Source organism: Leisingera sp. ABM4_101 (assembly GCF_056158725.1).
The window spans coordinates 1,637,130-1,744,887 of the sequence record NZ_JBSWTV010000002.1 but is presented as its reverse complement, the minus strand read 5'-3'; the positions used below and the strand labels follow the sequence as shown (position 1 = coordinate 1,744,887).

The following is a 107,758-nucleotide window of genomic DNA, read 5'->3' as shown; positions in this document are numbered from 1 at the left end:
ATCTGCAGGTGGTGCGCGGCAAGACCGCCGCGCTGTTCTCAGCCGCGACCGAGGTCGGCGGGGTGATTGCCGGCGCGCCGGAAGCGCAGGTGAAGGCGCTGTTTGCCTATGGCGACGCGCTGGGGATTGCCTTCCAGATTGCCGATGATCTGCTGGACTATCAAGGCGACAGCAAGGCGACCGGCAAGAACGTCGGCGACGACTTCCGCGAGCGCAAGCTGACCCTGCCGGTGATCAAGGCGGTGGCGCAGGCGACGGACGAGGAACGCGCGTTCTGGACCCGGACCATCGAGAAGGGCAAGCAGCAAGACGGCGACCTGGAGCAGGCGCTGGCGCTGATGGCGAAATACGGCACGTTGGAAGCGACCCGCGAGGATGCCTTTGGCTGGGCCGCCAAGGCACGCGCGTCGCTGGAGGTGCTGCCCGATCACGAGATCCGCACCATGCTGAGCGATCTGGCCGATTACGTTGTGTCACGGCTGAACTGAGCCGGCCCGTTAGTACAGGTGCAGGGGGCGCTGCCCCCTCGGCCAGATGGCCTCACCCCCGGAGTATTTCAGACCAGAAAGAAGCCGCAGGGCGGTGGCGCGCCGTGCACCAGCGCGGCGCGCGGCCCAACGGCGGGCAAGCATCTTTGATGCGCCGGCCCGCGGGCGGGAGCTGCCCGCTTTAGCTCAAGGTGACAGCGCTGCACCACCACTCGGGGTGCTCTGCACCGATTTCATAGGCTGCCATATGGGCGGCTTTTTTTGTGGGGTAGAGCGCAAAGCATGTGGCGCCGGAGCCGGACATGCGGGCGAGCAAAGCCTGGCGCGAGGCGCGCAGGTCCGCAAGAACCCGCGCGATTTCAGGCGCAAGGCTGATGGCCGGGGCTTCCAGGTCGTTGCGCTGCCCGGCCAGCCAGGCGGCGCAGTCTTCAGCGGTGAGGAAAGACGGGATGTCTTCTGGCATCGGCGGGTTGTCGCGGGAGGGCAGCGCGGAAAAGACAGGGCCGGTGGGCACATGCACACCAGGGTTGACCAGCAGGGCGTGCAGCTGAGGCAATTCTACCGGCGTGACCTGCTCGCCGATGCCCTGCATCCGGGCGGCGCGTGCCGCCATGCAGACCGGAACATCGGCGCCCAGCGACAGCGGCAGATCTTCGGGAATGCTCCTCCCCTGCCCCGCCAATGTGCGTAAAACTGCAGCGGCGTCAGAGGAGCCGCCGCCGATGCCAGCGCCATGCGGCAGCTGCTTGTTCAGGCTGATCCGCCCCCGCCAGCCTGCCCCGGCGGCGGCTTTCCAGACCAGGTTGCGCGCATCAGCAGGCACGCCCTCTGCAAACAGGCCGGAGACCTCGAGCGCCAAAACCGGTCCGGGATCCAGATGCAGGCGGTCGCCGGCATCGGCAAAGACCACCAGTGAATCCAGCAGGTGATAGCCGTCCTCGCGGCGGCCGGTCACATGCAGGGTCAGATTGATCTTGGCGGGTGCTGCGACCTCAGCCGCCATTGGCGACTTCCAGCGGTTCGGCGCCTTCTTCGGCCAGTACTGCATCCAGACCGACGTCCAGCTTGCGGCGGATACGGTCCGGGTCGGCCTCACCGTCGGTGTCTTCGGGGTCGATGAAGGAGAGTGCCCGCTTCCACTGGAACTCTGCCTCGCGGGCGCGGCCCACGGCCCAGTAGACGTCGCCCAGATGGTCGTTGACCACCGGGTCCACCGGCATCAGTTCCACTGCGCGCTCCATATGGGCGACCGCCTCGTCAAAGCGGCCCATGCGGTAGAGCACCCAGCCCAGGCTGTCGACGATATAGCCGGAATCGGGGCGCGCCGCGACGGCGCGTTCGATCATATCCAGCGCCTCGTCCAGCTTGCTGCGCTTTTCCACCAGCGAATAGCCAAGGTAGTTCAGCACCTGCGGCCGGTTCGGATCCAGCGCCAGCGAGGCGCGGAAGTCGGCCTCTGCCTGCTCCCACTGGTCCAGCCGTTCATGGCAGATGCCGCGGGCATAGAGCAGGAACCAGCGGCTGGGAGAATCTTCCGGTGTATTGTCCAGCGCCTTGTCATAGGCGCCCGCGGCGCCGGCGTAATCCTCCTGCTGGCGCAGGAGGTCGCCGAGGCTCACATAGACGCTGGGCTGGGCGGGGAACTCGCGGGCCAGCTGCTCCAGCACTTCGATCGCCGCATCCGGTTTGGCGGCGCGGCGCAAGGCTTCGGCGCGGCCCATTTCGGCAGCATGGTAATCCGGATGGCCGCCCGGCACCTGCTTGTAGGTGGCCACTGACAGCTCATACCGGCCCAGCTGGTCCAGCAGGCTGGCGCTGAGCAGGATGGCGTCCACATGGTCCGGGCGCAGCGAGGCCGCCATGCGGGCGTACATCAGCACATAGTCATTGGCCGTGTCCCCGTTCAGCGCAGCGCCCAAGGTATAGAACACCTCGGCGATGCCCTCTTTGGGGGTGGGGGCAACAGTATAGGCGAGCGCCTCGCCCGCGGCGAGCTGGGCGTCCAGAGCTTCCAGTCCCGGATCCAGGCTGCTGCCAAAGGCGGCCTTGAGCGCCTGGCGGGCGTCGCTGTTGCGGCCAAGCTGAGACAGAATCTGAACCCGTGCCACAGCGGCGCGGCGGCTGAGACTGGCAAGACGGCCGTCTTCAGCAGCAAACAGCTCCTCTGCCCCGCCGTAGTCGCCGGCAGAGGCCAGCGCCAGCGCGCGGTGATAGAGCACGAAGGGGCGCAGGCTGCCATCCTCTGCCAGCCGGTCAAAGGTGCTGAGCGCGCTGGAGACAGACCCCGCCCCTACATGCGCCCAGCCTTCCAGCAGCCCGTCGACCAGCGGGTGGATTGCCTCGCGGTCAAGATCCCGGCCGAGAATGGCCTGGTAGTGCCCGGCGGCAGCATGGCCGCCAGCGATCACGATATTGGCAACCTGGCTGCGGGCGCCTGCCTGCAACAGCCGTTCCGCCACCGGCACCGCCAGCTCTGCCTTGCCCATGGCAAGCTGGGCAAAGACCACGTTTTCCATCAGGAGCGGGTTCTGCGGATCCCGCGCCAGCGCCTGGGTGTAGTACAGCGCCGCGGCGGCAAAATCGCTGTCATAGGTCGCGGCCCGCCCGGCCAGGTAGGATCCGGCCAGCCCCTCGGCGTGCAATGCGGGTGCGGCGGCGGCCATCAGGGCCGCACAGGACAGGCTGCGAAGAATGGATACGGGCACGCGGGGACCCCCTTACGGAAAACTGCTCTTTGCTCTTCTAAGAAAGCGTAGTGCGGCGCCCGTCAACACGCAATGGGGCGGCCCAAGGACCGCCCCATAAAATCCGGCAAAAGCCCGCCGGAATGCTAACGTTCCCGTTACATATTCGGGTAGTTCGGGCCATCGCCGCCCTGCGGCGTGGTCCAGGTGATGTTCTGGGACGGGTCCTTGATGTCGCAGGTCTTGCAGTGGACACAGTTCTGGAAGTTCACCACGAACTCCGGCTTGCCGTCGTTTTCAACCACTTCGTAGACGCCGGCCGGGCAGTAGCGCTGCGCCGGTTCCGCGAACTTGGGCAGGTTGACCTGGATCGGGGTGTCCTGGTTGCCCAGCTGCAGGTGACAGGGCTGGCTTTCCTCGTGGTTGGTCATCGCGAAAGACACGTTGGTCAGGCGGTCGAACGACAGCACGCCATCGGGCTTAGGATAATCGATCGGCTTGTGCTTGGAGGCTTCTTCGGTCAATTCGGCGTCGTTCTTGCCGTGGCTCAGGGTGCCGAAGAAGGAGAAGCCCAGCAGGTTGTTGGTCCACATGTCCAGCCCGCCCAGCGCCAGGGAGGCGGTGAGGCCCCATTTGGACCACATCGGCTTGACGTTGCGGACCATCTTCAGGTCCTTGCCGATGGCGCCGTCGCGCACGTCGGTCTCATAGGCGGTCAGCTCGTCGCCGGAACGCTCAGCCTTGATTGCTTCATAGGCGGCTTCGGCCGCGGCCTTGCCCGACAGCATCGCGTTGTGGTTGCCCTTGATGCGCGGCACGTTGACCATGCCCGCGGAGCAGCCCAGCAGAGCCACGCCCGGTGCAACCAGTTTCGGCATCGACTGATAGCCGCCTTCGGTGATGGCACGGGCGCCATAGGCCACGCGCTTGCCGCCCTTGAGCAGTTCGGCAACCACCGGGTGGTGCTTGAAGCGCTGGAATTCCATGTAGGGGAACAGGTGCGGATTCTTGTAGTTCAGGTGCACCACGAAGCCCACGTAGACCTGGTTGTTGTCCAGGTGGTAGATGAACGAACCGCCCCCGGCATTGGAGCCCAGCGGCCAGCCCATGGTGTGGGTGACAGTGCCTTCCTTGTGCTTGGCCGGGTCGATCTCCCAGATCTCTTTCATGCCGACGCCGTATTTCTGCACGTCCTTGCCGGCCGCCAGATCGTATTTATTGATCACTTCCTTGGCCAGCGAGCCGCGCACGCCTTCGGAGATAAAGACATATTTGCCGTGCAGCTCCATGCCCGGTTCATAGGAGGGGCCGGGGGTGCCGTCGGCATTCTTGCCGAACTCGCCGGCAACCACGCCTTTGATTTCGCCGTTGTCGCCATAGACCAGCTCCGAGCAGGCCATGCCCGGGAAGATCTCGATGCCCAGTTCCTCGGCCTGCTCCGCCATCCAGCGGCAGACGTTGCCCATGGAGACGATGTAGTTGCCGTGGTTGTTCATCAGCGGCGGCATCGGGAAATTGGGGATGCGGATCTGGCCGTTTTCGCCCAGCATCAGGAAGTTGTCTTCCTTCACTTCGACGTTCAGCGGCGCGCCTTTTTCCTTCCAGTCCGGGATCAGAGCGTTCAGGCCGCAAGGGTCCAGCACCGCGCCGGACAGGATATGCGCGCCCACTTCCGAGCCTTTTTCCAGCACCACGACCTCAAGGTCGCTGTCCAGCTGTTTCAGGCGGATGGCCGCAGACAGACCGGCGGGGCCGGCCCCGACGATCACCACGTCGTATTCCATCGCTTCGCGTTCAATCTCGGCCATTTGCGGCGCTCCTTGGCTTTCTTTTCGCTACAGGCCCCACCGGGCGCAATTTTGTGTCGCGGCTGCTTAGCGTTTGCCAGCCCCGCAGGTCAATCCAAACTCGACGTTAGCCCCCTGTAAAACAGGGTTCTGAGACAAAAAGTGCGTCGGTTTTCGTCACTCAGTGTCCATTTTCCGCCTCAGCTGCTGTCTCGGGCCGGTCTCCCATCAGGTATCTGGGCCCCTGGCCTTTAAGTGCCGCGCGGTCTTCGGGGTTGAAAAGTTTGCAATTCGGAAGCGACAGACAGCCGCAGCCTATGCAGCCGTCCAGATTGTCGCGCAGTTTCACCAGGGTTTCGATTCGCTGATCCAGATGGGTGCGGAACCCTTCGGAGATTCGCGCCCAGTCCTCTTTTGTTGGCGTCCGCCCTCCCGGCAGGCCTTTCAGAAACCCGCGGATCTCGGGCAGCGAGAAGCCGAACTGCTGAGCGATCATGATGAAGCTCATCCGGCGGATGTCGGCACGGTGGAACCGCCGCTGGCCGCCTGCATTGCGCCAGGGCTCCACCAGGCCTTGCGCCTCGTAGTAGCGGATGGCGGACACGGCGAGGCCGGTGCGCTCAGCCAGGGTGCCGATGGAAATCCCGGCGGAGAGGGGCATGGCAAACTCCTGCAAAAAACTTCTTGAGCTAAAGTTAGGTTTAGAAATTACGGTGAGTTGTATCAACAGGTTTTTCCGAGCAAAGGAGTATCCCAATGAGCGCGGTTTTAGAGCATGCAAACGTCACCGTGGCAGACCCCAACGCCACAGCGAAATGGATGCAGGAGGTGTTTGGCTGGCACGTGCGCTGGTCCGGCGAGGCCAAGAACGGCGGCTATACGGTGCATGTGGGTGAGGAAAACAGCTACCTGGCGCTCTACACGCCCAGCACCCCGGCCGGGAAAGCACCGGAGAGCTATGGCATCGTCGGCGGGCTGAACCACCTGGCGGTGATCGTCGAAGACCTGGACGCCACCGAAGCCGCGGTTAAGGCGGCCGGTTACACGCCGGTCAATCACGGCGACTATGAGCCAGGGCGCCGGTTCTACTTCCACGACGAAAACGGCATCGAATACGAGGCGGTGCAATATGATTGATCTCCTCTGGCTGGCGGGTCTGCCCGCCCTTCCCTCCCGCGGCGCCTTTCCGCGCAAACCTGTGGAAAACCCGCCCAATTCGCCCTCATAAGCGGATTTCACGGCGCCCGGGGTCCGCGGCCACTTGAAATCGGGCGCCGGATTGGTTCAGGTAAATGTCAACCGGACCGGAGGCCCCGCGGCAGATGCTGCGGGGCTCCGGCTTTCCACATGACAAGAACAATAAGCGACCTGGACCAATCACATGGAAAAGATCCCGATGACCCCCACGGGTCACGCCGCGCTGGAAAGCGAACTGAAGAACCTGAAATCCGTTGAACGCCCGGCCATCATCCAGGCGATCGCCGAAGCCCGCGAGCTAGGCGATTTGTCGGAAAACGCCGAGTACCATTCTGCCCGCGAAAAGCAGTCCTTTATCGAGGGGCGCATCAAGGAGCTGGAAGGCATCCTGTCGCTGGCCGATGTGATCAACCCGGCCAAGCTGTCCGGCTCAATCAAATTCGGCGCCAAGGTGACCGTGGTGGACGAGGACACCGACGAGGAGAAGTCCTGGCAAATCGTGGGCGAGCATGAGGCCAATATCGAAGCGGGCCTTCTGAACATCAAATCCCCGATCGCGCGCGCCTTGATCGGCAAGGACGAAGGCGACAGTGTGGAAGTGCGCACCCCCGGCGGCGAGCGCGCCTATGAAATCCTCAAGATCGTCTATTCCTGATCAGCACCAGCAAGGCAGCGGCCATCCATGACAGGCTCCAGCACAGGCTCCAACAGCGGCTCCAGCAGCGGCCCGGGTGCCAAGGCGGCGGACAGCCGCCCGCTGCGCCGGCTTGACCCGCCTGCCGGCAATGGCCTGGGCGGGGCGGAGCTGGCGGCAATTGGCCTGGGGGCCGTGTGGCTGCTGATCGTCACCGGCGTCTATGTGCTGGCACCGGCAGGGTCCGGCCTGTCGCAATGGTCGGACCTGATCACCGGGATTCTGGCCGTGGTGCTGCCGCCGGCGATGCTGTGGGTGGCGGCCTCTGCCGCGCGGTCGGCCCGGGTGATGCGGGAGGAGAGCGAGCAGCTTCAAGCCGCGATTGATGGGCTGCGCCAGACCTATCTGACCCAGGCGCAGCAGCATGCGGCTGTGGCCGAACCGTCGGTGACCAAGCGGCTGGAGGAAATCGCAGAGGCCACCCGCAAGACCGAAACCGCGCTGGCAACCTTTCAGACCAGCCGCCGCGCCAACCCGCTGCGCCCCGCCATTCCGGAGGCCGCGGCGGAGATGACAGCGGCGGAACAGGGCTCGCTGGCGCTAGGCACCCAGGCAGAGGACACCGCACCGCCGCTGGATGCGGGACAGTTCATCCGGGCGCTGAATTTCCCGGAAACCGCCGAGGACCACGAAGGCTTTGCCGCTCTGCGCGCCGCCCTCAAGGACCGCAAGGCGGCACAGGTGATCCAGGCCGCGCAGGACGTGCTAACGCTGCTCAGCCAGGACGGCATCTATATGGATGATCTGCGCCCGGACATGGCCCGGCCGGAGGTCTGGCGCCAGTTCGGACAGGGCGCGCGCGGCCGCGCAGTGGCTTCGCTTGGCGGCGTGCGCGACCGCACCTCGCTGGCGCTGACCGCGGCACGGATGAAGCAGGACCCGATCTTCCGCGACGCGGCGCATCACTTCCTGCGCCGGTTCGACCAAATGTTTGCCGAATTTGAGGCAGAAGCAAGCGACAGCGACATCTCCGCCCTCGGCAACACCCGCACCGCCCGCGCCTTCATGCTGCTGGGCCGGGTGGCCGGAACCTTCGACTAAGCGGGCGGCCCTTTCGGGCCGCTGCCTGCGGCGCGAGTATTTAAGACCAGAAATAAGCAGGAACGGTGCCGCGCCGCGCGCCAGCGCGGTGCTATGCCCAACGGCGGGCAAGCATCTGTGATGCGCAGTTCCGCGGGCGGGAGCACCCGGTTTACATCGCGAAACTGCCGTAGGGGATGAAGCGGACCGGATCGCCAGGCTTGATTTCTGCGGCGCCGTCGCCAAGCTCCACCAGGCCCTCCGCCCAGCTTAGGCCGCTGATACGACCGGAGCCTTCGGAATGGAACACCTCTGCCTTACCGCCTCGGACCCGCGCCCGGAGGTATTCGCGGCGGCCCGGTTTTTTGCGCTTTTCAAACGCTGCCGGGACCTCGAACGCCTGCGGCTCCTGCCAGCCGGCACCCGCCATCAGCCCCATGGCGGGGCGGGCAAAGATCAGCGTGCAGACCAGCGCCGCGACCGGGTTGCCCGGCAGTCCGAAGACCGGCGTGCCCTGCCACATACCCAGCGCCAGCGGGCGCCCGGGTTTCAGCGCAACGCGCCATTCCTGCATTGGACCCGCCTCGCGCAAAAGCGCCGACATGTGGTCCTCATCCCCGGCAGAGGCGCCGCCGGAAGTCAGGATCACATCCGTTTTCGCAGCCGCAGCGTCCAGATGCGCGCGCAGCGCTGCGCGGTCGTCCGCGGCCTTGCCCAGATCCACCGGCACAAAGCCCAGCTGGCGGATCAGTGCCAGCAGCATCGGGCGGTTGGCGTCGAAAATCTGCTCCTTGCCTGCGGCCTCTCCCGCCTCGACCAGCTCATCGCCGGTGGAGAGCACCCCCACCCGCAGCGGCAGACGCACGGTGAGTTCTGCCAATCCGGTGGCGGAGGCAAGGGCCAGATCGGCAGGGGTGATGACCCGGCCTGCAGGCAGGATGATCTCACCTGTGCAGACATCCTCGCCTGCCTTGCGGGTGTTCGCGCCCAGTTTCAACGGGCCGTTGAAGGCGATTTGGAGTCCATCGGTGTTGGTGTCTTCCTCCAGAATCACCGTATCCACGCCCTCAGGCAGCGCGGCGCCGGTCAGGACGCGGATGGCGTGGCCTTCGGGCACGGTTCCGTCAAAAGGCACACCGGCAGCGGCACGCCCCTGCACCAGCGGCAGCACATGCGGCCCCGCCTCGCGGCCGCCGGCAAAGCCGTAGCCATCCACTGCCGTGTTGGGAAGCGGCGGGTTGGAGCGTTTGGCCACCGCATCCTCCGCCAGCACCCGGCCGAGCGCGTCTGCCAGCGGCACGGCCTCCGTGCCGGTCACAGGGCCCAGCCGCTCCCGCAGCAGCGCCAAAGCGTCATCCACCGTGGTCCAGTCCACGCCTGCAGGCAAGGCAAAACAGTCATTGCTGAGCGGCGGCGGTGCCAGCCTCTCCGGCTCATTTGCGGCCAGCGCGTTCAAACGGTCTTCGTATCCGGTGCCCAATATCCAAGCTTCCTCTTGTGCGTCCTCGGGGGCGGCAGCCAACATTCCGGCAAGCTCCTCTGGCGGCAGGCGGCTGAGCGCTTGCGACAGGAGCCGCATCTGTACCCGGTCGCGGATTTCTTCCGGGCCGGAAACCGCCATGGCCGCCTTGACGGCGGGTTCGATCAACCCTGGCCAAATTTCCGCAAACACAATTTGCGCGTTCGCAATGTTTTCGAAAGGCCAGACCGCAGCCTTGTGCCAGAGCCGCAACCGCTGCAACACCGGCAGCCCCATCAGCACCTGGCTGCCAACCGTCGGATTGAAGAACAGCTGGAAACAGGAGGAGGCCGCCTTGGCCGTCAGATCCGCACAGCGCCGTTCCGCCACCTCCACATAGAGGATACCAGACTTGCGGTAGGGAATGTCCGGCCAGTTTTCCTTATCCGGTTTGCCCCAGAACGGACCGGCGCCGGCAAACTGCCGGTTCATTTCAGAGGCGACGCCGAACCGGTTGTTGCTGCCGTCCTCTGCGTCTTCGATCCGTTCTTCCAGCCATTGCCAAAGGGCAAAGGGGTCATCTGATCCAGTGATCCGGCGCGCAAATCCTCGCGGGTATCCGAAGGGAAAATCAAATGCCGCCAGCACCCGCCGTCCCGCCGCCCTCTCACCAGAGAGGAAGCTGCTGATCCATTCTTCAGCCTCTATCCGGCTGCGGCAGTAAATTTGCTGCTCTGCGGTGCCGCCGCGCGCGATACCAAGCCAGATTGCATCCTTGCTGGGCCGTGCGGGCCGGCGCCTGGCGGCGGACCAATCAACTGCCAGAACGGTGTCAAAGCGGCTCACAGCTCCAGTTCCGACTGGATGAAATCTGCAATTGCTGCCGTGCCGTTCAAATCGAAAACCGGCCGGTCCAGCTCCAGCGGGGTGTCACTGGCGACGGCCTGGATGCTGGGGTCCTGCGGCGCTATCAGTTCGGTGCCTGCTTCCTGCCGGAAGACCTCGATTTTGGGGTGCGGTTCGCGCTTGTAACCCTCGACTAGCACCAGATCGACGGGGTTCAGGCGGTGCAGCAGCTCTGCCAGCGGCGGTTCCGCCGCACCGCGCAGTTCCTGCATGATTGCGACGCGGCCCCTTGAGGCCAGCACCACCTCGGACGCGCCCGCCTGGCGGTGGCGGTGGCTGTCGGTGCCGGGCTGGTCCACGTCCGTTGCGTGATGAGCGTGCTTGATGGTGGACACGGAAAACCCGCGGGCGCAAAACTCCGCCACCAACCGCTCCATCAGCCCGGTTTTGCCGTTGTTCTTCCAGCCGGTGACGCCGAAGATCTTCATGTCAGCAGCGCCTCGGCCTTGGCCAGATCCTCTGGCGTGTTGATGTTGAAGAAGGGGTCGAAGGGATCGGCTTCGAACAGCGCCTCGCGGCCCCCGTGCCGGTCGGTCCACAGCACCACCTTGCGCAGCCCGTCATTCAAGGCAGCGCGCAGGTCGTCGCGCAGGGCGACGGGCCAGAGGCCGAAAGCCGGATGCCGGTTCACTTTGCTCCGCCCGCCGGACTTCAGTGACTCACCGCCGGTGCGCGGCGTGGTGGCGAGGGCCAGAGGGTGCTCCATGCCCTGTGCGGCAGCGGTTAGCCGCGCAACCAGATCCCGCGGGAAAAAGGGCGTGTCGGCAGCAGCGGTCACAATGGTGTTGGCTCCCTGCTCTGCGGCCCAGTCGAGGCCCGCCAGCACGCCCGCAAGCGGACCGGCAAAGCCTGCGATCGAGTCGGCAATGACCGGAAGTCCCAAGTCGGCGAACCGCTCCGAGTCGCCATTGGCGTTGAGCGCCAGGCCCGCGACCTGGGGGCCGAGCCGGTCCGCCACGCGGGACAAGAGGCTTTCACCGCCGACCAGCAGCCGCCCCTTGTCGCCGCCGCCCATCCGGGTGGCAAGGCCGCCTGCGAGGATTACGCCGAGGGGCTGGGTCATCGTGTTCTCTTATCCTCTTGCTGGCGGTACCAACCAATGATTTGTGCTCGGACTACTGCTGGTTCGCCAATCGGTTCAAACATTCGATCCGAAAAAACAAATCCAAGGTGCGCAAAACCGAAGAAGAACATTTCACCTTTTTCCCGAGGGGCATCGAGTTTGGCCCAGCTCGAAAAACATTTCCATTCCGGTGAGTTCAGCTCGATCCCTTCAGCCGACACCTTCGCCTTAACTTTGGAATCCTGCAGTTTCTTATGAAATACCCTCACTGGCCGGTAGGAAAGCGCCGCCAGGGCAAGCAACACAGCAAGTCCCACGATCAACACCAAACCATAATAAGCAAGCGAGGCATCAGATATGGCAACGTTTAACTGCTTAAAGATATTCATCGCGACAATCAGCCCAACAACAAGTCCGGACAAACCGAAGAACAGGCTTTTAACTGCAACCGCCAACTGCCACGGACCGCTGTACAAATTTCTGTAGACTAACCTGCCGCCCGACTTCAGTTCCTTGAGCGTTGGCTTGTAATCAAACTCATAAATCAAATTGCTCATTCCGCACTCTTCCGCCGGTGCTTCTTTTCTTCCACCGGCGCGTCCTTGGGGTCCATGTCCCGCAACAGCCGTTCCTCGCCGGACAGGCAAATGAACCGCTGGCCGCGCATCCGGCCGATCAGGGTAAGGCCAACCTCGCGGGCGATCTCCACGCCCCAGGCGGTGAAGCCCGACCGGGACGCCAGAACCGGGATGCCCATCATCGCAGTCTTGATCACCATTTCGGAGGTCAGCCTGCCGGTGGTGTAGAGGATCTTATCCGCCGCTTCCGCCTGCTCCGACAGCATCCAGCCGGCGATCTTGTCCACCGCGTTGTGGCGGCCGACGTCCTCCATATAGACCAGCGGCCGGTCCTCCCGGCACAGCACGGTGCCGTGGATGGCGCCGGCCTCCAGATAGAGCGAAGGCGTGCGGTTGATCTTGTGCGCCAGGGCATACAGCCAGGAGGTGCGGACCTCGGCCTCGGGCAGGCGCACGTCCTCCAGCCCCTCCATCATGTCGCCAAAGACGGTGCCCACGGCGCAGCCCGAAGTGCGGGTCTTCTTCTTCAGCTTCTCTTCGTGGCTGGTTTCCACCGCGGTGCGCACCACGACGGTTTCCAGATCTTCATCGTAGTCGACACGGGTGACCTCATCCTCGTCCCGCAGCATGCCCTGATTGCGCAGGAAGCCAAGCGCCAGGTATTCGGGGTAGTCGCCGATGGTCATCGCGGTGACAATTTCCTGGCTGTTCAGGAAGATGGTCAGTGGGCGCTCCTCGACCACCGCGATCTCGCTGGCCTCACCGTTCTGGTCAACGCCGGTGACGGCGCGGGTGAGGCGCGGGTCGGCAACGCCGGGGGCGATCAGATATTCCGCCCCGTCACTTTTGCTGTCATCCGTTCGGGCCAATTGCAAACCTCCAGTTTCAGGCGTAGGCCGGTTCAAACGCAATCTAGGGTGCCCGCATGGCAATCACCACCACCAAATCGGCCTTTTGGAAGGGCTTCCGCGACAGCGCACCGTTCATCTTCATGGCGTCGCCCTTCGGTTTCCTGTTCGGGGTGCTGGCGGCGGAGGCCGGGCTGATCGTGCCCGAAGCCTTTGCGTTTTCGCTGGCGGTCTTTGCCGGAGCGGCGCAGTTCACCGCGCTGCAGCTGATGCAGGAAAATGCGCCGCTGATCATTATCCTGATTTCGGCGCTGGCGGTGAACCTGCGGATGGCGATGTATTCGGCCTCGCTGACACCCTATCTGGGAGACGCGCCGATGTGGCAGCGGGCGATTGCTGCCTATTTCATGGTGGATCAGTCCTATGCGCTGTCGATTGTTCAGTTTGAGAATGAGCCCAAGATGCCTGCAGCGCACCGGATGGCCTATTTCTTTGGCACCAATGGCATTGTTGCGCCAGCCTGGGTAATTGCTACGGCCTTGGGCGCGCTGGTCGGCACCCGGATCCCGGAAAGCTGGGGGGTGGATTTCGTGCTGCCGCTGGCCTTTCTGGCGATGATCGGGCCGATGCTGCGCACACCAGCCCATGTCGCGGCCTGTTTCGTGGCGGTGGCCACCTCGCTGCCCGCCTCCGCCCTGCCCTATAACCTTGGGCTGATCGTGGCGGGCATTGCCGGCATGATGGTCGGCGCCCAGGCCGAGCAGTGGCTGGAACGGCAGAAAGCCAAGACGGAGGCGGCAAAGTGAGCAGCATTCCTGCACCCATTCTGTGGACCGTGATCATCGGGCTGGCTCTGGGCAGCTATGGCTTGCGGTTTGCCTTCATCGGTTTCATGGGCGGCAAGCCGATTGCGCCCTGGCTGATGCGGCATTTGCGCTATACCGCGGTGGCAATCATTCCCGCGCTGGTGGCGCCGCTGGTGGTCTGGCCCGCACCCACGGATGGCGCCCCCAGCCTGATCCACTTCGCGGCCGCAGCGGCAACCTTTGCCGTGGGCTGCCTCACCAAAAACGTGCTCTACGGCCTCGCAGCGGGCGGTGTTTCACTGCTGCTCTTGTACCTTGCGGCCTAAGCACTCGCGGCTGGGTCAAGGGACGCGTAGCGTCCGTGCCATAGGCGCGGCTTGCCCTTGAGGCGGCAGGGAGTGCGGTAAAATGGCCGACGGCCTTGAGGGCAGACCTGCCCCTCAAGGCCTTCTCAGAAAATCACCTGGCCATTTGCAGCATAGCCCGCGCCGGGCAGCTCTCAGGCTGGGAGATTATTCTGCAGTGCTCAGCACGGCATCGCTTTTAGTGATACCCGCCTGCAGGTCGGCACTGTCATTTTCGTAATAGCGTTCGGTCACCACCCCGGGCAGCTGGCCGAACTGGGCCGACAGTTTTTCGGGATAGAAGGTGCGGTCGAGGCTTTCAAAGCCCGGGATCTGCTGCAGGATGCCGATGGTGGCCTGGGCGCAGTAGGCGCCCGGCACGCGTCCGTTGGTGACGGCCAGCTGATAGGCCTTCTGGGCCTGCTCCGGCGTCACCTCAATCCGTTGCACGACAACATGGAAGGTGCTGCGTGCATGGGCGCCGCGGTAAGCTTTCTCCACTGCCGGGGTGATTCCGTAAAGGACATCGTTCCGCTCCGGCACAACGGACGCATAAAACGAGCCAGCGGGATCAAAAATCACCCGTTCGGACGCGTTGATCATCAGCGACGCGTGGCCGCCCCGCCCAGTGCGGTTGTTGATCATCGTATAAAGGGTGAGCGTCGCGGGCCCGGGGTGGCGGTAGGCCACCTTGGCCAGGGTTTCGGCATCCGCGTTGGGCTGCTGCGGCGCCGCGCAACCCGCAAGCGCCAGCATCACCGCGCCGAGGCAGAGCAGATTGCGCATCAGCAGGTTTCCGGACTCAGGTCGCGAACATTGCCAGGAACAGCGCCAGGAAGACCATCGCAATGCAGAAACGGGTCACGAAGGTCATAAAGCTCGAGAACATCTTCTCCTGAACGGTGATGTCCATGGTGCCGTGCTGATGATCAGCCATGTGAGTTATCCCTCAAATTCACGTGCGTTTTTCCGGTGATTACCGGATTTGCCGCCGCCTGTCACCACGTCATTCGGGCGCATCCGGCGGAAATGCCGTCTGAAAACCACAGAAAACTGACAGATGCAGGGCGGCGGCGGCCCGCGCGGCGAATCGTGCGGGCCGCGCGTCCTCAGGCCTTTTCCAGATCCGAGGCAAGACGAAAGCCGATACGGTTGGCAGGCTCCTCCTGGCGCGCTTTCGGCACCGCACGAAGCATCACGTTGAGCTGGCTCACATGCTGCACCAGCTGGGTCCGGGAGCCATCCGGCTCGCTGCCGTAGAAGGTGATGATGTCAGGATCGAAATAACCCATGCCCTCGATCCGGAGCACCCCTGCGTTGCCGCCGGCGAACCCCATCGCCACCTCATGCTCGCTATCGAGCTGCTGCTCGAAGTTCTGGATGTAGAGGATCAGCCGTTCATAGGCCCAGCGCGCCGGGCTTTTGGCGGCATCCGGCTGCTGCAGCTTTTCCGGCACCTTGCGCAGGCCCGCGCAGGCTTCGGGATCGGCGTGGACCTCGTGGACGCAAGGCAGGACGGCGGCTTCTGCTGCCTCGGCGCTGGTTGAAATCTCGTCGCTCATGATGTCTCCCCTCTGGCGGGGTTCGTCACCCCTTGCGCTGATAGAGCCAGGCGCCGTCTTCGCGTTTCCAACGGTCCACCTGGCCGGTGTGGTACAGGTGATTTACATGGGCCACCGATTCCACCAGTGCAAGCCCGTACTCGCCTTCGCCGATTGTGCGCTTGAACAGCGGCGCAAAGCAATCGGCAGCGGTGCGAGGCACGGAAAGGTGATCCATCAGCCGCTCCAGCGCGCCGTGGTGGTTACCGATGAGCTGCTGCATCCTGAGCGGCAGGCGTGAAAACGGCAGCTTGTGGCCGCCCAGCGCCAGGTGATCGGGGCGCGCCAGTTTCGACAGCCGCTCGCAGGCCTCCAGCCATTCGCCCAAGGGGTCGGCCATCGGTTCTGTCGCATAGACGCCGATGTTGGGGCTGATTGTCGAGAGGATCTGATCGCCGGTGATCACCAGATGGTCGTCGCGGCTCCAGAAGGTGGCGTGTTCCGGGGCATGGCCGTTGCCGATGTGCACGTCCCAGTCGCGCTGCCCCATGCGAATCACGTCGCCCTGCTTGATGCGGGTAAAGCCCAGCGGCATCGGATGCACGGTGTCGGCAAAATTGAAGGGCCGGTCGCTGGCGCGTTTTTCGTAAAACGCCTTGTCCATGCCCGCGCTGCGGTAATAGGCCAGCGTTTCCGCCGGCCAGGTCTCCTGCACGTCCAGCGTCAGCATGCGGGCAAACAGCCAGGCGGTGCGGGTGGTGATCAGCTCGGCACCGTGCTGCGACTGGAACCAGCCCACCAGGCCGATGTGGTCCGGATGGTGATGGGTGCCCACCACTCGGGTCACCGGTTTGCCTTTCAAAGGGCCGGACAGCAGGCTTTCCCAGATTGCCCGGCTCTTGCGGGTGTTGAAGCCGGTGTCGATCACCGTCCAGCTATCGCCCTCATCCAATGCATAAATGTTCACGTGATCCAGCTTCATCGGCAGCGGCTGGCGCATCCACAGAACGCCCTCGGCCACCTCAATGGATTCGCCTTGCGCGGGCGGCTCTTCCCAGGGGGTACGCAGGGAAACGTCAGGTACGCTGGTCACCGCTTCAGCCCGCCAGTTCGTCGAGGCTGAGGGCAAAGGTGCCGGCCGCACCGGCCTGTGCATGGGCCAGCAGCGCTGCGTGCTCCGGCAGCATCCGGGTGATGTAGAAGCGCGCAAGCTTTTCGCGCGCACCGCCGGGGTCGGCCATCGCAGCGGCCAGGTGGTAGTGGCCGCCCAGAACCCGGGCAAAGGCGCGCAGGTAGGGAACCGAGCCGGCAAAGCGGTCCTGCAGATCCTCCTGGGCGACCAGCCATTCAGTGGCCTCGCGCAAGCTTTCGCAGGCCTGCCAGACCGATTCGGCCATGTTCAGATGGGTCGCGCGGGCGCGCTCGGCCTGCTCCTCGATCTCGTCGATCAGGGCAAAGGCCATCTCGCCGCCATCCATCATCTTGCGCGCCACCAGGTCCATCGACTGGATGCCATTGGTGCCCTCGTAAATCGCGGTGACCCGCACATCGCGGTAATACTGCGCGGCGCCCGATTCCTCGATGAAGCCCATGCCGCCATGCACCTGCACCCCGGTTTCCGAAACCCGGATGCCGGTGTCGGTGCCAAAGGCCTTGGCAATCGGCGTCAGGAAGGCCGCCCGCGCCGCCCAGCCGGAGTCGCCGGTGGCGGTCTGCATGTCGATGGCGCGGGCACAGGCCAGCAGTATCGCGCGGGCGGCAAAGATGTCCGCCTTCATCTCCATCAGCATCCGGCGCACGTCGGCGTGGTCGGCGATGAAGCCGCTGGCGGTGCGGCCCTGCCTGCGCTCCAGCGCATAGGCCAGCGCGTGCTGATAGGCGCCCTCACCAGCGCCAACGCCCTGCCCGCCCACGCCAAGCCGCGCATTGTTCATCATCGTGAACATTGCCGCCATGCCGCCATGCTCTGCCCCCACCAGCCAGCCGGTGGCGCCATCGTACTGCATGACGCAAGTGGGAGAACCGTGCAGGCCCATTTTGTGTTCCAGGCTCACGACTTTCAGTTCATTCGCCTTGCCCGGATTGCCATCTGCATCCGGCAGGTATTTCGGCACCAGGAACAGCGAGATCCCCTTGGTCCCCGGCACTCCGTCCGGCAGCCGTGCCAGCACCAGGTGGCAGATATTGCCGCAGAAATCATTATCGCCCCAGGAGATGAAGATTTTCTGCCCGGTCACTGCATATGTGCCGTCGCCATTCGGCTCTGCCTTGGAGCTGAGCGCGCCGACATCCGAACCGGCCTGTGGTTCCGTCAGGTTCATGGTGCCGGACCATTCGCCGGAGATCAGCTTGGGCAGATACAGCTCCTTGATCGCATCCGAGGCGTGATGCTCCAGCGCCTCAATCTGGCCCTGGCTCATCAGGGGGGCCAGCTGCAGGGACAGGCAGGCGCCCGCCATCATCTCGTTTACAGCAGTGGCCACGGTCAGCGGCAGACCCATGCCGCCATGCTCTTGCGGTGCGCTCATGCCGATCCAGCCGCCCTCAGCGATGGCTTTGAAGCCGCCGCTGTACCCGGGCGAAGTCCGCAGCACGCCGTTTTCCAGATGGGCCGGCGTCAGGTCGCCATTGCGCTGCAGAGGCGCCAGCACCTCATCGCACATTTTGCCCGCCTCGCTGAGGATGGCACTCACCATATCCGGTGCAGCCTCCGCAAAGCGGTCTGTGGCCGGGATACAGCTGTAGCCAGTGACGTGGTTCAGCAGAAACTCATACTCGGAAACGGGGGCACGGAAGGTCATGGGCGTCCTCTGGCGGTCTTTTAGGGGCGTCCTGGCACGGGCAGTCTTGGCTTCCCGGCGCGGGCCTATTATTGTCTGTGGCTTGACCGATTACCTAATCGGACGCCTGTTTCAATCAACCAAAACGCCGCGTCACCCGGAATGCCCCAGCAGAGCACTGAAATCCTTGCCGCCACCCAAGACGGCATCGCCCGCGCGGCCGCCCTATTGCGGGACGGCAGGCTGGTCTCTTTTCCGACCGAGACGGTTTACGGGCTGGGGGCCGATGCCCGCCAAGGCGCGGCGGTGGCAGCAATCTATGAGGCCAAAGGCCGACCATCCTTCAATCCGCTGATCGCGCATGTGCATTCGGCAGAGGCCGCGCGGCGCTATGTGGAATGGACCGGCATTGCGCAACAGCTGGCGGCGGCGTTCTGGCCAGGGCCGCTGACCCTGGTGTTGCCGCTGCGGGCGGGCCACGGGATCTCGCCGCTGGTGACCGCGGGGCTTGAGACACTGGGCGTGCGGGTGCCTGCACATCCGGCGGGCCAGGCGCTCTTGCAAGCGCTGGACGGCCCGGTGGCGGCGCCCTCGGCCAACCCTTCGGGGAAGATCAGCCCGACGACGGCGGCGCATGTGCAGGCGGGCCTCGGCGGGCGCATCGCCGCGATCCTCGATGATGGCGCCTGCGGTGTCGGGCTGGAATCGACGATCATCGGCCTGGCAGGTCCGAAGCCGGTGCTGCTGCGCCCCGGCGGACTTGCGGCGGAGGAGATCGAGGCTGTTTTAGGCCGCAAGCTGGCGCAGCGCGATGTGCATGACCCGCTGACCGCGCCGGGCCAGCTGCTGTCCCATTATGCCCCCGGCGCAGCGGTGCGGCTGAACGCAACGGCCCCTGAAGCGGGTGAACTCTTTCTGGGCTTCGGCCCGGGGCCCTGCGATCTGAACCTTTCGGAAAACGGCGATCTGGCAGAGGCCGCCGCAAATCTGTTCGGCCATCTCCACCAGCTCGACGCGCATGGCAAGCCGATTGCGGTGGCGCCAATTCCGCCGCAGGGCCTGGGCGAGGCCATCAACGACCGCCTGCGCCGCGCGGCCGCACCGCGTGACGACGCTGGATCGCAGCCTCTCCCGCCCCTTTGAAGCCCGTCAAAGACGGGCCGCAAAGCGTTGGGCGTGGCGCCGCGCGTGCGCGGCGCCGGCCAGCTCCGCAGCCCGGGAAACATCACCGGCGGCGGCATCTGCAGATGCGGCCCTCTGTTGCTTCTTTCTGGTATGAAATACTCCCGCCGGAGGCCCGCCGCGCATCTGCGCGGCGCCACGCCCAACCTTTTTCCGGTCATCTCGGATGACTGGCACAAAGGGCGGGAGAACACGCCCTTTGCCAAACGATGCCCCCCTCAGGACCTCCTCAGGCGTGGCCGGCACTGGCGGACAGCGTCAGCGGGTCAACGCCCAATGTTTTCAGCGACGCTTCCCACTTGCTGTCATCCGCCAGCCCAAAGACCAGTTCCGGGCTGGCATCGGCGGTCAGCCAGCCGTTCATGGTGATCTCCAATTCCAGCTGCCCCGGCCCCCAGCCGGCATAGCCCAAAAGCACCAGCAGCTGCTCCGGCCCCTGCCCCTGGGCAATGTCCTCCAGAATATCCAGCGTGGCCGTCATAGAGAACCCGCCCGGCACCTTCAGCGAGCTCACATCCAATTCGTAGTCCGGAGAATGCAGCACAAAGCCGCGCTGCGTTTCGACCGGACCGCCGAAGCGCACCGGCAGGGCCGCCGCAGCGCTGCCGTCGCCGCCCATATCCAGCTGCTCCAGCAGATCGCCCAGCGCCACCCCGTCGGCCGGCTTGTTGACGATCAGCCCCATCGCACCCTCTTCGCCGTGAGAACACAGGAAAACCACCGAGTGCTCGAACCTTGGGTCGCCGATTCCGGGCATTGCAATCAAGAGCTTGCCAGTCAGATCCATGAAGTACCGTCTTTCTGCTGCCTCCCCCCACCATGACGCCCCCCCGCCCTGCACGCAAGGGGCGCAAGGGCGCAGTCCGGTGAAGCCTCCGGTAAAATTGCCGTAAAGCTGCAGCATCCGGGCGGCCACCGAAAAGAATGACCGGAACGTGACTTGGCAAACCGCCTGGCACGGCGCATCTATCAGGGTATGACACAGATGCTGACCAGACCTGCTGCAGCCTTCGCTGCTGTGATCGCCGCCGCCGTCCCGGCCTACTCCGGCGCTGTTGAAGGCGAGATTGTGAAGATCGACGTGCTGGACGGCGGCATGACCGAAAGCGGCACCTATATCGGGGCGCTGAAGATCACGCTGCAGCCCGGGTGGAAGACCTATTGGCGTGCGCCCGGCGATGCGGGCATCCCGCCCAGCTTTTCCTGGCGCGGAGCGCGAAACGTCGGCGCCTTGTCGATCACCTGGCCGTCGCCAGAGGTTTTCCTGACCTCTGGCTACCGCACCATAGGCTATCATGACCAGCTGGTGCTGCCTGTGGAGGTCACGCCCGAGCAGCCCGGCAAACCTGTGCGCCTGAAGGGGCGGATGCAGCTGGGGGTGTGCAAGGATGTCTGCGTGCCGGCCGAGCTGAAATTCGACCATGAGCTGGACAGCAGCGCAGGCCGCAATCCGGCAATTGCCGCCGCGTTGGCGAGCCGCCCCTGGTCGGCCGCAGAAGCCGGCGTGCGCAAGGCGGCGTGCAGCCTGCGGCCGTCGGAGTACGGGATGACGGTCACCGCGCGGATCTCGATGCCCTCTGCCGGCGGCGAGGAGGTTGCGGTGATCGAACCAGGCAACCCCAAGCTTTATGCCGGTGAAACCACCACCCGGCGCGAGGGCGGGCAGCTGGTGGCAGAGACGGAGTTTCTGCCCGCTGACAGCAGCGCCTATGCTATTGACCGTTCGCGGCTGCGGATCACAGTGCTGGGGGAAAACCGCGCGGTTGATATTCAGGGCTGCAGCGCCGGATGAGCGCAGCTGACGGCCCTGCCCGCCCGGTTCTAGGCACCATTGCCGTGGTCTGCCGCCATTCTGGCGGGCAGGATCATGTGATCCTGGTGCAGCGCGGCAAGGCGCCCAACGCTGGCTGGTGGGGTTTTCCCGGCGGCCATGTGGAGCTGGGCGAGACCGCCCTGCAGGCTGCTGCGCGCGAGTTGCAGGAGGAGACCGGCGTCCTGGCGGAACCGCTGGAATATCTGACCAATGTGGATGTCATTTCGCACGATGCGGCTGGCACAGTGCAGCGCCAGTATCTGCTGACTGTTGTCCTGTGCAGGTATCTGAGCGGTGAGCCCCAGCCGGATGATGATGCCGAACAGGCGGAGTGGGTGCCCGTCACTGAGATCGAGGCCCGCGGGCTGCAGCTGCTGGACCAGGTCGGCGAGGTGGCGCGGCTGGCTCAGGCCCGCTGGCGGGCGCTGAACAGGTAAGCGATCCCGCCCGCTGCATAGGCCAGCAACGCCAGGGTAAAAGCACCTGCGAGGAAAGCCAGCAGCCCCGCCCGCACCGGCTCCATTGACGCCAGCGCGGAAACCTCCCGCAACAGGGGATGAAGCGCACCGGATGCGATGGCCCAGCCCAGCGTCAGCACCAGCCAGCCCAGTTGCGCTAGCGCAGTACCCAGAACCAGCCAGCGCAACCGCCCGGCCCCCTGCTGCAGCGCGCGGCGCAGCGAGGTGAGCGGCCGCGACAGGTCGCGCTGCATTGCCACCAGCGCAGGCACCACCAGCAGCACCAGGAACATGCCAAAGCCCAGCCCATAGACCAGGGTGATCACCGTCGGCTTCAGAAATTGCGCCTGCTGCGAACGCTCAAACAGCAAGGGCGCCAGTCCCAGCACTGTGGTCATAGTGGTCAGCATCACCGGTCGCAGCCGGTCTGCCGCCGCATCGATGATCGAGGGGATCAGGCCGCGGTCCCGGGCGTATTGGTCGATGGTGGTGACCAGCACGATGGAATCATTGATGATAATCCCGGTCATTCCCAGCAGGCCCACCACTGTGAACATCGACAGCGGCACCTCCCATACATAGTGGCCCCAGATGGTGCCGACGAGGCCAAAGGGAATGATCGCCATTACCACCAGCGGCCGGGTCCAGCTGGCAAAGATCCAGGCCAGTACAAGGTAGATACCGGTGAGGCAGAGGATCAGCCCCGTACCCGCTTCCTGCAGGAAGGTCTGCTCCTGCTCCGCCAGACCCGAGAGGCGCCATTCCACCTGCCGCTCGCTGGCAATCTTCGGCAGGATCTCGTTCTGCAAAGCCTTGGTAACCGCTTCTGCACGGGCCGGATCATCCTCGGAAATGTCTCCGGTCACGCTGATCACCCGGATGCCGTTCTCCCGGCGCACGGTGGAAAAACCAGTGCGCTGAGTAACGGAGACGATATCGGCCAGCGGCACGTAGATGCCACTGGGCGCCCGCATCAGGGTGCGTTCCAGGAAATCGGCGGTCAGCTCGCCCTCGGGCAGTTCCACCCGGATCGCAGCACTGCGCGGGCCATCCGGATAGGTCGCGGCTTCAATCCCGTTCAACCGCGCGCGGAGCGCCTGGCCCAGGCTGCCGATGGTGAAGTTCAGCGCCTGCCCCTGCGGGGTGAGATCGAGGATCACCTCCTCCTTGTCATAGGCGAGATTGTCCTCGACCGCCGAGACCTCGGGGAAGCGCAGAAGCGCAGTTTTCAGATCCTCAGAGGCCTCTTTCAGAACCTGCACGCTGGGGCCTGAGATTTGCACGTCCAGCGCGTCGCCGCCCGGCCCCGACCGCCAGCTGCGGAAGGAGACCGTCTCAACCATCGGGTGGCGCACCACACGCTCCTGCAATTCCGCAACAAAGGCAAAACTGGAGTAAGGGCGCAGGTCGGCGTCGATCAGCTCAATTGAGATCCCCCCGAGGAGATCCTTGTCCTTGGCCTCCACCCCGCTCAGGCCGCGGCCGGCATTTCCGCCCACCTCTGCCATCACAAAGTCCAGAGGATTGCGGCCATAGCGTTCCGCGTATTCGGCCCCCAGTTCTTCGGCAGCCCGCTGCATCCCGCGCATCATGGCGAGGGTATCGCTGCGGGTGGCGCCTTCCGCCATGGCGAAATTGCCGGTGACAGAGCCGCGTTCCGGCGCGTTAAAAAAGCGCCATTGCACATCGCCGCGGATGAACAGCGCGGCCTGGCTGGCCAGGATTGCCAGCGCCGCGGCCAGCACCGCGTAGCGAGCGGTGACAATCACGCCCATAAGCGGGCGGAAGGCATGATCCCGCAGCCAGCGGAAGCCACGGTTAACCATCCGGTTCGGCCAGTCGTACCAATGGTGCGCCTGGGCATGGGTCAGGGCATGGGCCAGATGGTTAGGCAGGATCAGGAAACATTCAACCAGCGAGGCCGCCAGCACCGCGATCACCGTAAAGGGAATATCGCGGATCAGCTCGCCGAACCGGCCGCCCACGAGGGTCAGCCCGAAGAAGGCGATGATGGTGGTGAGAGTTGCTGCAAAGACCGGCATTGCCATGCGCCGTGCGGCGTTTTCCGCTGCCTGCATCGGGCTTTCGCCCAGCCGGCGAACCCGGAAATCCGCATGTTCGCCCACCACGATGGCGTCATCCACCACGATACCAAGGGTGATGATCAAACCGAACAGGCTGACCATGTTGATGGTGATCCCCGCGGCATACATCAGCGCCACGGCGGCAAACATCGAAGCAGGAATACCTGCGGCCACCCAGAAGGCGATGCGGGTGTTGAGGAAGAGGAACAACAGGCACAGCACCAGCCCAAGCCCCATCAGCCCATTGTCGACCAGGATATCCAGACGGTCGGTGATCCGCTCTGCCCGGGTGCGGATCAGTTGCGCCGTCACCCCCTGCGGCAGGCTGGCCTGCATCTCTGCCACCACCTCCCGCACCTGATTCTGCAGGCGGATGGCGTTGCCTTGATCCGACCGGTCCACCCGGATCGACATCGCCGGGTTATCCTCCACGAAGTAAGAGCGGTTGCGGTCCACGCCCTCGACCCGGATCTGCGCCACATCGCCGATGGTCAGTACCGACCCGTCCGGATTGGTGCGCAGAACGATGGCCTCCAGCTCGCTGGGCTTGCGCTTTTCGCTGCCCGTGCGCACCCGCGCATTTGCACCGCTTACGTCGCCCGCGGGATCAGCGTCCACTTCTGCCGCGATGGCCTCGGCAATTTCGCGCATGGTGATGTCATGGGTGATCAGCTTGGCGGTCGGCACCTCGACGATGGTCTGCGGCGCGGCCACGCCGCGGATCGTGGTGCGGGTGACCCCGGCCTCGAACAGCCGCACCACCAGTTCATCCGCAAAAAGACCCAGCTGCCCCGGGCCGACCGGCCCGGTGATCACAACATCCGTCACCCGGTCGCGCCAGGCGCCGCGGCGCACCTTGGGCTCCTCCGCCTCCTCCGGCAGGGTGGTGACGCCGTCCACGGCGGCCTGCACATCGTCGGCGGCCTGCCCCATGTCCGTGCCAGGCTCGAATTCCAGCGTCAGCGTTGCCAGCCCTTCGCGGGAGATGGAGGAGGTTTCCTCCACCCCGTCAACAGCCAGCAGCGCGGGCTCCAGCACCTGAACAATAGCGCTGTCCACGTCCTCCGGCCCGGCGCCTTCCCATTCGACCCGGACCGTCACCCGTTCCACGATCACATCCGGAAAGAACTGCGCCCGCATATTGGGCATCGCCGCCGCCCCCAGCACCAGCATGATCAGCAACAGCAGATTGGCCGCTGTGCGGTGGCGGGTGAAATAGCTGAACAGCCCGCGGGCCGGCCGGGGGAGCTTGCGGGCCATGGGCCTTAGCCTCCCATCCGGGATTCGATCCGGGAGACCAGCTGCGCGGGCACTTTCGCCTCAGCCAGCTGCTGCAGCATCCTGGCCTTCATCTCGGAGGGCATCCTGCTGTTGCCTTCAACCAGCGCAACCAGCCGGGCGCGGCGCTCGTCCGTCAGCTCGATCAGCTCCGGCAGCGCCTGCACCTCTGCGCCTTGGCGCAGGGGGCGCACCTTGATGCCCGGCCCCAGCAAAGGCGTCCGCCCGGAGACAACCTCGCGGCCTTCCAGTCCTGAGCCGCGGATCAGCACGTCATCGCCCTGGCGGCGCACAAGCTCCACCGCCAGCGCCTCCAGCCGGTCCTCAGCGTCCAGCACCAGCACCGTGCCGTCCGCGCCCAGCGCCGAGGCCGGAACCCGCGCAACAGCCCGGACCTCTGGCTCTGTCACATGCACGGTGACGAAATCACCGGGCTTGAATCCCGGCGCGGCCTCCAAACTCGCATAGATCAGCCGTCCAGTCTGCCCGTCCCCGGCAGCACCGCTGGCGCGGGAAATCCGGCCCTTCGCGCCAAGACCCGCACCCGCTGCATCCAATGTGACCCGCACAGCCGACCGCAAAAGCTGCCCGCCGCCGTCCAGCAGCCGGGCATATTGTGCGGTGGAGACCCGGAACGCCACTTCCAGCAGGTCAGGGTCCACCAGCTCCGCCAGTTTCTCATTGGCAGAGACCAGCCGTCCCTGCACCAGGCTGACAGACTGAAGCGTGCCGCTGAAGCCTGCGCGGATGGTGGTATCCTCCAGCTCCCGCCGGGCTTCATCCAGCGCGATCTTCGCCCGGGCCACCCGGGTCGCGGCCTGATCGGCGCGGGCTTCTGCCTGGCTGACGGCCTGGCGGCGCGAGATCACCGCCTGGCGGGCCTGCACTGCAGCCAATTCGGCAGTTTCCACAGTGGCAGCGGTGCCGACACCGCGCTCCTGCAAGTCCACCTGCCGCTGGAAGGCACGCGTGCGCAGCTGCGCCTGGTCCTGCGTGGCCTGAAGTTCGTCTTGCGCAAGAATGAGCGCCCGGCCCGCGTCACGTTCTTCGGCGCGGGCATCCATCATGTCCGCCTCGGCCCGGTCCAGCGCCGCCTGGGCATCCGCCGGGTCGACTTGCACAAGCACCTCGCCCGCCCGGACCGCGCCGCCTTCCTCGAAATCTTCAGACAGCTGCACCACCCGGCCGCCTGCGGCAGTGCGCAACTCCAGTGTGCGGCGGCTTTCGACCCGGCCAAAGGCCGTCAGCTCCGGTGCTACCGTCTGCAGGTCCGCGGTCACCACGTTGACCGCAAACACCCGTTCACGCGACGGCGGGGCCTTGCGCTCCGCGTTCAGCTGCGCCTCGATGGCGCCAAAGACCAGCTGGCCCGCATAAAGCAGCAAGGCCGCCGTCAGCGAGGCCAGGAAAAGCCCCATCAAACTCTGACGCAAAAAGCGCATGTCTCTCCCTTCCGGTGGCGGCTGCTGCCAGAACCGCGTGCGGACCGCCAAATCGCGAAGGCCGCGGCGGCGCAACAATCCCGCCCGCCTGGAAATATACGATTTTCCGAACGGGTTTTCGAGGTTACACGCCGCAGACGGTTACTTCCGCCGCAGATGTTCCTCCAATCTGGGCATGATTTCCACGAAATTGCAGGGCCGGTGGCGGTAATCAAGCTGTTTTGACAGGATTTCATCCCAGCCGTCCTTGCAGGCGCCGGGGCTGCCGGGCAGCGCAAACAGATAAGTGCCGCCTGCCACCCCGCCGGTGGCCCGCGACTGCACCGCACTGGTGCCGATCTTCTGCATTGAAACCCAAGTAAACACCGTGCCGAAGGCCTCAATCTCTTTCTCGTAAACGTCCCGGTGCGCCTCGACCGTCACATCGCGCCCCGTCAGCCCGGTGCCGCCGGTGGAGATCACCACATCCACCTTGGGATCGGCGATCCAGACCCGCAGCTGCGCGGCAATCTCTGCCCGTTCATCAGGGATTATCTTGCGGTCAGCCAGGGTATGGCCCGCCTCCCGCAGCCGGTCGACCAGAACCTGGCCGGAGCGATCGTCCTCCATCTTGCGGCTGTCCGAAACCGTCAGCACCGCGATGCGGACCGGGATGAATTCCATGCCTTCGTCGATACGGGACATCTACGCCCTCTCCATGATTGCCAGCCGCAGGGCCAGCCCGGTAAAGATTCCAGCCGAAACCCGGCCCAGCCAGCGCGCGAACACCGGCGAGCCAGTCAGCCGCTGCCCGGCCTGGCCCGCAAAGACGCCGATCAGACCGTTGATGAAAAAGCCGCCCAACGCAAGGATCAGCCCGAATATCAGGAACTGGATCAGCACCGGCCCGGCTTCCGGCTTTACGAACTGCGGCACAAAGGCGAGCACAAAGAGGATCACCTTGGGGTTGGTCAGGTTGACCAGAAGGCCGCTGCGGAAGGCGTTTGCGCCGCGCCGTTCGGGCAGCTCATCCGCCGCCAGCCCGCCGCGCAGGGCGCCCCAGGCGAGGTAGAGCAGATAGGCAACGCCAATCCAGCGGATCACGTCGAACAGCGCAGGTACCGCTGAGACAATGGCGCCCAGGCCCAGACCTGCCAGCGCCACATGCACCATGCTGCCCGCCGAGATCCCGGCGCTGGCCGCGACTGCTGCTGTGCGCCCCGAGCGCAGCCCCTGGCCCAGGCAGAACATCATGTCCGCACCCGGCGTCAGGTTCAGCGCCAGCGCCGCCGGAATGAAAGCCAGCAATGTCACCGTGTCGATCATGGTGTCACCTCAAACCAGTTCACCGCGGGGCCGAGATTGGCCACTTGGGTTTGCCCTAAATGGCCGCGGAAGCCCCAGCAATCATGCACATGGCCGCACAGCAGCAGTTGCGGCTGCACCCTCTCTGCTGCCGCCCGCACCGCAGCCGACCCCACAGACAGCCCGCCGGAGGTCACATCCCCGAAACCCTTGGGCGGTGAATGGGAGATCAGCACATCCGCATGATCACATGCCGCGAGCATCGCCGCCGCCTGCACTTCGCTCAGGTCGCAGGACCAGCCGCCAAAGGGCGTTTCCGGCACACCGTAGCCCAGACCGAACAGGCGCAGGCCTTCAAAATCCAGGCCCTCGCCATGCAGCACCGTGGTATCCGCAAACCCTGCCGCGCGCAGCTCATCGGCGCTTTCGCCGTTGCCCGGCACCGCCACCATTGGTGCCTGCAACCCCGCAAGCATGGCAACGGCGCTGTCCAGCCCCATCCGCATATTGCAGAAGTCACCGGCCCCGATCACCAGATCCGCGCCCGCGCTGGCCGCCACGATGTCCGCGGCGTGGGACGCTGAAAGATGCAGATCGGAGAATGCCAGGATTTTCATAGGCTGCCTCAGGTCAAGCTCCCGAGCCGCGCCTTCAGCTCCAGAAGGTCACCCCAGGCCAGCCGCTTTTGCGCGGGCTGGCGCAGTAAAAAAGCCGGGTGGAACATCGGAATGACCGGCTTGCCCCAGGCCTGATCCCACTGCCCGCGCAGCCTGGTGATGCCGCGCTTGCCCAGAACCGCCTGGCAGCTGATATTGCCCATCAGCACCAGGATGTCCGGTTCCGCCAAGGCCACATGCCGCTCCAGGAAGGGCGTCAGCATGGCAATTTCGGCAGGCAGCGGGTCGCGGTTCTGCGGCGGCCGCCAAGGCAGCACATTGGTGATATAGACGTTTTCCGCGCGGCTGAGGCCGATCGCCTCCAGCATCTTGTCCAAAAGCTGCCCGGCGCGGCCCACAAACGGTTTGCCCTGCAGATCCTCGTCGCGGCCCGGTGCTTCACCGATGATCATCACCCGCGCGCCCGGCTGCCCGTCCGAGAACACCAGATTGCGGGCGCCGCGTTTCAGGTCGCAGTGGCTGAAACCCTCCATCGCATCGCGCAAGGATGGCAGCGAACCCGCGCCTTTGGCAGCCTTTTTGGCAACGTCAACGGGATCCACTTCCTTGGGTTTGGGCGGCGGCGCAGGTGCCGCGCCCGGTTTCGGCTTGGGGGCCGCCTGCTCCAGCGCATAGCGGTCGACTGGCGCGTCGCACAGCGCTTCGGTGGCGCCCAGCTCAACCTGCCACTCCAACAGCGCCTTGGCGCTCCAGTAATCCAATGCCGATTCCATGCGCCCAAGCTACCCCGCCTGCCAGACAAGCGGAACACCTCCCCTTTCATCTTGCTGCAAATACTCAAATTCCCCGGCCTGCGGCGCAGCCGGCCGTTGCCCGCCCTGCACACCCCGCCTATAAGAACCCGCAAATCAAGCGGAGCCGCCCCATATGTCCTTCGAACACCGCCACCTGCTTGGCATCGAACCGCTGAAGCCGCATGAGATCACCGCGATCCTCGATCTGGCCGACGAGTATGTGGCGCTGAACCGCCGTCCCGAGAAGCACTCCGACGTGCTAGCGGGCCTCACCCAGATCAACATGTTCTTTGAGAACTCCACCCGAACCCAGGCCTCGTTTGAGCTCGCAGGCAAGCGGCTGGGCGCCGATGTGATGAACATGGCGATGCAGGCCTCTTCGATCAAAAAGGGGGAGACCCTGATCGACACCGCGATGACGCTGAACGCGATGCACCCTGACCTGCTGGTGGTGCGCCACCCCCATTCCGGCGCTGTGGACCTCTTGGCGCAAAAGGTGAACTGTGCAGTGCTGAATGCGGGTGACGGCAAGCATGAACACCCGACCCAGGCGCTGCTGGATGCGCTAACCATCCGCCGCTCAAAGGGCCGTCTGCACCGGCTGAACATCGCGATCTGCGGCGACATTGCGCATTCCCGCGTGGCGCGCTCCAACCTGATCCTCCTGGGCAAGATGGAAAACCGCATTCGCCTGATCGGCCCGCCGACCCTGGTGCCCAGCCAGTTCGCCGAATTCGGCGCCGAGATCTATGACGACATGCGCGAAGGCCTGAAGGACGTGGACGTCGTCATGATGCTGCGCCTCCAGAAAGAACGGATGGACGGCGGCTTCATCCCGTCGGAGCGCGAATATTACCACCGTTACGGGCTTGACGCCGACAAGCTGGCGCAGGCCAAGCCCGACGCGATTGTCATGCACCCCGGCCCCATGAACCGCGGGGTCGAGATCGACGGGACGCTTGCCGACGACATCAACCGCTCGGTCATTCAGGAGCAGGTCGAGATGGGTGTCGCGGTGCGCATGGCGGCGATGGACCTTTTGGCCCGCAACCTGCGCGCCGAACGCCAAGCCCCCAATCAAAGCCGGGCAGGCTGAGCCGCTTGCAGGGTGTCATCCATATCCCGGCGGGCGAGCGCGGCGTGATCCGGCTGTTTGCCCTCGACATGCGGCCCGAGCAGGCGGCGTTCCTGAAAGAGCCCGGCGCGCTGGCGCAGGTTTTGGGCATTGAAGCGCTGGACATGGATCAGGTGGAGATCTTTCCGGTCTCAGACCTGGAAGACATCGGCCTGACCGGCTACTTGACCGAGGGCTGCGGAGTGCCGCGGGCTCAGGTCGAAGACGACCGCGAGATGCTGCAGGCGATGGAAGGCCACGTCCTGCTGATCCGCTCCCGCGCCTTCGGCGGCAAGGAGGCCCGGCTGACCCCCGCAGAGCAGATCGTGCTCAAGGGCACCTATGGCGAGCGGCAGACCAATTGGAGCGCCGCGCCTGCCGCCGCCGAAAGCGCCAAACCCCACTCCGCACCCAAGCTCTCTCCACGCGAGGCCCGCAGCCAGGCCCGCCGCATTGGGGCTGCGCTGTTCGCCATTGTCATGACGCTGATTGCGCTGGCTGTCTGGGGGCTGGTGTTCTGATGGCAGAAACGGAATTCAAGCCTGACCGCGGCGCCTATGTACGGGCTCATGCCTGGATGGCCGCGATTGGCATGGGCGGCGCGATGGCCGTGCTGTGGTTTCTTGACAGCCCCCACGTCTGGACCGGTGCCGTGGGCGGGCTCGCTGCCATCGCCTTGCGCGGCTGGTACATGGCCAGCGAGGAGCTGGCGGTGGTCTGGACCCTGACCCGGGAAAGCCTTTCAGGCCCGGCCGGACGTTCGGTTCCGGTCACGCAAATTGAAGCTGTCAAAACCATGGGCAGCTACGTGCAGGTCATCACCAAAAGCGGCGACAAGCATCTGATCAAATACCAGGCCGACCCGGCCGCGACCCTCAACGCAATTGAAAGAGCCAAGGCATGACCACTCTGTTCACCAATGCCCGCCTGATCGACCCCGAGGCAGGCACAGACACGCCCGGTGCGGTTCTGGTCCGCAACGGGCGGATTGCGGCGGTTGAGAAAGGCGCAGCCGGTCCTGAGCAGCTGCTGGCCGCGCACAGCATCCGGCCGGAGGACGCCACCGTTCAGGACTGCGGCGGCAAATGCCTGGCGCCGGGAATTGTCGACATCGGCGTCAAGGTCTGCGAGCCCGGCGAGCGGCACAAGGAAAGCTATAAATCCGCAGGCCTTGCGGCAGCGGCCGGCGGGGTCACCACCATTGTCACCCGCCCCGACACCGCGCCTGCGATCGACAGCCCGGAGACGCTGGAATTCGTCACCCGTCGCGCCCAGGCCGACACGCCGGTAAACGTGCTGCCGATGGCGGCGCTGACCAAGGGCCGCGAGGGCCGGGAGATGACCGAGATCGGCTTCCTGATGGATGCCGGTGCGGTGGCCTTTTCCGACTGCGACCACGTGGTTGCCAACACCAAGGTGTTCCAGCGCGCGCTGACCTATGCGCGCTCCTGCGATGCCTTGGTTATCGCCCACCCGCAGGAGCCGGTGCTGAGCAAGGGCGCGGCAGCCACCAGCGGCAAGTTCGCTGCACTCTATGGCTTGCCCGCAGTTTCACCGATGGCAGAACGGATGGGGCTGGACCGCGATATTGCCCTGCTGGAAATGACGGGTGCCAAATACCATGCCGACCAGATCACCACAGCGCGCGCCCTGCCCGCGCTGGAGCGCGCCAAGGCCAACGGGATCGACATCACCGCGGGCACCTCGATCCACCACCTGACGCTGAATGAGCTGGACGTCGCGGGCTACCGCAGCTTCTTCAAGGTGAAGCCGCCGTTGCGCTCGGAAGACGACCGGCTGGCGGTGGTTGAGGCAGTGCGGACCGGGCTGATCGACATTATCAGTTCGATGCACACGCCGCAGGACGAGGAAAGCAAGCGGCTGCCGTTTGAGGAAGCCGCCGCCGGCGCGGTGGCGCTGGAAACGCTGCTGCCCGCCGCGCTGCGCCTTTACCACGCTGAACTCTTGGACCTGCCAACCCTGTTCCGCGCCATGTCGCTGAACCCGGCGAAACGCCTGGGACTGGAAAGCGGCCGCCTGGCCGCGGGTGCACCAGCCGACCTGGTCCTGTTCGACGCAGACGTGCCTTTTGTACTGGACCGTTTCAAGCTGCGTTCGAAATCGCAGAACACCCCCTATGACGGCCAGCGCATGCAGGGCCGGGTCGAGGCCACTTATGTGGCAGGCGAGCCTGTCTACCGGAGGGACTGATGCCAGTAATTGAAAGCTCTGCCGCGGTGCTGATCTTGTGGGCGGTGATCGGGTATGGCCTGGGGTCCGTGCCCTTTGGCATGGTGGTCACCAAGGCTTTTGGGCTGGGCAATCTGCGCGAGATCGGCTCCGGCAATATCGGCACCACCAACGTTCTGCGCACCGGCAGCAAGGCCGCCGCGGCACTGACGCTCTTCCTGGATGGCGGCAAGGGCGCGGCGGCAGTGCTGCTGGCTCGCTTCCTGGCCGGCGAGGATGCAGCGCAGGCGGCCGGCCTCATGTCCTTTCTCGGCCATTGCTTCCCGGTCTGGCTGGGCTTCAAGGGCGGCAAGGGCGTCGCCACCTTCCTGGGCCTGATGCTGGCGCTGGCATGGCCGGTGGGCATTGCCTGCTGCCTGACCTGGCTGGCGGCCGCCGCCGTGACCCGCATCTCGTCAATGGGGGCGCTGGTCTCAGCCGCCTCAGGCACGGTCTGGGCCTTTGTGCTGGGTTATCAGCCAGTGGCCTTGCTGGCCTTACTGCTGGCCACGGTGGTCTTCATCCGCCACTCGGCCAATATCGCCCGCCTGCGCGCAGGCACCGAACCGCGGATCGGCCAGAAGTGAACCAAGAGGCAGGCAAAGGCGGGCTGGACGCGTTTCTGACCGCCTTTGATGCGCTGCCGATGGGCGGTTTCACCGGCATTGCGGACGGGCGCAAATACACCGTCACCCGCGAGGACCTGGCCAGCGGCAAAGCCCAAAAGCTGGTAGCCCGCGAACTGGGCGGTACGGATTACATCAGCCTCAACCTCTACCGGCTGGGATCCGGCGCGTTGCTGAAGCCCTGCGAAATGTCCGAAGAAAAAGTCGCCCGATTTGTGCTGACGCTGGAGGTTACGGGATAAGCCGCTCCAACGCGCGGCCATTGGCCCAGGTGCCATGCAGCTCGCCGCTGGGCATCCGCACATAGACCACCGGATAGGTTTGGCCCCAATCGACCCAGACCACATCGCCATTGCGCGTTCCGCTGCCAGAGAGGCTCTGCCCGGCAATGCTCCATTCCATCTGGACGCTGGTGCCGCTCTCCTGGATCTGCACGGTACCAGTATAGCTGCTGCCATCGGGGTTGCGCCCTTCGGCCCGATAGACGCCGCTGACGCTTTGGGCGAAGGCCGGGGCGGCCAGGAAGGCCAGAACCGTCAGCCCGCTCAGGATTGCCCGGCGGCCAAGTCTTGCACGTGTCATCCTCAACTCCATGTTGCCTGCGGCCACTTTGGCCGGCGGGCTGGCCCCTGTCACCCGTTCTGCGCAGAAATGCACAGGCAATCTCAGCCTGACGCACATTCAAATTGAGTTGTTTTGAACGTGATCGCCTGTCTCTCCACATGGGTTCCGTGACCCGCAGCATACCGCGGCACACATGGTGAAACGCCGGCCGGGCAAGCATTTGGAAACGCCACGGCCGGAACTTGAAAGGACGGGACCATGAACAAAGTAAAAGCACTGATCAGCGGTGTGGCTCTGTCGGTTGCAATGGCAACCTCGGCACTGGCGGCAGGCGTTGAGATCAACGCATCCTCCACCGGCCTGGCAATGCAGGGCTATGACCCGGTCGCATATTTCACAGACGGTGCCCCCACCAAGGGCAGCTATAAAATCACTTCTGTTTTCAATGACGCAACCTACCGCTTTGCTTCCGAAGAGCACAAAGCGGCATTTGAGAAGAATCCCGAAGCCTACCTGCCGGCCTACGGCGGCTACTGCGCCTTTGGCACCGCAATGGGCTTCAAGTTCGACGGTGACCCGAACCACTGGAAAATCGTTGACAACACCCTGTATCTGAACCTGTCGCAGGACATTCAGGAACGCTGGGAAGGCGACATTCCGGGCTTTGTGCAGAACGCCAACGCCAACTGGAGCGATATCGCCGACAAAACCCCGGCAGAGCTGCAGGCGCAATAAGCGCTGACGCTGCCACTCACATGCAAACGGCCGGCGGCGGGACATCCTGCCGCCGGCTTCTTTTATGCCCGGTATCCTGCCGGCAGGATCCAGTACAGACCGCGGCGGGCCACCGGATTCACCCCAAAACCTGCACCCTGTTGCGGCCTTTGCTTTTGGCTGCAAACAGCGCCTCATCCGCGTCCCGCAGCACTTCCTCGACCGGGCGGCTGCCGTCGTAATACCCCAATCCGATCGAAATCGTGCACATCAGCCTTTTCCCCAGCGGCAAGGGGCTGGCGCCGATCTCGCGGCGCAGATCCTCAGCCAGCTGGTAGGCATCGGACAGCTGGATGCCCGGCAGGCAGGCAACAAATTCCTCGCCGCCGAAACGCGCCGCAATCCCATCCGGGCGCACGCTGTCTTTCAGTGCCCGTGCCACGAAGCGGATCACCTCATCGCCGGTCTGGTGCCCATGGGCGTCATTGATGGATTTGAAACCGTCGATATCCGCCAGCAGGAAACTGCCGCAAAAGCCGTCATCCAAGCTGCCGACAAGGCGGAAGAAATGATCCCGGCTGTAGAGCGACGTCATCTGGTCATGCGCCGCCAGATGCAAGAGCTTTTGATTGAGCGTATGGATTTCCAGAAGCTTGCACGCTGCCCAGTACGAGGAAAGAGGCGCAATCAGCAATGGAGCCAGGGTCGAAGGCACCAGGGCGGCGCGGGTCAGACCCTCCGGCGCCGTGAGCGCTGTCACGAGCCAGGACACCGCCAATGCCACCACTGTAACCGATGCAACAAAATACCATTTCTGGCTTTGACTTTTAATCGCCAGCATAAAATCCCCGAGAACTTCCCCGAAGAGGACTGTGACGCGATACTTTAGATAATTACAATGTATCTAAAGTATAGGCGCATCTAAACTATTGGCGGCCCGCCTGGGCCGCCCGAGCCACTGAGCTTAGTATGCAAATTCGCTGTAGATACGGCTGAGATCCCCGCCCCAGTTACCTTCGTAGCGCGCCAGCAGCTCATCGGCAGGCACGCGGCCGCTGTCGAGACTGTCTTTCAGCGCATTGAGGAAATGGGTTTCATCCGGCACCAGACCGCCCGCCCCGGGCTTGCGCCGCGCCTTCAGGCCGCTTTCCGAGATTGCGACCACTTCGCGGGCCAGTTCGTGCATGTCAATGCCATTCACCTTGGCCTGCAGCCCCTGCTCAGAGGCTGCAACGCGCAGGGCATCGCGGGTCTCTGCGTCCCAGCCCTTGACCAGGTCCCAGGCGGCGTCCAGCGCGCTTTGATCGTAGGTCAGACCAACCCAGAAAGCGGGCAACGCGCAGAGGCGGCGCCAGGGGCCGCCGTCGGCGCCGCGCATCTCGATGAATTTCTTGATGCGGGCCTCGGGGAAGATGGTGGTCAGGTGGTCGGCCCAGTCGCTGAGCGTCGGGGTTTCGCCCGGCAGCGCCGGCAGCTCGCCTTTCAGGAAGTCACGGAAGGACATGCCCAGCGCGTTGATGTATTCGCCGTTGCGGTAGACAAAATACATCGGCACGTCGAGCGCATATTGTACCCAGGCCTCAAAGCCGAAGCCGTCTTCAAACACAAATGGCAGCATGCCGGTGCGGTCGGCATCCAGGTCGCGCCAGACCCGGGCGCGCCAGGATTTGTGGCCGTTAGGCTGACCATCGAGGAACGGGGAGTTGGCAAACAGCGCTGTAGCCACCGGCTGCAGCGCCAGCGCCACCCGCAGTTTCTGCACCATGTCGGCCTCGGAGGAGAAGTCGAGGTTCACCTGCACGGTGCAAGTGCGCCGCATCATGGTGGTGCCCATGGTGCCGACTTCCTGCATGTAGCCGTCCATCAGCTTGTAGCGGCCCTTGGGCATCAGCGGCATGTCTTCATGGCTCCAGACCGGGGCCGCGCCGAGGCCGATGAAGCCGACGCCGATCTTATCAGCGATGTCCTTGACGTCGCGCAGGTGGGCGTTCACCTCGTCGCAGGTCTCATGAATGGTTTCCAGCGGCGCGCCGGACAGTTCCAGCTGGCCGCCCGGTTCCAGGCTGACATTGGCGCCGTCTTTTTCCAGGCCGATCAGATTGCCGCCTTCGGTCACGGGCGCCCAGCCGTGGCTGTCGCGCAGGCCTGTCAGCACAGCTTCGATCGAGCGCTCGCCTTTATAGGGCAGCGGCTTCAGCGTGTCCTTGCAGAAGCCGAACTTCTCGTGCTCGGTACCGATACGCCAGTCTTCCTTGGGTTTGCAGCCGTCGGCAAGATACTGGGCAAGCTGCTCGTGGTGTTCGATCGGCCCGCCGCCGGACTGGGGAATGGACATGCCTGGCACTCCGTCCTGTTAGATCTGTCTTGAACGGTCAGTCGTGGGCGGAATCGCGGCCAGTGTCAATGCAGGCGCTGATGTTCCGGCCGGCTGGCGGCGCGCTCCCAGATCACGACCTGGTGAGGGCCGCGGCGGCGCAGTTCCGCCAGCATCCGCTCCGTCTTGAGGCCAGGAAGGGCGGCAAAGACGTCAAACAGCGCCTCATAGCCTTCGGCATTCACCGGGATTGCCAGCGGCGGCTGGCCGGGCTGTTCCAGCAGCCAGTGCGGCGGTTTGGAGGTATGGTCCAGCGCCAGCCGTTCCAGTTCCGAGGCTGCAACGGCACCGCCGGTGAGCGGCCCGAAATAGGCAATCTGCCCCTCATCCACCCGTACCACGCCAGGGCCGCCGCTGCCGCGCCGGAACCGCATCCGCTGGACCCCGATGACCGCAGCCACAAGGCCGGTCGCAACCAAAGCCCAGCCGGTGATCGCCATAAAACCGGCTGAGGAAAACGCCCATTTCAGCCCCAGCAGGAACATCAAGACCGCGGCCAGGACCTCGCGCCATTGCCACAGGGTTTCGCGGGCTTCGGGACGGATGAAACTCATGCTTTGATCCTCCTGCCCTGCCTGAGATCATCGAGATAAGCCTGAATACGGCGGCATTTTAACATCCTGCGCCGCATGTGCCTGGTTTTTTTAGAGTGCATTCTAAGAAGCGTAAGGCCAATGCAGAAAACCAGAAACGTCTCGAATTCTTCTTCGGGAATGCTGCTGTGGGCCAGAAACAGCCGCATCTCCCGCCGGTCCAGCCCGTAAAGCAGCGGACGTTTTTTTCTCTTGCTGCTAAAGTCCTTGGAAACCAAGAAAATAGCCGCCTGGCGGGAACCGAAGAAGGTGCCGCTGCGATGGATGTCAATTGCCGCCACGCCCCCGTCCGGACGCAGGATCAGATTGCGCGGGGCAAAATCGGGGTGCCCGGGTGCCCGCACCGCAGGCTGATCTTCGATACGTCCCAGAAAATTCAGCAGCTCCCGTCCCAGCTCTTTCAGCAGCGCGGCGTCAGGGTGCCGGGTGCAAGCGGCCAGAATGGCGGAGATTTCTTTGTAATACGCATTTGCGGGCAAGGCAGCGCGGACAACTTGGCCCTGGCTTGCCCAGTCTTGCCAAGCGCAGCATTTCCGTAGAATTTGCTGCCGGTTTGCCCAGGACTTCTTTATCAGCTTGTTGACCGGCGTGCCGGCTTCCCAGCTCAACATGACCAGGCCGAGGCGGCCGGAACTGGAAATACATCTGTTGACAGAAAACTCCGGATGCGTCGCAAGTCTGTCAAACCGTCCAAGCGCACGCACCGTCCCGCCGACAAAGCTGCGCCGGCTGTCCTGGTCCCAGAATTTCTTGATGACCACTGGTTCGTTGCCGCGATGGCCGCGGAACACCGAAGCCTCTTCGGCGATCTTCAGTACACTCTCCAGCCTGATCCCGCTGCCCGGCCATCTCAGCCGTGCCTGGAGCTGCACCTGAGCCATCTGACGGGCGGAATCTTCCGGCCGCGCAAGACGCAGCAGCTGCTGATCCAGACGGCCCAATTACCAGTCTCCCAAAGACTGCTGCCAAAGCGTCATTGCAGCCACGGCGGCAGTGTCCGCACGCAGGATACGGGGACCAAGGCTGACCACATGCGACTGCGGCAACGCATGCAGGCGTTTTCGTTCGACCTCGGAAAAGCCGCCCTCGGGGCCGATCAGGATTGCCCAGGGTGCGCCCGTCTGTGTCTCTGCAGCCAGTTGCAGCGCATTGCCCACCTCGGCCTCGTCGCAGAACATCAGCTGCCGCTCGGCCGGCCATTGGTCCAAGAGACGGGAAAGCTTCTGCAGATCCGCCACCTCCGGCACATAGGTGCCGCCGCACTGCTCTGCCGCCTCAACCGCATGGGCTTGCAGCCGGTCCTGGCGGATCCGCTCTGAGTTGGTAAACTCGGTCTGCACCGGCAGGATGCGTGCAGCGCCCATCTCAGCCGCCTTTTCGACGATGAAATCGGTGCGCGCCTTCTTGATCGGAGCAAACATCAGCCACAGGTCCGGCGGCAGCTGTAAGGGCTTGGTCTGCTCCCGGCACGCCAGTGTGCCGCCGCGTTTCCCCGCCTCGGCAACCTCTGCCAGCCACTCACCGTCCCGGCCGTTGAACAGCGCCACCGGGGCGCCTACCGCCTGCCGCATCACTCCGAACAGGTAATGCGCCTGATCACGATCCAAGGGAACCGATTGCCCTGCCCCCAATGGGTGCTCTACATACAGTCTGATTTTTGCACTCATGGGGTCCTACATATGCAAGGCGAGACACCAGCACCAGAGGGTCAGGTCGCGGATGCGGTCAAGGGAAACTGGGTCGACACATATGCCCCGGAATGGACGCGCCCCTATCTGCGGCTCAGCCGCGCTGACCGGCCAATTGGCACCTGGCTTCTGCTGATCCCCTGCTGGTGGGGGCTGGCGCTGGCGATCCTGGCGGATCAAAGCCCGCGCTGGGGCGACCTGTGGATCGCCATTGGCTGCGCCGCAGGCGCCTGGCTGATGCGCGGGGCGGGCTGCACCTGGAATGACATCACCGACCGCAAGTTCGACGGCCAGGTCGAGCGCACCCGCTCGCGCCCGATCCCCTCGGGCCAAGTCACCGTCAAGGGCGCGCTGGCCTGGATGGGGCTGCAATGCTTGCTGGGCCTCGCGATCCTGCTGACCTTCAACCAGGCGGCCATTGCTATGGGCATCCTGTCGCTGTTGCCGGTGGCGGTCTACCCCTTTGCCAAACGGTTTACCTGGTGGCCTCAGGTGTTTCTGGGTCTCGCCTTCAACTGGGGCGCCATGCTGGCCTGGGCGGCACATACAGGTTCCATGGGCTGGCCGCCGGTTCTGCTGTATCTGGCGGGCATCGCCTGGACGTTGTTTTATGACACCATCTATGCCCATCAGGACACCGAAGACGACGCGCTGATCGGAGTGAAATCCACCGCCAGGCTGTTCGGCAGCGAAACCCCGATGTGGCTGCGCCGCTTTATTGTGGGTTTTGTCAGCCTGATGGCGATGGCCGTGATCGGTGCGATGCTGGACAAGGCCTCGGTGCTGGCGCTGGTGCTGGCACTGGCAGCCCCCTGGGCGATGGGCTGGCACATGACCTGGCAACTGCGCGCCTTTGACGCGGAAAACACCCAAAGGCTGCTGCAATTGTTCCGGCTCAACCGTGATACCGGCCTGATTCCGCTGATCTTCTTTGTGCTGGCCATGTTCGTGTGATTGAACCGCCGCGCCGCGCAGGGTAAGAGCCATTAACGCAAACTGGGAATGTTCTGCCATATGCGCCTGTCTAAGCTGTTGATCCCGGGCCTGGCCTTTGCCGCCGCTGCCGGGCTGAGCCTCATCGCCGCCGGTTTTGCCGTCACTGCCGTGGAGCAAACCACCGAACGCGGCGTGCGTCAGGCGCTGGACGATGGCGGGTTTTCCTGGGCAGAAGTCACGGCGGACGGGCTGCAAGTGCTGCTGGAAGGCACTGCGCCGGATGAAGCCACCCGGTTTTCGGTCAAATCTCTGGTTGGCACGGTTGTTGATGCAGCGCGGATCCTGGACGGCATGGATGTGCCGCCGGCCGACGGGCTGGCGCCGCCGCGGTTTTCGGCTGAGATCCTGCGCAATGACGGCGGCATCTCCATCATCGGCCTGATCCCCGCAGGCTCCGGCCGCAGGGCGCTGGTCGCAGAACTGGAGAACCTGGCCGGGGCTGAGAATACTGCCGACCTGCTGGAAACCGCCAAATATACCGTGCCAGCAGGCTGGCAGGATGCGATGCAATTTGCCGTTGAAGCCCTGAAACTTCTGCCGCGCGCCAAGATTTCGGTTGCCGCCGGAGAGGTCTCCATTACCGCGATCTCCGACAGCGTCGAGGCCAAGGCACAGCTGGAAGAACAACTAGGCCGCACCGCGCCGCCAGGCTTGCGGCTGGCGCTGGATATCGCTGCGCCGCGGCCTGTGATCACCCCGTTTACCCTGCGCTTTTTGATCGGACCGGACGGCGCGGAATTCGACGCCTGCTCCGCAGAGAGCGAGGCGAGCCGCGACCGGATCCTTGCGGCGGCACGCAAGGCCGGTCTGCAGGGGGAGGCAGAATGCACCATTGGCATGGGGGTGCCCTCGCCGAACTGGGCCCGGGCGGCTGAACTGAGCATCGCGGGCCTCGCTGAGCTGGGTGCAGGCTCTGTCACAATTGCCAACGCCGACATTACACTGGCCGCAGCCGAAGGAACCGAGGAAGCCCGATTTGACCATGTGGTGGGTGAACTGGAAAGCGCCCTGCCCCGGGTTTTTGCGCTGCACGCCGTGCTGCCAGTGCCGGAAACGCAGGAAACCGGCGGTATCCCGGAATTCACCGCCACGCTCAGCCCCGAGGGCCATGTGCAGCTGCGCGGGCGGCTGAGTGACGCTGCCCTGCGTACAGTGGCCGACAGCTATGCCAAGGCGCGCTTTGGAACCGGCAATGTGCACACCGCCACCCGTGTTGTGCCGGATCTGCCCGCTGACTGGCCGGTGCGCGTGCTGGCCTCGCTGGAGGCCCTTTCCTACCTGCAGCGCGGTGCGGTAACGATGACACCGGACACGCTGGAGCTGCGCGGGATGAGCTACAGCAAGGAGACGCCCTCCGAGATCGCCCGCTTCCTGTCTGCCAAGCTGGGCGAGGCAGAAACCTACGGCCTCGACATTACCTACGAAGAGCCGCCCGCCCCCAAGGATCAGCCGATTCCGCCGGAACTTTGCGAGGCGCAGCTGGCCGGCGCCCAAGCCGAGGCCAAGATCGCCTTTGAGCCCGGATCTGCCACCATTGCCGCGGAAAGTGCGGGCACCATGGACCGGATCGCAGAGGTGCTGGGCAACTGCGGCCCGGTACGGCTGGAGATCCAGGGCCACACCGACAGCCAAGGCCGCGAGGTGATGAACCAGAACCTGAGCCAGGCCCGGGCGCAATCGGTGCTGAATGAGCTGCGCGCGCGCCGGGTGGTGACCTCGACCTTCGCGGCCAAGGGCTATGGCGAGAGCGAACCGATTGCCGATAACGGCACCGAAGAAGGCCGCGAGGCCAACCGCCGCATCGAGTTCAAACTGGTACGCCCGGCGGAACAGGCGGACGCAGGCGGCGAGGACATTGGCGGCGACGCCGCAAGCGCAGAAGACGCACAGGAGACCACAGAGGAATGAACAGAACAGAGTTCATCATCACCACCGCGATCATCCTGTTTGCGGCCTTTGCCATGGGCTGGTTCGCCAATTGGCTGGTGCACCGCTTCACCCGGGTGCGGCAAAGCGACGTGGCTGATCTCGACCGGATGAGCCAGGAATTGCATGAGGCGGAGGAAACCCGCGATCAGGCGATCACCTATCTGCAGCAGCGCGAGGCGGAGCTGACCAATCAGCTGACTCAGACCGAGGCGGAGCTGCGCGCTGCCATGGAAGGCCTGCGCGAGGCCCGCCGCGAGGCCGAGGAACTGCGCAGCCAGATCCCGCACTGAGATCCGGAACCAGAGCACTCCCGCGCCTGCAGCACGCACTGGCTGCGCCAGCACATGCTGAACAGCCTTGGGCATGGCACCGCGCTGCGCGCGGCGCGGGCGTTTCCCAGACCCCGGCTGGTTTCCCGGCGGGTCAAGGAGGCCGCAGGCCCTGCGAAGCAGCTTGTCCTTGACGCGCTAGCCTTCAACAAACTTGGTCCTGCCCTGGACCGGCAAACCTGCCCGTCCAGGGCTTCTCAGCGGAAGAACCCGCCGCGCAAAGCGCGGCGCCCAGCCCAACAGGCGGAAATCATCTTTGATGATTGAAGGCTTGGCGGGAGCCCCCTGTTCTCCCCGCTGACATGGCCTGCCCTGGCTTCACCAGCGCTTGAGGGCCTCCTCGTCGGCGTCTTTGGCAGCCACCCAATCCGCGGTGCCGCCGGCCAGGATTTCCTTCTTCCAGAACGGCGCGCGGGATTTCAGGTAATCCATCAGGTACTCCGCTGCCTCAAAGGCATCCTTGCGGTGGCGCGCCGCGGTGGCAACCATCATGATGCGCTCCCCCGGCGCCAGGCGGCCATGGCGGTGGATCACCAGCGCATCTGCCAGCGACCAGCGCATCATGGCCTCCTCGGCAATCGCGGTCAGCGCCTTTTCCGTCATGCCCGGATAGTGCTCGATCTCCATCGCCTGAAGCCCGCCCTGATCCGCATCACGCACCACGCCGGTGAACGTCACCACAGCGCCCGCGTTTTCGACACCCATGGCAAAGGCATCGCTTTCGGCACCCAGCTCAAACGGGGCTTCCTGCACGGAAATCCGCATGGCCTCAGCCCCCTGTCATCGGCGGGAAAAAGGCAACCTCGCGCACGCCCTCCAGCGGTGCATCAAAGTCCGACAGATCCTGGTCCAGCGCCACCCTCAGGGCTGAGAGGTCAGCAAAAGCAGCGGCATAACGCTCTTCACGCCCCCGCAGCTCTTCGACCAGGTCCGCCACCGTGGCTGCTGTGGTCTCCACCCGCTCACGCGGCAGGCCGATGCGCTCGCGCACCCAGGCGAAATACAGGACATCCATCAGTGTGCCTCCTTCAGATGCGGCATCGCCTTGCGCAGATAGTCGATCCCGGTGATGGCCGTGAGGCCCGCGGCAATCCACAACAGCCACAGGCCAATGCGGCCAGTCCAGACCATGCCATCAAATTTCCAGCGCAGCCCCATTTCATCCGAGACTTGCCCCGTCATGATCTGATCGATCAGCACCTGGTCCATGCCAAAGGAAGACATCACCAGATAGTGCTCAAAGATGCCCTGCGAAAACAGCGTGGCAATGGCGATCATCTGGGCGGTGGTCTTCCACTTGGCGAGCTTTGTTACCTTCAGCGTTCCAGCGGTGTCGCCGAGGTATTCGCGCAGGCCGGAAACAAACACCTCGCGGAACAGGATCACCGTGGCGGGCAGCACCAGCCAGGGAGTCCAATGTTCGGCTGAATAGCCCACCAGGATCATCAGCGCGATCACCACCATCGCCTTGTCGGCAATCGGATCCAGCATCGCGCCCATCTTGGTTTCCTGCTTCCAGGCCCGCGCCAGATAGCCATCGAACCAGTCCGTCACCGCTGCGGTCACAAACAGCAGCAGGGCAAACCAGTCCGCATAGGGGCGGCTGAAATACAGGAACATCACGGCCAGGCCAGGCGCCGCGACCAGCCGCAGCAGGGTGAGAATATTGGGCAGAGTCCACTTCATGCGGCGCACATTATCCGGCTGTTTCGAAAGTGGAAAGCGGGCTTAATCAAAATTCGGCGATGGCTGGCGCGGACGCGCAGCGCCCCCTTGCGGAATTTTGGGCGAATGCACGCGGGGCGTGTTTTTCTCATCCAACGGACGTATCCAGCAGTGCCCCCTTCTTTTCGCCGTGGTGGCTGGAATGGTCAAACTTCCGGTGCACCTCGTTCAGCCGGTCCCGGTCAACAAAAATGTGGTTGTTGATCTCCCGCATCAGGTCTTCCTTGGCCATCTTCAACGCGCCCGCTTCAGTGTCCGCCAGCCCTTTGCCTTTCAGCTTGTTCAGTTCCTTGGCGATCTTGTCGCATTCCTTCTTGGCCTTGTCCAAGTGCAGCGCCTCATGTGCCAGACAGCAGGCATAGAAGCGGTACCATTCGATCAGCGCTCGCGGCGACAGCCCGCTGACAGAGCGTTTCGGACATTTAACCGTCGTGTGCAGGACCAGTTTCAGTGCCGACACCTTAGCCGTCACTTCGAACCAGCCGGTTTTCTTGTCGATCTTTGCCTTGCCATCCGCCACGTATTTCCCCTTGGCGGTCAGGCATTCCAGCTCCGTGGTGGTCAGAAAAGCCACCTTCTTGTTGTCGTTCGGGTCTTTCGGCCCGCTTTTCTTGATGCTTTTGGCAATGTCCGGCAGCGTTTTCCCGGACACCGAATAGGTATCATAGACAACAGTTTTCACGGTCAGGGAGACAGGCATAATTCCTCCAGGCAGTTAAGGGCTGCCCTTCAGACTTAGCACGATTGCCACTCAGCCCAAATTCGGACGGCTACCCCTGCGCGTGGAAGTGGTCGTAGATCCGTTCGGCCAACGCCTCGGAAATTCCATCCACGGCCTTGAGGTCAGCCAGATTGGCGCGGCTGACAGCCTTGGCACTGCCGAAATGCGCCAGCAGCGCGCGTTTGCGCGAGGCGCCGACACCGGGCACCTCGTCCAGCGGCGTCGCGCTCAGCGCCTTGGCCCGTTTGGCGCGGTGGGTGCCGATGGCGAACCTGTGCGCCTCATCCCGCATCCGCTGGATGAAATAAAGCACCGGGTCATTGCGCTGCAGCGCAAAGACCGGCGTTCCGGGGCGGTAGAACTCTTCCTTGCCGTGGTCTCGGTCCACGCCCTTGGCGACGCCCACCATGGGGATGTCCTGCACCCCGTGCGCCTCCATGATCTCTGCCACCGCCGACACTTGCCCGGCACCGCCGTCGATCAGCAACAGATCCGGCCACAGGCCTTTTTCCCGGCCTGGGTCCTCTTTCAGCAAACGCGAGAAGCGGCGGTTCAGCACCTCTTTCATCATGCCGAAGTCATCGCCTGGCACCAGATCATCACCCTTGATGTTGAACTTGCGGTAGGCGTTTTTCATGAAGCCGTCCGGCCCCATCACGATCATGCCGCCCACCGCATTGGTGCCCTGGATATGCGAGTTGTCGTAAACCTCGATCCGCTGCGGCGCGCCGTCCAGCCCAAAGGCTTCGGCCAGCCCGCGCAAAAGCTTGGCCTGAGTCGCGCTTTCGGCCATGCGGCGGGCCAGGCTCTCGCGGGCGTTGCGCACCGCAAAGGCCACCAGTTCCGTCTTTTCGCCGCGCTGGGGCACCAGCAGTTCCACCTTGCGCTCGGCCTTCTCGCTCAACGCCTGTTCCATCAGGTCTGCATTCTCAATCGCGTCCGACAGGATCAGCAGCCGCGGCGGCACTTTGTTGCCGTAGAACTGGCCCAGGAAGGCCTCCATGATCTCTGCCGGGCTGTTGTCGGCATCCACCCGCGGGTAGAAATCCTGGTTGCCCCAGTTCTGGTTGGCACGGATGAAGAACACCTGCACGCAAGCCTGGCCGCCGTCCATGTGCAGGCCGATCACATCCGCCTCAGCCACGCCGCGCGGATTGATGCCCTGAGAAGACTGCACCTGGGTCAGCGCCTTGATCCGGTCGCGAAGGGCGGCGGCACGCTCGAACTCCATCGCCTCAGACGCGGCCATCATCTGCTCCGCCAGTTCCTCCTGAATCTTGGTGGAGCGGCCCGACAAAAAGCGTTCGGCATCGCGCACGCTGGCGGCGTAGTCCTCCTCGCTGATCAGCCCGGTGCAGGGCGCGGTGCAGCGTTTGATCTGGTACTGCAGGCAGGGGCGCGTGCGGGTCTCGAACATCGAATCCGAGCAGTTGCGCAGCAAGAAGGCCTTTTGCAGCTGATTGAGCGTCCGGTTCACCGCACCGGCACTGGCGAACGGGCCGAAATAGCTGCCTTTCTGCTTGCGGGCGCCGCGGTGTTTCTTGATCTGAGGAAAATCGTGGTCCTTGGCGACCAGGATATTCGGGAAGCTTTTGTCATCGCGCAGCAGCACATTGTACTTGGGCTTCAGCTGCTTAATCAGGTTCTGTTCCAGCAGCAGCGCCTCAGTCTCGGTCCGCGTGGTCAGGAACATCATCGAGGCGGTGAGCGCGATCATCCGTTCGATCCGCGGGCTGTTGCCCGGTCGGGTGTAATTCGACACCCGCGCCTTCAGATTGCGCGCCTTGCCGACATAAAGAACCCGGCTGTCCGCATCCAGCATCCGGTAAACACCCGGCGAGCTGTCGAGCGTTTTCACATAGTCCTGGATCACCGCGTAACCGGTACGGGCGGGCGAATCCTGAGGGGTGTCGGCGGGCTGATCGTTCATGCGCCCAGACATATGATTCCCCGCCGCCGGCTGCAATGTTTGCCTGTCCGGATCAAGAGCGGGGAAATCCACGCAAACTGTGGATAACTACGAAGATATCTTTGGGCTATCCCGCCTTTTCCCTTATTTCAGAGCAGTTTTGGACGAATGCCTAATTTTTAGGCAGATTGATAAAGTGTTGTTTTCAGTGAAAACTTTTCCGATACCCTGTCAAGGTTTTGAAATTAAAGGCACTTTTGTAACGCTTCCGTGACGGCATGTGAACCGGTGCAAAACTTGCACGGAAAGGGACGGTTTTATCCCGGTTTGCGTCACTCCAGCCCGTCACTGTCAGGGGTTTGCCAGGCCAGATGCTGCCCCCCGTCCACACAGATCATCTGGCCGGTCACCGCCTTGGCCCGCAGCAGGTAGCTCAGCGCTGCGGTTACGTCTTCAGGATCCGCCCCCCGCTGCAAGATCGTGGCTTTGCGCTGACGGCTAAATTGCTCAGCGCTTTGCCGCGGCCCCTGCAGGGTTGGCCCCGGCCCGATGGCATTGACCCGGATCTGCGGCGCCAGCGCTTGGGCTGCGGTCTGCGTCAATGTCCACAGCGCCGATTTCGCCAGCGTGTAACTCATGAAATCCGGCGTCAGCTTACGCACCCGCTGGTCGATCATGTTGACTGCCAGGCCCCAGGCCCGCGGCTCGCCGCCCGCATCCAGCGCCAGCGGTACCTGCTGCGCAGCCATGGCCTGCAACAGCACGAAAGGCGCCCGCAGGTTGCTGTTCATATGCTTGTCCCAGCTGCTGCGGGTAGCACTGTCCAGCGTGTCATGCTCGAACACAGAGGCATTGTTGACCAGGCAGGTGACCGGCCCGCCCAGCACCTCTGCTGCACGCGGCAGCAGCTGACGGGCCTGGTCCTCATCCAATAAATCCGCCTGCAGCACGGCTGCCTGACGCCCCAGCGCCCGGATCTCCTGCGCCGTTTCCTCGGCCGCCAGGGCCGAGGAGGCATAATGCACGGCAACGTCATACCCCTGCGCGGCCAGCTCCAGGGCCATAACCCGGCCCAGCCGCCTGCCCGCGCCCGTCACCAATGCCCGCATCCTCGCCTCCCTGCCGCTGTTGCAGTGAAAGAGTTAGAACAGGACAAACATATAGGCCAGATAGAGCGTGGTGAGAATAACGCCCCAGATGCGGGTGATGTCTTGTTTGAAAAAGACAAAGGGGATCAGCAGCAGCGATGCCCCCAGCATCACCCACAGGTCGAACTCCAGGAATTCCGGATCAACGCTGATCGGGCCGACAAAGGTGGCAATGCCGATGATGGCCAGCAGGTTGAACATGTTGGAACCGATCACATTGCCCAGCGCCACATCCGCCTGGCGGCGCAGCGCCGCCATCACGGTGGTGGCCAGTTCCGGCAGCGAGGTGCCGACCGCCACCAGAGTCAGGCCGATCACGGTTTCGCTGATGCCATAGGTGCGGGCAATGATGGTGGCGTTGTCCACCAGCAAGTCTGCGCCCAACGGCAGGCCGATGAGGCCCAGCAGCAGGTAAGTGCAGACCCGCCAGTAAGGCATGTCGGGATCAGCTTCCTCGATCTCCTCCAGATCGTCCTCGCAGGCGCAGTCCTTGCCGTTGCGGCGGTGGATACGCGCCTCGTGAAAGGCAATCCCAAGCACCACAGCCAATGCGGCCAGCAGGATCAGCCCCGACCAGATAGTGAAGGTGCCGCAAAACGCCAGACCGATGAACAGCACCGAGGCACCAAGCATGAAGATATAATTCTTGCGGGTGCTGCACTCACTGGTGTGAAGCGCACGCATCATCGCAGGGATACCCAGCACCAGCAGGATGTTGGCCGTGTTGGAGCCGACCACATTGCCCAGCGCGATACCGTCCGCGCCCTCATGCACGGCGCTGATGGCGATCAGCAGCTCCGGCGCCGAGGTGCCAAAGGCCACGATGGTCAGGCTGACGATCAGCGCAGGCACCCCCAGCCGCAGGCTGAGGTTCACCGCGCCGCGCACCAGTGCGTCGCCCGCCAGCAGCAGGATCACCAGCCCCAGAGCCGAATACAGCCATGGCATCATTTGCCACGATCTCCTTTTTTACAGGCGCAGGGCCCCTTGCCGATCCTGAACCGGCCGCAAGACGGGCAGCGCCTGGAATTGATTTTCTTCTGGCCGGGAAACCGCAGCTTGCCGAACATCGCAAGCACAGCCATTACCGCCAGAAAGATTGCAACGATCTTGAACAGCACGTCAGAGACCGAAACGCGCGTATTCGGCACGCTCCTCGATCCCGGCCAGCGCATCCTGCGCCACCTGCATGCCGAAGCGGCTCAGCAGCGGCTTCTTGAGTCCATAGCGGCGGAAACGGACCTTTTCGCCGTACAGTTCCTGCATCTTGGGCTTCAGATGGCCGATGCCGTCAATCAGCCCCAGCTCTTCTGCCCTGCGCGCCAGCCAGATTTCGCCGGTGAACAGGCTCTCTTCGCTGTGCAGTTTGGCGCCGCGGCGCTCGGTAACATGGTCGATGAAATTAGCGTGGATGTCGTTCAGGATCACCTTCAGGCGCTTCACGTCCTCGGGGTTTTCAGGGCGGAACGGGTCCAGCATGGATTTGCTCTCACCTGCGGTATAGACCCGCCGCTCTACTCCTTGGCGGGCCAGCAGCACATGGGCGCCGAACCCGGCTGAGATCACCCCGACAGAGCCCAGCACAGAGCTGGCATCGGCCCAGATCTCATCCGCTGCCGCGGCCAGCCAATAGCCGCCCGAGGCCGCAACATCCTCGACAAAGGCATAGACCGGGATCTCCAGCTCTTCCGCCAGCCGCCGGATACGGGCGCCTATCAGTGAGCTTTGCACCGGCGAGCCGCCGGGCGAGTTGATCTCCAGCGCCACCGCAGCGGGCTTGCCCTTGCGGAAGGCGCGCTCCAGCACCGGGGCCAGTGCGGTGTCGCTTAGCGAGCCGCGGCCGGGCATTCCGATGGCGCCGTTGAGGCGCACCACCGCCACCAGCGGCTGTCTTTTCAGGAAAGGCAGGCGAAATCTCATGGCGCCGATGTAGAGGGCCACCCGCGGTGAAACAAGGTGCGCGGCTTGGGGAATTGGCGCGAAAGGCAAAAACCGCACAGCCGCGGGCATAAATGCAACGCTGAATTTCCGCTGCCGCATAGCCGGAGCGCTCCCGCCCGTCAGGGCAGCAGCGTGCCGCTGCAGCCTTCCCGTTGGGCCAAGCGCCGCGCGGCTGCGCGGCGCCGCGCAAGACGCCGACCAAAGGCGCCCTCAGGGCGTCCGGAGCGGGCGAGAGCCCGGCCCTGTTGCCTTGCCGCCCTGCCTGCCGGTTCAGGCCCGGATGCGCCAGCCGGTCTTGAAGATCCACCAGATCACGCCCATGCAGGCCAAGGTAAAACCGCCAATGGCGCAAAGGCTCAGCAGCACCGGCACATCCGCCTGGCCAAAGAACGCCCAGCGGAAGCCAGACACCAGATAGACCACCGGGTTGAACAGGGTGATCGTCTGCCAGACCGGCGGCAGCATCGAAATTGAGTAGAAAGACCCGCCCAGAAACACCAGCGGTGTCACCACCAAGAGCGGCACCAGCTGCAGCTGTTCAAAATTCCCGGCCCAAATGCCGATGATGAAGCCCATCAGCGAAAAACTGAGGCAGGTCAGCACCAGGAAGGCGACCATCGCCAGCGGGTGCTGGACTGAGAGATCCACAAACAGCGAGGCCGTGCACAGAATCACGGTGCCGATAAACAGCGACTTTGTGGCGGCCGCGCCGACAAAGCCTGCAACCACTTCCAGGAAATTGATCGGCGCCGAGAGGATTTCATAGATATTGCCGATGAATTTCGGGAAGTAGATCCCGAAAGACGCATTGGAAATGCTCTGGGTGATCACAGACAGCATCACCAGCCCAGGCACGATAAAGGCGCCGTATTCGACCCCGTCGACCTCTTGGATCCGGCTGCCGATGGCGCTGCCGAACACCACGAAATAGAGCGAGGTGGACAACACCGGCGAGATGAAGCTCTGCAGGAAAGTGCGCCAGAAACGCGCCATTTCTGCCTTGTAGATGGTGGCAACTGCGGTCCAGTTCATGCGGCACCCCCTGCGGCTGCGTCCTGCGATGCCGGCTCGCCCGACACCAGGCCGACAAAGATGTCCTCCAGGCTGGATTCCCGTGTCTGAACATCCGCCAGCACCAGCCCGGCCTGTGCCACATCGTTCAGCAGTGTGGTTATGCCCGTGCGTTCAGCCCGCGTATCATAGGTGTACAGCAAGGCATCGCCGCCATTGACGATTTGCAGATTATGCTGCGCCAGCGCCGCCGGAATGGCGGCCACCGGCTCGCTCAGCTGCACCTCCAGCTGTTTCTGCCCCATCCGGGCCATCAGCTGCTCCTTCTGTTCGACCAGCAGCAGCTCGCCGCCGGTGATTACCCCCACGCGGTCGGCAATTGCCTCCGCCTCTTCGATGTAATGGGTGGTCAGGATGATGGTGACGCCGCTGGCCTTCAGCTCATCGACGATCTGCCACATATCCTTGCGCAGTTCCACATCCACGCCAGCCGTCGGCTCATCCAGGAACAGGATGCGCGGATCATGCGCCAGCGCCTTGGCAATCAGCACCCGCCGCTTCATGCCGCCGGACAGCTCCATGATCTTGGCATCCTGCTTTTCCCACAGCGACAGCTTGCGCAGAACCGCCTCGATCCTCGCCGGATCGGCCGGCTTGCCGAACAGCCCGCGCGAAAAGCTGACTGTGTCATGCACTTTGGCAAACGGCTCCAGTGTGATTTCCTGCGGCACCAGGCCGATCAGCGCGCGCGCCTGGCGGAACTGGCTGACATTGTCGAAGCCGCCAACTCTGACACTGCCGGAGGTGGCCGTGGTGATCCCGCAAACCGTTGAAATCAGGGTCGTCTTACCGGCACCATTGGGGCCAAGCAGGGCCAGGATCTCGCCCTCTTCAATATCAAGCGAGACGCCTTTCAGCGCCTCGAACCCGCCGTCGTAAATTTTGCGCAGGTCGCGGATGGACAGGATGGCCGCCATGGTGCCTCCGGGGTGGTCTCAGATCCCGGCCACCCTAGCGGCGGCGTGCCGCATCTGCCAGCCCTGCGCCGCAAATTGGGCTGCAGAGCGGCCTGTGCGCCAGTGCAGGGGCAAAGCCGCGGTCAGCCGCGGCCAGTCACCTTGCTGAACCAGCCCTTTTTTGCGCCGTCCTCTTCCGCCGCCTCGCCGTCCTGGCTTTCCGGCTCCGGCGCCAAATGGGACTGCAGATTGGCAAAGAACTGATCCGCCATCTTCTTGGCAAATCCATCAATAATACGGCTGCCCAGCTGCGCCAGCTTGCCGCCGACCTTGGCTTCCACCTCATATGACAGCAGTGTGCCGGTGTCCGATGGTGCCAGCGTAACCACCGCCCCGCCTTTGGCAAAACCGGCCGCACCGCCCTTGCCCTCGCCGGAAATGGTGAGCTTCTCGTTCTCAGCCATATCCGACAAGGTAACTTGCCCCTTGAAGGTGGCTTTGACCGGGCCGACTTTCTGAGTGACCGTGGCCTCAAAACCGTCTTCCGGCGTGCCGGCCACTTCCTGGGCGCCGGGCACACAGGCCTGCAGCACAGCAGGCGTCAGCAGCGCCGCATAAACAGTCGCGGGATCGGCGGCGATTTCCTTCTGGTCACTCATCTGCATGGGCATCCCTCCCTGGTGCTGCGTTCCGGTTGCCCCCAGACCTAACCGTCCTGCCACCGCCTGCCAAGCTGCAAAGGGCGCCAGGCCAGGCCCTGCATCGCACACGCGCGCCGCGCAAGGCCGCAATTGCCGCAGCGTCAAGGTAAACAGATTTATCTTGATGTCGAGATTTATCTCAACTATCTCGATGTCGAGATTTCAAAAGGAGCACCCCAATGAAGATCATTATTTTCGGCGCCACCGGCGATGTGGGCCGCGCAGCCGTCAAGGCAGCAACTCACCGCGGACATCCGGTCACAGCGGTATCCCGCACCCCTTCTGTGCTTGCAGGGATCAGCCCTCTGGTCACCCCCTTGCCCCTGGACCTGCTGGCGGATCCAGAGGCCGCGGCCAGCGCGGCCGAAGGCCACGATCTGGCGATCAGCGCGCTGCGCCCGCCGGCCGGGCGGGAACCGGACCTGATCCCGCTGACCCGCGCCGCTGTGCAGGCCGCCCGGCACGCAAACATTCCAGTCCTGGTCACAGGTGGTGCAGCGCTGCTGAAACTGGCGGATGGCAGCGGCCACACGGTGCTCAGCGCACCCGGCTTCCTGCCGGAAAGCTCCCGTTTGATTGCCGAGGCCTGCGCCAAGCAGGACGCTTTGCTGGAGCAGGAGCCCGCGGCAGAATGGACCTGCCTGCGCCCGCCTGCGCTGCTGACAGAAGGGCCGCAAACCGGCCAGTACATCTTTGGCACCGACACGCTGCTGACCAATGCAGAGGGGGCTTCGCAAATCTCCTTTGCGGACTTCGGCGCCGCCCTGCTGGATCTGGCGGAAAACCCGCGCAGCCGCCGTCAGCGGCTTACAGTTGCCTGGGGCACTCCTGCCCCCGCCCTGGCGGCCGGCTGACGCCAGGCCTGGGCCGGCGCTGGGTCAGGCAGCGCGCCTTGCGCGCTGCAGCGCCGCGCCCCAGCGCGGCGCACGGCCCAAGGCTGTGCCTGGCATCTGCGATGCCTGGCAAAGGCGCGGGAGCCCCCGGCTCAGCTCAACGGTTGCGCAGGGGCAGCGCCTCGTTGGCTGTCCAGTCAAAGGTGCCCTCGTCCCGCTCCTTCACCGCCTGTTTCCACCCGGCGTCCTCCGCCCTGGCCTTGAAATTCAGCCCTTCCGGCGAGTGCCGGGTGATCCCGTCAAAGATCGTGGCCAGCCGCTGGGTCTGCATCAGCCCGGTCTGCTCGATCGCCTGATTGATCACCAGCTTCTGCATCGCCAGTTGATTGACCGGCACCGTCGCCATCCGCGCGGCCATTTCCTCAACGGCATCATCCAGCTGGTCCGCCGGCACGGCCTTCAGCACCAGCCCCATCTCCGCCGCTTCCCTGCCGCTGATCCTGTCGCCGGTGAACAGCATCCGCTTGGCCCGCTCCGCGCCCAGCCGGTAGACCCACATCGCCGTGGTCGGACAGCCCCAGACCCGGGCCGGCATATAGCCGATCTCCGCATCCTCAGCCATGAACGTCAGGTCCGCACAGAGCGCAATATCCGACCCGCCTGCCACCGCGAACCCGTGCACCTTGCAGATCACAGGCTTGGCCGCCCGCCACAAGGACATGAAGGCCTGGGTGTTCTCCCACATAAAGCGGTAGTCCTTGATGGGGTCCCAAGGCATCGGCTGGGTGACGTCTCCGCTGCCGTTGCCTTCGGCGTAATAGGTCAAATCATAGCCTGCGCAAAACCCCTTGCCCGCGCCGGACAACACCATCACATGAACTTGCGGGTCTGCATCCGCCTGCGCCACCGCCGCCGCCAGCTCCTGCGGCATCCCGTCGTTGATGGCATTCATCACCTCGGGTCGGTTCAGCGTGATCCGCGCGATCCGCCCGTCTTTTTCGTAAAGCACTGCTGGCATAGGCGCCCTCCTCTGCTGCGCAAAGGAGACCACAGCCCGGGCCATCCGCATAGACCAGCCGACGCAGCGTCAGCCTGCCAGGCCGCTGCAAGTCAGTACGGCAACCCGACGTAATTCTCCGCCAGCGAAACCTGGGCCGCCTCCGATGAAAACAGGTAATCCAGTTCTGCCCTTTGCAGTCTCAGGTCTGTCTCCGACCCTTCCGGCGCCCGGTGCAGCAGGTTGGTCATCCACCAGCTGAAGCGTTCCGCCTTCCAGACCCGCGCCAGCGCCTTTTCCGAATAGCTGTCAAGCCCGGAGCTGTCCCCTTTCAGGTAGTGATCCAGGAACCCGTGATAGAGGTAATGGATATCCGAGGCCGCCAGGTTCAATCCCTTGGCCCCGGTGGGCGGCACGATATGGGCCGCGTCGCCTGCCAGGAACAGATTGCCGTAGCGCATCGGCTCGGCCACAAAGCTGCGCAAGGGCGCGATGGATTTCTCAATCGACGGCCCGGTCTGCAAACCCTCCGCCACATCCTCCGGCAAACGCCGCTTCAGCTCTTGCCAGAAGGCCGCGTCGCTCCAATCCTCCACCCGGTCGGTCAGCGGCACCTGAATATAATAACGGCTCAGCACCCGGCTGCGCAGCGAGCACAGAGCAAAACCGCGCTCGTGCCGGGCGTAAATCAGCTCCTCCGCCACCGGTGGGGTTTCCGACAGGACCCCCAGCCAGCCGAAGGGATAAACCTTCTCGTATTCCTTCAGCACATCTGCCGGGATCGACTTGCGGCTGACACCGTGGAACCCGTCAGCACCAACGATGAAGTCGCAGTCAGCCCGCTGTGCCTCCCCGTCCTGCTCCCAGGTGACATGAGGGCGGGCATCAGTCAGCGCATGGGGCTGCACGTTCTGCGCCTCATGGATCACTATCCCGCCCAAGGCATCCCGTGCCTCATACAGATCGCGTGTCACTTCGGTCTGACCATAAACCATAACCGTCTCACCGCCGGTATGATCTGCCAGATCTAACCGGTCCAAGCGCCCTTGATGGGCGATATGGAACCCTGCGTGAATCTCGCCCTCGCGATCCATGCGCTTGCCGCAGCCTGCCTCGCGCATCAGGTTGACAAAACCATGCTCAAGCACCCCCGCCCGGATCCGGCCCAGCACATGCGCCCGCGTATGCTTCTCCAGCACAATCGAACTGATCCCCTGGCGGTGCAAAAGCTGCGACAGCAGCAGCCCCGAAGGTCCGCCGCCTATGATGACGACTTGTGCGTGATGGTTGGACATGCGCGTTTTCCGTGACCAATGAACTCTGCGTGCGGCGGGAATTATGCACCGCCAACCGCTCTTTGCGAATGGACCAAGCGCGCCATTTATTGTACATTTCACACATGACCAGCCGCCCCCGCATCAACAGCTACAACCTGTTCGGCGAAACCGCGGAACTGGCAGATGTGCTGCATATTGAGACTATCCGCACCCGGTCAGAGCTGCATGACTGGGAATTAAGGCCCCATCGCCATGCCCGGCTGCATCAGCTGCTGATCCTTACTGGCGGCGGAGGATGTGCGGAAATTGACGGTTTCAACCATCCGCTGGCCCCGCCCTGCCTGATCAATGTGCCGCGCAGCGTGGTGCATGGGTTCCGCTTTGACAGCGGCACTGGCGGCTGGGTGATTACCCTGGCATCCGATCTGCTGGACCAGAACCTGATGCCGGGCGAAGGCGTGCGGGCGGTGCTGGATCAGCCGGCCGTCCTGCAACTGCCTGCAGGGCTTCAGCCGCTGGCGGCGCAGCTGTCCGCTGAGTACGGCCGCCGGGACTTTGGCAGGGCGCAACTGCTGCGCGGCCTGGCGCTCTCCGTCACCGCCATTGCTGCGCGCGCCATTGCCGGGCAGGACACCGCGTCCCAATCCGGAGCCAGCCCGCTGTTCACCCGCTTCGAGGCGCTGGTGGAGCGCGATTTCCGCCTGCGCCGGCCGCTGGCGGACTATGCCTCTGAGCTGGCGGTCTCTGCCACCCACCTGAACCGGATCGCGCATCAGGCCACCGGCCAGCCGGCCTCGGCGCTGATCAGCGCCCGTGTCCTGCGGGAGGCGCGGCGGCTGCTGATTTACACCAATCTGAGTGCCGCGCAGATCGGTTATGAATTGGGTTTCAACGACCCGGCCCATTTCAGCCGGATGTTTGCAAAGGGCACCGGAATGCCGCCACGGAAATTCCGCCAGCAGCTTGCCCAAAGCGCCTGAGCCGCCGCAGACTGGCCCCTGCTGGACAGCGACAAGGGAGGCACCAAATGCTGCAGGGGATCCGCATTCTGGAGGTCGAGGGCCTGGGCCCCGGCCCCTTTGCCGCGATGACACTGGCCGACCTCGGGGCAGAGGTGATCTGCGTGCACCGCCCGTACACCCCCGTACACCGGGCCGTACGCCAGGAATGCCCGAAAGCTCGCTTTTGGACCGTGGCAAGCGGTCGATCACACTGGACCTCAAGGACCCCGGCGATGCGGAAACCTTCCTGAAACTTGCCAAAAACGCACATGGGCTGATCGAGGGCTTCCGCCCCGGCGTGATGGAGCGGCTGGGGCTGGGGCCGGAGGCCTGCCATGCGGCGAACCCGGCCCTGGTCTATGGCCGGATGACCGGCTGGGGACAGGACAGCCCGCTGGCCCATGCGGCGGGGCATGACCTGAATTACATCTCGCTGTCGGGGGCGCTGTGGTATGCCTCCGCCCCCGGCGACGTACCGCTGACGCCCGCGACGCTGACCGGCGATATCGGCGGCGGCGCGATGTATCTGGTGGCGGGAATGCTGGCCGGTATCCTGAAGGCGGGAACCACCGGCAAGGGCTGCGTGGTCGATGCCGCGATCTATGACGGCTCGGCCCATATGATGAACCTCTTGATGAGCATCCGCCAGGCCGGGAACTTTGGCGTCACACGTGGAGCAAACCTGCTGGACGGTCCGCATTGGAGCCGCACCTATGCCTGTGCCGGCGGCGGCTATGTCTCGGTGCAATGCCTGGAGCCGAAGTTCTATGCCCTGTTTCTGGAGAAACTGGGGCTGGCAGCGGACGCGGAGTTCCAGCAGCAGTTCGACAAAGCCAAGTGGCCTGCCCTGACCGGCCGGCTTGCCGGGATCTTTGCCAGCCAGCCGCGCGATCATTGGGCGGCGCTGTTTGAAGGGTCAGACGCCTGTGTGGCCCCGGTGCTGAACCCGGAGGAGGCAATGGCGCATCAAATGAATGCGCGCGGCACCTGGGTTGAAGAGCAAGGCGTGCTGCAAGCCGCCCCTGCCCCGCGGTTTTCAAGCCAGCCCGAATGGACACCGCCGGAAATCCCGCAACGCGGCCAGCACACGGAGGAAATCCTGGCAGAACTGGCCCGGAAGTAGGGTCAGTCTTCTTTCTTGGCCTTTTCAGCCGCAGCTTTCATCCGCTTGAGCAGTTCGGTCTTGTCTGCCTGCTTGCCAAAGGGGTTTTTCTTGCTGCCCTTGGCGTTGTGTTCCGCGTGGCGCGGCTTGTTACTGCCCATGCGGGCGCCGCCCATTCTGCTGTAGTCCATGATCAGGCCTCTGGATGTATCCGAAGATGCGGCTATTGCCGCATCTTCAAGGATAACACAAGGTCAGCAGCTGCGGACCGTGTCGATCATCCGCTGCACATTGTCCGGGTCGGCGTCAGGCGTGATGCCATGGCCCAGGTTGAAGATGTGCGGGCCGTTCCGGAACGCCTCGACAATGCGGCGGGTGTCATCCACCAGTTCCTGGCCGCCGGTGACCATATGGCGCGAGGCCAGGTTGCCCTGCACGCAGCCGTCCACCTGCACATTTGCTGCAGCCCATACCGGGTCGACCGAATTATCCAGTGCCACGCAATCCACGCCGGTTGCCTTGGCAAAGCCCACGTATTTCTCGCCCGCCTCGCGCGGGAAGCCGATGACGGGGATGCCCGGATGGCGTTCTTTCAGCGCCGCGGTGATCTGGCGGCAGGGTTCCAGCGCGTATTTCTGGAAGGCCTCGCCCTTCAGCGAACCGGCCCAGCTGTCGAAAATCTTGACCGCTTCGGCGCCTGCCTCGATCTGTTTCGACAGGTAGTCAATGGTTGCCTCGGTGATCCGCGCCAGCAGTGCCTCGAACAGGGCTGTGTTTTCTTCCCGCAGGGCGTGGGCCGGCCCCTGGTCCGGGGTGCCGCGGCCGGCAATCATATAGGTGGCCACGGTCCAGGGCGCGCCGGCAAAGCCGATAAGCGCGGTCTCGGACGGGAGTTCCCGCGACAGGATGCGCACGGTTTCATAGATCGGGTTCAGCGTTTCGTGGATGTCCGCGGCCGGACCCAGCTTGGCAAAATCCGCGTCAGAGGTGATGGTCGACAGCCGCGGGCCTTCGCCGGTCACGAACCACAGATCGGCGCCCAGCGCCTGCGGGATCAGCAGGATGTCGGCAAACAGGATTGCCGCATCGAACCCGTAGCGGCGGATCGGCTGCAGGGTGACCTCGGCGGCCAGCTCGGAATTGTAGCACAGCGACAGGAAATCCCCGGCCTGGGCGCGGGTGGCGCGGTATTCCGGCAGGTAGCGGCCCGCCTGGCGCATCATCCAGATCGGCGGCACATCCTGTTTTTCACCTGCCAATGCGCGCAGCAGCTTCTTTTGTCCAGCCATGGGTATCCTCTTTGTCGCTCGGCTCCTGAGGTCACGCCTGCGGGGGCGAATGTCAAGAGCAGGGGCGATGTGCCGCGCCTTGCGCACAGGCGCCTTGTTCTATGTCAAAGCCCGCGCGCGGCCCCTGTGGGAGATGCGCAAAAACCGGTTTCCTCCGGGATGCAAACTGATTTATGGCTTTCAGCATGACACTGACCCTGCCCTCCCCCGCTTCGCCCCTGAAAATCGGCACCCGCGGATCGCCGCTGGCGCTGGCCCAGGCCTATGAGACCCGCGCGCGCCTGGCCGCTGCCTTTGATCTGCCGCATGAGGCGTTCGAGGTGGTGGTGATCAAGACCACCGGCGACAATCAGGCGCTGATCGCGGCGGACAAGCCGCTGAAGGAGCTGGGCGGCAAGGGGCTGTTCACCAAGGAAATCGAAGAGGACCTCTTGTCCGGTGCCATCGACATCGCGGTGCATTCGATGAAGGACATGCCGGTGCTGCAGCCTGAGGGGCTGCTGCTGGATACTTATCTGCCGCGCGAGGACGTGCGCGATGCGTTTATCTCGCCGTCGCTGGCCTCGCTGCATGATCTGGCCGAGGGCGCGGTGGTCGGCACCTCCTCGCTGCGCCGCCGGGCTCAGCTTCTGAACCGCCGCCCCGATCTGAACGTGGTCGAATTCCGCGGCAATGTGCAGACCCGGCTGCGCAAGCTCTCAGAGGGTGTGGCGGAATGCACCTTCCTGGCGATGGCCGGCCTCAACCGGCTGGCGATGGCGGATGTGCCTGCCAATGCGATTGAGACCAGCGACATGCTGCCCGCAGTGGCCCAGGGCGCCATCGGCATCGAGCGGCGCGCGGACGACGGCCGCTCGGGCGATATGCTGGCAGCGATTCATGACCATGAGACCGGCCAGCGCCTGGCCGCCGAACGCGCCTTCCTGGCGGCACTTGACGGATCCTGCGAAACGCCGATTGCCGGTCTGGCCGAACTGGATGGCGCCACCCTGCGCCTGCGCGGCGAGGTGCTGCGGCCGGATGGGTCCGAGGCGATCAATGACGATCAGACTTGCCCGGTGGAGGACGGCGCGGAGCTGGGCCGGGAGATGGCGGCAAAGCTGCTGGAAAAAGCCGGCCAGGGGTTCTTTGACTGGAAGGCCTGAAGCGAGGCTCTGCCTCGCGCTCCGGGATATTTGGAGCCAGAAGAATACGGACCCTCCCTTCTTCTGGCTGACAATATCTTGGGGGTGAGCGCCCAAGGCGCGAGGGGGCAAAGCCCCCTGCCGGCGCTAGATTTGCCCCGACCACCTGAGCCAGCTTTCCGGGCTGCCGCGGAAGGTGTTGAGATCCACATCTCCTGCCACCCCCGCAACCTGGCCGGTGCCGCTGTACTGCCAGAAGCTCCACGCCTTGCCCGGGTAGACTTCGCGCGGATGGCCCGCGACGGAGCGCAGCCAGAACTCGGTGCCGCTGAGCCGGCCGATGCCGGTGTCGCGGTAGAAGTCCACCGTCGTGTAGACCACCGGGCGCTTGCCGTAATGGCGTTCCAGGATGTTCAGGAACTTGCGCGCCTCCGCCCGCACCGTGGCGCCATCGGGCCGCAGCCTGCAGGTGCGGGAGCGGTGGTTCCACTCCATGTCCAGAACCGGCGGCAGCGCGTTTGCATCCTTGGGCACGTTGCGGATAAACCAGCGCGCCTGCTCCGCTGCGGGACGGCAGAAATAGTAATAGTGATAGGCGCCGCGTTTCAGCCCGGCCGCCCGCGCGCCGCGCCAGTTTTCGCGGAACTTGGCGTCAGTGTGGTCGCCGCCCTCGGTTGCCTTGATGTAGGCAAAGGAGACGCCGGAGCGGCGCACCTGGCGCCAGTCGATATCACCCTGGTAGCGCGACACGTCGATCCCGTGCACAGGATACGACCAGGGCTTGCGCCCCTCCCAGTCATGCGGGTCGCTGTCGCCGAACCGGGGATAGGTGGACAGCCCGGCCAGCCGCGCATTTGCAGGCTCCGTGCGGGTGACCTCCGGCGCGCTGGCGGCCCTGTCCGGCGGGCGGCCGCACCCCGCCGCCAGTGCCAGCGCCAATACCCCCAGAACCAGATTGCGCATGTGAAATGCCCCCTGCCTTGCTTTGTGTGATTGCTGCTCTTTTCTTGCCTGTTCCCTTTTACCTTAGCGCAGCCGGGCGCGATGTCGCGGACTGCGGCAGAAAATCAGCATAAATCCGCCGCAAGACAAAAACGCGCCGCTTGGGGGCGGCGCGCTTGCACAGGTTCAATTGCGGAGCCGGGTCAGACCCATTTGGCCAGCGGCGGCAGGCTCATCAGCACCGCGTTGGCGTCGTGGCCGGTCTCCAGCCCGAACTTGGTGCCGCGGTCATAGACCAGATTGTATTCGGCATAGAGGCCGCGGTGAATGAGCTGCGCGTCCTTGTCTGCCTCGGAATAATCCTGCACCCGGCGTTTTTCGACCAGCGGCACAAAGGCCGGCAGGAAGGCGCGGCCGATGTCCTGGGTCAGGGCGAAATCCGCCGCCCAATCACCGCTGTTCTGGTCGTCCATAAAGATGCCGCCAACACCGCGGGCGCGCCCCCGGTGGGGGATGTAGAAATACTCATCCGCCCATTCTTTCAGCCGCGGATACTGTTCTGCCCCATGCGGGTCCAGATACTGCTTCTGGGTGGCGTGGAAATGCGCGGTGTCGTCTGCGTATTCGATGCAAGGGTTCAGGTCCGAGCCGCCGCCGAACCACCAGGCATGCGGGGTCCAGAACATGCGGGTGTTCATATGCACGGCCGGAACATGCGGGTTGCGCATATGCGCAACCAGCGAAATGCCCGAGGCCCAGAACCGCGGATCGTCCTTCATCCCCGGGATGCCCTTGCGCGCGGCCATGGCATTCTGGGCGCGCTCGCCCAGGGTTCCGTAGACCTCTGAGATGTTGACGCCGACCTTCTCAAACACCCGTCCGCCGCGCATCACGCTCATCAGCCCGCCGCCCGCATCCGAGCCGTCATCCGAGGTGCGTTTGGTCTCTGTCACCTCGAACCGGCCCGGCGCCATCTCTGCAAAGGGGCCGTCGCTGTGGCTCATCTCCAGCCCCTCAAAGGCGGCCACGATCTGGCCGCGCAAGTCCCGGAACCAGGCTGCAGCCTGCGCCTTTTCGGCTTTCATCTCAGCAGTCATGTGAAGTCTTTCCAATCAGTGCATCGGTGCGGACACCGGGTCCAGCAGGGTGCGGCCGCCGTCCAGGGTCAGCACCTGGCCGGTCATGAAGCCGGAGGCATCCGAAGCCAGATACTGCGCGGTTTCGGTCAGCTCAGTCGGCGAAGCGACCCGTCCCAGCGGGGTATGCGCCTCGATATCCTGGCGGAAGCTGCGGTTGTCCTTGAGCGTGTCCCGCATCGAGGCGCTCATCACGGAGCCAAAGGCAATGGAGTTCACACGGATCCGGTGCGGCGCCAGCGCAACCGCCAGCGAACGTGTCGCCTGATCCAGCGCCGCGGAGGCCACGGAGTAGGCCATCAGTTCCGGATGGGTGCGGCGCGCGGCAATCGACGACAGGTTGATGATGCTGCCATTGGGTCCGTCGCCTTCGCGTGCTTCGCCCTGCTTGATCATCCGCCGGGCCACTTGCTGGGACAGGCGCACCGCCGGCAGCAGGCTTTGGTTCAGCAGCTGATCCAGGGTTTCATCCTGGGGATCGAGCGCATCGGTCGCCACCACCTGGCGGGCGCCGTTGACCAGGATGTCAATGTCATCGAAAGCGTCGATGGTGGCCGACAGCAGGTTGGCGATGGTCAGCCGCTCGCGCAGGTCGCCGGCGAAGTAGCGGATGTTGCTTTCGTCCGCCTGCTCGCCCAGCTCTGCCACCAGCTGCGCCTCTTGCATGTCGGCGAACATCACATTGGCGCCGGCGTCGGCGAACTGCTTGCCGATGGCCAGGCCGATGCCGCTGGCAGCACCGGTCACGATCGCGGTCTTGCCGGAGATGGAAAAGGACATTTGGGCACTCCCTGAGGCAGTTTGGCCCGCACGTTAGACCGCGCCGGCCGGTTTGGAAACCGGCATCGCGTCCGGCGCGCGGTTACTTGCGCCCGCGTTTGGGCTTGGCGGCGTGCAGGATCTTGAAGCGGTTGTCGCCGCTTTCCTCGCGCACCTGGGCAAAGCGTTCACCCAGCGCGGTTTCATAGGGCAGATGCCGGTTGGCCACCAGCCACAGGCTGCCGTTCGCGGCCAGCATTGCTGCTGCGGCGGCGATGAAGGCCTGGCCCAGCGACGGTTCCGCGGCGCGGCCGGTGTGGAACGGCGGGTTCATCACCACGGTGCTGACCGGTCCTGGCGCTTTCCAGCTGCGGGCATCGGCCCAGTGGAACTGCGTCCGCGGGTCGGCGGCATTGAGGCGGGCGCAGGCCAGCGCCGCATGGTCGGCCTCCACCAGATGCAGGTCTTCAACGCCCTCGCGCTTTAGCACCTGCGCCGAGAGATAGCCCCAGCCCGCACCCAGATCCGCCACGCAGCGGCCCAGTTTCTGCGGCAGTGCCGCCGCCAGCATCCGCGACGCCGGGTCGATGCCATCCGCCGAGAACACGCCCGGGGCGGTGATGAAGCCTTCAACCTGCTGCGGCCCTTCCGGCTGCCAATCCGGCAAAGCGGTGCCGCCCGCGATCCAGAACACCTTGCCATGCGCCTTGGAGACCGGCGCGGAGGGTTCGCATCGCTTGCGCAGGTCCTTCAGCACCGAATCAATGCCCTCGGTCTTGGCGCCGTCGATCAGCACCTGCCCCGCGGTGACGGCAGCGGCCTGCGCCACCAGCATCCGCGCCAGCGCCTTGGCCCGCGGCAGAAAGACAACAGCGGCAGCGTATTCCGCCCCTGCTTCCAGAGCGGGCACGCAGGCATAGCCCTGGGCCTCGAAATGATCATGGTCGGGGCGGAACGGCTGGATCACCAGAACCTGTTCCCTGGGCAGCACTGACAAGTCATGCCCGGCGCGGGGATGGAATACGGCGATACGGCCCTCAGCCGGAACGGCAAAGCCGCCCGATTGGGCGGCCAGTGACAAGCGGACGGACATCTAAGGGCCTCTTTTACTCTTCTTTTTCCATGGTGCACTGCAGCGGGTGCTGGTGGCGGCGGGCGAAATCCATCACCTGGCCGACCTTGGTCTCGGCAATCTCATGGCTGAACACGCCGACCACGGCAACGCCCTTTTTATGCACCGTCAGCATGATCTCAAACGCCTGCGCGTGGGTCATGCCAAAGAACCTCTCCAGCACCATCACGACAAATTCCATCGGCGTGTAGTCGTCATTCAGCAGCAGGACCTTATAGCGCGGCGGGCGCTTGGTCTTGGGCTTTGTCTTGGTCAGGACGCCGGCGTCTGTATCATCGTCTGAATGATCCGACATCATTACGGGCTGCAGCAGCATGGGCAATTTGATCCAGTGACACGTGGAATTAACTGTGACGCTTATATAGCCTCTATAGGGTTTAGGAAAAGAGACTGAGACGCGCAGATTGACACGAAATTTGACAACAATCGGCTTTGATGCCGACGATACCCTTTGGCACAACGAACGGTTCTTCCGCGTCACGCAGGACAAATTCGCCGAATTGCTGATGGATCACACCCCCGATGAGGTCGGACCGGAACAGCTGGACCGCCTGCTGCTGGATGCGGAAAGGCGCAATCTGGGGCGGTATGGCTACGGGGTGAAAGGGTTTACCCTGTCAATGATCGAAACCGCAATCGAGGTCACGCAAGAGCGCGTGCCCGCCGCTGTGATCAAGGAGCTGATCACCGCAGGCCAGATGATGCTCTCCTACCCGATCGAACTGCTGCCCCATGCGCGCGAGGCGGTGGAGGCGGTGGCCGGGCGCTACACCGTGGTGCTGATCACCAAGGGCGATTTGCTGGATCAGGAGCGCAAGCTGGCGCAGTCGGGGCTGGGTGATCTGTTTGACGGGGTTGAGGTGGTGTCGGAGAAGACACCGGAGGTCTATCTGGACATTTTCGCCCGCCACGGCGACGGGGCGGAGCGTGCGATGATGGTGGGAAACTCGATGCGCTCCGACGTGGTGCCAGTGATCGAGGCCGGCGGCTGGGGCACCTATGTGCCGCATGGGCTGGTCTGGGAGGTGGAGCACGCCGAAGCCCCGGAGCACAGCCCGCGCTACACCGAAATTGCAGATCTGAGCGGCCTGGCAGCGCTGGTGGAGCGCCTGGGCTGACTTGCAGCAAGCCGGAGGCCTGGCGGCACTTCAGGCGGCGCTTGATCCGCCCCGGGGCAAAAGCCGCCGCATAGGCGGCGCAGATCGAATTCCGGCGCGGAATTCGACCCGGTTTCCGGCGCGGAAACCGGATCCCGTGTGGCGAAGCTGAAGGCTGCAGCCGGAAACGGGCCTGAAATCCCCGCAGGATTTCAAGACGGAATTCGCGCCCGAATTCCGTATCCCCCGGATGCGGCCCCCTTGCCCCAATGGCGGGTGCTGCCCGCATCGCTGGTCTTGCACGCTTTTCATTCACCCCTTGATGGCCTAACTCCGTCCCAACAGCCAAGGGAGCCCCGGGACATGCCGCACGCCGAACTGAAATACTCCAGCGATCTGGATGTGGATGCCGAAACCATCCTCGCTGAAATCGAGGCCACCATCCTGGAGCACGACAGCGGCGCCGGCGCCTGCAAAGGGCGGGCCAATGCCGCGGACCGGTTCCGCCACACCCATATTGCCATCAATGTCGCGCTGCTCACCAAACCGCACCGGGATGAGGCCTTTTCCAGGGCGCTGCTGGCAGATCTCGAATCCCGCATCAAGGCGCGCCTGCCGCAGCCCTGTGAATTCTCGCTCGGGCTCAGCTACTCCTCCCCTTTCTACGTTACGAATTTCCATCCGGGCTGATATCTGCTGCCCCCTGCCCCTGCCCGGCGTCCGAAATCACCGCTCTCCAGGGCAGGCGGCGCAACTTTTTTTGATAACCTTTCGTTAGGACTTGCCGCATTTAGCGGCAAGTTGCACAGCACACACAAGATGCCGGCACCGCGCTGCGCAACCGCGCCACAGCCCCCATTCGCGCCTGTTTATTCCTCATAAACCCTGTGTTACGCTTTTGCGAACAGGCAAAAACGCCAGCCGGAAAACCGGCGGCATGAGGCAAACATGGCAGTGATCACGCAGGTCAATCCGGCGTCTGGCCGGTATTCCCGTACCCGGTTCCTATGGGCAGCCGCGGTTCTTTTTGTTGCAGCGCTGATGACGGTGCTCCAGCCGCAGCGGGCTGCCGCAGCCCCCTATGCGGCGATGGTGATCGACGCGCGCACCGGCGAAGTGCTGCATTCGCGCAATGCCGACACCCGGCTGCACCCGGCCTCGCTGACCAAGATGATGACGCTCTACATCGCGTTTGAGGCGGTGCGGAACGGTGAAATCACCCTCGACACCAAAGTCAAGATCTCCCGCAATGCCGCGGCTGAGCCGCCCTCGAAGCTGGGGCTGCGCTCCGGCCAGCGGATTGCCTTCCGCTATCTGATCCGCGCTGCGGCGGTGAAATCCGCCAATGATGCGGCCACCGCAATCGGCGAGACGCTGTCCGGCTCCGAGGCGGCCTTTGCCCGCCGTATGAACCGCACCGCCAAGGCACTGGGGATGAGCCGCACCACCTTCAAGAACGCCCATGGCCTCACGGCCAGCGGGCATCTGTCCACCGCCAGCGACATGACCACGCTGGGGCGGCATCTGCTGTATGATTACCCGGAATACTACAACCTGTTCTCGCGCCGCTCGACCCATGCAGGCATCCGCGAAGTCCCCAACACCAACCGCCGCCTGCTGGCCAATTACCGCGGTGCCGACGGCATCAAGACCGGATACACCCGCGCGGCGGGCTTCAACCTGGTGGCATCGGCCAAACGCGGCAGCGAGCGGATCATCGCAACTGTGTTCGGCGGCAAGTCCACCACCTCGCGCAATGCCAAGGTGGCGGAACTGCTGGACCTCGGCTTCCGGCGGGCGCCCTCGCGGGCTGCTTTGCGCAAACCGCAGCGCCCCGCCTATCAGGGCGCAGGCAATGTGGTGGTCGCCGATGCCGGTGACAGCGCGTCTCATGGGGTTGCAGGCAAAACCATCCGGGTCAGCGGCCAGGTGAACACCAGCCTGCGGCCCAAGACCCGGCCCGGCAGCAGCGAATCACCGGTTCTGGTGGCCGCCCTTGAGGAAGCCCTGCAGACGCCGCCCGCCGAACCTGGCGAGGACGCCTCCGAAACCGCCGGGCAGATCGAGAACGTGCAGCCCGTCAGCGCCGGCGGCGGCGTGCAGGGCGATGCCCTGCGCGACAGCATCGCCCAGGCCCTGGCGGAGGCAGAGGCTGAGCCGGAAGCCGCCCCGCAAGAGGCAACAGCCGCGGTCATCGCCGCGGTGCAGAGGGTGCCCTATACCGGCCTGCGCCCTGCGGCCCGCCCGGCCAGCCTGGCGCGGGCAGAGGCCGCGCAGGAGCCGGAGCCGGTGGTGGTCACCCGCCTGTCCACCTCCGGCGGCCGCTATTGGGGCGTCAATGTCGGGCTTTACACCAGCCGCTACCAGGCGGAGAAAGTCCTGCTGCGCACCGCGCTGTCTGAGCTGGAAACGCTGGACGGCTCCCTGCGCAAGGTCGCCAAGACACGGCGCGGGTTTGAGGCGAATTTCCTTGGCATGAGCCAGGAGCAGGCGGAACTGGCCTGCCGCCGCTTGAACGCCCGCAACGTGGCCTGCAAGCCGATCGGCCCGTCCTGAGCGGCACAGCTTCAGACCCGCAGCAAAGAGGCGCCCCTGCGGCGCCTTTTTTCATGCCGGGCGTCCGGCCCGGGCAAGCTCTCCCGCCCGTCGTCAGGCTTTTCTGACGAAAACCCCTCCTCCCGTTGGGCGCGGCACCGCGCGTGGCGCGGTGCCGCGCCCAACGCCGCCAAGGGGCTCTGGCTTCAGCCAGGGCAGCTGCGGGGGCGGGAGGGCTTGTTTGCTGTTCCGCGGCAGGCCGGACCAGGTGCCGGGGCCGGATCAAGGCTTGGGCTTGTCGTCCCAGTCATCGCTCAGGATGCGGCGGGCGTCGCCTTCGGGATCGTCATACTGGCTGCTGCGCACCGTGTAGACAAAGGCCGCCAGCCCCACCGAGCCGAGGATCAGCGAAATCGGGATCAGATAGGCGAGGACACTCATGGGCGGTTCCTTGGAGGGCGGGTCCGGTATGGCAGGCTCAGCGCAGCCGCAGCGCGTTGAGGGAGACGGTTATGGAAGAGGTAGACATCGCCAGCGCCGCAATCAAGGGCGTCGCCAGGCCGGCAATCGCCAGCGGCACCGCGATCACATTATACAGCGTGGCAATACGGAAGTTCTCGCGGATCCGGCGGGTGGCCTTCTGCGCCACCCCGCAGGCCTCGGCAATCGGCCCGAGATCCTGGCCCAAGAGCACAATGTCGGAGGCCACCCGTGCCGCGTCCAGCGCCGAGGCGGGCGAGATCGACACATGCGCCGCCGCCAGCGCCGCAGTGTCGTTGAGGCCGTCGCCCACCATCAGCACCTTCTTGCCCTGATCTGCCAGCAGCTGCACCCGGGCGGATTTGTCGGCGGGCAGCGCTTCGGCCACCCACTTGGCGATGCCCAGCCGCCCGGCCAGATCCTCCACCGCGCCGACGGTGTCGCCGGAGATCAGCAGCACGTCCTTGCCTGCCGCCTTCAGGGCCGTGACGGCCTCCGCGGCGCCGGGGCGCAGCGCGTCGGTGAACAGGAACGCTTTCGCCTCCCCTGCCCCGGTATCCAGCCAGGCCGCCGTCTGGCTGCCCTGCGCAGCGCCCACCCAGGCCGCGCGGCCCAGCCGCACGCGGGCGCCGCGGAACGTTCCTTCGGCGCCATAGCCCGGCACCTCGGTGATGTCCTGCACCCTGGCCGGTTTGATTCCGGCCTCCCGCGCCGCGCGGGTCAGTGCCATGGACAGCGGGTGCGCCGAGCCTTCGGCCAGGGCCAGGGCAATCTCCAGATCGCTGCGGGCGTGATCGCCCAGGTTGGTCACCTCCGGCGTGCCCGCGGTCAGCGTGCCGGTCTTGTCGAAGACCACGGTGTCCACCTCTGCCAGCCGTTCCAGCGCGGTGGCGTGTTTGATCAGCATGCCCTTCTTGAACAGCCGGCCCGAGGCCGCGGTGGTCACCGCAGGCACAGCAAGGCCCAAGGCGCAGGGGCAGGTGATGATCAGCACCGCAGCCGCGATGTTCAGCGCCATGCGGATGTCGAATGTCCACAGGTACCAGCCAGCAAAGGCCAAGGCCGACAGGATATGCACGCCGGGCGCATAAAGCTTGGCGGCACTGTCCGCCAGCGACGTGTAGCGGGAGCGGCCCAATTCCGCGATGGCGACCAGATCGGCCATCCGGTGCAGCGAAGTGTCCTCGCCCACCGCCGTGGCGCGGACGGTCAGCGGGCCGGTCAAGTTCACTTCGCCGGCGGAAACCGCAAGGCCCGGCTCCGCAAAGACCGGCAGGGTTTCCCCGGTCAGCAGGGAGCGGTCCAGTTCCGACTGGCCCTCGACGATCTCGCCATCCACCGGCATCCGCCCGCCGGGGCGCACCAGGATCAGATCGCCGATGGCCAGATCCGCCACCGGCACCTCGTATTCATTGCCGTCCAGCAGCCGGATCGCGCGGGGCACCTCCAGCGCCGCCAGCTCTTCAGCCGCTGAGCGCGCCACCGCCCGGGTGCGGTAGTCCAGGTAGCGGCCCGCCAGCAGAAAGAAGGTGAGCGTCAGCGCCGCATCGAAATAGGCGTGCTCGCCCGACAGCGAGGTTTCCCACAGCGAAGTCACCAGCGCCAGCACCAGCGCCAGCACAATCGGCACATCCATGTTGAGGCGGCCAACCCGCAGCGCGGTCCAGGCGTTAGCGAAAAACGGCTGCGCAGCAAAGATGATCGCCGGGAAGGTGATCGCGGCAGAGATCCAGTGGAACATATCCCGGGTTGCGTCAGACGCACCGGACCAGACCGACACCGACAGCAGCATCACGTTCATCGAGGCAAAGCCCGCCACCGCCAGCCGCATCAGGAGGTCGCGGCCCGCCTTGTCATTCTGGGTGGCGGCCAGCGCTGCCAGATCCAGCTCATGCGCCTCATAACCCGCCTGTTCCAGCACCGGGATCAGATCGGCGGCGCGCACTTCGGGGTCTGCCTCGATCAGCGCCCGCTTCAGCGTCAGGTTCACCCGCGCCGAATGGATGCCGGGATGCGCGTTCAACTCTCGCTCCACCGCCGAGATGCAGGCCTGGCAATGGATGCCCGGCAGCGACAGCGCCAGCCGGGCCTCGGTGGGGGCCTGCTCTGCACTGTCGTGCGGGGCGGCAACGCAGGCCGGACAGGCGGCCAGAGACGGGCGGAGCTGGGCGGTCATCTGTGTTACCCCCTCACATGCAGGATCACGCGCTGGGTGAACTCGGTGCCGTCCTTGGCCCGGGCCACCATACGGATGTTCCAATTGCCGGGGCCAAGCGCGGCCGGCGCCACATAGGCCTCGCCGTCAAAGGTGAATTCCGGCTGCTGGTCGTCCTGCACATGGGTGGCCCGGCCCAGCGTCGCGCTCAGCTTGGCGACCTCCACCGGCTGGCCCTCGGCATCGGTGATCTCCAGCTTGACCTGATCCCCGGCTGAGGACGCATAGACCGACCAGCCCAGCGCCTCTTGCGCGGAACGGCGTTCGTCGAATTCCTGGCTGGCGATATAGGAGTTCTTCACCTCCAGCCCCGGAAAAGTCTTCACCGCATTCACCGCCAGAGCGATATTCACCCCGATGATCACCGCAAAGGCGCCGCCAAAAACCATCAGCATGTGCTTGCCGGTAAACTCACGTTCGCGCTTGGCCATGGCTCACTTCCCCTTGCCGTTAAAGCTGGTGTCCTTATACGCCCGTTCCCCGTTTATCAGATCCTCGACCCAGATGCGAACCGGGGTGGTATCGGTCTGCGAAGGTGCCGAGCCCCTGGAGGAGACGATATAGACCCGCTGCAAGAGCGCCGTATCGGCGGGCACGTTGACCGAGTGGTAGACGGTGCCTTCCAGCTGCAGCCGCATCGTGGGATCGCCCTTGATCGACAGTTTGAACACCCGGTCCTCGCCATGCTTGTTGCGCAGGCGCACGTCATAGGTGTTGCGGATCGAGCCGTCCGACAGCGTCACATAGGTCGGGTTGCGTTCGGGTGCCACCGTCAGCTCGATGTCGGCGCGGATGAACAGGGCAAACAGCAGCCCCAGCCCGACCAGCGACCACAGGCTGGTGTACATGATGGTGCGCGGCCGGAAGATATGCTTCCAGACGTTCTTGGACGGCTTGCCCTGGCGTTCCGCCGCCTCGTCCGAGGCCGCCATGTAGTCGATCAGCCCGCGCGGCTTGCCGATCCTGGCCATCACATCGTCGCAGGCGTCGATGCACAGGGCGCAGGTGATGCATTCCATCTGCTGGCCGTCGCGGATGTCGATGCCCATCGGGCAGACGTTGACGCAGGCCATGCAGTCGATGCAGTCGCCGTGCTGGGTGCCGGGCGCGTCGGTCTTGCGCGGTTTGCCGCGCGGCTCGCCGCGCCATTCGCGGTAGCCGACGGTCAGCGTGTCCTCATCCATCATTGCCGCCTGAATGCGCGGCCAGGGGCAGGCATAGATGCAGATCTGCTCGCGGGCGAAGCCGCCGAACAGGAAGGTCGTCGCGGTCAGCACCAGCATGGTGGAATAGGCAACCGGGTGCGCGTTCAGCGTCACCAGGTCATAGGCCAGGGTTGGTGCGTCGGCAAAATAGAACACCCAGGCGCCGCCGGTGGCCAGGCCGATCAGGAACCAGGCCGCCCATTTGGTCAGGCGCAGCCGCGCCTTGCGGAAGTCCATCTTTTTCTGCCGGTGCAGGCGCAGGCGGGCGTTGCGGTCGCCCTCGATCCAGCGCTCGACCAGGATAAACAGGTCGGTCCAGACGGTCTGCGGGCAGGCATAGCCGCACCAGACCCGGCCCAGCGCCGAGGTGAACAGGAACAGCCCCAGCCCCGCCATGATGAGAAGGCCCGCGACAAAGTAGAATTCATGCGGCCAGATTTCGATCCAGAAGAAATAGAACCGCCGGTTGGCCAGATCCAAGAGCACCGCCTGATCCGGCAGGCTGGGTCCGCGGTCCCAGCGGATCCAGGGGGTCAGGTAATAAATGCCCAGCGTCACCGCCATGATGTACCATTTCAGGTTCCGGAAGGGTCCGGACACGCGGCGCGGGAAAATCGGCTCCCTGGCAGCGTAAAGGCTCGGGGCTGGCTCGGAATCGCTCACGGACTCTCTCCGTCTTGTGGCTGTCTCGCGCCCTTGTCACAGATGCAGGATGCCAGAACTTTGACGTGGATCAAAAAGCGCATCGCACAATCATGTTTTCCGGCCTGCATCCGCGCATTGTGAGGGCAAAACGCCACCTATGCCTGTGCGCCCGCCCCCGCCAGAGGCAAGTTGCCGCAGCGCAGCGATTGCGGCGGCCGGCGGTATTATTCCGTCATTGAAGCGGCGGGAGGCGGCAAGGGTTTCTAACCCAGGGTTGCCACTACCCTCTATGCACGAATACAAAGCTCACAAACCTGCAGTCCTAAAAAAGAGCAGCATATGAGCACCTTGTCACGAACCGGCACAGAAACACCCCTTCCTGATGCCGCAAGCATAAACGTGCATGGCATGTCTGCTCTGCCCGATGGCGGCTATGTCACTGTCTGGGACTCAAGCTTCGGCATTAGAGCGCAGATCATCCGCCCCGATGGCCGACCCAAGGGAAAGGCCATCGAAATTACGCAAAGCGCTGGCAGAGACAACCGCCCGGACGTTGCTGTCCTGGAGGATGGCAGTTTCGTCGTCACCTACACGTCGCTGCGCAGCACAACCAATGCCGAGATTGAAGCGCAGAAGTTTTCCAAAGACGGCGTGCCGTCCGGGAAAGCCTTCACAGTGTTTGTGGACACAGAGCACACAAGCTTCGACCCTGAAATTACCGCTCTGGCCGACGGAGGGTTCGCCATTTCCTACAACGGCCTTGGGCGGGACAGCAGTGGATTCAGCTACCATGCCCGGGTATTTGACGCCGATGGCACCCCCCGTTCAGATGACTTTCGTGTCAATCAGACGACAAAGAGCTTTCAATCGTTTGGCGATATCACCGGACTGCAGGATGGCGGCTTTGCCGTCACCTGGCGCTCCAGGGAAGTGGACGGCAGCCTTTATGCCGTGATGCTGCGTCTTTACGATGCCGATGGCACGGCACGAACGGGCGAGCTTCAGGTGAACCAGTACTGGCTGGACAACCAATCGGATCCCTCCATCACGGTTCTGAACAGCGGCAAAATCCTTGTGGCGTGGAATTCCGACGGACAGGACGGCAGCGACGAAGGTATCTATGCACGGATCATGAATGCAGACGGCAGCCCGGCTGGCGACGAGTTCCAAGTGCATAGCCAGACATCAAACGTGCAGTACAAACCGGACGTCACAGCGCTGTCGGACGGCGGTTTCCTGATCGTTTGGACGAGTGTCACATCTTCGAGCACGTCCATTATCGCCGCACAGCGGTTCAACGCCGACGGCACCCCCATTGGCGGTGAAACCAAAATATCATCCGGGACAACAGATCTGGATGTGCGGGTTAAGGTGGCTGAGCTGGCAGACGGCGTTGTCGCGGTCAGCTGGCAGGACTACAGCCGTTCCACCTTCAACGGCGAAATCGAATCGCGGATTGTGCTAGCGCCGCCCCAAGGCAGCGACGGCAGCGACCGCTTGTCTGGCACCCGCTTCGACGACCGCCTCGACGGGCTGCAGGGAGACGACTGGCTGACCGGCGGGCGCGGCGAAGACACCCTCAAAGGCGGCGCAGGCGCCGACACCTTGCTGGGGAACGGCGGCCGGGACAAATTGCTTGGCGGATCGGGCAGTGACCAGCTGGCCGGCGGCAAAGGCGACGACCAGCTTTCGGGCGGCAGAGGCAGCGACGTGTTCGTCTTTGCAAACAAGGGCGGCTCGGACACCGTTAGGGACTTCAACGCCCTCAACGGCAACGAAAAGATCGACTTGTCCGCTGTGACCCGCATCAAAGGGTTCGCTGACCTGCAGAAGAACCACATGACCCAAAACGGGGACGACGTGGTCATCACCGACAATGCCAGAACCGAAATCACCCTGTCGGGCGTGGATCTGGCGGATCTGGACAGGGGCGACTTCCTGTTCTGATCCCAGCCCCCAAAGGCTGCCCGGCAGGTTGCGCCATTATCCCTTGGCGCACTGCCGCCGCAGCCAGCTGACAAGCTTGCGGGCCTCGGGGCGCAATACGCCGGGGCGGGTCACGATGTGGTAGCCGCGGCTGTCGCTTTCGGTGAACAGGTTCCGCAGGCGGCCGCTGCGCAGATCCTCTTCGGCAAAGGCCTGCACGCTGACCGCCACCCCCTGGCCCGCCCGCACCGCCTGCATCAGCAGATTGCCCGGCAGCCGGGTACGCGGCCCGCGCAGGGAGGCGGTGACACCGCGGGACTCCAGCCATCGTGACGCCTCGGAGGTGCCCAGCTCCTCCAGCCACGGCAGGTCCAGCAGATCCTCCGGCGCGGCAACCTCCCGCCCCTGCAGCAGGCTGTCCGCGGCAATCACAACCATCGGCGACGGCAGCAGCATCGCGGCCTCCAGCCCCGGCCAGCTGCCGCCGCCATAACGGATAGCAATGTCCACACCGCCCGGTTTCAGCTCGACAATCTCGCCGCGCGGATCCAGCACCAGGTCAATGTCCGGGTGCTCTGCCTGAAACCCCGCCAGCCGCGGCATCAGCCAATGGGCGGCAAAGGCGGGCGTGCAAGTCACATGCACCGGCCGGGCGGCACCGGCGGCCGCAATTTCCTGCACCGCCGCCTCTATCGCGCCAAACCCCAGCTGCAGCGCACGGGCCAGATGCGCCCCCTCCGCCGTCAGCGCCAGGGTCCGGCCGCTGCGGTCCAGCAAAGCCGCACCAAGATAGGCCTCCAGCGCGCGCAGCTGCTGGCTGATGGCAGCGTGGCTGACATTCAGCGCCGCCCCTGCCTGCACCACATTTCCAGCCTCCGCAAAAGCAGCAAAGGCCCGAAGCGCAGCCAGCGGCGGCATGTTCAACCAATCCATATGTAACCCATGCTTACATGATGTGAGTCTTCTTAACTCGCAGGAATCGCGCTTTCAGGCAAGTATCAGGAACACACGCCAAAACAGGAGCCCGCCATGCTGACCGATATCTACGCCCGCTCGATGATAACCGCGGCCCGCCAGGACTGCGTGCGGCTGCGCGATCTGGCGCCCGCCAAACCGCTGCCGCGCGCCTATCAGCTGCCGCCCCGCGCACCGGGTCTGCTGGCCAGGTTCACCGCATGGCTGCGCGGCCGGCCGCCGCAGGTCCGCTGCATCAATCCGCAAGAGATTTGAGCGAAAAAAGCGCCGGTTTTCCAGGAAACGCGCGAACAGATCGGAAAACCGGCGCATGACCCGTTTGGCCTGCACGTCGGCCTAGCGGGATATCTTGCTGCCCAGGAGGGGTGTTAGCCAAGCAGCAATGTCTTTCACCTGCGGTTTTACCCCGTCCCCGCCGGGCAGAGTTTGATGCGGATCAAACAAGCGCAAAAAAATTGCCCGGCCCCGGTAAAAAAACTACGCTGGCCTTATGGCCAAGGATGAAAGCGAACAGACCGGAACCGGCAGCCGCGAACCGCTGTCGGCGGCAGAAATCGGCGCGCTGGCGCATTTGTACCGCGGCGAGATCTACCGCAGCACCATCTGGCGCACCCGGCTGGACACCACCACCAACTGGGCCGTGGTCACGCTGGGCGTGGCGCTGTCGATCTCCTTTTCCTCGCCCGAGGCCTCGCCGCTGCCGCTGATCCTGGTCGGGGTGCTGATCATCTTCTTCCTGATGCTGGAGGCCCGCCGCTACCGCTATTTCAACGTCTTCCGCGCCCGCGCCCGCTGGATGGAGACGCATTTCTACACACCGATGCTGAAAGAGGGCGACCTGCATCTGGAGGAGCACTGGCAGGATGTGCTGGCCGCCGATTACCTGCGGCCCGAATACCATGTCGGCGTGATGACCGCGATCGGGCGGCGGATCCGGCGCAACTATTTCTGGATCCTGCTGATCCAGTCCCTGGCCTATGCGGGCAAGCTGGCAGTGCATCCCACCGGCATCACCTCGCTGGGCCAGGCCGTGGACCGTGCCGACATCGGCCCCTTCCCCGGTGAACTGGTGCTGGGCACCGGCGTTTTCTACGTTCTGTTGTGGGGCAGCATCGCCGCCTGGAGCACCAGAACCGACGCCGCCCGCGCCCGCAAGCGCAAGTCGATGACCTCGATGGGCTAATCCCCCCTGCCCGCGCGTTACCCTGCTGCCTTGCCGGCCACCAGGGCAAAGCACATCGGCAGCTGCGCCGTCTGGTTCTGGTAGATATCGAACTCTGCCTCCCGGTTGGAATGGGGATATTCCTCGAACCGGGTGAGGCTCATCCCGGCCGCGATCAGCCCCATGACGATATCGCTCATCTTGTGGCTGAACCAATAGGACGGCGGAGCGGATTGCTTGCTGCCGTCATAGGTGATCGCCTGCTCTGTCAGCGCGGGGCCATCACTGAAATAGGAATAGACCGGCAGATTGGGCTGCTCCAATTCCGGCTCAAACATCTCCAGCACCGGATGGGTTTCATAGATCACCAGCCGCCCGCCCGGCCGCAGCAGCCCGGCAACGGCCTGGAAAAACCGGTCCAGATCCGGCATCCAGCCCAGCACCCCGATGGTGATCACGGCAAAATCGAAATCGCGCCGGACATCCGGCGGCAGCGCATAGATATCGGAACAGAGGAATTCGCAGTCCGATCCCGCGATCTCTTTCAGGGTCTCGGCCTGTTTGAGGAATTCCGCTGACTGGTCGATCCCCAGACAGCGCTGCGCCCCAAAGGCCGCCAGCGACAGGGTTTCGCGCCCGTTGTTACAGCCGATCTGAACCCCGGAAAGCCCTTTCAGGCCCATCTCTTGCAGCGTCTGCGTCATGGTCCGGTCAAAGGTCGAAAACCCCGGCTGCGCAAATCCGGCTGTCAGCTCCTGCCACAGGGCGTTGCCCTCATGCAGCCGCGCCGAGCTGTCCCAAGCCATGCGGTTGGCTGCAACCGCCGTCTCCAGACTGATCCGATCTGCAGTCATTTCCAGCTCCAATAATTTGATCAAATAATGAGGACGGTGCCGGAAAACCGTCATGCGATCAACCCTTGGGGAGCCTTCCAAAAGGAAAAAGGGCCGCCCGCAGGCAGCCCTTTCTTTGCGTTTCGCAAACCTTCCGGCTTATTCGCCGCCGCCCAGCTGGTGGACATAGGCCGACACCGCGCGGATTTGCGCTTCGGTCAGGCGGGTGTTCCAGGCCGGCATCACGCCATAGCGCGAGTTGCTCACGGTCTCGGTCAGGGTGGCGTAGTCGCCGCCATAGAGCCAGATCGCATCGGCCAGGTTCGGCGCGCCCTGCGCGCGGTCGCCGGTGCCGTCTTCAGCGTGGCAGGAGGCGCAGTTGTCGGCAAAGACAACCGAACCGGCCTCAACCTGGCTGGCATCCTGCGCCTCGCCCGACAGCGACATCACGTAGTTCACCACTTGGGAAATCTCTTCTTTCTCAAGCAGCTCGTCGCGGCCAAAGGCAGGCATCTCGGAATAGCGCGCATCGTCGCTGTCCTCGTTGCGGATGCCGTGGGTGACGGTGGCGTGGATATCCTCCACCGAGCCGCCCCAGAGCCAGTCGTCGTCCAACAGGTTCGGATAGCCCTTGGCACCGGCAGCACCGGAGCCGTGGCACTGGGCGCACCAGGTCTTGAACACAGCGGAACCGGCGGACACCGCATAGGAGTTCAGATCCGCATCCGCCGCAATCGCGGTCAGCTCGGTTGCTTCCAGCTTGGCGTTGACCGGCGCGTTGGCTTCTTCCACCGCGGTGATCTCTGCCGCGACGTCGCCGCGCGTCGACCAGCCCAGCACCCCGGCAGTGGCGCCGTTGATCAGCGGCCAGGCCGGATAGGCGATGGTGTAGAGCACGCCCCAGATGATGGTCACATAGAAGGTCCACAGCCACCAGCGCGGCATCGGGTTGTCGAATTCCTCGATCCCGTCCCACTCATGGCCGGTGGTGTTCGGATCGCCCTCGAATTTTTGCGATTTCTTGCTCATGCCCTCGCCTCCTTATCCGCGGCGGGTTGGCCCTGGCTGGGCGCGGGTGCGTCATCATGCCGGAACGGGATGTTGGCGGTATCCTTGTAGACCTTGGTGCTGCCCGGGCGGAACGCCCAGACCACAACACCGATGAAAAAGGTGAACAGGAATAGCAGCATCCAGCTGTCCGCAAATTGCCTGAGAAGTGTATAGAGTTCCATCTCTCCCTCCTCAGCGGCTTGCGTCGGGCGTAAAGGTCGAGAAATCGACCAGCGTGCCCAGCATCTGCAGGTAGGCGATCAGCGCATCGGCCTCGGAAACACCGGGCTGGCCGTCAAAGTTGCGCACGTTGACACCCTCGCCATAGCGTTCCAGCAGCCCGTCGTAATCGCTGTCCGGATCCGCCTGGGCACGGAAGTCGCGCTGCGCCTGCTCCACCATCTCGTCGCTGTAGGGGGTGCCCAAGAGCGCGTTGGTGGCCATCACCTCGCCGATGTACTTGCCGTCGATCTTCTTCTCTTCGAGGAAGCCGTATTTCGGCATCACCGATTCCGGCACCACCGCCTGCGGGTCGCGCAGGTGGTCGACGTGCCACTCATCCGAGTAGCGCCCGCCGACCCGGGCCAGGTCCGGCCCGGTCCGCTTGGAGCCCCACTGGAACGGGCGGTCGTACATCGACTCCGCCGCCAGCGAATAGTGGCCGTAGCGTTCCACCTCATCGCGCATCGGACGGATCATCTGGCTGTGGCAGACATAGCAGCCCTCGCGGATGTAGATGTCCCGGCCCGCCAGTTCGAGCGGGGTGTAGGGACGCATGCCCTCCACCTCCTCGATGGTGTTTTCCAGGTAGAACAGCGGAGTGATCTGCACCAGGCCGCCAATGGTCACGACCAGGAAACTGCAGATCAGCAGCAGGGTCGCGTTGGTCTCGAGGATCTTATGTTTGTCGAGAATGGACATATCTGCCTGGCTCCTTATTCAGCCGGGACCTGAACCGTCAGGCTGGCCTCTTTGGCCGGGGCCCGGCGGACGGTCATCCACAGGTTGTAGCACATGATGATCGAGCCGGTGAGGAACATCACCCCGCCAAGACCGCGCACCACATACATCGGGAACTTCGCTGCCACGGTGTCGGCAAAGGAGTTCACCAGGAAGCCGTTGGCATCCACTTCGCGCCACATCAGGCCTTCCATGATGCCGGTCACCCACATCGACGCGGCGTAAAGCACGATACCGATGGTGGCGAGCCAGAAGTGCCAGGAGACGAGGCTGAGCGAGTACAGACGCTCACGCTTCCACAGCACTGGCACCAGATAGTAGAGCGCGCCAAAGGTGATCATGCCGTTCCAGCCCAAGGCGCCGGAGTGCACGTGGCCAATGGTCCAGTCGGTGTAATGCGACAGCGAGTTCACTGCACGGATCGACATCATCGGGCCTTCAAAGGTGGACATGCCGTAGAAACCGACAGAGATCACCATCATCCGGATCACCGGGTCGGTGCGCAGCTTGTCCCAGGCGCCCGAGAGCGTCATCAGGCCGTTGATCATGCCGCCCCAGGAAGGCATCCACAGGATCACCGACATCACCATGCCCAGGGTCGAAGCCCAGTCCGGCAGCGCGGTGTAATGCAGGTGGTGCGGGCCGGCCCAGATGTACAGGAAGATCAGCGCCCAGAAGTGGATGATCGACAGCTTGTAGGAGAACACCGGACGCTCGGCCTGTTTCGGGATGAAGTAATACATCATGCCCAGGAAGCCCGCGGTCAGGAAGAAGCCCACAGCGTTGTGGCCGTACCACCACTGGATCATCGCATCCTGCACGCCCGGCCAGACAATCACCGACTTGGAGCCCCAGATGGAGACCGGGATGGTCATGTTGTTGACCAGGTGCAGCATCGCCACGGTGACGATGAACGCCAGGTAGAACCAGTTCGCCACATAGATATGCGGCTCCTTACGCTTGATCACGGTGCCCAGGAACACCGCCAGATAGGCGACCCAGACAATGGTCAGCCACAGGTCGACGTGCCACTCGGGCTCTGCGTATTCCTTGGACTGGGTGGAGCCGAACAGATAGCCGGTCGCCGCCAGCACGATGAACAGCTGGTAGCCCCAGAACACGAACCACGCCAGGTTGCCGCCCCACAGCCGCGCCGCGGAGGTCCGCTGCACCACATAGAAGGAGGTGGCGATCAGCGCGTTGCCGCCAAAGGCGAAAATCACCGCGGAGGTGTGCAGCGGGCGCAGGCGGCCGAAATTGGCAAACCCTTGCGCCCATTCAAAGTTCAGCGCCGGAAAGGCCAGCTGGAACGCAATGAAGGTCCCTGCCAGAAATCCGACAACACCCCAGAAGGCAGTTGCAATTGCACCAGCGCGGATCACGCTGTCGAAATACTCATTTTCCACCCCGGCAACGGCCTTTTTCGGCTCTCCGGTGTGGCGCAAAGTATAGAGGAACAGCCCGCCGGCCACGATCATCACGATGACCGCATGCACCTGGTAAGCCAGATCCCGCGCGTAATTGGTACCGATCATCGCAAACAGCGTGACCAGACCAAGCGCTATCAGCTTGATATAGTTAGACATCTTGCGTCCCTTTGCCATGCCCCCGCGACTCTTGCGGATCCGGGGACGTTAATAGACCGCGCCCTTAATGCAAAAGGCGCCCCTGTGCTGCCTTGATCTGCATCAAGACAAATCCGGGCAACATGTGACACTTCTTCCCGTGCAGTGAAACACGCCGCACCGGCGCCGTACAGGCTCGCGGTGCATCATCCGCCGAGAGGTGTCAATGTCCTACAAGTCCTTGCTTACCGTCCTCACGGCTGCGGAAACCGCAGCGGCGCCTCTGGCGCAAATTGCGGCCCTGGCCGAGGAATTCGGCGCTCATGCCGATGCGCTCTGTCTTGGTGTCGACCGCACCCAGACGGGATATTATTATGCAGGCGCCAACGCGATGGTGCTGCAGGAAACCCTGGCCCGCGCCCAGGAAGAAGCCGAAGACGTCCAGGCCAGGGCCGAAGAGGCGCTGCAGCGGGCGGGCATCCCCTTTGCCACCGACAGCGGCGTCGCCCAGATCGCCGACCTCGGCCGCCATGTGGCACGCCATGCGCGGTTCTCCGACCTGGTGGTGCTGGGCAAGCCCTATGGCGCGGGCAAGCGCGCCGAGGCAGAGCCGATCGTCGAATCGGCGCTGTTCGAAGGCCGCGCGCCGGTGCTGGTGGTGCCGGACAAGATGCCGGGCGGGGGCGCGGTGATGCAGCGGCCCAAGACGGTCCTGGTGGCCTGGAACGAAAGCATTGAGGCAATGACCGCGATCCGCAAGGCGCTGCCCTTCCTGACCGGCGCCGATCTGGTGCGCATCGCAGTGATCGACCCGCCGCAGCACGGCCCCGAACGCTCCGATCCCGGCGGCATGCTGGCGCAGATGCTGTCGCGCCATGGCGTGTCCTGCGAGATCGACGTGCTCAGCAAGACGCTGACCCGGGTCTCTGACATCCTGAACCGCCACGCCGCCGACACCGCCGCCGATCTGATCGTGATGGGCGCCTATGGCCATTCCCGCTTCCGCGAGGCGATCCTGGGAGGCGCCACCCGCAACATGCTGGAACAGGCCGCAGTGCCGGTGCTGATGGCGCACTGACCCGGCGGCTGAGCCGGATTGCCGGCATGAAAAAGGCGCCCCGTCCCGGGGCGCCTTTTTTACTGCAGCAGGACCTGCTACCCCGCCTTGCGGATCAGGCCGATCAGGAACAAGAGGATCACTGCGCCGATGGTGGCGTGGATCAGCGACCAGAAGAAGCCGCCGCCCGCGGCAAACCCCAGCGCCGGAAAGATCGTGCCGGCCAGGAAGGCGCCCACAACGCCGACGATGATATTGCCAAGGATGCCAAATCCGCGCCCTTGCATGATCTTGCCCGACAGCCAGCCCGCCAGCGCCCCGATGATCAGCATCCCGAAAAGGCTTCCAAACTGCATTGCGGTCTCCATGTTATGTTACCGCAATAGTAGAGCACACCGGAGCCGCCGGGTCACCCGCTGCCGTCAGGCCCGGAAATCAGAGCCGCTCCCGCCCGTCGTCAGCCTTTCCTGCGAAAGGCTTCCTCCCGTTGGGCGTGGCTCGGCGCTGCGCGCCGAGCCACGCCCAAACCCGCCAGCGGGTCCGGCACAGCCGGGCACGCGCGGGCGCGGGAGCTCTGCCGGTGCTGGTGCTGGTGATGCGATGCGATGCGATGCGATGCGATGCGTGTTCTTGCGGGTTTTCCGGACCGCCTGTAAAGGCCAGCGGATTCAGCCCCCCCCGCCACTCCAGGCGTGTTTGCGCGCCTGGGATACAAACTGCTGCACTGCCTCTGAATCCTGCCGCCCGGCGGCCACCGACAACAGCACGCTGCGCTTCATGTCCTCGCGCGCCAGCGGCACTGTCACAATCCCGTCCATCACCACCGAATGGCGCGGCAGGATGGTGACACCCTGGCCGGTCTTGACCAGATACTGGATCCAGTCTTCGCGCTCGCTGCGCACCGAAATCCGCATCGCCACATTCTCCCGCACCGCCGTGGCCAGGAAGGTATCGCGGAACTCGCAATGCAGCCGGTCCAGATAGGATTGCCGCCCCAGATCCTCCAGGTCCACCGCCGGCCGCGCCGCATAGGGGTGATCGGCGGCGCAGGCCATCACCATATCCTCGGTGTAAAGCTCGATGTGGTGCAGCCGCCCGGCGTCCGAGACCGGCGCGCCGAGGATGGCCAGATCAACCCGCCCGCTCAGCAGGTCCTCGCCGATCTTCACCGCCGGCACATCGTGCAGGGTAATTTCCACATCCTGGTTTTCGGCCAGGTAATTCAGCATGAAACGCGACAGCCGGTAAGGCCCCACCGTGCACATCACCGCAATCTCCAAGGGCTGCACATTGCCGCTGCTGATCCGGCGTGCCTCTGCCTCGGCCGAGGACGCGCTGCGCGCCACCTCCGCCAGATGCAGCGCCATCGCCCGGCCCAGATGCGTGAGATGCGTCAGCCGCCCCTCGCGCCGGATCAGGCTGCCGCCCAGCTCCTCCTCCAGCTTGCGCACCGATTTGCTGAGCGCAGGCTGCGACACCCCGCTCTGCCGGGCGGCCTCGGAGAAATTCAGGGTTTCGGCCAGCAGCAGAAACTGGCGGATGCGGCGTAAATCCATGCGGGTCCTCCCGGACCCAGTAAACGGCATTTCGCAGGCAAAGGGCAGTTATCAATTCCATAACCCAAAACGGGCCGCCGCCCTCCTACCTTGACCCCAGTCACCCCTCGCACTTGCTCAAGGATTGCCACATGACCGCAGCTGCAAAGCCCCTCCTGCTGACCGCCCTCCTCGCCGCCGCTCTCGGGGGCGGTGCCGCAATTGCCCAATCGGATGCAATCCGCGGCGCCAGCTTCACCGCGGCCGGAGAGGCGGTGAAACCCGATGATTTCCGCCGCTGGGTCTTTGTGGGCAGCCCGCTGACCCCCAATGCGCTGAACGGCGGCGAGGCGCCCTTCCCCGAGTTCCACAATGTCTATGTGGAGCCCACTGCCTTTGACCATTATGCCGCCACCGGCACCTGGCCCGAGGGCACCCAGATCGCCAAGGAGCTGGTGATGGTGCAAACCGATGACAGCACCGATCCGGACACTGGCGCCAATGCGCAGGTCTCGGGCATCGGCTATTTCCAGGGCGAATTCGTTGGCCTGGAACTGCTGGTCAAGGACAATGCCCGCTTCCCGAATGAACCCGGCGGCTGGGCCTTCTTCTCCTTCGGCCACGGAGGCGAACCTTATGCGGACACCGCTGCTGCCTTCCCCACGGATGCCTGCAATGCCTGCCACGAGGCAAACGCAGCCGATGATTTTGTCTTTACCCAGTTCTACCCGGTGCTGCGGGCCGCAAAACCCTGAGTGGTTCCCCCCGCACGTGCACGCAGCACAGCCCCAAGGGTGCGGCCCAGCACCCTTGGGGATTTGTTCCGCTAAGGAATAAGGCGCCGGAGGGGCTCAGCCCAGGAAGCCGCCGTCGCTGTCGTCGCCGGCCTCTTCCATCAGGCGGCGCATGTCGGGCACGGTCACATGCCGTTTGCCTTCCAGCTGGATGATCCCGTCTTTCCGCAAGGCCGAGATCTGGCGGCTGACGGTTTCCAGGGTCAGGCCCAGGTAGTCCGCCATCGCCTCCCGCGTCAGCGGCAGGTCGAAAACCATCCGGTTGGTGGCGCCGCCGGGCGTCAGCGAGGCATCGCGCCGTGCAATGATCGACAGCAGGCTGGCGATCTTCTCGCGCGCGGTCTTGCGGCCCAGAACCAGCATCCATTCCCGCGCGGCGTCGAGTTCGTCCAGGGTCATTTCCAAGAGCCGGTGGGCGATATGCGGGGTGCGCTCCATCAGTTCTTCAAACGGCTTCTTGCGGAAGCAGCACATCACCACATCGGTGGTTGCAACCACGTCATAGGCGGCGCCCTCGCGGCCCGGACGGCCGACGAAATCGCTGGGCAGCAGCAGACCCACCATCTGGGTGCGGCCGTCCTCCATCGTCTGGGTCAGGGAGGCGATGCCGGAAACCACGGAGCCCACGAAATTCATCACGTCGCCGGACCAGATGATCGGCTGGCCGGCCTCGTAGGTGCGGTAGTATTTGATGCCGTCCAGCTCTTCCAGCTCATCCGCGTTGCAGCGTGCGCAGACGGCACGGTGACGGATCGGGCAGTCGCCGCATCTGGAGTGTGACAAGATCGGAGCGTTCATTCAGGGATCCCGTTTGATCTGGGTCAAGGCTTTGCTGCGCGCCTTTCCATAACGGTAATTGAATGGATCAGAAAGCTCAATTGGCCAAACTCGGTTTGTTTGACGCCAAAGTGCCGCGCTATACCAGTTACCCCACGGCGCCGCATTTTGGGAAGGCGGCGGATTCTGCGCAGTTTTCCACTTGGATTTCCAAGATTTCCCCCGGCAGCAGCATCTCTCTCTATGTGCATGTGCCGTTCTGCCGCAGACTGTGCTGGTTCTGCGCCTGCCGCACCCAGGGCACCCAGTCGGATGCGCCGGTGGAGGCCTATGCCGAGGTTCTGAAGGCGGAGATCGCCCTGCTGCGCGGCAGCCTGCCGGAGGGCATCACCCTGTCACGGCTGCATTGGGGCGGCGGCACGCCAACGCTGCTGAGCGCAGATCTGATCCGGGATCTGGCGGCTGCCATCACAGACGCCGTACCACTGGCGCCGCGGGCGGAGTTCTCGGTCGAGATCGACCCGAACGAAATCGGAGACCGGCGGCTGGAGGCGCTGGCGGAAGCAGGGATGAACCGCGCTTCTGTGGGCGTGCAGGATTTCGACAGCACCATCCAGCAGTCGATCGGCCGCATCCAGAGTTTCGAGACGACACGCCAGGCGATTGAGCTGCTGCGCGCGCATGGGATCGGCAGCCTCAATGCCGATATCCTGTTCGGGCTGCCGCATCAGACACAGGAACGGATGACCGAAAGCGTGCAGAAGCTGCTGTCGCTGACGCCGGACCGGGTGGCGGTCTACGGCTATGCCCATGTGCCCTGGATGGCTGGGCGGCAAAGCATGATCCGCTCCGATGCGCTGCCCACGCCTGAGGCGCGGCTGGAGCTGTTCGAGACCGCCCGCCAGCTGTTTCTGTGGGACGGCTACCGGGAGATTGGCATCGACCATTTTGCACGGCCCCATGACGGGCTGGCGGTGGCGCAGCAGACCGGGCGCCTGCGGCGTAATTTCCAGGGCTACACGGATGATCCGGCAGATGTGCTGATCGGCATCGGTGCTTCTGCAATCTCGCGCTTCCCGCAGGGCTATGCGCAGAACGCGCCCGCCACCTCGGCCTATGTCCGTGCCATCCGCGGCGGCCAGTTCGCAACCGCCCGCGGCCATGCGTTTGGCGGCGAGGACCTGCTCAGGGCGCGGCTGATCGAGGCGCTGATGTGCGATTTCCGCATCTGCCGCGAGGAGATCCTGTCGCGCTTTGCGGTGGCCGAGGCGGATCTGGACCGCATGTTTGCAGAGGCAGGCGCAGCCTTTCCGGGGATGCTGCAGATCTCCGCCAAGGGGCTGGAAATCCGCGCGGAGGCCCGCCCGCTGACGCGGATGATCGCGCGCAGTTTCGACGCTTATGACCTGAACCACGCAGGCCACAGCACCGCCATCTGATCCCCTTATTTCAAAGACAAAGTTCTCCCGCCCGTCGCCGCCGCGCCCCGGGCGCAGCGCTCCCGTTGGGCGAGGCTCAGCGCCCTTGGCGCTGAGCCTCGCCCAAGGCCGCCAAGGGGTCCCGGCGCAGCGGGGGCACCTGCGGGCGCGGGAGCATTCCGCTGGTTTTCAAGGCAGGCAAATAGGTCAGCAATACTGCCTGAATGTTTCGCGCGCGAAACATTTGGTCACGCCTGCTGCCGCAACTTATAGGCGTTGCACAAGCTGCGGACGCATAGATGCTGCAAAAGCTGCCGGAGGGTTAACCTGGGAGCGGTCTAACCCGCCGCGGCCAGCAGCCTGCGGGTGTAGTCCTGTTTCGGGTTGGCAAACAGCTCCTCTGCCGCGCCGGTCTCCACCACGTCGCCCTGGTTCATCACCACCACCTGATGCGACATCGCCCGCACCACGTTGAGGTCGTGGGAAATGAACAGATAGGCCAGCCCATAGCGCGTCTGAAGATCGCGCAAGAGTTCGACAATCTGCACCTGCACCGTCATGTCCAGCGCCGATGTCGGCTCATCCAGAACCACCAGTTTCGGGCGCAGCACCATGGCGCGGGCGATGGCGATGCGCTGGCGCTGGCCGCCGGAGAACTCATGCGGGTAACGGTCCATGGCAGCCGGATCCAGGCCCACTTCCGTCATCACCTCCGCCACCAGTTCGCGGGTGTCGCGGTGCTGGTCGACCTTGTGGATCGCCAGGCCTTCGGAAATGATCTGGGCGCAGGTCATCCGCGGGCTGAGCGAGCCGAACGGGTCCTGGAACACGATCTGCATATCCTTGCGCAAGGCACGCAGATCGCGGGTGGACCATTTGCGCAGGTCCTGGCCCTGGAAGGTGACCGCGCCCTCCGACGCGATCAGCCGCATGATGGCGAGCGCCAGGGTGGTCTTGCCGGAGCCGCTCTCCCCCACGATACCCAGGGTCTCCCCTGCCCGCACCGAGACCGACATCGGGTTCACCGCCTTTACATGGCCGACGGTGCGTTTCAGCAGGCCGCGCTGGATCGGGAACCAGACCTTGAGATCCCTGGCCGCCACCAGTTCCTGAGCATCCGCCGGCACCGGCTGCGGCTGGCCGGAGGGTTCCGCCGCCAGCAGTTTCTGCGTGTAAGGGTGCTGCGGGTTGGCAAAAATTTCGGCCGCCGGGCCTTCCTCAACAATCTCGCCGCTTTTCATCACGCAGACCCGGTCGGCGATGCGGCGCACGATGCCGAGGTCATGGGTGATGAACAACAGCCCCATGCCTTCGCTTTCCTTGAGTTCGGCCAAGAGGTCGAGGATCTGCGCCTGGATAGTGACATCGAGCGCGGTCGTCGGTTCATCTGCGATCAGGATGTCGGGCTTGTTGGCCAGCGCCATGGCGATCATCACCCGCTGCCGCTGCCCGCCCGACAGCTGGTGCGGGTAGGAGGTCAGCCGGTTTTCGGCGTCGCGGATGCCGACCTTCTCCATCAATTCCAGAATGCGGGCGCGGGCGGATTTGCCGGTCAGCCCCTGGTGCAGGGCGAGGGATTCCTCCAGCTGCCGTTCGATCGTGTGCAGCGGATTGAGCGAGGTCATCGGCTCCTGGAAGATGAAGCTGATGTCATTGCCGCGCACCTGCATCAGATGGCGCTCGCTGGCGCCGACCATTTCGGTGCCGTCATAGGTGACGGAGCCTGTCACCGTGGCGCTGTCGCCCAGGAGGGAAACGGTGGAGAGCGCCGAGACGGATTTGCCGGAGCCGCTTTCGCCCACCAGCGCCACGGTTTCACCGCGGCCAACGGAGAAGGAGACGCCGCGCACGGCCTCGGTCAGCTTGCCGTCCTGGCGGAAGGAGACGCGGAGGTTCTGGACGTTCAGGAGGGGGGAGGTTTTGGTCATGAATATTCCCTTCCCAGCCTAACGCCGAGGGCAGAGCCCGACCGCGGGCGGAAGCGAAGCGCCCGCCCGTCAAACCGAAGGTTTGCCTCCGGCAAAACGGGGCGGACGGGCACTGCCCGGCGTCCCGCCGGACGATGCATCTCAAACAAGTCTGAGCCGGTCATGAAAACGTCTTCCGCGGGTCAAAGGCATCGCGCACGCCTTCAAAGATGAAGATCAGCAGCGACAGCATGATGGCAAAGGTGAAGAAGGCGGTGAAGGCGAGCCAGGGCGCCTCAAGGTTTTGCTTGGCTTGCAGCGTCAGCTCCCCCAGCGAGGGGGCTGACGACGGCAGGCCGAAGCCGAGGAAGTCCAAACCCGCCAAGAGGCCGATGGTGCCGGTGATGATGAAAGGCAGCATGGTCAGCGTCGCCACCATCGCGTTGGGCAGCATGTGGCGGAACATGATGGTCAGGTTGCCGACCCCCAGCGCCTTGGCGGCGCGGACGTATTCCAGGTTGCGGGCGCGCAGGAACTCTGCCCGCACCACGCCGACCAGCGCGGTCCAGCCGAACAGCACCATCAGGAACACCAGGAGCCAGAAGCTGCGGCCCAGGATCGCAAACATGATGATGATGACATAAAGCGAGTTCACAGAGCCCCAGACCTCGATCACCCGCTGGAACACAAGGTCCGTCAGGCCCCCGAAATAGCCCTGCACCGCACCGGCCAGAATGCCGATGAGGCTGGCCGCGCCTGTTACCATCAGGGTGAACAGGATCGACAGGCGGAAGCCGTAGATCACCCGCGCCAGCACGTCGCGCTTGGTGTCATCGGTGCCCAGGAGGTTCAGCCCGCCGGGCGGCAGCGGCGCAGCGCCGGGGCGGTCGACGGTGGTGTCAAAGCTGTAGGGGATCGGCGGCCAGAGAGTCCAGCCCTCGTGGAAATCATCCGCCGCATAGGTTCCAGCGGCGATCTCCTCCAGGATTTCTTCCGGCGCGTCAAAACAGTCCTCAATGCCGCCGGAGCGGATCAGGCATTCGACCTCCGGGTCGCTGTAGACGGCCTCTGTCTGGAAATCGCCGCCGAAGCGGGTTTCGGGATAGAACTTGAACACCGGCGCATAGACCTCGCCGCGGTAGCTTACGAGGATTGGCTTGTCGTTGGCGATGAACTCGGCAAACAGCGACAGGCCGAACAGCACCGCGAAGATCCACAGTGACCAGTAGGCACGGCGGTTGCGGCAGAAGTTGCGCCAGCGGCGCTGGTTCAGGGGGGAGAGTGCCACGGGTCAGCCCTCCCGCTTTTCAAAGTCGATGCGCGGGTCGACCGCCACATACATCAGATCGGAGATGATCCCGACCACCAGCCCCATCAGGCCGAAGATATACATGGTGCCGAACATCACCGGGTAATCGCGCGCCACTGCGGCCTCAAACCCCAGCCGGCCGAGGCCGTCGAGCGAGAAGATCGTCTCGATGATCAGGGAGCCTGCAAAGAACACCCCGATGAACACTGCCGGGAAGCCGGCAATCACGATCAGCATCGCGTTGCGGAACACATGGCCATAAAGCACGCGGGTCTCGCTCAGCCCCTTGGCGCGGGCGGTCATCACGTATTGCTTCTTGATCTCATCAAGGAAGGAGTTCTTGGTCAGCAGCGTCAGCGTCGCAAAGGCCGCAATGGTGGAGGCGGTGACCGGCAGCGCGATGTGCCAGAAGTAATCCGCAATCTTGCCGAACAGGCTGAGGCTTTCCCAATTGTCCGAGGTCAGTCCGCGCAAGGGGAAGATCTGCCAGTAGGAACCGCCGGCAAACAGCACCAGCAGCATGATGGCAAAGAGGAAGCCGGGGATCGCATAGGCGGCGATGATCACGCCGCTGGTCCAGGTGTCAAAAGGCGAGCCGTCCCGCATCGCCTTGCGGATGCCCATCGGGATTGAGATCAGATAGGCAATCAGCGTCGACCACAGGCCGAGCGAGATCGACACCGGCATCTTCTCCAGCACCAGATCGGTGACGCCGATCTTGCGGAAGTAGCTCTCGCCGAAATCAAAGGTGGCGTAGTTGCCAAGCATGACCAGGAACCGTTCCAGCGGCGGCTTGTCGAGGCCGAACTGCTGTTCCAGCTCTGCAATCAGCTCCGGCGGCAGGCCCTGGCGGCCGGCGTAATTCTCGTTGGCGCTGATCGCCTCGGTGCCGGTATCGCCGCCGCCGCCGGCAAAGCCCTCGAATACGTCGCCGCCGCCCTCAATCTGGGCAATGATCTGTTCCACCGGGCCGCCGGGCACGAATTGCACCAGGGCAAAGTTCACCACCAGGATGCCGAACAGCGTCGGGATCACCAGCAGCAGGCGGCGAAGAATATAGGCTGCCATCTGTGTCCCTTACCGCAACGCGCCGGCAGATTTGAGCGCGGCCTCGCGCTCCGCATCAATCCACCACAGGTCCAGCATGCCGGTGTTATAGGGCGGCAGGTTCTCCGGGTGGCGGTACATGTCCCAATAGGCAATCCAGTTCACGTCCAGATACCAGGTCGGCACCATGAACCGCTTGGCCCGCAGCACCCGGTCCAGCGCGCGGGCATTAGCACGCAGGTCTTCCAGGGTTTTGGCCTCGATAACGCCATCAATCAGCGCGTCTACTGCCGGATCGGCCAGCCCGGCCGGGTTGAACACCGAATACTCATGCGCCTCCGAGCCGAAATACTGTTGCAGACCGGTCGACGGCTCCAGTGACATCGGGAAAGCAGTGAAAATCATGTCGATCTCCTTTTCCCGGCGGCGGCTTGTAAACTGGGCGTAATCGACCCGGTTGACCACCGCATCCACACCCATGGTGCGCAGGTTCGCGACATAGGGCTGCACGATACGCTCGATGGTGGGGCTGTCCACAAGGAATTCGATCTTCAAAAGCACGCCATCCGCGTTGCGGCGCATGCCGTCATCTCCAACCATCCAGCCGGCTTCATCCAGCAGTTTCATCCCCCGGCGCAGGTTCTTGCGGTCGCCGGGGCGCGACGCCTTGGAGGTATGCGCCATCGCCGGTTCCGACGTCAGGATCGACGGGTCTATCTGGTCACCGAGCGTCTCCAGCACCTCTCTCTCGCGGCCTTCGGGAAGGCCGGTGGCAGCCAGCGGCGTGTCCTGCCAGAAAGAGGAACGGTGCCGGAACAGCCCGTACTGCAGGCTTTCGTTGGTCCATTCGAAATTGAACGCCAGCTGCATCGCCTCGCGCACACGGATGTCCTGAAACTTGGGCCGCAGCAGGTTCATCACGAAACCCGCGGCAGCAGGCACATTTCCGTCGGGAATTTCCGCTTTGATCACTTGGCCGTTTTCAACCGCGGCAAAGTCATATGCGGTTGCCCAACTTTTCGAATTGCTTTCCGTGCGCAGCGTGTAGACGCCAGCCTTGAAACCTTCCATTGCAGCGATTGCATCGCCGAAATACTCGACCCGGATGCGGTCATAGTTGTGACGGCCCGCGTTCACGTTCAGGTCCTTGCCCCAGTAGTCCGGGTTGCGCTTGTAAACGATGCGCTGGTTCACATCGGCACTTTCCAGAACATAGGGGCCGGAGCCGATGCCCGGATCCAGGCGAGGCTGGTCAATGCGGCGGTTTTCAGGGTCCGCCTCGAACCAAGCCTTGGAGAACACCGGCGTGCCGCCAACCTGAGAGATCATCGACCGGCGCGGAAAATCCGGGGAGAAGTGGAATTTGACCCGGTGCGGTCCCAGCGCCTCAGCCTTGGGAATGCGTTTGCGCACCGCTTCGGCGTAGGATTTCAGCCCCTGATCCAGCAGGATGTTGTGGGAGAACACGACGTCTTCGGCGGTGACCGGAGAGCCATCGGAGAATTTGGCCTCGGGCCGCAGATTGAAGATCACCCAGTCCTGGCTTTCGGGATATTCCAGGCTTTCGGCGATCAGCCCGTAATATGAACCCGGCTCGTCATAGGATTCCACCAGCAGGCTTTCGTAGTGGCTGGAGGCAAGCATCCCGGCGCGGCCCTTGCGGGTGAACGGGTTCATGCTGTCGAAGGTGCCGACGGCGGAAATCGACAGCTCGCCGCCCTTGGGGGCCTGCGGGTTCACATAGTCGAAATGCGCAAACCCTTCGGGGTATTTCAGCTCCCCGAACTCGGCGAATCCATGCGCCTTGATGACCGTCTCTTCTGCCTTGGCCAGCGTCGCGGCGGCCAGCGCCAGGATCAGGCCCATCATCAGTGCCTGGGCCAGCGCTGCCGCGGCCTGCAACGGGTTCACCCTCTGTTTCACGCGCACGCGCGCCGCAGCCTGAGCGGTTTTCATCTGCCATGACCTCCTTTGCCCGGAACTCCGGCCCGGATTTCTGCTCTCAAGCTAATGTCCGGGGGCGGTAACATTCAAGTTGAGATTAGGTGATATCCCCCGCTCGTTTGGCACAAAGCAGCCGAAACAAGGGCCTGCGTGCAACCGCGCTTGCGCGTAATAAAATTGCCTGCCAGCCTTTGATCACGATTGCGTTATGGAACGAGGGAGTTTGCCGATGCTGAAGTCAATGAAACTTGCCGCCCTTGCGGTTGCCGGGGCCGCCGTGCTGAGTGCCTGCGCCCAGCAGGAGGAAGAAGTGGTCTACAGCAGCCCCGAAGAGGCCTATTGCGTGCAGACCGGCGGCAGTTACGTGCTGCGCAGCGGCAAGGCGGGCACCGTCGGCGTCTGCATCCTGCCTGACGGCCAGGAGCGCGATGCGCTGGCCTATTACCGGGAAAACAACCCGGCCTGACCCGGGACTGCCTGCACGGCCATCAAAAAAGCCGCTGCGCACTGCAGCGGCTTTTTCAATTGGATAGCTGGGACAGCGGTCTGGATTAGTTGTCCAGGCTGTCCAGGTAGGCGATGAGGTTCACCCGGTCCTTCTGCTTTTTCAGGCCGGAGAACGACATGGTGGTGCCCGACGCATAAGCCGACGGCTTGGTCAGGAAGGCGTCCAGCTCTTCTGCGGTCCAGGCCTTGTCGGCCATGCCGCTCAGCGCGCCGGAGTAGCCGAAACCGGATGCGGCTGCGATGTTGCGGCCAACCACGCCGTACAGATACGGGCCGGTGGAGTTGGCGCCGTCTTCCAGCTTGTGGCAGGCAGAGCATTTCTTGAAAACTTTGGCGCCTTTTGCGACATCGGCGGAGGCCATCAGCTCTTCAAAGCTGACTTCCGGCTCGTCGCTTGCCGCGGCATCGGCCGAGGCGACTTCGATCACATAGGAAGCCTCACCGTGGCTGTCCATGTGATACAGTACTTCTGCGCCCCATTTGCCCAGAAGGAATACCAGGAACGCGCCGCAGACGCCTGCGGTCGCTTTGGTGAGGGTCATCGTGTCAAACATGATCGCGAGTCCATTTAGCTGTCTGCAGGGGTGTCTAAGGCTTCCCCTCCCAAGTGGCAAGGTATAGACAGCGCGACGAAACGCCCAAATATTGAAGTTTTGCACGGGGAACACACCCATGAGCCGCAAAATCGCCATTCAGGGGGAGCTTGGCTCCTACAGCCACGAGGCCTGCCGCATTGCCCGCCCCGGTATGGAGGTGCTGCCCTGCCGCACGTTCGAGGAGATTCTGGAGGCGGTGCGCAGCGGCGAGGCGGAGCAGGCGATGCTGCCGGTGGAAAACTCCACCTATGGCCGTGTGGCCGACAGCCACCGGCTCTTGCCGCACAGCGGGCTGCATATCGTCGACGAGGCGTTTGTGCGGGTGCATATCAACCTCTTGGCGGTGCCGGGGGCAAAACTGGAAGACATCCAGGAGGCGCATTCGCATCTGGTGCTGCTGCCGCAATGCGGGACCTTCCTGCGCGAACACGGCATCCGCGGCCGCGTCAGCCCCGACAACGCCCGCGCCGCCCGCGACGTGGCCGAGGCCGGCGACATCCACTCTGCCGCGCTGGCCAGCGAACTGGCGGGCGAGATCTACGGGCTGGACGTGCTGGCCCGCCATATCGAGGACAACGGCGACAACACCACCCGCTTCCTGATCATGGCCAAGGACATTGATTACACCCGCCGCGGCGCCCACAACATGATCACCAGCTTTGTGTTCCAGGTGCGCAACATCCCGGCGGCGCTGTATAAGGCGATGGGCGGCTTTGCCACCAATGGCATCAACATGACCAAGCTGGAAAGCTACATGGTGGACGGGTCGTTCACCGCCACCCAGTTCTATGCCGATATCGAGGGCCACCCCGAGGATGCCAATGTGCAGCTGGCAATGGATGAGCTGAGCTATTTCACCACCAATGTGGAAATCCTCGGCGTTTACCCGGCGGACAACGGCCGGTTCTAGGCGCGGCGGAATTCGGCGCGAATTCCGGCCAGGAAAAATCGATTTTTCCTGGCCGTTTTCCTCGCAGGAAAACGGCGTCTGCAACACAAAACGGCGGGATTAAGTGAGAGGCTGGACATCGACCCAAGCGGGGCTCGTTGTGGCTGCTTCCTTCCGGACCTGACCAGGTTGGCGAGGCGCTTGCCCGCGCCAACCTCTCGAATCCCGATATAAGGACCGCTGCCGGGAATGGCAAGAGCGGCTGCGGGGTGCCGTCAGACCGTCAAAGCCGCAGCTCCAATTCCAGGAAACCGCCGCTGTTGTATCCGCGCGGGCGCACCAGCCCGGCCGGCAGTTCATCGAAATAGGACTGCGCCCCCGGCCCGGTCACCGCCACCGCGCTGGCGCCAGGGACCGGCACCAGCTGCCAGGGATAGGGCATCTCTGCCAGCGGGTCGGCGGGCAGGCGGCCGGCAATATAATCACGCACCGCCTTGCGGATGCGCATCGGCGGCAGCGGCAGGTGCTCGGCCTCCTGCAGCACGCGGAAATTGCCGCCGCCGCTGACCCGGTAGCTGTTCGCCGCCACTGCGAAACGCTGGCCCGGCTCCACCGGGCGGCCCTGCCAGCGCAGGTCCGTGATTCGCTGCGCCTGCGGATTGATCCGGTCGCCGGCGGCCGAGAACCGCGGCGGCTGCGACAGGTCGATCCGGTAGCTGAGCCCGAAGATCACATCAAAGTTATGGCCCGCACGCTGCGGGTCCGCCAGCAAATGCCTGCCGCTGCCCGGCGGGATCCGGTTGAACAGCCCTGCCGACATCTCCAGCCAGTCCTGCAGCTGGCTGCCGGTCACCGCCACCGCCCGCAGCTCATTCGGGAACACTTGCAGATCGGCGATATTGCGGGCGCACAGGTCCCCGGCCGGGATATCGGTATAGAACTGCGGGCCGGAGCGGCCGCCGAACTTGCCGGGAGCGGCCGCGGACAGCAGCGGCAGCGTTTCCGCAGCGGTCCCCCGCAGCAGCTGCCGCACCGCAGCCGCCTGGGCGCAGGCCGCCAGCGCCAGCCCGCGGTCAGGCGCAAAGAAGGTGAAATAGGAATGCATTGCCACCGAACTGTAGCCGGCGGGTGCGCCCATCCGCTCCAGGGTGCGCGCGTGATCTGCGGCCAGCGCCTGCACGAAACCCGCGTCCTCATCCGCCAGCGGCCGGGCCGCGCCCCCGGCCTGCTCCGCCGCCGGCTGCAGGCTCGCCGCACCGCCAGCCAGGCGCCAGCCGGCGGCGGTGTGCTCCAGCTCCAGTTCCAGCAGCCCCAGATGCGAGCCATGCGCGCCAGGCATCACCGCCGGCTTGGTCAAGGGATGGCGGGGGTCCGGCAAGGTCAGATGGGTGTGGCCACCCACCACCGCGTCGATGCCGTCCAGCGCAGCCAGCGGCCCCAGCACGTTTTCGCCGCTGCCGGACCCATCTTCGCTGCCGAGGCCGGTATGGGCCAGCGCCAGCACCAGATCGCAGCCCTGCGCCTTCAGCGCCCGGGCTTGGGCGGCAGCGCTTTCCAGAATGCCGGAGGCAACCAGCTGCGACTGCAGCGCCGGGCCGCACCAGGTCAGCGTCTGCGGCGGCAGCACCGAAAGCAGACCGATCCGCACCGGCGGCAAGCCCGGGCAGCCCGGCACCGCGCGCTCCAGCACCGCGGACGGGCGGAACGGCAGCTGCAGCCCGGGCCGGGCCGCGGCCAGGTTGGAGCACAGCACCGGGCACGGCATATCCGCCAGCACATCTGCCAGCGCCTCCAGCCCGAAATCGAAGTCGTGGTTGCCCAGCCCGATAGCGTCATATTCCAAAAACTGGAATGCACGAGCCAGCGGATGCGGCCCCGCGGACTCCGGCAGGATATCCCCCAGCGGCGCGCCCTGAAACCCGTCGCCGTTGTCCACCAGAATGCAGGCAGCGCCCGCCGCGGCGGCCTCAGACCGGGCCTGGCGGATCAGCGTCGCCACCCGCGACAGGCCGATGGCGGTACCGGCCCTGCCGGCGTAGTAATCGTAGCTCAGCAGATTGCAGTGCAGGTCCGTTGTGGCCAGCACATGCAACCGCCCGGCGCCCTGCGCGTCAGAGGCCTCTGCCCCGATTGTCATGTCGCGAATTCTGCTGACACCGTTTGTCCGCCGCTCCTTCCGCGCCCTGTGGCGCCGTTTTTGATTTGCGGCTATTTGAATCAGCGTTTTAACGATTTGCAAAGAAACCTTTGTGCGGCTTTTGATTTTTTTTGCTGACGCTGCGGCAGCCGGGCAGATGCGCCCTGTTCTGCGGGGAAAACCCTGTCCGGATGCGGCATGGGTGTGGCGGCATGGTGACAGGCAAGCACGGATCCGCGGCAATCGCTGGCAAGCCCTGCGGCACACTGTCATGGATGGCGCATCGCCGTCCGTTGCAAGGGGGCAAGCCCCCGCCAGCCAGAGGAGAGCCCGCATGAAACGCGCAGAACAGGTGACTTTCGGCGGCGGCGGCGGATTGGACCGGGCGGCGCATTTGCGCACGGACAGCACAGCCCTGGATGCGGCATGGAACAGCCCGCGGGCGCAGGTGCTGCTGATGTGGCGCGGCAAGCCGCTGACCCTGCGCGCAGACGAGGCAGAGCTGCCCTGCGGCCTGGCCTGGACTGCACCGACGCATCCGCTGGCGGCGGACAACCGGGGCAGCGCGGTCTTTCTGGGGCTGGCCCCCGAAGGCGCCGCCTGTTTTGCCTGCGATATCAGCCATTGGCAGCCCGAAGCGCTGGACCAGGAAGCCCTGAACAGCTTTGCCGATGCCAGCGAGCAGCAGCACCCGGATCTGCCGCCCGCCCATGTCTTTGCCGAACTGCGCCGGGTGATGACCCGGCTCACCCCGCTGGAAGCGGAACTGGCGGCCACCGCCAAGGCCCTGCTGGCCTGGCACCGCAGCCACCGGTTCTGCGCCTGCTGCGGTGCGCCGAGCGATCTGGCGCAGGCCGGCTGGCAGCGGGTCTGCCCGTCCTGCAAGGCACCGCATTTCCCGCGCACCGACCCTGTTGTGATCATGCTGATCACCCACGGCGGCAGCGTCCTGATGGGCCGCTCGCCGGGCTGGCCCGAGGGGATGTATTCGCTGCTGGCGGGCTTTGTCGAACCCGGCGAAACGCTGGAGGCCGCGGTGCGCCGCGAAGTGCTGGAGGAAACCGGCGTGCAGGTGGGCGCGGTCAGCTATCTGTCCAGCCAGCCCTGGGCCTTTCCGATGTCGCTGATGTTCGGCTGTGCGGGTGAGGCGCTGAGCCGGGAGATCACCATCGACCCGGAGGAAATCGAGGATGCCATGTGGGTCAGCCGCCAGGACATGATGACGGCCTTTGCAGGCGGACATCCTATTCTGAAACCGGCGCGAAAAGGCGCAATTGCGCATTTTCTGCTCAAGAACTGGCTTGCAGACACGCTGGACTAAGCTGCATATTGCCGCAAACAGCACGGCAGAATGGCCGCGCAGCAGAGGCAGGCATCCATGGAATTCAAAAGCAAAGAAGATATCGAAGCCCCGATTGCCGACGTCTTTGGCGCGATCTCCGATTTCGATCTGCTGGAACGCTCCGCCCTGCGCCGCGGCATCCAGGTGCAGCGCACCGGCGACCCTGCGCATCCTGAGAACGGGCTGGCCTGGGATCTGAGCTTCAGGTTCCGCGGCAAGCAGCGCGACGTGCGGCTGACGCTGGCCTCTTATTCCCCCGTGACCGGGATGGCCCTGACAGGCGGCGGCAGCGGTATCGACGGCCGGATGGAGATTGAGCTGCTGGCGCTGTCGCCGCAGCGGACCCGGATGTCAGCGCAGCTGAAACTGGCGCCCTCCACCCTGACCGGGCGGCTGCTGATACAATCGCTGAAACTGGCGCGCAGCAATCTCAACCGCCGCTTCAAGCTGCGGCTGGCCGATTATGCCCGCCTGACTGAAGAACGCCTAAGCCGGACAGCCTGAGGCAGTCCTGGTCAGGCCTGCGGCACCAGCCGCGGCCACAGCGCGGCATTGGCGCGGGCAAAGGCGCCAAGGTGGCCGATCTTCTGCACGCCAGCTTTTTGCGGGTCCAGCACCGCACGGCGCTGCGGCACATCGCCAAAGACATCGCCCAGCCGCCAGACCGCCGCGGGCGGCACCACGTCGTCATCCGCCATCGCAAACAGATCCACCGGGATGCCGGTTTCCGCCCAGCGGGGCTGCGGCAGCGTGGTGCCGGTTTCCGGCAGGTAGCTGCCCGGCGTGGTGCACCAGCGCCGCCATTGCCAGTAGACACCGGCCGGCAAGTCGGCCCCGAACCCCACCGCGCGCCCGGGCAGATAGCCCAAGGCACGGACCAGCGGCGGCACATGGCCGAACCAGAAGGCCAGCGCCAGCGCGCGGTAGGGCCAGGGATGATCGTGGTGATGCACCAAGCCGCCCGCGACCACGATCATGCGGGCGACGTCCGTCAGGCCATCCTGCAGGGGCATCAGCATTGCCCCCAGCGAATGGCCAATCACCAGCAACGGCACACCCGCATAGTGCCGCTGCATTTCTTTGCTGGCCGCTGGCTGATCCGCCAGCGCCCACTCGGCCATGGTGGCCTGTGACCGGCGCGGGTGCATACGCGCCGAGGCCCCAAAGTCCCGGTAATCAAAAGTGAGGCAAGCCATCTGCCGCTCTGCCGCCAGCCAGCGCGCGAAATGCCGGTAATAGCCCTGCGGCACCCCGGTTGCGCCATTCAGCACCACCGCTGCCCGGGCCGGTCCCGCCGGGTGATACAGCCGCCCGGCCAGCACCGCCTCACCAGCGGCAAAGCGCAGCTCTTGCACCCGGATATCTGCCGTCTGTTCTGCATGGCTGTCGAGCATGGCACCCTCCTAGACCAATTGGTCCACTCCACCTCTGGACCAATCGGTCTAATGCTGTCAACCTGCCGTCATGACTGACGTGACGACACCTTCTGCCGCCCCGGACGGCCCCGTCCCCACCCGCGAGCGGCTGCTGCGCGCGGCTGCCGGGCTGTTCCGCAACAAGGGCTACAGCGGCACCGGCCTGGCAGAATTGCTGGCCGCGGCGGAGGCGCCCAAGGGCTCGCTCTACCACCATTTCCCAAACGGCAAATCGGACCTTGCGCTGGCCGCAGCGGACTGGGCATCAGAGCAGATGCAAGCACTGATCGACGCTTCCTTCACCCCTGCGCCGACCTTTCAGGACGGCGCCAAGACGGTCTGCTACAAGCTGGCGAAACTGTTCGACAAACAGGGCAAATGGAGCGGCTGCCCGGTCTCTGCCACCCTGTTCGAAGGGCCGGAGAACGAGGCTTTCCACCAGCACGCCGCCAAGCTGTTCGAGGGCTGGATCACCGGGACCGCAGCCCATGCCCGGCGCCTGGGCCTGCCTGAGGCTGAGGCCCGCGCCGCTGCCGAGAATTTCTATATCCTGCTGCAAGGCGGCTGGCAGCTGGCCCGGGTGCGGCGCGATTCGGATGTGATCCGGGGGCTGCACCTGCAGATGCACAGACCCCAGCCAAACCCAATGCAGCTGCAGAAAAACGATTGACAACTCAGGGATCCAACCGCTACCGATTGTGCCGATGGTTCCCGCGCCACAGAATCTTGTGTCCGGGATGAAAAGGGAACACGGTGCGGCCCCGCCCTGCGCAAGGCCAATTCCGCGACTGCCCCCGCAACTGTAAGCGGCGAGCGACCCCGATAGAGCCACTGGCCCTCAAAGAGGCCGGGAAGGATCGGGAAAGCTGCGACCCGCAAGTCAGGAGACCTGCCATCGGATATGAAACTCGAACCCGGGCGGGGTGTCCGGACAGGGTCTGATGGCACCGCGGGGCTTTCCGCTTTCTCATCCGGTCTCTTGTCCCCAGAACTCCCCGCACCACGCGCGGAGGGCGCAAACATGATGTGGACGGACCAGACGCATTTCTATGCGGCAACGGATTGCAAATACCTCGGGAAACCCTGCCCCGCGGCAGAGCGGATGATCGCCAAGCTGGCCGAGGCGATGACCAAGGCCAAGCCGCTGACCCAGGAGGATTTTGAAATCACCGGCACCAGCGCGCTGGACGGCTGCCCGCGCAACTGCCCGGCGCAGTTCGTAGCCAGCCATGACCGGATCCGGCTGTTCTGCGGTGTCGGGGAAGAGGCCCCGCGCGAGGGCCTGGACCGGTTCGCCGATGCGATCCTCAGCCGCGACGGCACCGGCTTTGCCGCCTCGCAACTGGATGCCCGCCCCTGCGCGCTGATGGAGGCGCTGCCGAAAACGGCAGAGGCGCATCAGGCAGAGCAAATGCTGGCGCTATAAGAATTCCAGACTGCGAGTGATCCGCCCGGCGGCACCGCCGGGCAGCGTCCGCCCCTCCCCGTCAAACCAAAGGTTTGCCTCCGGCAAAACGGGAGGACGCTTCGCACCCACCCAGGGTCAGGCGCTGCCCTCAGTGTTTGACACCCTGCCCCGCGCAGGCCCAATCCAGCTGCGCCTCGGTCTCCACCGCACAGGGCCGCACCGAGCGCAGCCGCGCCAGCGCCTGGACCGGGTCCTCGCCGCAGTCGATCATCAGCCGCAGCACCGCCATGCCGGAGCGCCCGCAGCCGCCCTTGCAATGCACCAGAACCCGGCCGCCGCCTGCCAGCGCCTGCCGCGCCGACTGGCTGGCGGCGGCCCATTTTTCATTCACTGCCGGTGGCGGCACCTGGAAATCCGGCACCGGCAAATGCAGCCAGCGGCAGGCCATGCTTTGGATGTCGACGCCCAGCCGCGGCACTCCGGCGGCCACATGCTCAGCCTCGGTGGTCATCGAGATCACCAGCCCCGGCTTCCATTGATAGATCTGGATCAGGTCGCTGCGGTAATCGCCGGCGCCGCCCGGCAGCCGGCACAGCGCCAGAATGCCGCCGCCCGCTGACAGCGCGTGGATGGTCAGGCCGGCCAGCGCGGCAGTCTCCTGCACCGCTGGCTTTGAAGTGTCTTCAGTTTGCATACCGCCTCCCTGGACGCCGCGCCCCTGCACTTCCCCCGCATTTCCCCCTTCCCTCCAGACTAGCCGCTAACCGCAGAAAGCCAAAGCGCTTTTGCAGCCCTGGCTTTACTGCCTTCTGCGGTGGACGAACCGGCTGCGCTTCAATACCCTGCGCGGAACGCGGGACCCCCGCACACCGAATCCGGCACGAGACACCATGAACGACATTCCCAGCGGCACCACCCAATCGCAATACCAGGTTCTGGCCCGCAAATACCGGCCCGAAACCTTTGCCGATCTGGTGGGGCAGGACGCCATGGTGCGCACCCTGAAAAACGCCTTTGCCGCTGACCGTATCGCCCAGGCCTTCATCATGACCGGCATCCGCGGCACCGGGAAAACCACCACCGCGCGGATCATCGCCAAGGGCATGAACTGCGTGGGCGAGGACGGCCAGGGCGGCCCCACCACCGACCCTTGCGGCAAATGCGAGCATTGCGTGGCGATCATGGAAGGCCGCCATGTCGACGTGATGGAGATGGACGCGGCCTCGCGCACCGGTGTGAATGACATCCGCGAAATCATCAACTCGGTGCAATACCGCGCGGCCTCGGCCCGTTACAAGATCTACATCATCGACGAGGTCCACATGCTGTCGACCTCCGCCTTCAACGCGCTGCTGAAGACACTGGAGGAGCCGCCGGCGCATGTGAAATTCATCTTCGCCACCACCGAGATCCGCAAGGTGCCGGTGACGGTGCTGTCGCGCTGCCAGCGCTTCGACCTGCGCCGGATCGAACCGGAGGTGATGATTGCCCTCCTGCGCAAGATCGCCACGGCTGAAAGTGCCGAGATTGCCGAGGACGCGCTGGCCCTCATCACCCGCGCCGCCGAAGGCTCCGCGCGGGATGCAACCTCGCTGCTGGATCAGGCGATTTCCCATGGTGCTGGTGAAACCACAGCCGATCAGGTCCGCGCCATGCTGGGCCTTGCCGACCGCGGCCGGGTGCTGGACCTGATGGATATGATCCTGCGCGGCGATGCGGCCGCCGCCCTGACCGAACTCAGCGGCCAGTATGCCGAGGGCGCCGACCCGCTGGCGGTGCTGCGCGATCTGGCCGAGATCACCCATTGGGTTTCGGTGGTGAAGATCACGCCCGACGCGGCTGAGGACCCCACCGTCAGCCCCGATGAGCGCGCCCGCGGCAAAGCGATGGCGGATGCGCTGGCAATGCGGGTGCTGACCCGCATGTGGCAGATGCTCTTGAAGGCGCTGGAGGAAGTGGCCGCTGCGCCAAACGCGATGATGGCCGCAGAGATGGCGGTGATCCGCCTGACCCATGTGGCCGACCTGCCCTCGCCTGAGGAGCTGATCCGCAAGCTGCAGGACACACCCCCCCCGCCGCCGCCCGGTCCCGGCGGCCCCGGCGGCGGTGTGCCGATGCAGGGCATGGGCGCCCCGGCGCTTGGCGGTGCTGCGCCGCAAGGCGGCCCGGCAGGCGGCGCGCCCGGTGGCGCACCGGTGGCCCATGGCAGCGGCGGCACGGTGGCCGCGCTGGCGCCGCAGGTCAGCTCTGCCCTCGCCCGCTACCCGTCGTTCGAGCATGTGGTCGAACTGATCCGCACCAACCGCGACGTGAAACTGCTGGTCGAGGTCGAAACCGGCGTGCGGCTGGTCTCCTACCAGCCAGGGCGGATCGAATTCACCCCGTCAGCACAGGCGCCGCGCGACCTTGCCGCCCGGCTTGGCTCTGCGCTGCAGAACTGGACCGGCGCCCGCTGGGTGGTCTCCATAGCGCCGGACGGCGATGCCGCAACCATTGCCGAGATCCGCGACGCCGCCGAGAACGCCCTGCGCGAGAAGGCGGCGGCGCATCCGCTGGTGCAGGCGGTGCTGGACAGCTTCCCCAAGGCCAAGATCACCCGTATCCGCACGCCTGAGGAACTGGCCGCCGAAGTCGCCGCCGAAGCCCTGCCCGAAGTGGAAGACGAATGGGATCCGTTCGAGGACGGGTGACGCATTCACGCAGGGCAGCGCCTGACCTTGGGTGGGCGCGAAAGCGCCTTCCCAGGGGGAAGGTCAGGCGCTGCCCGGCCTGTCGGCCGGGCGAAAGGGCACTAGGGTCAAGACCCATTAAACCTGCACAGCTGGCGCGCGAACGGCAAGAAAGCAGGGGTTTTGAGCGCGCCGGGACTGGCGGTGTCAATTCCAAGCGGTCAAAGCCGCTGCTTTGCAGCGGTTCGCGCGTCCGCAGGATTTGACTGATTTTGCCCCTGAACTGCGTTACAGCCCCTTGAAATAGAGCCACTATTCCCGCGGGACCGTGCCTGGTCAGGAACAAAATCAGACAAACCAGCGGTGCAGGGTTGATGGGTCCTGACCCTAAAGTCCGGCAAACCGGCAATCCTGCCCCTTGTTTCGCGGTCCCGCGGCCCGTATTTGTGCCCCAAACCGAAAATCTCAGGAGAACAAAGATGCTCAAAGGCCTCGGCGGTCTTGGCGACATGGCCAAGATGATGAAATCGGCACAGGAACTGCAGACCAAGATGGCGCAGATGCAGGAAGACCTGCACAACGTCATGGTGACCGGCGAGGCCGGCGCAGGCCTGGTCAAGGCAACCGCCTCTGCCAAGGGCGACCTCAAGGGCCTGGACATCGACCCGTCGATCTTCAACGGCGACGATAAGGAAGTGGTTGAGGACCTGATCCTGGCCGCCATCAAGGACGCCCAGGCCAAGGCCGCGGACAAGGCGCAGGAAGAGATGACCAAGCTGACCGAAAGCATGGGTCTGCCCAAGGACATCAAGCTGCCGTTCTAAGAACCGGCAAGCTGAACGCCAAAAGGCGGCCCGTCTGGTGCCGCCTTTTTCTTTGCCCCGCCTTGGTTAGCCCGTCTCCAGCCGGAACTTCAGGAACCGCTGGCCTTCGTACTGCACTTCCCCGGTCTGCACCGCCCCCAGCCGCATCAGCGGCCGCAGATGCCGCCGCGTCGGCGGCAGCAGGAAGGTAACATAGGGAATGCGCGAGTCCGCACGGGCAAAATCCAGCGCCTTGCGCGCAATTGCGGGGCCAAGGCCAAAGCAATCTGCCCGCAGCACCAGCCCGAAATCCCACTCCGCGCCTTCTTTCTGGAACCCGCCCCAGCCGAGGTAATCCTCACCGCGCAAAAACGCCCAATGGCCCAGCCCGTCGCGCTGCCAGCAGGCCTCCTTGGCCGCCACAAAATCCTTGGCCGCCTCCTCATCCCAAGCCCCTGCCAGCAACGGCATATGCGCCGCCATCCGCGGGTCTGACATGTGGCGGGCAATCACTTGCGGCGCAACCGCCGTCAGCCGGGCAAAACGCAACTGGGGAGTTTCATCTGCCTCCCGCGCAATCCTGCCTTCCATTTCAAACCCTCCGCCCTTCCAGGCAAGGCATACCCCCGGGGCGCCAGAAAAACAAACCCCGAACATTTTGCCGCCCCGCCCTTGCGCTTCCCTGTCCCGATCAGCCTATATGGCTGGAACACAAAGGGCCCAAGGCATGATCAAGAACTCCACCAGCAACATCGAAGACCTGATTGACCTGATGGCCAAGCTGCCGGGGCTGGGGCCGCGCTCGGCGCGCCGCGCAGTGCTGCATCTGATCCGCAAGCGGGCGCTCTTGCTGACGCCGCTGGCTGACGTGATGAGCGAGGTGGCCGCGACAGCGCGCGAATGCCTCAACTGCGGCAATGTGGGCACCAGCGAGATCTGCCCGATCTGCACCGACGAGGTGCGCGGCAACGGCGAGCTGTGCGTGGTCGAGGATGTGGCCGACCTCTGGGCGATGGAGCGGTCCGGCGTGTTCAAGGGCCGCTATCACGTGCTGGGGGGCACCCTCTCGGCACTGGATGCGGTAGGCCCTGAAGATCTGCGCATCCCGCGGCTGGTCGACCGGGTCGCGACCGAGGGCGTCCGCGAGGTGATCCTGGCGCTGAATGCCACCATCGACGGCCAGACCACGGCGCATTACATCGCCGACCAGCTGCAGGGACAGGTGAAGCTCACCTCGCTTGCGCAGGGGGTGCCGATCGGTGGCGAGCTGGACTACCTCGACGACGGCACCATTTCCGCCGCGATGCAGGCGCGCAAGGAAATCTGACGGCGCCCGGCGGGCCTGAACTGTTATTCTTCGTAGAAATGAATGGTCATGTCGCAGGCCGCGTCCCGCAGCGGTATCAGCGGCAGGTATTCCGGGCTGCTGTAGAACCGCTCCGCCGCGTCCATGTCCCGATAGCGGAACACCGCCGCCACCTCACCATAGCTTGAACCACCGCGCAGCACCCGGGCGAAACTGCCGCGGGTGACCACCTCAACACCCTGCGCCTCCATCAGCACCGCCGCGCGCCCGGCATAATCGCGAAACAAATCCGCATCCCTGATCTTTGCATATGAGAAATTGAGCACAGGCATAGGCAAACTCCGGAGTTCCATTCCTGAAAAAACAGCCTTGAGGCTTGGGCCTGCCCCTTGGCTCCGTCAACTGGAATTTTGTATCCGCACAATACCCGTGCCACCCTGTCCCGTCCCTGAACCTAGCGGAACACCGCCCGGTACAGTTTTTCCTTGCTGAAAGGCTTGTCCAGAACCTGCGCATCCGCCAGTTCCGGAAACCCGGCCTCTGCCGCGCCAATGGCAAAACCGCTCATCATGACCGCGATCAGACCCGGCTGCTGCTGCCGCAGGCTGGACAGCGTCTCCCAGCCGCCCCGGCCCGGCATGCTCATGTCGATCACCGCCCGGTCGAACGGCCCTTTCTCCTGCAGCAGGGCCAGCGCCGCGTCATAGCCATCGGCCTGCACCACATCGCAGCCGCGCAATTGCAGCAGCCCCGCCACCGCCCGGCGCACTGTATCCTCATCATCCACAACCAGGATCCGGCGCACCTCGGCCGGACGCTCCTGCGCCTGCTCCGGTGCAGCCGCAGCCTCGGGCGGCGCAGCGGTTGCCGGGAAGTAGAACCGGAAGGCCGTGCCCTCGCCTTCGCGGCTGTCCACCGCCAGCCCGCCCTGGTGGCGGCTGATGATGCCCAGCGCCGCCGCCATGCCAAGACCGCGTCCGCCGGGCTTGGTGGTGAAGAAGGGATCGAAAATCCGGGTGACCGTCTGCCGGTCCATACCTGCGCCGGTGTCGCGCACCTCCAGCAGCAGGCAGGGGCCAGCAGGCATCGCCGCCCCCTTCAAAAGCTTGCCCCGCTCCGCGCTGCCAAGCCGGATTTTCCGGGTTGTCACAGTCACGGTGCCGCCCCCGCTGCCGATCGCCTCCACGGCGTTGAACACCAGGTTCATCAGCAGCTGGCTGACCTGGGCCGGGTCCATCTGCGCCGTCAGCCCTCCGTCCCCCAGGTCCAGCGCCACCGATTTGCCCATCTTGCGCTCCACCGGCACCAGCGCCATGGTCTCCCGCACGATGGCATTGAGGTCGCACAGCCCCTGTTCCCGGCTGCCGCCGCCCTTGGCGTAATTCAGCAGCTGCCGCACCAGCGCCGCCGAGGCCTGCAGGCCCTGCTCCGCAACTTCCACATGCTCCCGTGCCGGGTGGCGGGTCTCAAGATGCGCCAATGCCAGTTCGGTGCGCCCCTGCATGGACGCCAGCAGATTGTTGAAGTCATGCGCAATGGTGCCTGCCAGCAACCCCAGGCTTTCCGTCTTGTGCTTGATCAGCAGCGCTTCCTCCGCCTGGCGGCGGCGCAGCTCCGCCTTGCGGCGGCGCAGCTCCAGCCCGATCCGGGCAGCGAACAGTGCAATCAGATCCGTCTCCAGCTTGCGCTGTTTGATTTCCCGGTCATGCTGCAGCGCAAAATGGCCGATCACAGAGCCATCGGCATCCGTCAGCGGCAGCCCGAGATAGGACTGCAGGTTCTGTTCCCTGAAATGGGCCTGCCCGGGAAAGGCCTCCTGCAGCCCGCCCGGCACCAGGAATTTCTCCCGCCCCGCCAGCATCGCGCAAGGGGTGCCCTCATAGGGCACGACCGTGTCCTCGGCAGCCTCCACCTGCTGCCCCTCCTGGCAGCAGGCCAGCACCCGGAAGCACTCCGGCCGGTCCTCCATGCATTCGGCGATAAAGGCCGAGCGCACCTTGAGCGCCCCCTGCAGCTGCTCCGCCAGCTGGCGGAAAGCCTCCCGCGGGGAGGTCCCGGCCGGCCCTTCGGCCAGCACCGCAAGCGTGGCCAGAGTTTGCAGCCCGGAAATCTCAGCCCCCAGGCGGTCCGCGAACTGCTCCATCAGCGCCACGATCTGCGCTGCCAGGACGCTGTCGATTTCCTGCCGCCAGGACGCCTGCACCAGGCCGATTGCATCGCCATCGGCGTTTTTCAGGGCAACA

Annotated in this window: 112 protein-coding genes, 1 other RNA gene, 1 pseudogene and 1 riboswitch (2 of these 115 only partly in view); of the genes and pseudogenes, 41 read left to right on the top strand and 73 right to left on the bottom strand. The window is 64.5% G+C overall.

Annotated elements, in window-relative coordinates:
* Positions 1-488, top strand: partial view of a polyprenyl synthetase family protein gene (locus tag ACXAEK_RS09600; RefSeq protein WP_475041488.1) — the end only. It extends 511 nt beyond the left edge of the window; 488 of the gene's 999 nt are visible here — the last part of the coding sequence; its start codon lies off the left edge, out of view; it ends in the stop codon at positions 486-488.
* A 181-nt stretch (positions 489-669) separates the two neighbouring features.
* On the opposite strand, the gene ACXAEK_RS09595 is transcribed toward ACXAEK_RS09600, so the two are convergent.
* The 4 genes from ACXAEK_RS09595 to soxR all read right to left on the bottom strand — a co-directional run bounded on the left by ACXAEK_RS09595 (position 670) and on the right by soxR (position 5,620).
* The gene (locus ACXAEK_RS09595; protein ID WP_475045234.1) at positions 670-1,491 is read right to left on the bottom strand and encodes a 4-(cytidine 5'-diphospho)-2-C-methyl-D-erythritol kinase; all 822 of its coding nucleotides are present in this window, start codon (positions 1,489-1,491) and stop codon (positions 670-672) included.
* The gene (locus tag ACXAEK_RS09590) at positions 1,481-3,193 is read right to left on the bottom strand and encodes a tetratricopeptide repeat protein (RefSeq protein ID WP_475041486.1); all 1,713 of its coding nucleotides are present in this window, start codon (positions 3,191-3,193) and stop codon (positions 1,481-1,483) included. Before ACXAEK_RS09590 ends, ACXAEK_RS09595 begins: the two co-directional genes overlap by 11 nt.
* A 137-nt stretch (positions 3,194-3,330) precedes the next feature.
* Positions 3,331-4,980 carry an electron transfer flavoprotein-ubiquinone oxidoreductase gene (locus ACXAEK_RS09585; protein WP_475041485.1) on the bottom strand — a complete coding sequence of 550 codons (1,650 nt, stop codon included), beginning with the start codon at positions 4,978-4,980 and terminating at the stop codon, positions 3,331-3,333.
* Positions 4,981-5,140: 160 nt separating this feature from the next.
* On the bottom strand, positions 5,141-5,620 hold the full coding sequence (gene soxR / locus ACXAEK_RS09580; RefSeq protein ID WP_475041483.1) for a redox-sensitive transcriptional activator SoxR: 480 nt from the start codon (positions 5,618-5,620) through the stop codon (positions 5,141-5,143).
* Between the two features lie 95 nt (positions 5,621-5,715).
* On the opposite strand from soxR, the gene ACXAEK_RS09575 reads away from it, so the two are divergent.
* The 3 genes from ACXAEK_RS09575 (at position 5,716) to ACXAEK_RS09565 (ending at position 7,891) form a co-directional block, all read left to right on the top strand.
* Entirely contained in the window at positions 5,716-6,096 is a 381-nt protein-coding gene (locus tag ACXAEK_RS09575) for a VOC family protein (RefSeq protein WP_475041481.1), read from the top strand.
* Between the two features lie 244 nt (positions 6,097-6,340).
* Positions 6,341-6,811 (top strand): transcription elongation factor GreA, encoded by a 471-nt coding sequence (greA, locus tag ACXAEK_RS09570; protein ID WP_475041480.1) that lies wholly within the window; start codon positions 6,341-6,343, stop codon positions 6,809-6,811.
* Between the two features lie 27 nt (positions 6,812-6,838).
* A complete protein-coding gene (locus tag ACXAEK_RS09565; protein WP_475041478.1) occupies positions 6,839-7,891 on the top strand; it encodes a hypothetical protein in 1,053 nt (350 codons plus the stop codon).
* Between the two features lie 151 nt (positions 7,892-8,042).
* On the opposite strand, the gene ACXAEK_RS09560 is transcribed toward ACXAEK_RS09565, so the two are convergent.
* The 5 genes from ACXAEK_RS09560 to fdhD are packed head-to-tail and all read right to left on the bottom strand — an operon-like array spanning position 8,043 to position 12,745.
* Entirely contained in the window at positions 8,043-10,175 is a 2,133-nt protein-coding gene (locus ACXAEK_RS09560; protein ID WP_475041477.1) for a molybdopterin-binding protein, read from the bottom strand.
* Complete coding sequence (mobB, locus tag ACXAEK_RS09555; protein WP_475041476.1) at positions 10,172-10,663, bottom strand: molybdopterin-guanine dinucleotide biosynthesis protein B; 492 nt, start codon at positions 10,661-10,663, stop codon at positions 10,172-10,174. Before mobB ends, ACXAEK_RS09560 begins: the two co-directional genes overlap by 4 nt.
* Positions 10,660-11,298 (bottom strand): molybdenum cofactor guanylyltransferase MobA, encoded by a 639-nt coding sequence (gene mobA, locus ACXAEK_RS09550; RefSeq protein WP_222508275.1) that lies wholly within the window; start codon positions 11,296-11,298, stop codon positions 10,660-10,662. Before mobA ends, mobB begins: the two co-directional genes overlap by 4 nt.
* On the bottom strand, positions 11,295-11,855 hold the full coding sequence (locus ACXAEK_RS09545) for a hypothetical protein (RefSeq protein WP_475041474.1): 561 nt from the start codon (positions 11,853-11,855) through the stop codon (positions 11,295-11,297). The genes mobA and ACXAEK_RS09545 overlap by 4 nt, the downstream gene beginning before the upstream one ends.
* Positions 11,852-12,745: a formate dehydrogenase accessory sulfurtransferase FdhD gene (gene fdhD, locus ACXAEK_RS09540; protein ID WP_475041473.1), complete on the bottom strand. Its 894-nt coding sequence runs from the start codon at positions 12,743-12,745 to the stop codon at positions 11,852-11,854. Before fdhD ends, ACXAEK_RS09545 begins: the two co-directional genes overlap by 4 nt.
* Positions 12,746-12,801: 56 nt before the next feature.
* Here fdhD and ACXAEK_RS09535 point away from each other — a divergent pair, with 56 nt between their 5' ends.
* Positions 12,802-13,530 (top strand): AzlC family ABC transporter permease, encoded by a 729-nt coding sequence (locus ACXAEK_RS09535; protein WP_475041471.1) that lies wholly within the window; start codon positions 12,802-12,804, stop codon positions 13,528-13,530.
* Positions 13,527-13,856 (top strand): AzlD domain-containing protein, encoded by a 330-nt coding sequence (locus ACXAEK_RS09530; protein WP_475041470.1) that lies wholly within the window; start codon positions 13,527-13,529, stop codon positions 13,854-13,856. Before ACXAEK_RS09535 ends, ACXAEK_RS09530 begins: the two co-directional genes overlap by 4 nt.
* Before the next feature lie 186 nt (positions 13,857-14,042).
* Here the strand turns inward: ACXAEK_RS09530 and ACXAEK_RS09525 are convergent, their stop codons facing one another.
* The 5 genes from ACXAEK_RS09525 to ACXAEK_RS09505 form a co-directional block, all read right to left on the bottom strand.
* Positions 14,043-14,660 (bottom strand): hypothetical protein, encoded by a 618-nt coding sequence (locus ACXAEK_RS09525; RefSeq protein WP_475041468.1) that lies wholly within the window; start codon positions 14,658-14,660, stop codon positions 14,043-14,045.
* A gap of 16 nt (positions 14,661-14,676) precedes the next feature.
* A complete protein-coding gene (locus ACXAEK_RS09520) occupies positions 14,677-14,811 on the bottom strand; it encodes an aa3-type cytochrome c oxidase subunit IV (protein WP_039181692.1) in 135 nt (44 codons plus the stop codon).
* Between the two features lie 172 nt (positions 14,812-14,983).
* Positions 14,984-15,436 (bottom strand): DUF6173 family protein, encoded by a 453-nt coding sequence (locus tag ACXAEK_RS09515; protein ID WP_475041467.1) that lies wholly within the window; start codon positions 15,434-15,436, stop codon positions 14,984-14,986.
* 25 nt (positions 15,437-15,461) lie between these two features.
* Positions 15,462-16,508, bottom strand: a complete 1,047-nt coding sequence (locus ACXAEK_RS09510; RefSeq protein ID WP_475041466.1) for an MBL fold metallo-hydrolase — start codon at positions 16,506-16,508, stop codon at positions 15,462-15,464.
* Between the two features lie 4 nt (positions 16,509-16,512).
* A complete protein-coding gene (locus ACXAEK_RS09505; protein ID WP_475041465.1) occupies positions 16,513-18,216 on the bottom strand; it encodes an acyl-CoA dehydrogenase in 1,704 nt (567 codons plus the stop codon).
* A gap of 141 nt (positions 18,217-18,357) precedes the next feature.
* Between ACXAEK_RS09505 and ACXAEK_RS09500 the strand changes: the two genes are divergently transcribed.
* The gene (locus tag ACXAEK_RS09500; RefSeq protein ID WP_475041463.1) at positions 18,358-19,338 is read left to right on the top strand and encodes an L-threonylcarbamoyladenylate synthase; all 981 of its coding nucleotides are present in this window, start codon (positions 18,358-18,360) and stop codon (positions 19,336-19,338) included.
* Positions 19,339-19,606: 268 nt separating this feature from the next.
* Here the strand turns inward: ACXAEK_RS09500 and ACXAEK_RS09495 are convergent, their stop codons facing one another.
* Complete coding sequence (locus ACXAEK_RS09495; RefSeq protein WP_475041461.1) at positions 19,607-20,164, bottom strand: YqgE/AlgH family protein; 558 nt, start codon at positions 20,162-20,164, stop codon at positions 19,607-19,609.
* 189 nt (positions 20,165-20,353) lie between these two features.
* Here ACXAEK_RS09495 and ACXAEK_RS09490 point away from each other — a divergent pair, with 189 nt between their 5' ends.
* Positions 20,354-21,169, top strand: a complete 816-nt coding sequence (locus ACXAEK_RS09490; protein WP_475045233.1) for a protein-disulfide reductase DsbD domain-containing protein — start codon at positions 20,354-20,356, stop codon at positions 21,167-21,169.
* Positions 21,166-21,627, top strand: a complete 462-nt coding sequence (locus ACXAEK_RS09485; protein WP_475041459.1) for an NUDIX hydrolase — start codon at positions 21,166-21,168, stop codon at positions 21,625-21,627. The genes ACXAEK_RS09490 and ACXAEK_RS09485 overlap by 4 nt, the downstream gene beginning before the upstream one ends.
* On the opposite strand, the gene ACXAEK_RS09480 is transcribed toward ACXAEK_RS09485, so the two are convergent.
* From ACXAEK_RS09480 to ACXAEK_RS09455, 6 genes are all read right to left on the bottom strand, one after another.
* Positions 21,597-24,992: an efflux RND transporter permease subunit gene (locus ACXAEK_RS09480; RefSeq protein WP_475041457.1), complete on the bottom strand. Its 3,396-nt coding sequence runs from the start codon at positions 24,990-24,992 to the stop codon at positions 21,597-21,599. The genes ACXAEK_RS09485 and ACXAEK_RS09480 overlap by 31 nt on opposite strands.
* Before the next feature lie 5 nt (positions 24,993-24,997).
* Positions 24,998-26,452, bottom strand: a complete 1,455-nt coding sequence (locus tag ACXAEK_RS09475; RefSeq protein WP_475041455.1) for an efflux RND transporter periplasmic adaptor subunit — start codon at positions 26,450-26,452, stop codon at positions 24,998-25,000.
* Between the two features lie 141 nt (positions 26,453-26,593).
* The gene (moaB, locus tag ACXAEK_RS09470) at positions 26,594-27,136 is read right to left on the bottom strand and encodes a molybdenum cofactor biosynthesis protein B (RefSeq protein ID WP_475041453.1); all 543 of its coding nucleotides are present in this window, start codon (positions 27,134-27,136) and stop codon (positions 26,594-26,596) included.
* Complete coding sequence (locus tag ACXAEK_RS09465) at positions 27,137-27,757, bottom strand: LysE family translocator (RefSeq protein ID WP_475041451.1); 621 nt, start codon at positions 27,755-27,757, stop codon at positions 27,137-27,139.
* Positions 27,754-28,353 carry a metallophosphoesterase family protein gene (locus ACXAEK_RS09460; protein ID WP_475041450.1) on the bottom strand — a complete coding sequence of 200 codons (600 nt, stop codon included), beginning with the start codon at positions 28,351-28,353 and terminating at the stop codon, positions 27,754-27,756. The genes ACXAEK_RS09465 and ACXAEK_RS09460 overlap by 4 nt, the downstream gene beginning before the upstream one ends.
* A gap of 8 nt (positions 28,354-28,361) precedes the next feature.
* Positions 28,362-29,126 carry a uracil-DNA glycosylase gene (locus ACXAEK_RS09455; RefSeq protein WP_475041448.1) on the bottom strand — a complete coding sequence of 255 codons (765 nt, stop codon included), beginning with the start codon at positions 29,124-29,126 and terminating at the stop codon, positions 28,362-28,364.
* A 154-nt stretch (positions 29,127-29,280) separates the two neighbouring features.
* On the opposite strand from ACXAEK_RS09455, the gene ACXAEK_RS09450 reads away from it, so the two are divergent.
* Genes ACXAEK_RS09450 through ACXAEK_RS09425 form a run of 6 tightly spaced genes read left to right on the top strand, consistent with a single transcriptional unit; the run spans position 29,281 to position 33,358 of the window.
* Positions 29,281-30,243 carry an aspartate carbamoyltransferase catalytic subunit gene (locus ACXAEK_RS09450; RefSeq protein ID WP_475041446.1) on the top strand — a complete coding sequence of 321 codons (963 nt, stop codon included), beginning with the start codon at positions 29,281-29,283 and terminating at the stop codon, positions 30,241-30,243.
* A 5-nt stretch (positions 30,244-30,248) separates the two neighbouring features.
* Positions 30,249-30,782, top strand: a complete 534-nt coding sequence (locus ACXAEK_RS09445) for a hypothetical protein (RefSeq protein WP_475041445.1) — start codon at positions 30,249-30,251, stop codon at positions 30,780-30,782.
* The gene (locus ACXAEK_RS09440; protein ID WP_475041443.1) at positions 30,782-31,165 is read left to right on the top strand and encodes a hypothetical protein; all 384 of its coding nucleotides are present in this window, start codon (positions 30,782-30,784) and stop codon (positions 31,163-31,165) included. The genes ACXAEK_RS09445 and ACXAEK_RS09440 overlap by 1 nt, the downstream gene beginning before the upstream one ends.
* Complete coding sequence (pyrC, locus tag ACXAEK_RS09435; RefSeq protein ID WP_475041442.1) at positions 31,162-32,472, top strand: dihydroorotase; 1,311 nt, start codon at positions 31,162-31,164, stop codon at positions 32,470-32,472. The genes ACXAEK_RS09440 and pyrC overlap by 4 nt, the downstream gene beginning before the upstream one ends.
* The gene (plsY, locus tag ACXAEK_RS09430; protein ID WP_475041440.1) at positions 32,472-33,077 is read left to right on the top strand and encodes a glycerol-3-phosphate 1-O-acyltransferase PlsY; all 606 of its coding nucleotides are present in this window, start codon (positions 32,472-32,474) and stop codon (positions 33,075-33,077) included. The genes pyrC and plsY overlap by 1 nt, the downstream gene beginning before the upstream one ends.
* 59 nt (positions 33,078-33,136) lie before the next feature.
* On the top strand, positions 33,137-33,358 hold the full coding sequence (locus ACXAEK_RS09425; protein ID WP_475045231.1) for a hypothetical protein: 222 nt from the start codon (positions 33,137-33,139) through the stop codon (positions 33,356-33,358).
* Here ACXAEK_RS09425 and lfb1 read toward each other — a convergent pair.
* Positions 33,348-33,698, bottom strand: coding sequence for an LIC10280 family protein (lfb1, locus tag ACXAEK_RS09420; protein WP_475041438.1), 351 nt, complete (start codon positions 33,696-33,698; stop codon positions 33,348-33,350). The genes ACXAEK_RS09425 and lfb1 overlap by 11 nt on opposite strands.
* Positions 33,699-33,938: 240 nt before the next feature.
* On the opposite strand from lfb1, the gene ACXAEK_RS09415 reads away from it, so the two are divergent.
* Positions 33,939-34,415 (top strand): YHS domain-containing (seleno)protein, encoded by a 477-nt coding sequence (locus ACXAEK_RS09415; RefSeq protein WP_475041437.1) that lies wholly within the window; start codon positions 33,939-33,941, stop codon positions 34,413-34,415.
* A 118-nt stretch (positions 34,416-34,533) separates the two neighbouring features.
* Here the strand turns inward: ACXAEK_RS09415 and ACXAEK_RS09410 are convergent, their stop codons facing one another.
* From ACXAEK_RS09410 to ACXAEK_RS09390, 5 genes are all read right to left on the bottom strand, one after another.
* Entirely contained in the window at positions 34,534-35,235 is a 702-nt protein-coding gene (locus tag ACXAEK_RS09410; protein WP_475041435.1) for a GGDEF domain-containing protein, read from the bottom strand.
* A gap of 123 nt (positions 35,236-35,358) precedes the next feature.
* A complete protein-coding gene (locus tag ACXAEK_RS09405; protein WP_475041434.1) occupies positions 35,359-36,729 on the bottom strand; it encodes a glutamate--cysteine ligase in 1,371 nt (456 codons plus the stop codon).
* 65 nt (positions 36,730-36,794) lie between these two features.
* Positions 36,795-37,322, bottom strand: coding sequence for a hypothetical protein (locus ACXAEK_RS09400; RefSeq protein ID WP_475041433.1), 528 nt, complete (start codon positions 37,320-37,322; stop codon positions 36,795-36,797).
* Complete coding sequence (locus ACXAEK_RS09395) at positions 37,319-38,302, bottom strand: hypothetical protein (protein WP_475041431.1); 984 nt, start codon at positions 38,300-38,302, stop codon at positions 37,319-37,321. The genes ACXAEK_RS09400 and ACXAEK_RS09395 overlap by 4 nt, the downstream gene beginning before the upstream one ends.
* Positions 38,303-39,028, bottom strand: a complete 726-nt coding sequence (locus ACXAEK_RS09390; RefSeq protein ID WP_475041430.1) for a 16S rRNA (uracil(1498)-N(3))-methyltransferase — start codon at positions 39,026-39,028, stop codon at positions 38,303-38,305.
* Positions 39,029-39,040: 12 nt separating this feature from the next.
* Here ACXAEK_RS09390 and ubiA point away from each other — a divergent pair, with 12 nt between their 5' ends.
* Genes ubiA through ACXAEK_RS09375 form a run of 3 tightly spaced genes read left to right on the top strand, consistent with a single transcriptional unit; the run spans position 39,041 to position 42,264 of the window.
* On the top strand, positions 39,041-40,003 hold the full coding sequence (gene ubiA / locus ACXAEK_RS09385; protein ID WP_475041428.1) for a 4-hydroxybenzoate octaprenyltransferase: 963 nt from the start codon (positions 39,041-39,043) through the stop codon (positions 40,001-40,003).
* Positions 40,004-40,063: 60 nt separating this feature from the next.
* A complete protein-coding gene (locus ACXAEK_RS09380) occupies positions 40,064-41,953 on the top strand; it encodes an OmpA family protein (RefSeq protein ID WP_475041427.1) in 1,890 nt (629 codons plus the stop codon).
* A complete protein-coding gene (locus ACXAEK_RS09375) occupies positions 41,950-42,264 on the top strand; it encodes a hypothetical protein (protein ID WP_039131391.1) in 315 nt (104 codons plus the stop codon). The genes ACXAEK_RS09380 and ACXAEK_RS09375 overlap by 4 nt, the downstream gene beginning before the upstream one ends.
* Positions 42,265-42,621: 357 nt before the next feature.
* On the opposite strand, the gene ACXAEK_RS09370 is transcribed toward ACXAEK_RS09375, so the two are convergent.
* From ACXAEK_RS09370 to ACXAEK_RS09315, 12 genes are all read right to left on the bottom strand, one after another.
* Entirely contained in the window at positions 42,622-43,068 is a 447-nt protein-coding gene (locus ACXAEK_RS09370) for a molybdenum cofactor biosynthesis protein MoaE (RefSeq protein WP_475041425.1), read from the bottom strand.
* Between the two features lie 4 nt (positions 43,069-43,072).
* Positions 43,073-43,318, bottom strand: coding sequence for a molybdopterin converting factor subunit 1 (gene moaD / locus ACXAEK_RS09365; RefSeq protein WP_475041423.1), 246 nt, complete (start codon positions 43,316-43,318; stop codon positions 43,073-43,075).
* Positions 43,318-43,989, bottom strand: a complete 672-nt coding sequence (gene pgsA, locus ACXAEK_RS09360; RefSeq protein ID WP_475041421.1) for a CDP-diacylglycerol--glycerol-3-phosphate 3-phosphatidyltransferase — start codon at positions 43,987-43,989, stop codon at positions 43,318-43,320. The genes moaD and pgsA overlap by 1 nt, the downstream gene beginning before the upstream one ends.
* Before the next feature lie 127 nt (positions 43,990-44,116).
* Positions 44,117-44,728 (bottom strand): DUF922 domain-containing protein, encoded by a 612-nt coding sequence (locus ACXAEK_RS09355; RefSeq protein ID WP_475041419.1) that lies wholly within the window; start codon positions 44,726-44,728, stop codon positions 44,117-44,119.
* A gap of 70 nt (positions 44,729-44,798) precedes the next feature.
* Positions 44,799-46,691 (bottom strand): excinuclease ABC subunit UvrC, encoded by a 1,893-nt coding sequence (gene uvrC, locus ACXAEK_RS09350; protein ID WP_475041418.1) that lies wholly within the window; start codon positions 46,689-46,691, stop codon positions 44,799-44,801.
* 299 nt (positions 46,692-46,990) lie between these two features.
* Positions 46,991-47,767: an SDR family oxidoreductase gene (locus ACXAEK_RS09345; RefSeq protein ID WP_475041416.1), complete on the bottom strand. Its 777-nt coding sequence runs from the start codon at positions 47,765-47,767 to the stop codon at positions 46,991-46,993.
* Positions 47,768-47,800: 33 nt separating this feature from the next.
* Complete coding sequence (locus ACXAEK_RS09340; RefSeq protein ID WP_475041414.1) at positions 47,801-48,757, bottom strand: calcium/sodium antiporter; 957 nt, start codon at positions 48,755-48,757, stop codon at positions 47,801-47,803.
* On the bottom strand, positions 48,754-48,927 hold the full coding sequence (locus ACXAEK_RS09335; protein ID WP_475041412.1) for a hypothetical protein: 174 nt from the start codon (positions 48,925-48,927) through the stop codon (positions 48,754-48,756). The genes ACXAEK_RS09340 and ACXAEK_RS09335 overlap by 4 nt, the downstream gene beginning before the upstream one ends.
* Position 48,928: 1 nt before the next feature.
* Positions 48,929-49,726 carry a S49 family peptidase gene (locus ACXAEK_RS09330; protein WP_475041410.1) on the bottom strand — a complete coding sequence of 266 codons (798 nt, stop codon included), beginning with the start codon at positions 49,724-49,726 and terminating at the stop codon, positions 48,929-48,931.
* Between the two features lie 291 nt (positions 49,727-50,017).
* Positions 50,018-50,779, bottom strand: a complete 762-nt coding sequence (locus ACXAEK_RS09325; RefSeq protein WP_226428866.1) for an ABC transporter permease — start codon at positions 50,777-50,779, stop codon at positions 50,018-50,020.
* Positions 50,776-51,735, bottom strand: a complete 960-nt coding sequence (locus ACXAEK_RS09320; protein WP_475041408.1) for an ABC transporter ATP-binding protein — start codon at positions 51,733-51,735, stop codon at positions 50,776-50,778. Before ACXAEK_RS09320 ends, ACXAEK_RS09325 begins: the two co-directional genes overlap by 4 nt.
* 122 nt (positions 51,736-51,857) lie before the next feature.
* Positions 51,858-52,379, bottom strand: coding sequence for a CoxG family protein (locus ACXAEK_RS09315; protein ID WP_475041406.1), 522 nt, complete (start codon positions 52,377-52,379; stop codon positions 51,858-51,860).
* A gap of 215 nt (positions 52,380-52,594) precedes the next feature.
* Between ACXAEK_RS09315 and ACXAEK_RS09310 the strand changes: the two genes are divergently transcribed.
* Positions 52,595-53,269: an NAD(P)-dependent oxidoreductase gene (locus ACXAEK_RS09310; RefSeq protein WP_475041404.1), complete on the top strand. Its 675-nt coding sequence runs from the start codon at positions 52,595-52,597 to the stop codon at positions 53,267-53,269.
* A 136-nt stretch (positions 53,270-53,405) separates the two neighbouring features.
* Here the strand turns inward: ACXAEK_RS09310 and ACXAEK_RS09305 are convergent, their stop codons facing one another.
* Positions 53,406-54,266, bottom strand: a complete 861-nt coding sequence (locus tag ACXAEK_RS09305; protein ID WP_475041402.1) for a crotonase/enoyl-CoA hydratase family protein — start codon at positions 54,264-54,266, stop codon at positions 53,406-53,408.
* A gap of 92 nt (positions 54,267-54,358) precedes the next feature.
* A complete protein-coding gene (gene pobA / locus ACXAEK_RS09300; protein WP_475041400.1) occupies positions 54,359-55,540 on the bottom strand; it encodes a 4-hydroxybenzoate 3-monooxygenase in 1,182 nt (393 codons plus the stop codon).
* A 104-nt stretch (positions 55,541-55,644) separates the two neighbouring features.
* On the opposite strand from pobA, the gene ACXAEK_RS09295 reads away from it, so the two are divergent.
* Positions 55,645-56,502 (top strand): helix-turn-helix domain-containing protein, encoded by an 858-nt coding sequence (locus ACXAEK_RS09295; protein WP_475041399.1) that lies wholly within the window; start codon positions 55,645-55,647, stop codon positions 56,500-56,502.
* Between the two features lie 47 nt (positions 56,503-56,549).
* Positions 56,550-57,646: pseudogene (locus tag ACXAEK_RS09290) on the top strand (CaiB/BaiF CoA transferase family protein).
* A 2-nt stretch (positions 57,647-57,648) separates the two neighbouring features.
* Here the strand turns inward: ACXAEK_RS09290 and ACXAEK_RS09285 are convergent.
* Both ACXAEK_RS09285 and hemE read right to left on the bottom strand, forming a co-directional pair.
* Positions 57,649-57,816: a hypothetical protein gene (locus ACXAEK_RS09285; RefSeq protein ID WP_475041398.1), complete on the bottom strand. Its 168-nt coding sequence runs from the start codon at positions 57,814-57,816 to the stop codon at positions 57,649-57,651.
* 63 nt (positions 57,817-57,879) lie between these two features.
* On the bottom strand, positions 57,880-58,914 hold the full coding sequence (hemE, locus tag ACXAEK_RS09280) for a uroporphyrinogen decarboxylase (RefSeq protein WP_475041396.1): 1,035 nt from the start codon (positions 58,912-58,914) through the stop codon (positions 57,880-57,882).
* A 185-nt stretch (positions 58,915-59,099) separates the two neighbouring features.
* Between hemE and hemC the strand changes: the two genes are divergently transcribed.
* The gene (gene hemC / locus ACXAEK_RS09275; RefSeq protein WP_475041395.1) at positions 59,100-60,059 is read left to right on the top strand and encodes a hydroxymethylbilane synthase; all 960 of its coding nucleotides are present in this window, start codon (positions 59,100-59,102) and stop codon (positions 60,057-60,059) included.
* Positions 60,060-60,185: 126 nt separating this feature from the next.
* On the opposite strand, the gene ACXAEK_RS09270 is transcribed toward hemC, so the two are convergent.
* The 5 genes from ACXAEK_RS09270 to clpS all read right to left on the bottom strand — a co-directional run bounded on the left by ACXAEK_RS09270 (position 60,186) and on the right by clpS (position 64,323).
* Positions 60,186-61,001, bottom strand: coding sequence for a glycoside hydrolase family 25 protein (locus ACXAEK_RS09270; RefSeq protein WP_475041393.1), 816 nt, complete (start codon positions 60,999-61,001; stop codon positions 60,186-60,188).
* A 182-nt stretch (positions 61,002-61,183) separates the two neighbouring features.
* Positions 61,184-62,077 carry an oxygen-dependent coproporphyrinogen oxidase gene (gene hemF / locus ACXAEK_RS09265; protein WP_475041391.1) on the bottom strand — a complete coding sequence of 298 codons (894 nt, stop codon included), beginning with the start codon at positions 62,075-62,077 and terminating at the stop codon, positions 61,184-61,186.
* Between the two features lie 15 nt (positions 62,078-62,092).
* Positions 62,093-62,896, bottom strand: coding sequence for an SDR family NAD(P)-dependent oxidoreductase (locus tag ACXAEK_RS09260; RefSeq protein ID WP_475041390.1), 804 nt, complete (start codon positions 62,894-62,896; stop codon positions 62,093-62,095).
* Positions 62,897-62,978: 82 nt separating this feature from the next.
* Positions 62,979-63,968, bottom strand: a complete 990-nt coding sequence (locus ACXAEK_RS09255) for a class I SAM-dependent methyltransferase (protein WP_475041388.1) — start codon at positions 63,966-63,968, stop codon at positions 62,979-62,981.
* A 13-nt stretch (positions 63,969-63,981) separates the two neighbouring features.
* On the bottom strand, positions 63,982-64,323 hold the full coding sequence (gene clpS / locus ACXAEK_RS09250; RefSeq protein ID WP_475041387.1) for an ATP-dependent Clp protease adapter ClpS: 342 nt from the start codon (positions 64,321-64,323) through the stop codon (positions 63,982-63,984).
* A gap of 88 nt (positions 64,324-64,411) precedes the next feature.
* Here clpS and ACXAEK_RS09245 point away from each other — a divergent pair, with 88 nt between their 5' ends.
* The 3 genes from ACXAEK_RS09245 (at position 64,412) to ACXAEK_RS09235 (ending at position 67,660) form a co-directional block, all read left to right on the top strand.
* Positions 64,412-65,125 carry an HAD family hydrolase gene (locus ACXAEK_RS09245; RefSeq protein ID WP_475041385.1) on the top strand — a complete coding sequence of 238 codons (714 nt, stop codon included), beginning with the start codon at positions 64,412-64,414 and terminating at the stop codon, positions 65,123-65,125.
* Positions 65,126-65,467: 342 nt separating this feature from the next.
* Complete coding sequence (locus tag ACXAEK_RS09240; RefSeq protein ID WP_475041383.1) at positions 65,468-65,794, top strand: hypothetical protein; 327 nt, start codon at positions 65,468-65,470, stop codon at positions 65,792-65,794.
* A 258-nt stretch (positions 65,795-66,052) separates the two neighbouring features.
* A complete protein-coding gene (locus ACXAEK_RS09235; RefSeq protein ID WP_475041381.1) occupies positions 66,053-67,660 on the top strand; it encodes a D-alanyl-D-alanine carboxypeptidase family protein in 1,608 nt (535 codons plus the stop codon).
* A 261-nt stretch (positions 67,661-67,921) separates the two neighbouring features.
* Here the strand turns inward: ACXAEK_RS09235 and ccoS are convergent, their stop codons facing one another.
* Genes ccoS through ccoG form a run of 4 tightly spaced genes read right to left on the bottom strand, consistent with a single transcriptional unit; the run spans position 67,922 to position 72,202 of the window.
* The gene (ccoS, locus tag ACXAEK_RS09230; RefSeq protein WP_475041380.1) at positions 67,922-68,080 is read right to left on the bottom strand and encodes a cbb3-type cytochrome oxidase assembly protein CcoS; all 159 of its coding nucleotides are present in this window, start codon (positions 68,078-68,080) and stop codon (positions 67,922-67,924) included.
* Positions 68,081-68,117: 37 nt separating this feature from the next.
* The gene (locus ACXAEK_RS09225) at positions 68,118-70,295 is read right to left on the bottom strand and encodes a heavy metal translocating P-type ATPase (protein WP_475041378.1); all 2,178 of its coding nucleotides are present in this window, start codon (positions 70,293-70,295) and stop codon (positions 68,118-68,120) included.
* A gap of 5 nt (positions 70,296-70,300) precedes the next feature.
* The gene (locus ACXAEK_RS09220; protein ID WP_475041377.1) at positions 70,301-70,765 is read right to left on the bottom strand and encodes a FixH family protein; all 465 of its coding nucleotides are present in this window, start codon (positions 70,763-70,765) and stop codon (positions 70,301-70,303) included.
* 3 nt (positions 70,766-70,768) lie between these two features.
* Positions 70,769-72,202: a cytochrome c oxidase accessory protein CcoG gene (gene ccoG / locus ACXAEK_RS09215; protein ID WP_475041376.1), complete on the bottom strand. Its 1,434-nt coding sequence runs from the start codon at positions 72,200-72,202 to the stop codon at positions 70,769-70,771.
* A 390-nt stretch (positions 72,203-72,592) separates the two neighbouring features.
* Between ccoG and ACXAEK_RS09210 the strand changes: the two genes are divergently transcribed.
* Positions 72,593-74,131 carry a calcium-binding protein gene (locus ACXAEK_RS09210; protein WP_475041374.1) on the top strand — a complete coding sequence of 513 codons (1,539 nt, stop codon included), beginning with the start codon at positions 72,593-72,595 and terminating at the stop codon, positions 74,129-74,131.
* Between the two features lie 36 nt (positions 74,132-74,167).
* Here the strand turns inward: ACXAEK_RS09210 and ACXAEK_RS09205 are convergent, their stop codons facing one another.
* Positions 74,168-75,043 carry a LysR family transcriptional regulator gene (locus tag ACXAEK_RS09205; RefSeq protein ID WP_475041372.1) on the bottom strand — a complete coding sequence of 292 codons (876 nt, stop codon included), beginning with the start codon at positions 75,041-75,043 and terminating at the stop codon, positions 74,168-74,170.
* A 96-nt stretch (positions 75,044-75,139) separates the two neighbouring features.
* Here ACXAEK_RS09205 and ACXAEK_RS09200 point away from each other — a divergent pair, with 96 nt between their 5' ends.
* A complete protein-coding gene (locus ACXAEK_RS09200; protein ID WP_475041370.1) occupies positions 75,140-75,340 on the top strand; it encodes a hypothetical protein in 201 nt (66 codons plus the stop codon).
* 235 nt (positions 75,341-75,575) lie between these two features.
* Complete coding sequence (locus ACXAEK_RS09195) at positions 75,576-76,268, top strand: DUF2270 domain-containing protein (RefSeq protein ID WP_475041368.1); 693 nt, start codon at positions 75,576-75,578, stop codon at positions 76,266-76,268.
* A gap of 17 nt (positions 76,269-76,285) precedes the next feature.
* Here the strand turns inward: ACXAEK_RS09195 and ACXAEK_RS09190 are convergent, their stop codons facing one another.
* The 5 genes from ACXAEK_RS09190 to ccoN form a co-directional block, all read right to left on the bottom strand.
* Positions 76,286-77,101 (bottom strand): class I SAM-dependent methyltransferase, encoded by an 816-nt coding sequence (locus ACXAEK_RS09190; protein ID WP_475041367.1) that lies wholly within the window; start codon positions 77,099-77,101, stop codon positions 76,286-76,288.
* 138 nt (positions 77,102-77,239) lie between these two features.
* Positions 77,240-78,109 carry a cytochrome-c oxidase, cbb3-type subunit III gene (gene ccoP / locus ACXAEK_RS09185; RefSeq protein WP_475041365.1) on the bottom strand — a complete coding sequence of 290 codons (870 nt, stop codon included), beginning with the start codon at positions 78,107-78,109 and terminating at the stop codon, positions 77,240-77,242.
* The gene (locus ACXAEK_RS09180) at positions 78,106-78,312 is read right to left on the bottom strand and encodes a cbb3-type cytochrome oxidase subunit 3 (RefSeq protein ID WP_475041363.1); all 207 of its coding nucleotides are present in this window, start codon (positions 78,310-78,312) and stop codon (positions 78,106-78,108) included. The genes ccoP and ACXAEK_RS09180 overlap by 4 nt, the downstream gene beginning before the upstream one ends.
* 10 nt (positions 78,313-78,322) lie before the next feature.
* Positions 78,323-79,051 carry a cytochrome-c oxidase, cbb3-type subunit II gene (ccoO, locus tag ACXAEK_RS09175; RefSeq protein WP_475035106.1) on the bottom strand — a complete coding sequence of 243 codons (729 nt, stop codon included), beginning with the start codon at positions 79,049-79,051 and terminating at the stop codon, positions 78,323-78,325.
* 14 nt (positions 79,052-79,065) lie between these two features.
* Entirely contained in the window at positions 79,066-80,676 is a 1,611-nt protein-coding gene (gene ccoN, locus ACXAEK_RS09170) for a cytochrome-c oxidase, cbb3-type subunit I (protein ID WP_475041362.1), read from the bottom strand.
* A 205-nt stretch (positions 80,677-80,881) separates the two neighbouring features.
* Between ccoN and ACXAEK_RS09165 the strand changes: the two genes are divergently transcribed.
* A complete protein-coding gene (locus ACXAEK_RS09165) occupies positions 80,882-81,733 on the top strand; it encodes a universal stress protein (RefSeq protein WP_475041360.1) in 852 nt (283 codons plus the stop codon).
* Between the two features lie 77 nt (positions 81,734-81,810).
* Here the strand turns inward: ACXAEK_RS09165 and ACXAEK_RS09160 are convergent, their stop codons facing one another.
* Together ACXAEK_RS09160 and ACXAEK_RS09155 are read right to left on the bottom strand one after the other, a co-directional pair.
* Positions 81,811-82,068 carry a GlsB/YeaQ/YmgE family stress response membrane protein gene (locus ACXAEK_RS09160; protein ID WP_475041358.1) on the bottom strand — a complete coding sequence of 86 codons (258 nt, stop codon included), beginning with the start codon at positions 82,066-82,068 and terminating at the stop codon, positions 81,811-81,813.
* Positions 82,069-82,380: 312 nt separating this feature from the next.
* Positions 82,381-83,268: a LysR family transcriptional regulator gene (locus ACXAEK_RS09155; RefSeq protein WP_475041356.1), complete on the bottom strand. Its 888-nt coding sequence runs from the start codon at positions 83,266-83,268 to the stop codon at positions 82,381-82,383.
* A 131-nt stretch (positions 83,269-83,399) separates the two neighbouring features.
* Here ACXAEK_RS09155 and ACXAEK_RS09150 point away from each other — a divergent pair, with 131 nt between their 5' ends.
* The gene (locus ACXAEK_RS09150) at positions 83,400-84,002 is read left to right on the top strand and encodes a cytochrome P460 family protein (RefSeq protein WP_475041355.1); all 603 of its coding nucleotides are present in this window, start codon (positions 83,400-83,402) and stop codon (positions 84,000-84,002) included.
* 96 nt (positions 84,003-84,098) lie between these two features.
* On the opposite strand, the gene fnrL is transcribed toward ACXAEK_RS09150, so the two are convergent.
* Positions 84,099-84,839 (bottom strand): transcriptional regulator FnrL, encoded by a 741-nt coding sequence (gene fnrL, locus ACXAEK_RS09145; RefSeq protein WP_475041354.1) that lies wholly within the window; start codon positions 84,837-84,839, stop codon positions 84,099-84,101.
* A gap of 62 nt (positions 84,840-84,901) precedes the next feature.
* On the opposite strand from fnrL, the gene hemN reads away from it, so the two are divergent.
* The gene (hemN, locus tag ACXAEK_RS09140; protein ID WP_475041352.1) at positions 84,902-86,257 is read left to right on the top strand and encodes an oxygen-independent coproporphyrinogen III oxidase; all 1,356 of its coding nucleotides are present in this window, start codon (positions 84,902-84,904) and stop codon (positions 86,255-86,257) included.
* A gap of 317 nt (positions 86,258-86,574) precedes the next feature.
* On the opposite strand, the gene ACXAEK_RS09135 is transcribed toward hemN, so the two are convergent.
* The 4 genes from ACXAEK_RS09135 to ACXAEK_RS09120 form a co-directional block, all read right to left on the bottom strand.
* Complete coding sequence (locus ACXAEK_RS09135; protein WP_475041351.1) at positions 86,575-88,164, bottom strand: ABC transporter ATP-binding protein; 1,590 nt, start codon at positions 88,162-88,164, stop codon at positions 86,575-86,577.
* Positions 88,165-88,324: 160 nt separating this feature from the next.
* Complete coding sequence (locus ACXAEK_RS09130; RefSeq protein ID WP_475041349.1) at positions 88,325-89,431, bottom strand: ABC transporter permease; 1,107 nt, start codon at positions 89,429-89,431, stop codon at positions 88,325-88,327.
* A 3-nt stretch (positions 89,432-89,434) separates the two neighbouring features.
* Positions 89,435-90,520: a microcin C ABC transporter permease YejB gene (locus ACXAEK_RS09125; protein WP_475041347.1), complete on the bottom strand. Its 1,086-nt coding sequence runs from the start codon at positions 90,518-90,520 to the stop codon at positions 89,435-89,437.
* Positions 90,521-90,529: 9 nt separating this feature from the next.
* On the bottom strand, positions 90,530-92,455 hold the full coding sequence (locus ACXAEK_RS09120; protein ID WP_475041345.1) for an extracellular solute-binding protein: 1,926 nt from the start codon (positions 92,453-92,455) through the stop codon (positions 90,530-90,532).
* Between the two features lie 217 nt (positions 92,456-92,672).
* On the opposite strand from ACXAEK_RS09120, the gene ACXAEK_RS09115 reads away from it, so the two are divergent.
* Positions 92,673-92,909 (top strand): putative hemolysin, encoded by a 237-nt coding sequence (locus ACXAEK_RS09115; RefSeq protein WP_475041343.1) that lies wholly within the window; start codon positions 92,673-92,675, stop codon positions 92,907-92,909.
* A gap of 85 nt (positions 92,910-92,994) precedes the next feature.
* Here the strand turns inward: ACXAEK_RS09115 and ACXAEK_RS09110 are convergent, their stop codons facing one another.
* Positions 92,995-93,504 (bottom strand): c-type cytochrome, encoded by a 510-nt coding sequence (locus ACXAEK_RS09110; RefSeq protein WP_475041341.1) that lies wholly within the window; start codon positions 93,502-93,504, stop codon positions 92,995-92,997.
* A 118-nt stretch (positions 93,505-93,622) separates the two neighbouring features.
* Here ACXAEK_RS09110 and ACXAEK_RS09105 point away from each other — a divergent pair, with 118 nt between their 5' ends.
* Positions 93,623-94,456: a prephenate dehydratase gene (locus ACXAEK_RS09105; RefSeq protein WP_475041339.1), complete on the top strand. Its 834-nt coding sequence runs from the start codon at positions 93,623-93,625 to the stop codon at positions 94,454-94,456.
* 101 nt (positions 94,457-94,557) lie between these two features.
* Here ACXAEK_RS09105 and ffs read toward each other — a convergent pair.
* An RNA gene (ffs, locus tag ACXAEK_RS09100) (signal recognition particle sRNA small type) lies at positions 94,558-94,656 on the bottom strand.
* A 62-nt stretch (positions 94,657-94,718) separates the two neighbouring features.
* Positions 94,719-96,572: a 5'-nucleotidase C-terminal domain-containing protein gene (locus ACXAEK_RS09095; RefSeq protein ID WP_475041338.1), complete on the bottom strand. Its 1,854-nt coding sequence runs from the start codon at positions 96,570-96,572 to the stop codon at positions 94,719-94,721.
* 334 nt (positions 96,573-96,906) lie between these two features.
* Between ACXAEK_RS09095 and nudC the strand changes: the two genes are divergently transcribed.
* Both nudC and ACXAEK_RS09085 read left to right on the top strand, forming a co-directional pair.
* On the top strand, positions 96,907-97,893 hold the full coding sequence (gene nudC / locus ACXAEK_RS09090; RefSeq protein ID WP_475041337.1) for an NAD(+) diphosphatase: 987 nt from the start codon (positions 96,907-96,909) through the stop codon (positions 97,891-97,893).
* 57 nt (positions 97,894-97,950) lie between these two features.
* A complete protein-coding gene (locus tag ACXAEK_RS09085) occupies positions 97,951-98,418 on the top strand; it encodes an SRPBCC family protein (protein WP_475041335.1) in 468 nt (155 codons plus the stop codon).
* Between the two features lie 11 nt (positions 98,419-98,429).
* On the opposite strand, the gene ACXAEK_RS09080 is transcribed toward ACXAEK_RS09085, so the two are convergent.
* Positions 98,430-99,308 carry an alpha/beta hydrolase family protein gene (locus tag ACXAEK_RS09080; protein ID WP_475041333.1) on the bottom strand — a complete coding sequence of 293 codons (879 nt, stop codon included), beginning with the start codon at positions 99,306-99,308 and terminating at the stop codon, positions 98,430-98,432.
* A gap of 70 nt (positions 99,309-99,378) precedes the next feature.
* On the opposite strand from ACXAEK_RS09080, the gene ACXAEK_RS09075 reads away from it, so the two are divergent.
* Both ACXAEK_RS09075 and ACXAEK_RS09070 read left to right on the top strand, forming a co-directional pair.
* A complete protein-coding gene (locus tag ACXAEK_RS09075) occupies positions 99,379-99,999 on the top strand; it encodes a TetR/AcrR family transcriptional regulator (RefSeq protein WP_475041332.1) in 621 nt (206 codons plus the stop codon).
* Between the two features lie 18 nt (positions 100,000-100,017).
* Positions 100,018-100,240, top strand: a riboswitch (cobalamin riboswitch).
* Between the two features lie 110 nt (positions 100,241-100,350).
* Complete coding sequence (locus ACXAEK_RS09070) at positions 100,351-100,755, top strand: hypothetical protein (protein ID WP_475041330.1); 405 nt, start codon at positions 100,351-100,353, stop codon at positions 100,753-100,755.
* Positions 100,756-100,885: 130 nt separating this feature from the next.
* Here the strand turns inward: ACXAEK_RS09070 and ACXAEK_RS09065 are convergent, their stop codons facing one another.
* On the bottom strand, positions 100,886-101,431 hold the full coding sequence (locus ACXAEK_RS09065; protein WP_475041329.1) for a protein-tyrosine phosphatase family protein: 546 nt from the start codon (positions 101,429-101,431) through the stop codon (positions 100,886-100,888).
* A 196-nt stretch (positions 101,432-101,627) separates the two neighbouring features.
* On the opposite strand from ACXAEK_RS09065, the gene ACXAEK_RS09060 reads away from it, so the two are divergent.
* Positions 101,628-103,427 (top strand): DNA polymerase III subunit gamma/tau, encoded by a 1,800-nt coding sequence (locus ACXAEK_RS09060; protein ID WP_475041327.1) that lies wholly within the window; start codon positions 101,628-101,630, stop codon positions 103,425-103,427.
* Between the two features lie 458 nt (positions 103,428-103,885).
* On the top strand, positions 103,886-104,230 hold the full coding sequence (locus tag ACXAEK_RS09055; RefSeq protein WP_475041325.1) for a YbaB/EbfC family nucleoid-associated protein: 345 nt from the start codon (positions 103,886-103,888) through the stop codon (positions 104,228-104,230).
* 66 nt (positions 104,231-104,296) lie between these two features.
* Here the strand turns inward: ACXAEK_RS09055 and ACXAEK_RS09050 are convergent, their stop codons facing one another.
* Positions 104,297-104,800 carry a GNAT family N-acetyltransferase gene (locus ACXAEK_RS09050; protein ID WP_475041323.1) on the bottom strand — a complete coding sequence of 168 codons (504 nt, stop codon included), beginning with the start codon at positions 104,798-104,800 and terminating at the stop codon, positions 104,297-104,299.
* A 136-nt stretch (positions 104,801-104,936) separates the two neighbouring features.
* Between ACXAEK_RS09050 and recR the strand changes: the two genes are divergently transcribed.
* Entirely contained in the window at positions 104,937-105,536 is a 600-nt protein-coding gene (gene recR, locus ACXAEK_RS09045; protein ID WP_475041321.1) for a recombination mediator RecR, read from the top strand.
* Between the two features lie 23 nt (positions 105,537-105,559).
* Here the strand turns inward: recR and ACXAEK_RS09040 are convergent, their stop codons facing one another.
* The gene (locus tag ACXAEK_RS09040; RefSeq protein ID WP_475041319.1) at positions 105,560-105,847 is read right to left on the bottom strand and encodes a DUF1330 domain-containing protein; all 288 of its coding nucleotides are present in this window, start codon (positions 105,845-105,847) and stop codon (positions 105,560-105,562) included.
* 122 nt (positions 105,848-105,969) lie between these two features.
* Positions 105,970-107,758, bottom strand: the 3' portion of a protein-coding gene (locus ACXAEK_RS09035) for an ATP-binding protein (RefSeq protein WP_475041317.1). Its footprint extends 353 nt past the window's final position; the window shows 1,789 of its 2,142 coding nt (coding positions 354-2,142); the start codon falls outside the window, past its right edge — the gene reads right to left on this strand; its stop codon occupies positions 105,970-105,972.

Excerpts from the sequence above, each read along its gene's own strand:
- ACXAEK_RS09050 (WP_475041323.1), bottom strand. The coding sequence starts at position 104,800 with ATGGAAGGCAGGATTGCGCGGGAGGCAGATGAAACTCCCCAGTTGCGT.
- pgsA (WP_475041421.1), bottom strand. The coding sequence starts at position 43,989 with ATGAAGTGGACTCTGCCCAATATTCTCACCCTGCTGCGGCTGGTCGCG.
- hemN (WP_475041352.1), top strand. The coding sequence starts at position 84,902 with ATGGATCAGAAAGCTCAATTGGCCAAACTCGGTTTGTTTGACGCCAAA.
- ACXAEK_RS09460 (WP_475041450.1), bottom strand. The coding sequence starts at position 28,353 with ATGAAAATCCTGGCATTCTCCGATCTGCATCTTTCAGCGTCCCACGCC.
- ACXAEK_RS09515 (WP_475041467.1), bottom strand. The coding sequence starts at position 15,436 with ATGAGCGACGAGATTTCAACCAGCGCCGAGGCAGCAGAAGCCGCCGTC.
- ACXAEK_RS09195 (WP_475041368.1), top strand. The coding sequence starts at position 75,576 with ATGGCCAAGGATGAAAGCGAACAGACCGGAACCGGCAGCCGCGAACCG.
- nudC (WP_475041337.1), top strand. The coding sequence starts at position 96,907 with ATGAAACGCGCAGAACAGGTGACTTTCGGCGGCGGCGGCGGATTGGAC.
- ACXAEK_RS09225 (WP_475041378.1), bottom strand. The coding sequence starts at position 70,295 with ATGACCGCCCAGCTCCGCCCGTCTCTGGCCGCCTGTCCGGCCTGCGTT.
- ACXAEK_RS09165 (WP_475041360.1), top strand. The coding sequence starts at position 80,882 with ATGTCCTACAAGTCCTTGCTTACCGTCCTCACGGCTGCGGAAACCGCA.
- ACXAEK_RS09075 (WP_475041332.1), top strand. The coding sequence starts at position 99,379 with ATGACTGACGTGACGACACCTTCTGCCGCCCCGGACGGCCCCGTCCCC.
- ccoN (WP_475041362.1), bottom strand. The coding sequence starts at position 80,676 with ATGTCTAACTATATCAAGCTGATAGCGCTTGGTCTGGTCACGCTGTTT.
- ACXAEK_RS09345 (WP_475041416.1), bottom strand. The coding sequence starts at position 47,767 with ATGCGGGCATTGGTGACGGGCGCGGGCAGGCGGCTGGGCCGGGTTATG.
- mobA (WP_222508275.1), bottom strand. The coding sequence starts at position 11,298 with ATGACCCAGCCCCTCGGCGTAATCCTCGCAGGCGGCCTTGCCACCCGG.
- ACXAEK_RS09085 (WP_475041335.1), top strand. The coding sequence starts at position 97,951 with ATGGAATTCAAAAGCAAAGAAGATATCGAAGCCCCGATTGCCGACGTC.
- ACXAEK_RS09370 (WP_475041425.1), bottom strand. The coding sequence starts at position 43,068 with ATGCGGATTTCCGTGCAGGAAGCCCCGTTTGAGCTGGGTGCCGAAAGC.
- ACXAEK_RS09380 (WP_475041427.1), top strand. The coding sequence starts at position 40,064 with ATGCGCCTGTCTAAGCTGTTGATCCCGGGCCTGGCCTTTGCCGCCGCT.
- ACXAEK_RS09190 (WP_475041367.1), bottom strand. The coding sequence starts at position 77,101 with ATGACTGCAGATCGGATCAGTCTGGAGACGGCGGTTGCAGCCAACCGC.
- ACXAEK_RS09115 (WP_475041343.1), top strand. The coding sequence starts at position 92,673 with ATGCTGAAGTCAATGAAACTTGCCGCCCTTGCGGTTGCCGGGGCCGCC.
- ACXAEK_RS09255 (WP_475041388.1), bottom strand. The coding sequence starts at position 63,968 with ATGTCCGTCCGCTTGTCACTGGCCGCCCAATCGGGCGGCTTTGCCGTT.
- ACXAEK_RS09200 (WP_475041370.1), top strand. The coding sequence starts at position 75,140 with ATGCTGACCGATATCTACGCCCGCTCGATGATAACCGCGGCCCGCCAG.
- ACXAEK_RS09120 (WP_475041345.1), bottom strand. The coding sequence starts at position 92,455 with ATGAAAACCGCTCAGGCTGCGGCGCGCGTGCGCGTGAAACAGAGGGTG.
- moaD (WP_475041423.1), bottom strand. The coding sequence starts at position 43,318 with ATGGATGTCCTGTATTTCGCCTGGGTGCGCGAGCGCATCGGCCTGCCG.
- ACXAEK_RS09425 (WP_475045231.1), top strand. The coding sequence starts at position 33,137 with ATGGGCGGTTTCACCGGCATTGCGGACGGGCGCAAATACACCGTCACC.
- ACXAEK_RS09105 (WP_475041339.1), top strand. The coding sequence starts at position 93,623 with ATGAGCCGCAAAATCGCCATTCAGGGGGAGCTTGGCTCCTACAGCCAC.
- ACXAEK_RS09260 (WP_475041390.1), bottom strand. The coding sequence starts at position 62,896 with ATGTCCTTTTCCATCTCCGGCAAGACCGCGATCGTGACCGGTGCTGCC.
- ACXAEK_RS09155 (WP_475041356.1), bottom strand. The coding sequence starts at position 83,268 with ATGGATTTACGCCGCATCCGCCAGTTTCTGCTGCTGGCCGAAACCCTG.
- ACXAEK_RS09330 (WP_475041410.1), bottom strand. The coding sequence starts at position 49,726 with ATGAGATTTCGCCTGCCTTTCCTGAAAAGACAGCCGCTGGTGGCGGTG.
- ACXAEK_RS09485 (WP_475041459.1), top strand. The coding sequence starts at position 21,166 with ATGAGCGCAGCTGACGGCCCTGCCCGCCCGGTTCTAGGCACCATTGCC.
- ACXAEK_RS09490 (WP_475045233.1), top strand. The coding sequence starts at position 20,354 with ATGACACAGATGCTGACCAGACCTGCTGCAGCCTTCGCTGCTGTGATC.
- ACXAEK_RS09585 (WP_475041485.1), bottom strand. The coding sequence starts at position 4,980 with ATGGCCGAGATTGAACGCGAAGCGATGGAATACGACGTGGTGATCGTC.
- plsY (WP_475041440.1), top strand. The coding sequence starts at position 32,472 with ATGCCAGTAATTGAAAGCTCTGCCGCGGTGCTGATCTTGTGGGCGGTG.
- ACXAEK_RS09295 (WP_475041399.1), top strand. The coding sequence starts at position 55,645 with ATGACCAGCCGCCCCCGCATCAACAGCTACAACCTGTTCGGCGAAACC.
- ACXAEK_RS09320 (WP_475041408.1), bottom strand. The coding sequence starts at position 51,735 with ATGGCGGCCATCCTGTCCATCCGCGACCTGCGCAAAATTTACGACGGC.
- ACXAEK_RS09520 (WP_039181692.1), bottom strand. The coding sequence starts at position 14,811 with ATGGCTGATCATCAGCACGGCACCATGGACATCACCGTTCAGGAGAAG.
- ACXAEK_RS09325 (WP_226428866.1), bottom strand. The coding sequence starts at position 50,779 with ATGAACTGGACCGCAGTTGCCACCATCTACAAGGCAGAAATGGCGCGT.
- ACXAEK_RS09450 (WP_475041446.1), top strand. The coding sequence starts at position 29,281 with ATGTCCTTCGAACACCGCCACCTGCTTGGCATCGAACCGCTGAAGCCG.
- ACXAEK_RS09065 (WP_475041329.1), bottom strand. The coding sequence starts at position 101,431 with ATGCAAACTGAAGACACTTCAAAGCCAGCGGTGCAGGAGACTGCCGCG.
- soxR (WP_475041483.1), bottom strand. The coding sequence starts at position 5,620 with ATGCCCCTCTCCGCCGGGATTTCCATCGGCACCCTGGCTGAGCGCACC.
- ACXAEK_RS09220 (WP_475041377.1), bottom strand. The coding sequence starts at position 70,765 with ATGGCCAAGCGCGAACGTGAGTTTACCGGCAAGCACATGCTGATGGTT.
- ACXAEK_RS09440 (WP_475041443.1), top strand. The coding sequence starts at position 30,782 with ATGGCAGAAACGGAATTCAAGCCTGACCGCGGCGCCTATGTACGGGCT.
- ACXAEK_RS09575 (WP_475041481.1), top strand. The coding sequence starts at position 5,716 with ATGAGCGCGGTTTTAGAGCATGCAAACGTCACCGTGGCAGACCCCAAC.
- fnrL (WP_475041354.1), bottom strand. The coding sequence starts at position 84,839 with ATGAACGCTCCGATCTTGTCACACTCCAGATGCGGCGACTGCCCGATC.
- ccoP (WP_475041365.1), bottom strand. The coding sequence starts at position 78,109 with ATGAGCAAGAAATCGCAAAAATTCGAGGGCGATCCGAACACCACCGGC.
- ACXAEK_RS09390 (WP_475041430.1), bottom strand. The coding sequence starts at position 39,028 with ATGAGTGCAAAAATCAGACTGTATGTAGAGCACCCATTGGGGGCAGGG.
- ACXAEK_RS09210 (WP_475041374.1), top strand. The coding sequence starts at position 72,593 with ATGTCTGCTCTGCCCGATGGCGGCTATGTCACTGTCTGGGACTCAAGC.
- ACXAEK_RS09415 (WP_475041437.1), top strand. The coding sequence starts at position 33,939 with ATGAACAAAGTAAAAGCACTGATCAGCGGTGTGGCTCTGTCGGTTGCA.
- ACXAEK_RS09505 (WP_475041465.1), bottom strand. The coding sequence starts at position 18,216 with ATGACCTTCCGTGCCCCCGTTTCCGAGTATGAGTTTCTGCTGAACCAC.
- ACXAEK_RS09375 (WP_039131391.1), top strand. The coding sequence starts at position 41,950 with ATGAACAGAACAGAGTTCATCATCACCACCGCGATCATCCTGTTTGCG.
- ACXAEK_RS09525 (WP_475041468.1), bottom strand. The coding sequence starts at position 14,660 with ATGCGCAATCTGCTCTGCCTCGGCGCGGTGATGCTGGCGCTTGCGGGT.
- ACXAEK_RS09410 (WP_475041435.1), bottom strand. The coding sequence starts at position 35,235 with ATGCTGGCGATTAAAAGTCAAAGCCAGAAATGGTATTTTGTTGCATCG.
- ubiA (WP_475041428.1), top strand. The coding sequence starts at position 39,041 with ATGCAAGGCGAGACACCAGCACCAGAGGGTCAGGTCGCGGATGCGGTC.
- ACXAEK_RS09355 (WP_475041419.1), bottom strand. The coding sequence starts at position 44,728 with ATGCCTGTCTCCCTGACCGTGAAAACTGTTGTCTATGATACCTATTCG.
- hemC (WP_475041395.1), top strand. The coding sequence starts at position 59,100 with ATGACACTGACCCTGCCCTCCCCCGCTTCGCCCCTGAAAATCGGCACC.
- ACXAEK_RS09040 (WP_475041319.1), bottom strand. The coding sequence starts at position 105,847 with ATGCCTGTGCTCAATTTCTCATATGCAAAGATCAGGGATGCGGATTTG.
- ACXAEK_RS09475 (WP_475041455.1), bottom strand. The coding sequence starts at position 26,452 with ATGCGCTTTTTGCGTCAGAGTTTGATGGGGCTTTTCCTGGCCTCGCTG.
- lfb1 (WP_475041438.1), bottom strand. The coding sequence starts at position 33,698 with ATGACACGTGCAAGACTTGGCCGCCGGGCAATCCTGAGCGGGCTGACG.
- ACXAEK_RS09205 (WP_475041372.1), bottom strand. The coding sequence starts at position 75,043 with ATGGATTGGTTGAACATGCCGCCGCTGGCTGCGCTTCGGGCCTTTGCT.
- uvrC (WP_475041418.1), bottom strand. The coding sequence starts at position 46,691 with ATGTCTGGGCGCATGAACGATCAGCCCGCCGACACCCCTCAGGATTCG.
- ACXAEK_RS09315 (WP_475041406.1), bottom strand. The coding sequence starts at position 52,379 with ATGCAGATGAGTGACCAGAAGGAAATCGCCGCCGATCCCGCGACTGTT.
- mobB (WP_475041476.1), bottom strand. The coding sequence starts at position 10,663 with ATGAAGATCTTCGGCGTCACCGGCTGGAAGAACAACGGCAAAACCGGG.
- ACXAEK_RS09465 (WP_475041451.1), bottom strand. The coding sequence starts at position 27,757 with ATGATCGACACGGTGACATTGCTGGCTTTCATTCCGGCGGCGCTGGCG.
- ACXAEK_RS09070 (WP_475041330.1), top strand. The coding sequence starts at position 100,351 with ATGATGTGGACGGACCAGACGCATTTCTATGCGGCAACGGATTGCAAA.
- ACXAEK_RS09565 (WP_475041478.1), top strand. The coding sequence starts at position 6,839 with ATGACAGGCTCCAGCACAGGCTCCAACAGCGGCTCCAGCAGCGGCCCG.
- ACXAEK_RS09480 (WP_475041457.1), bottom strand. The coding sequence starts at position 24,992 with ATGGCCCGCAAGCTCCCCCGGCCGGCCCGCGGGCTGTTCAGCTATTTC.
- ACXAEK_RS09285 (WP_475041398.1), bottom strand. The coding sequence starts at position 57,816 with ATGGACTACAGCAGAATGGGCGGCGCCCGCATGGGCAGTAACAAGCCG.
- ACXAEK_RS09535 (WP_475041471.1), top strand. The coding sequence starts at position 12,802 with ATGGCAATCACCACCACCAAATCGGCCTTTTGGAAGGGCTTCCGCGAC.
- ACXAEK_RS09060 (WP_475041327.1), top strand. The coding sequence starts at position 101,628 with ATGAACGACATTCCCAGCGGCACCACCCAATCGCAATACCAGGTTCTG.
- ccoO (WP_475035106.1), bottom strand. The coding sequence starts at position 79,051 with ATGTCCATTCTCGACAAACATAAGATCCTCGAGACCAACGCGACCCTG.
- pyrC (WP_475041442.1), top strand. The coding sequence starts at position 31,162 with ATGACCACTCTGTTCACCAATGCCCGCCTGATCGACCCCGAGGCAGGC.
- ACXAEK_RS09160 (WP_475041358.1), bottom strand. The coding sequence starts at position 82,068 with ATGCAGTTTGGAAGCCTTTTCGGGATGCTGATCATCGGGGCGCTGGCG.
- ACXAEK_RS09455 (WP_475041448.1), bottom strand. The coding sequence starts at position 29,126 with ATGGAATCGGCATTGGATTACTGGAGCGCCAAGGCGCTGTTGGAGTGG.
- ACXAEK_RS09080 (WP_475041333.1), bottom strand. The coding sequence starts at position 99,308 with ATGCTCGACAGCCATGCAGAACAGACGGCAGATATCCGGGTGCAAGAG.
- ACXAEK_RS09150 (WP_475041355.1), top strand. The coding sequence starts at position 83,400 with ATGACCGCAGCTGCAAAGCCCCTCCTGCTGACCGCCCTCCTCGCCGCC.
- ACXAEK_RS09095 (WP_475041338.1), bottom strand. The coding sequence starts at position 96,572 with ATGACAATCGGGGCAGAGGCCTCTGACGCGCAGGGCGCCGGGCGGTTG.
- ACXAEK_RS09055 (WP_475041325.1), top strand. The coding sequence starts at position 103,886 with ATGCTCAAAGGCCTCGGCGGTCTTGGCGACATGGCCAAGATGATGAAA.
- moaB (WP_475041453.1), bottom strand. The coding sequence starts at position 27,136 with ATGTCCCGTATCGACGAAGGCATGGAATTCATCCCGGTCCGCATCGCG.
- ACXAEK_RS09305 (WP_475041402.1), bottom strand. The coding sequence starts at position 54,266 with ATGCCAGCAGTGCTTTACGAAAAAGACGGGCGGATCGCGCGGATCACG.
- ACXAEK_RS09595 (WP_475045234.1), bottom strand. The coding sequence starts at position 1,491 with ATGGCGGCTGAGGTCGCAGCACCCGCCAAGATCAATCTGACCCTGCAT.
- ACXAEK_RS09135 (WP_475041351.1), bottom strand. The coding sequence starts at position 88,164 with ATGACCAAAACCTCCCCCCTCCTGAACGTCCAGAACCTCCGCGTCTCC.
- ACXAEK_RS09400 (WP_475041433.1), bottom strand. The coding sequence starts at position 37,322 with ATGAGTTTCATCCGTCCCGAAGCCCGCGAAACCCTGTGGCAATGGCGC.
- ACXAEK_RS09110 (WP_475041341.1), bottom strand. The coding sequence starts at position 93,504 with ATGTTTGACACGATGACCCTCACCAAAGCGACCGCAGGCGTCTGCGGC.
- ACXAEK_RS09125 (WP_475041347.1), bottom strand. The coding sequence starts at position 90,520 with ATGGCAGCCTATATTCTTCGCCGCCTGCTGCTGGTGATCCCGACGCTG.
- greA (WP_475041480.1), top strand. The coding sequence starts at position 6,341 with ATGGAAAAGATCCCGATGACCCCCACGGGTCACGCCGCGCTGGAAAGC.
- ccoS (WP_475041380.1), bottom strand. The coding sequence starts at position 68,080 with ATGAGTGTCCTCGCCTATCTGATCCCGATTTCGCTGATCCTCGGCTCG.
- recR (WP_475041321.1), top strand. The coding sequence starts at position 104,937 with ATGATCAAGAACTCCACCAGCAACATCGAAGACCTGATTGACCTGATG.
- ACXAEK_RS09180 (WP_475041363.1), bottom strand. The coding sequence starts at position 78,312 with ATGGAACTCTATACACTTCTCAGGCAATTTGCGGACAGCTGGATGCTG.
- clpS (WP_475041387.1), bottom strand. The coding sequence starts at position 64,323 with ATGCTGCTGCAGCCCGTAATGATGTCGGATCATTCAGACGATGATACA.
- ACXAEK_RS09310 (WP_475041404.1), top strand. The coding sequence starts at position 52,595 with ATGAAGATCATTATTTTCGGCGCCACCGGCGATGTGGGCCGCGCAGCC.
- pobA (WP_475041400.1), bottom strand. The coding sequence starts at position 55,540 with ATGTCCAACCATCACGCACAAGTCGTCATCATAGGCGGCGGACCTTCG.
- ACXAEK_RS09270 (WP_475041393.1), bottom strand. The coding sequence starts at position 61,001 with ATGCGCAATCTGGTTCTGGGGGTATTGGCGCTGGCACTGGCGGCGGGG.
- ACXAEK_RS09240 (WP_475041383.1), top strand. The coding sequence starts at position 65,468 with ATGCCGCACGCCGAACTGAAATACTCCAGCGATCTGGATGTGGATGCC.
- ACXAEK_RS09340 (WP_475041414.1), bottom strand. The coding sequence starts at position 48,757 with ATGATGCCATGGCTGTATTCGGCTCTGGGGCTGGTGATCCTGCTGCTG.
- ACXAEK_RS09500 (WP_475041463.1), top strand. The coding sequence starts at position 18,358 with ATGCCCCAGCAGAGCACTGAAATCCTTGCCGCCACCCAAGACGGCATC.
- ACXAEK_RS09495 (WP_475041461.1), bottom strand. The coding sequence starts at position 20,164 with ATGGATCTGACTGGCAAGCTCTTGATTGCAATGCCCGGAATCGGCGAC.
- ACXAEK_RS09235 (WP_475041381.1), top strand. The coding sequence starts at position 66,053 with ATGGCAGTGATCACGCAGGTCAATCCGGCGTCTGGCCGGTATTCCCGT.
- hemE (WP_475041396.1), bottom strand. The coding sequence starts at position 58,914 with ATGGCTGGACAAAAGAAGCTGCTGCGCGCATTGGCAGGTGAAAAACAG.
- hemF (WP_475041391.1), bottom strand. The coding sequence starts at position 62,077 with ATGACTGCTGAGATGAAAGCCGAAAAGGCGCAGGCTGCAGCCTGGTTC.
- ACXAEK_RS09405 (WP_475041434.1), bottom strand. The coding sequence starts at position 36,729 with ATGTCCATTCCCCAGTCCGGCGGCGGGCCGATCGAACACCACGAGCAG.
- ACXAEK_RS09545 (WP_475041474.1), bottom strand. The coding sequence starts at position 11,855 with ATGAGCAATTTGATTTATGAGTTTGATTACAAGCCAACGCTCAAGGAA.